This window comes from uncultured Ruminobacter sp. (assembly GCA_902764345.1).
GTDB lineage: Bacteria > Pseudomonadota > Gammaproteobacteria > Enterobacterales > Succinivibrionaceae > Ruminobacter.
The window spans coordinates 1-88,809 of the sequence record CACWVT010000001.1 but is presented as its reverse complement, the minus strand read 5'-3'; the positions used below and the strand labels follow the sequence as shown (position 1 = coordinate 88,809).

The following is an 88,809-nucleotide window of genomic DNA, read 5'->3' as shown; positions in this document are numbered from 1 at the left end:
GTTCCAGGAGATGGTCAACAGAGATAACTGAAAGAGACCGGCTCCTGATCAATTATCTAGGCATGAAATTTTGAGTACTGATTATCCAACTTTTAGGTTCACAAGGATCTAATCGACCGCCGGCAGTTAATAATTTTAAGGGATTACAGTATCTTGAGAAATGGTGTCGGGAAAACGGCTTTATTGTTATTTCTTTCACCGGTGAAGGCAGATTCGTCAGAATATAGCTGCTCAAAATGCTGATTATGGGAATTTCGGGGCTTTTCAGCCGCAATTAAAGTAAATTCGTCTTTATGTGGTTTTACAGGTACTTCTGTGAACTGTACCCTTTATTTACAACTAGACCTATTGATTAACAGATCTATCATCAAACCGTCTTGAAATCAGGAATACACAATCACTCTATACTCTCAGCTTATAAATTCATATGTATTCACCTCTAAGACATTTCCTGCATACCTCAGGAAAATTTTGGCCTGATAACACATATCTGAGTTTCAGGAGTACCTTGTTATTGAAAATCCCCTCAAAATTAATATTTTCTGGAAATACCGGTTCTATATCACCACAGCACGGAAATATTCTTCCATCCGAAAGCAAAGATACAGACATCCAAGGTGAAATACATGATTCGGAGAACTCAGACTTTACACAACTGAAAGAAGCTAAAGCTTCTCGTAACCAATGCCACATTTTTCTATCAGCATAAAGATAGTCAAAAACAATGGTTACTCCTCGCTTTTCTGCTTCTCTGCATACAGACATTGTAAATTCTTGAATCTCCTCGTATGACGAACGATAAATGCCGTTAAGCTCGGACCATTCATTGTTTCTGAGTTGTGTCAAACTCATATGGGTAATACCCAAATCATTCAGAAATTCGGGCATTCTTATTAGTTCGCGCCAATTATCTTTAGTAACCACACTATGAATAGAAATCAAGGCATTACTAGAAGCTACCAATAACCTCGCATTTTTGGTAAAGTCATCAAAGTTTCCCCCTCTACGCATTTTTCTATAGGTTTCTGATGTAGTCGCATCACAACTTAGTATAATTGAAGAAACCTTACAGTCATTCAAGACACGTACTGAATCAGCGTTTAACAGTAAACCGTTAGTAATCAGAACGATATTGTCGGCATGCTTAGCGCATAACGACATCATAGTCGGGAAATCAGGATGACAGAGAGGCTCCCCCTCAAGGCCTACCATTATGGTACCTACACGCCCAACCCCATCTAAAAGATGCTTAAGGAACACAGCAGTCATAACCGAGTGTTTTTGCGAAGAACTATCTTGTCGATAGTAGCAGAAAGGACATCTAAGATTACACAGGTCGGTAATTCCGAGTCCTAGTACTGCTCGCGAACGCATATCTTCACTGACAGCGTATTTTTTCAAAATGTGCTGAGGCAAATCCGGTGCAATAGTGCATTCGCTGAAACTAAACCTTGTTCTGTTCATGAGAACCGTATTTTTCCTTTAAAAACATACAGCCTAGCCGAGTTTTGGCGAGATACTCACTAAAACTTATTGAGTTGAAATATGTTGAGTACCCCTCCTCTACGCGACACTTCAGAGGTCTTATTTCATATATTCGACAAAGCCTTGTTCTGCTATCATAATATCTGCAGCAACCGGTACCATCATCCAAATCATGATAAAGGTCTCCAAAATCTCGAAGATGCTGACAGCACAATCCACATTTATCACAGTTAAAGGTACACTGATTGTCCACATACTCGTTATTTTTAAAGAGCATTCTTTTCAACCTCCTTTGAGGAAAAACCAACTATCATATGTAAATTTTTCAAATAATGCCCCTAAACTGCATATCATCATCTGACCTTGTTGTTATTGATATTAACTCAGAATATTCGTATGACTGTCAGCAATAGCCTGGACGCCATCAATAAATTCTTCATTAAAATCTGAATTTACCTCAATCTCTCCATTATTCTCAACTACCAGATTCATCATACACAACGTTTTAACTGTATTAAAGAGATTCAATGAGGTCTTTATTATCTCCAATTCATTAGTGTTGAATATCTCTTTTGTTCTTTTTACTTGATGTTTAGATAGAACATTACGATGGGCATTGATAATTTTGGAAGTTTTTTTAATGTAGTGCTCGAATATGGTTCCAATCTTCTCCATAAGTCCATGATAAATTAAAAACTGAGCTCGCATTGCCTGAAATTTGTTACTCTGAATCTTAAGCTTTTCGCACTCAGCCTCACACTCAGCTTCATATGCTCTAGCCTTTTCAAGATTAGCATCCGCCTCAGTATCTGCTTTATATGCAGATACAAGGAAAATAGGGGCTGCAATAACAGCAAGAGGAGAAGTCAGAGCAGCAGCAAATCCAGCACCTAGTCCACCAACCAATCCTGCACCGGACAACAATGCCCCTCCCGTTCCATATAATGCGGCAGCAGCAGGTCCTAAGGCTCCAAATAAAGCTCCTTTTGCATCCGCATTATCAGCCTCTCTAGAAAAAGTATGCGCTAGGCTGGCCCCGTATGCCATCATGGAATCAAATTCTTTATCATCAAATGTACGGACTAAATCACCACTATCAGAGCCTATATCAAAGATATCAAGATGCTTTATCATATCCAAAGACTGTTTAAACTCACGCACCGGGTTATTTATGAGGTATTCCTTAGATTCCCCTACAAGAGAAACCGCGTCAGTGAAGTCGTCATAGTCACTTCTAGTTTCCTGTACCTGATCATCATATGTTCTCTTTGCGTAATCGCATATAGATTTAGCCTTTTCATTCTTTTCCTTTGCAGAAATATGACCACCAACAGCGGCCATACCTCCTAATCCAACAAGAGCGCCAATTATTAAAGCAGGAAATGGCATAATGTTCACTCCTATGTATTAGTTCAACCATCAAGTAAAGCACATAAGTCATCAATTGTTTCGATACTATCAGTACCGCCCAAATGATGTGTTATATTTCTCGCAGCTTCTGACACCTTACTGTTGTCATCCGAGAAAATTCCTTCATCCAAAAGTTTCATACACCCAGTATAGAATTTCTTTTCTTTTGCAAAATATGAGGCTAAAGTTTTTTCCAGTTCAACCCTGTATTCATGGTACTGAGCGTACATTTGTTTATATTTTTCCTGAATATTCCTCATTTCGGCAGCAATCTGTTTATTAGTGGCCATTGAATCAAAAACCCCAAACAAACATTTGCTAAAAGCCATGCCTACAAGAGTGCCTGCCACAGCACCAACCACAGGAATAGGGATAAGCGTCTGACCAATAATAGCAGCTTCCCCGGTAATCATTAACTCGGCTGATGCTTGAGTAATTTGCTTGGTACATTCACTCATTGTGATTTCATTATTTAAATACTTCTTTATTGGAGAAAAACACACCTGAACGGTAGATACAATCTTAGCTGGCAAATTATACTTAGCCGCCCATTTTAAAAGTGCAATTTCGGAGTTTTGAAGGGAACGCTGCGCTACGGTAACTGTACCACTAAAAGTATAAGTTTTGACAAGACCAGAACCTGTATCAACCAATACATCATTCATTGCATCTTTTATAGTCTTTCGGTCATCCAAAACATCTTTCAGATTAGTCAAAATATTAAGAAGTCCGATTTCAGCAGCTGAGTTTTTTACTGAATTTGAACCACTCTCATGAAACGTTGACGTAATATTTTTTACTTTTTTGATTATCAGTTTAGTTTCTATTTTGTTATTGATCCGATCCGAATCTTTTATAATACGTTCTCGTTTCTTTTTTGAAATTTTTAGGCCATTGTTCTTATCGTCAAGGTACTCCCTCTCGGTCCTGCTACCCTTTGTAGTATTGTTTTTCTTAGAAAGTTGCTGAAAATTCTCAGGATCATTAATTACTTCTTTAATATCATCCTGTGTAAGCCAAGTATCATTTTTATGTTTTTCGTAAACATGCTTTACTGGAACCACATGATCTGACTCAGCTACGTGATCTGCCCAGTCTGCACCATACCTACTCTTTGCTTCCTCAACGGTTTTGCACAGTTCTTTGCCAGTATGTGAATCTCTGACTTTGTGCCCTTTTTTAAAAGCTCTATCCTTAGCTGAATTCTGACTATATTGGCTTCCATATCTCTGTCTGATGGTTTCATCAGCACTTGGAATCTTGTCATAAGACTTCCAGTTATTCTGGTTATTTAGATATGTCTGAGCACCATCAATACCTTTTATTGTTGAAAGAAAATCAGATGCTTTGGCATTATCGTCCTTATCTTGTTCAATATTTGAAGAAGAAATGACCTCTTTTTTATTGACTTTACCCATAACCAATAGTCTCAGATTAAAATGAATTATTTGCGCAATATAACTTCGTTATCTAGTTTTCCGAAGATATGAAACAGAGATAGCAGTATTTTAATGAAAGAAAGAATCAATCAACCAAACAAACCGCCATTATCTAGGATAAATCCTAACAAAAAAGTCCAAGTATTACTGTGTATAAAAATGTTTTGTTATCATCTATTACTACAACCAACATTTACTTATATTGTTGTATTTATTATAAAGTTTACCATTGTTTTTTTGGGGGATCAGAATTATGATAGTTTTTTTTAAAATTAGTGATAAAACTCTAAAAAAAGCACTATAATTTTTACAAAAACGTGTTATTTTTATATCTGAAATAACATTTAGACTTTAAATTTCGTATACTCCATAGTCTTTTAAATAATTAATTTACCAAACTATGGATAGACATTTAACGCATATCCAAATTAAAGAAATAAATCTACGATGATTAACCGGCATTACTAAAAGATTTAAGTTAGGGTCGGTAAACAGTATGTTTTTCCGGTTGAATAAGATTATATGAACCTGACCAAGACGTAATACAGGGTCTACCTACGCTGAACAGGTAAGGATGGAGATACATGAAGCATAAAAAAAACTTAATTTTCAGCCAAAAAGAAAAAACCTTCCTTCATATTTGAAGCCGTAACTTTGTTAATTTATGAAGTGTACCCTTTGTCAAGGACATTTAAAATTTTAGTTATTCATAATTTCGGACAACTAAAATTCCAGTAACCCCATTTAGTAGACATGGCATAATTAAGTGCCCACTCTATTGGACATACCTTTAAATTATGAGGTAGGTACTCTCTGTATTTACTACGGGATCCCCCCGTACTTGTCCTCGGTTACCCATTAGCGAAAGTAGCATGCTGAGAGTACCGAGGGAATCTATATCTCTCCCTAATTAGGGAATCTTCATGTCTGAGTTACGTTGCTGATGTCTGTTTCTACTTGTTCTGCTCCCAGTTCCGAGGCTGTCTTTACCGGCTTAGGAGGGACTGGCTTATTAGAAATATCCAATGGATATATTCCTGTGGTATAGAACTGGAAGAATTAGTTAGGTGAGAGCTTTGCAAGTTCCCATTGATAACGGCTGTTATTGTAGTAACCCATGTAGTTATCGACAATTTCTTTGACCTCAGCAAACTCCTTACAGCCCTTTATGTTGTCCCCTATATGATCCTTCATATGTCCATGAAAGCTCTCCTGTGGAGCATTATCCCAACAATTTCCACGACGCGACATTGATTGGCGAAGCTTCTTGTCCTGTATGATTTCGATAAACCTATAGCTAGTATAGTGAAAGCCTTGATCTGAATGCAGAATCGCTTTTGCCTGTAAGGTGCTGCCATGGTTATTTATCAACTTAGTGACTGTGTCGAGGACAAAATCTACTTCCAAGGAATCACTTACCACATACGATAAAATCTGTTTGGTAAATGCATCAAGTATGGAAGATAGATAGGCAAATTCTCCGTTATATGGAAGATATGTAATATCAGTCAAGAGAACCTCCCTTGGGCGTAGTTTTCGAACTCTCTCTTGAGAAGATTATCGGCAATCCTGCCGGTCTTCAAGGCCTTTGCCATCATACGGTATGGATTTGCCTTCCTGATCGGGCAGAAGAGGTTGAACTTATTCATCAGTCTGCGGCTCTTCTTCAGGTTCATGATGACCGGAGGATTTCTATGGAGCAACGCCATGTAGATACCTCTTGCTCCTTTGGTGAAGCCGTGCATCTTATAAGCATAAAGGATCAGTTCAAAATCCTTTCTATCCTGCTCCTCTTGAACTTTACGTGTCTGTTCAGCCTTTTTCCAGGCATAATAACCACTTCTAGAGACTCCGGCAATCTGGCAGAGCTCTTTCACGGATAGTGACCTTGATGATGACTGCACTGTTTGATCAATGATAGCGAATACAAAGGAGGAATCATGCATGATAATACCTCCTATTTCTTTGTATTTCTGATTGATGAAATTTTTTTTAGAAACTCAACCTCCTGGGTCAGGTAGTCAACCTTTGCCTGAAGCTGCCGAAGACTGTTTTCGGTAGACTGCGATGGTGAAGCTTTCCCAGATGTACCAGAACGGATATCACTGAAGGAACAGTTTTTTTCGTATTCCTTCTTAATGCAATAAGAGATGCCCCAGATTCGGTCCTCGCCCAAAAGCTCTACAGAATATCCATACTTACGCAGAATATTACTAGGAATTTCCCCTGAGAGATACTCTCTATAGAATATCTCTTTGAACTCTTTGGATAACGACAGAATGTTCGCAGTAACGCGAACGGTATACTTGTTGTTTCGCAGAATTTCCTGTTGCTTAGATGAAAACTTTACCTTACTCATGATAACTCTCCTGTAATTAAAGAATACCACACTCAAGGTAATGTCCAAAACAAGGGACACACTAAAACCCTGGTGTCTATTTTTAGGTGGACTCAAATTATCCGTGTCCACACTCAGGGGTACAGTTTACTGACCAGACTTTTGAGTTTGAGGAGCAAGGTTTTATGATGAATCTGTTCCCCATTTTCAAATATAGTCTGTTTCATCAGAGGCAAAAGTTCGTAGGGGCGGTATAGGTCGATTTTTGCATGCTTCTGTTTCTGTCTTGTTATAGGGATAGTTAAAATCATGACTTGAACATACGATAACAGAAAATAACGAAATATTTTGTCAGAAAAACAAAAATGAAGGATATGAAAGAGATCTGTCAGAGAGTGGTGCGAATGAAGGGACTCGAACCCTTATGCCTCGCGGCACTAAGACCTGAACCTAGCGCGTCTACCAATTTCGCCACATTCGCATTGTCTTGATTTTTTTTGGCACTCCCGGCGGGAGTCGAACCCGCGACCTCCGCCATCGGAGGGCGATGCTCTATCCAACTGAGCTACGGAAGTAGTCAACGGATTATAATTATAAATACTTATGACGACATGTCAACAGATGATTGCAAATAAATGGGCTAAAACGTCTCAAATATGATAATTTTTCAGCTTCAGTATGTCTGTTTTACTTCAAAGTGTTTAATAATTGCTCAAACAGGCTGTCCATTGTCTGTTTCTTTTCTTCTTCAGTTCTGGTGTCTTTTAATCTTGCCGGCCAATGAAGATCTTCTTCCGGAAGTTCCAGGAGAAACCTGCTGGGTTCAACCTTGGTTTCCTGCCGCTTTCTGGATTTTCGGTTTTTGCAGTACATGAGGAAGAGTTCTTTCTGGGCTCGGGTTATCCCCACATATGCCAGACGTCTTTCTTCTTCCACATTATTTTCCTCGATGCTGGTTTCATGAGGCAGTAGACCTTCCTCCATGCCTATAAGAAAAACATATGGGAATTCCAGTCCTTTGGAGGAGTGAAGTGTCATGAGTTGAACTTCCTCCAGATCATATTCTTCTTCGTTACGATCAAGGAGTTCTCTTACGCATAATCTGTTGATGGCGTCATTTATCAGCATGTCACCGATGAATCCATTGTCATCTCCGGTTACGGCGTTATTAACCCATTTGAGTAGGGTTCTGACATTATCCAAACGTATTTCAGCTGCCTTTTCACTGCCAGAGTCCTGATAAAGCCAGTCAGTGTATCCAAGACGCTCAGGAAGTTCGGACAAATGCTTTTCCCAATCGGTGCCGTTAAGATCCTTTCTTATGTTTTCTATAAGGTCATGGAAGCTTTTGAATATCCCTGCGGTTTTTGGTTTGACCTCGTTAATTAGCTCAGGATGGTTACAGGCATCCATGAGGGATATGCAGTATTTTTTGGCAAACCGATCCAGATAACTCAGGGATGTCGGGCCTATTTCCCGTTTAGGGATGTTTATAATTCGTAAAAACGCCTTATCGTCATCATTATTTGCTATTAGTCTCAGGTAGCTCATGAAATCTTTGATTTCCGCCTGAGAAAAGAAGCTGGTTCCGCCAATAACCCTAAAAGGAATATTACTTTCCTGCAGGGCTTTCTGAATCTCTCGTGACTGGTAGTTTCCGCGGTAAAGAATTGCGTAATCACTGTATTTGCTTCTGTTTATATAGTGATGAGCCAGAAGTTCTGTAACAATTGTTTTGCCCTCAAGCGTTGCATCAGGTATTTCTATTACATTAATCTTGGAGCCGAATTCTAACTGCGAGTGAAGCTGTTTTACGAAGTCATGTTCATTTTGGGCAATAAGTCTGTTGGCGCACTTAAGAATTCTGCCACACGAACGGTAGTTCTGCTCGAGCATTATGACTTTTAGATCAGGGAAGTCTTCACGCAGCAGGCTGATGTTTTGAGGTCTGGCTCCGCGCCACGAGTAAATGGACTGGTCATCGTCACCAACAACCGTGAAACGCTGTCTTTTTTCTACCAGCAGCTTTATCAGCTGGTACTGGCTGGCATTGGTATCCTGATACTCATCGACGAGAAGATATCGTACTCTTTGTCGCCATTTTTCGAGAACGGCCTCATGCTCAAGGAACATACGTACAGGCAGATAGATAAGGTCATCAAAATCAACGGCATTAATGGCTCTCAGCGTTTCTTCGTAACGTTTATAAATGATGGCTCCGAGCTGATTGACGTCGTTGATGTCCGTATCTATTTCATCGTATCCAATAAGGTCATTCTTATAGCCGCTTATTTTATTCTGCCAGAACATGCATTCGTCTTTTAAATGCTCCTTATCTGCGTAGGTACCCTGAAGCTCCTGCAGTATCTCCTTTATGACGGTCATCTGGTCATATTCATCAAAGAGGGTAAAATTAGGCTTAAGGCCTGCATAAATGTGTTCCTGCCTCAGAATGTCCAGGCCCACAGAATGAAATGTGGAAACGTGAAGTCCTTTAATGGTGTCACTGCTGAGTGAGGCACAGATTCTTTCTTTCATTTCCTTTGCCGCCTTATTGGTAAAAGTAACGGCAAAGATATTGTATGGCTTATAGTCGCAGTCCTGAATAAGATGTATGATTTTTTCAGTGATAACGCGGGTTTTTCCCGAACCTGCCCCGGCGAGAACAAGGCATGGGCCACTTATGTAGTGAACTGATTCAAGCTGCTGATCATTAAGGTGCACGGGCTACTCCAGAACAGTATAGAAAAACATTTTCCCTGAAACAGCATTGGATGCCGTGACTTTATAATCATGACTGTCGAAGTCATCATCTTCATTTTCTTCAGACGTTACGTCCTTATGAACCGTAAAAGTCTGCCAGCAGAATTCATCAACCAGTGTCCTGTTTTCATCCAGACAGAAAAAGATGATTGAGTGAATGTAATTTCTGAGTTCACTCATCAGTTTATTTACAAACCTTCTAATGTATTCGGCATTGCAGTTTTGCAGATTGATGACCAGAACACATCCTTCCTGCCTTCGTATTTTTTTTGATGCGAAAATGGTCAGTAGATTTCCGGCATCATGTTCTGGGTCTCCTGTGTTTTCAGAAAGACCTATTTTTGGCAGAAGTGAGTAGTATGATTTGCTGATATCCGTCGTTCTGGCATCAAGTTCTACACTCAGGATGTTCCATTCAGCCATGCAGGTATGATAAATAAAATCTGTGTCGGCAGAAGAATCGATAATCCAGTTTGACTGCAGTTTTCTTTTAGTTATGACATCTGTTGAGATTCCGTACACTCCCTTTGAATAATAGATTTCACTGAAAGAGGCGTCATCAGTTACCAGATCATAGGTTTTCCTCGCAAGGAGTTTTCTTGGAGTCACACTCAGCAGTTTTTTGATGTTTTTGACTCTGTCCCTGAATTTTTCAGGGCTTGCCATAATAAGATCCCCGATGCTCTGCGCAGGATAGGCAAGATCAATCAGCTGATTTGGCTGCTCATAATTTATCAGTTCTCTGATAATAAGTCCCGTAAGGCGGTTCTCTGTCTGAGAAGTGACATAGTAATTACGTTTCTTAACCTGTTGAGACAGAAAATATACAAATTCATTGAGATGAATTTCATTGGCGATAACAATAGAGCAGACACCGTTCTGGGACATGTACAGGGAGTCGATAATGTTGTCCGTGATAAAAATGTCTTCTGTATTTTCGTTCACATGTGAACAGAACAGCGATTCCTTGCCGTAGTAAAAAACATAATCCTCATCAGGATCTGTTTCCGTGTTAATTGCCCAAAAACCGTATGGTCCGTTAGGGATTATCATGGCCTTTATCTGTTGGTTGTTGCCGATAGAGAATTCAGGTTCATATCCCAGATTGAATCTTACGATTGTTTCGTCAGTGATTCCTGCTTCCTGAAAATATTCAGTTGTTTTTGCCTGCTTGGCACATACCCTGAAAAAAGAAGTGTAATCTACAATTTTTGTTCCGCCGTCAGACATTTTACTAATCTCATTGCGTGTTATTTTCGGAGTGTTGATTTTATTGTTTTCCAGAAAAAGCTCACCGGCTTTGTTCAGCTGGTCCTGATAGTGTGGCAGATTAAAGTCCATGCCGATAAGTGAAAAAATATCATACGTACATCCGCATCCATAGCAGTGGACTGTATTGTCCTTTGGATTAAAGTGCATAGACATTCCTGAGTTCTGATGATTGGGATTCAGACAAGAGAAATAATCATTGCAGTTGATACCCTTGTACTTTGATAAATAATGAGTCAGGTATCCCTTTAGTTTCTGCTTGGTTTCTTCACGGTCCATACTTAGCCTCTGAGCTTTTCCAAAACCAGTGCGGCAATATTAAGTCCAACCACTGCCGTTACACAAACTGCAGCCCCGAATGCCGGAAGGTCATCGGCACTGTTAACATCTTTCGACATAGTGGCCGGTTCGGTGCTGTATACGGCCGTAAGCTTCATTTTTCTTCCTGCTCCGGGGTAACCGTATTCTTTGCGTAATTTTGTGCGTAGTCTTGAGAGAAGTTTGTCTCCTGCGGCTTCGGCAAGATCCCCTTTGGTTACCAGCAACGGATTCGTTTTACCGCCTGCTCCACCAGATATAATTACGGTTTTGTTTTGTGAATGAAGATGATGAATATAAAAGGCTTTTGCTATAAGGTCATCAATGGCATCGATGTAAACATCAGCATCGATCCCTGCTATTATGCCTGGTATGTTGTCAACGGTAAGCAGATTGGTAATGACATCAATCTTTACGTCAGGATTGATGTCTTTCATCCTGTTGCTCATCGCCCCGGCCTTGTATTCCCCCAAGGTACTCTGCATGGTATGAAGCTGTCTGTTGGTATTGGATTCGTCTATCGTGTCATTGTCTATAATGGTAATATGCCCCACACCGGTTCGTACCAGTGCTTCAATGGCCCATGAACCAACGCCGCCGGTTCCTGCAATACATACATGGCTGTGTGCATATTTGTTTACTGCATCTTCTCCGTAAAGAGCTCTTGGGCCTCTGAGTCGGTATTTCAGTTTGTCTGTGATATCCATTGTTTCGTCCGTTGTTTAGTGTTTTTAATTTATATGCAGAGTTTATATTTAGTTGGAGTATATTTCATCGGATGTTATCCGGGGCAATAACCAGAACCTGCAGACGGATCAAGCAAAAGAGTTTAAACGCTGATGCTTAGACAGTGTCTGTAGAAATCCTTGTGTACTTTTAAAACAATTTTTTTGATTTCCATGGGAATGTCATCGGTGGCGCATAATGGCTTGTGAAGTTCCCCTGGTAGAAACACGGCAAAGTCCCCGACTTCCAATGATGCGTAGCAGCACGGAAGGTTTTCTTCAATGAAGCCTAAATCCTTATCGGTATCAAAGGTGTGTTTTATATTTGAATTATCATGGAATTTTTTTGGAGTAAAGCCGATTGTTTCACGTCCGGTAAGAATGACGTGAACATCAAGAAAATCTTTATGGTATTCGAACTTGCGATGCTGCTTCAGTTCAGTATTGCTGGTGTCAAAATTGGCAAAGACCATGTCTTTTTCCAGTTCAACTCTTCCTGAACCATTTAGTTTAATTGCTTGTCTTATGTATTTTACCAATGGAGTGTCATATTCTTCCGATGGTAAATCATTTATATTTCCACAATACATAAAATATCTCCCGACTTTATTCATTTTTCATATTGTAACACGCATTTCTGTGATGGCTTGACGTATTTGATATGAATCTTTAAGTTGCATCAATGGCTCAAAAATAAGAATTTCGTCATGACTGATTTTGCTGAGTCGAGAATCCAAAACTGATTTTTATATCAGGAATAAGAAAGACCATCTCTCCCCCGCTTTTATTGAATATGATAACGGAAATCGAAATGGTCTTTCATCAACCAGAATTCTCGCTTTTGTCTTCTGAAGGAAAACAGCGAATATTTAGGTATAACGATTAATCAGCAAGACACTTTGTCAGGTCATTCCAGTTGTATGAGTCGTTAACAGGCTGGCACTTATCTTTAAGGGTTAGTATCTTGCCATTATGGTTGATTCTTACCATAATTTTACCATCCTTGTTACTGAAGAAGTCCCAAATCATGATTGAGTTGAGCGGAGTTAGGGTTGAGACCTTAAATACGTCATCCTGATATGAGTAATTCTCGTTAGGTCCGAGTGTTTCTCCAAGCTTTGAACCCTCGAGTAGGGTCAGGAATGAGAGCATTGCTTTCGGGTCAATGAAGTAAAATTTAACTGGTTCTTCTTTGGTTTCCAAAAAGTCCTGGAGTGTAATGTGCAGATCGTTGAAAAGTCTTCGTCCCTGCTCTGTCGTCTGAATCTGTCCGGTTACGCTAGGTCCTACTGAAATAAACAGGGTTGCATTGTCGATGGCACTGAAAAGTCGTCTTTCATCATTTCTCATGATGTCACCGAATGTCTTGTTAAAATCCTCTGCCTCCTGGATACTCAGACTTGGTAGAAATTTATAGGTATCAAATATGGCATCTACGATATCCCTGCCTTCAACACGGGATTCTAGAATAAGCGTGTTACCGGTAATGGAACCAAGGAATTTTTTCTTGAAGATACGCTGTAACACATTATCCACATAATTTCGTGTTTGGTTTGATTTTTGCTGAGAACTGTATTTAATTTGTCCTAATTGCCTGTGTGTATCTGGATATGAGTTTAGCCAGTCTCTGTATTCTCTGGTTTCATAATAGGCCAATACGTCAGGCATTTCATCCTGAACATATTCAATCTGTATCTTGCCATCTGAAAAGCTTTTTATGATACCGAGAACAAATTGTTCACCGGTTTTCAGTGCGATATTGCTTCCGTCATAAGCAAAAACGACGTTGATGTTGGTTTCGTATTTCTTGTTCAGCATCAGATTCTTTCTGCTCTGAGCATAGCTTGTACCCAAGTGATTAACGGCATTGATGCCTGACATGGTCAGAGCGTCGTTTGAACTGTTTAAAATTTTGGGTTTTAACTTTAAGAGAGTGGAGTAGAATGCTGTACCTTCTGTGGTAAGTTCGCCTTCTTTCTGCGCTTTATCCATTACGGCAAGCAGTCTGGTGAAGTTGTTGGGATTGTCAAATCCCCAGGCTCCCTTTGTTACGAAGGCTGCGGAAAAAACGTAGTCGTATCCGTCAATAGCTTTGTGTTCCAGCTTTGTTGCGGTAATGTCATTATTTACGGTTCTCAAACCATAATAGTTATCAAGCGCCCATCCAGTCATAGGGAGAGCTGCTAAAATCAGAGCACTGGAGATAACAGAGACATATTTCTTAAAGTGAAAATTCATATCAGACCTTCAAACACGATTATTCTGAATAATTGCTGCTTTGTTGACTTTGGGTGTGGATAAGTCGCGGATGTAAAGCAACAGTTAGTAAATAAAATGGTATTTTACTATTTTACATCTGTTCATTAAGTTTTAGAGTGACCTAATTTCTGTTTTAGCGCAATTATATAAAAAAACAGGCATCAGATTGTATTTTCTGTTAACTTTCTGAATACTGATCGTAATTTTTTATAAAAAAACGGCTCTTTTTATGAGGAGCCGTTTAATGTAATCAGTTTAATAACTCGTTATTACTCGTTATTAGCTTCTTTGCCGCCTGCTGCTCTGAATGCTCTCTTACGATCAAGTTCTGTAAGGAGCTTTTTACGTAAACGGAGGCTGGAAGGAGTTACTTCAACAAGTTCGTCATCGTTAATGAATTCGAGAGCCTGTTCGAGAGAGAGACGAACAGGTGGAACCAGTACGATTGCTTCATCGGTACCTGACGCACGAACGTTGGTGAGCTTCTTTCCTTTCAGACAGTTAACAGTGAGGTCGTTTTCACGGTTGTGAATACCAACGATCTGACCTTCGTAAACTTCCTGAGCATGTTCAATGAACATTCTGCCGCGATCCTGTAAGTACCATATTGCATAACCAATAGCCTTACCGGTTTCATTGGATATCATAACACCGTTCTTTCTCTGTCCGATGTTACCGCCACGCCATTCGCCATAGGAGTCAAAGGTATGGTACATCAGGCCGGTACCTGAGGTAAGTGTCATGAATTCGGTCTGGAAGCCGATTAAGCCTCTTGAAGGAATTACGTAGTCAAGTCTTACACGGCCCTTTCCGTCAGGAACCATATCCTTAAGATCTGCCTTTCTGACACCAAGCTGTTCCATTACGGAACCCTGATGCTGTTCTTCGATATCGATGGTAAGATTTTCCATTGGTTCCATCTTAACACCGTCTATCTCCTTCAGAATTACTTCAGGACGGGATACAGCGAGCTCATAGCCTTCACGACGCATGTTTTCAATAAGAATTGACAGATGCAATTCACCACGGCCAGAAACCTTGAATTTATCCGGATCCTGTGTCTGTTCAACACGGAGAGCTACGTTGTGAACCAGTTCGGTCTGAAGTCTTTCCCAAATGTTTCTTGAAGTCACAAACTTGCCTTCCTGTCCTGCAAACGGAGAGGTGTTAACCTGGAAGGTCATGGTTACGGTTGGTTCATCAACTGATAACGGAGTCAGAGCTTCAACCTTTTCGTTTGAACATACGGTATCTGAAATCTGGAGTTCACCGAGACCGGTTATGGCAACAATGTCACCGGCTTTTGCTTCGGACACTTCTGAACGCTGAAGTCCCATATAGCCGAGAACCTGTCCGATACGGCCTGTTCTGGTTGAACCGTCAGGACTAACAACTGTCACGGCCGCATTAGGTTTTGCAGTACCGCGGGTGATACGGCCGATGCCGATAACACCTACGTAAGAAGTGTAGTCAAGCTGGGAAATCTGCATCTGGAACGGACCGTCAGGATCAGCCTTAGGTGGTTCAACATTATCGATGATCGCCTGGAAAAGCGGAGTCATGTCTTCAGACGGAGTGTTTGGATCCAGAGTTGCGTAACCGTTTAATGCGGAAGCATAGATGATAGGAAAATCCAACTGTTCATCTGTGGCACCAAGGTTGTCGAAGAGATCGAATACCTGATCAATAACCCAGTCTGGTCTTGCACCTGGACGGTCAATCTTGTTGATTACGACAATAGGCTTAAGTCCCTGCTTAAATGCTTTCTGAGTTACGAATCTGGTCTGAGGCATAGGACCGTCAACGGCATCAACAAGAAGAAGAACAGAGTCTACCATACTCATTACACGTTCAACTTCTCCGCCGAAGTCTGCGTGGCCCGGGGTGTCAACGATGTTGATTCTGTAGCCATTCCATTCAATAGCAGTATTCTTAGCTAATATGGTAATGCCTCTTTCCTTTTCAATATCGCCGGAATCCATTACGCGTTCCTGTCCGTCCAGGGAACGGTCGAGAGTTCCGGACTGACGTAATAATTTGTCTACTAAAGTTGTCTTGCCATGGTCTACGTGAGCAATAATGGCAATATTACGAAGTTTTTCTAACATACCAGCCTCTGCTATTACTAAAATTCGGGGCTATTGTACATTTATTTATGTGATCTGTATAGCAAAAGATATAATTTTATACAAAAATATGCGTTTTTTAATGATTTTATTATCTTTTACTATGGAAAATTACTAATTTCGTGATGTTTTAATAATTTTACAGAGCGTATTATGATAATTTCTGAGGAATTACAGTCAGTGTTTGATAATTTGAGTTATACATGACATATTCATATTTTCTTTAGTTATTGTTGGGAGATTTTGTGGTTTCAAATCTTTGTTTCATGGGCGCTGTCGGGTATGAGGAAGCTTATTTTTAATGTGTTATAATGCTTCCGGTGTGGCTCAGTAAAAGGAACCGCAGTTGAATCTTTTTATTGTTTAATCATAAGGTGACCAGTTATGGCTATGGCTATGGTAATTATTAAAACAAATGTTGGCGATATCACTCTTGAACTTAATCCGGAAAAAGCCCCGGTTACCGTTGAGAATTTTCTTCAGTATGCAAAGGAAGGCTATTATGCCGGAACCATTTTTCATCGTGTGATCAAGGGGTTCATGATTCAGGGGGGCGGTTTAACTGCCGGTCTTAAGGACAAGGCTTCCTCAAGAGCTCCGATTGAAAACGAGGCTGATAACGGTTTAAAGAACGACAAGTATACTATTGCCATGGCCAGAACGATGGATCCTCATTCAGCCACTTCACAGTTCTTTATTAATACCAAAGACAATGATTTTCTGAATCATACAGGCAAGGATCTTCGCGGCTGGGGTTACTGTGTGTTCGGTAAGGTTGTTGATGGTTTTGACGTTGTGGATAAGATTGAAGCAGTAAAAACAACCAATAAGTTCAGACCATACGGTGATGTACCTGTGGAAGATATTGTTATTTCAGAAGTAACGGTAAAGTAACCAGGTGACAGCTTACGTTATAGCAGATCTTCATTTATCGGCGGAAGCTCCGGAACTCACGGATGCGTTTAGAAAATTTGCGGACATGGTATCCGGAGACGATGAACTGTACATAGTAGGAGATCTTTTTAATTACTATGTTGGTATTAACCCCGAGAATCCGGCACACAAAGCTGTACGAGAGGTTAATTCCTCCATATGTTCGAGAGGTGGGCGAGTTTATTTCATTCATGGAAACAGGGATTTTCTTTTGAACCGTAAAGATGCGCATTTTTTCAGAATGGTGCTGTTAAATGACGTTCATCAGCTGGTTTTCGGAGATATGCGGATTCTGATGGTACATGGAGATGAACTTTGTGATGAGACGGTGGGCTACCGATGTTTCCGTCTGTTCAGTCGTCTCTCCTGTGTTCAGTGTATGTTCAATACTCTTTTTTCATACCGACACCGTATTGGAATGGCTCAGAAAATGAGGGCTAAAAGCATTAAAAAATTTGAAGCTGCAAATTATGTCAGGAGAATGATTAATCCTGTCAAGACGCTGTCATTCATGAAAAAGTATGGCGTGTCCGTACTGATTCACGGCCATACCCATAACGCTGAGGAGCTGAGACCTGATGACAGATATCTTATAGTCGATACAGGAGATTGGACGTCATCCGGTTTTTCTTTCGTGAAGATTGAGTATGGTAATGCCACACCGGGTAACAAAGTTGTCATATCACTTGAACGCAGAAAAATTTCCGGGCGGTAATCCCAATGTATGACCTTCATTTCAGTATGTTTTGACATGGAATGAAGGTTTAATCTGATTTATCAGTGTGCGTATGGAATTTGTACGTTGTGTTTGCAGTAGTGCAGAGCTGTTTTGAAATCAACTAGAATCTTTTTAGTTTCGGCATCCCTGATAAAATAATGGTTTGCTACGTCTTCATGAGTGAAATTGAGTACGTTACAGTCTTCTTTATTCATTACATTGCGTATTTTTTGAGCATATTTATCCATAACCGTATTGGTGTCCTGATCATCTGATTTCGGTACGTACAGTTCAAAGTTGTACACAAGCTCCAGCTTATCCTCATCAAAATTGATACTTTTAAGCTTGATCTGATCGTTTGAGTATTTCGCCAGTTCTTCCGGGGTGTTGCTGATCATTACCATAGCCCTGATGTCATAAATTCTTTCAGGCAAAGGGGCATACAACAAAGCCATAGCCATTTCATTCTGATAATCCTGTTCGCTACGAGGTTTGCTTAAATCTATTGCAAAAGCAGAGGATGTCAGTCCTGCAAGCAACATGATAGATATAATTTTCTTTAACATTTTAATGGGCCTCACTCCAGTTTTGTCCTACTCCTACACTGACTTCCAGTGGTATTTTAAGTTTTATCACGGTTGTCATGATTTCAGAAATTATTCTTCCGTATTCTTCAACAAATTCCTCTTTTACTTCAAAAATCAGTTCGTCATGTACCTGCAGAAGCATTCTGATACTATTCTCAGGAAGATTTTTCATCCATTCATCAATCTTTATCATTGCTGTTTTGATGATTTCCGCTGCACTGCCCTGCATAGGAGCATTGATCGCAGCTCTTTCTATTCCGGAAACAGCCATCTTTGTTGCGGTTTTAATTGCATTGAAGTTAAGCCTTCTGCCACTTATGGTGGTAACATACCCGTTTTCATGTACCGATTCTTTGATTGCAGCCATATAGGTTTTTACGCCGGGATATTTTGCAAAATAGCTGTCAATGTAGTTTTTTGCAACGTCGTTGGAAATATTAAGCCGTTTTGCCAGACCAAAACGATTCATGCCGTATATAAGACCGAAATTTATGGCTTTGGCAGATCTTCTCATTTCCGGAGTCACTTCACTCAGTGGCGTATTGTGGATCTGGGATGCTGTGGATGCATGAATGTCCTCATGAGCATTAAATGATCTGATCATGTTTTGTTCATCGGCAATGTGTGCCATGAGTCTTAATTCGATCTGTGAATAATCTGCAGCAAGAATTTTGTAGCCTGGTTTTGCTGCAAAACCTGCGCGGATGGCTCTGCCTTCGGGAGTTCTTACAGGTATATTCTGCAGGTTAGGATCACTAGAAGACAGTCTGCCTGTTGATGTGCCGGCCTGATTAAACATACCATGTATTCTGCCGGTGGCTCCGTCAACCATTCCCGGAAGCTTATCAACATAAGTGTTGATAAGTTTTGTTAGAGCCCTGTAATTAAGAATAAGTCTGGCTATTTCGTAATCTTCGGCAATGAGAGAAAGTGTTTCTTCAGATGTTGATGGTTGTCCGGTAGGGGTTTTTTTTGGACAGTCAATACCAAGTTTCTCGTAAAGAATGTGTGAAACCTCTCTGGTTGAATTTATGTTGAACTCCTCACCTGCAAGCATAATTATACTGTCTCTTACGTCTTTCAGTTTCTGGTTCAGGGTAATGCTCTGTTTGGAGAATTCATTATGATCCAGATAGAATCCGTTACATTCCATTTTGTAGAGAACTTTGATTAGAGGAAGTTCCTGAGTGAGGTAGGCTCGCTCATTCTCCGGCATCAGTCTGAGTTTGGCACTGATATATTCGTGAAGTTGCTGTACCGCATCAAGGTGCTGACTGGTAAACGCGGCACATGTGTCTATTTCTACCTCTTCCATTGGTATTTTCTGTTTTCGTTTGCTTCCCTGTATTGTCACGGTACAGAGCTCCTGTTCATCCGACAGTGTTTGGTTCAGCAGAATTTCCGCTGCCTTCGACAGATCCGTTTCCATGGCTGAATCAAGACTGTGAAGTTCATTAAGTACATCCTGATAAGGCATTTCAATATTGATGCCGTATCCGTCAAGAGTATGCATTAGATCCTTAATGTCATAGGCAGTTATTTCCTTACCGCCATTGTTCACAATCTCCGCCAGAACGGAAAATACATCCGTAGGGTTGAGCTGAACAGGGACTCCCAGATATGAATGTCCGAGGGGAATATAGAAATCGCAGTTAACGGTTCTTATGCCAAGTCCGGTAAGTCGTGAATTGACTGCGTTAATTACTGTTCTTAAAGGGTAGAATACCGGTTTTTCTGATGCACGGAGCTCTGCTGCGAGCATCTTTAGCGTGGTTTCGCTATTGACCGTTACGGCGATAAATTTTTTCTTCCGGTCAACTGTTCGTGATGTTTTTTGATCTGAAGATTCTTCATTTTCTGCTGAATTATTGAACGTGTTTTCCCCGTCGGCAGAGAAAAGATCACCGGAATCTCCTAAGGCTTCTTTTTCCAGAAACGCTTTTTCCGAGTTTATGAGTTTTGTGAATTCACAGGATGTGTATATGTCCAAAAGAGTCTTGTGGTCAACCTTTCCGCGTCGGATTTCCTGAGGTTTAACCGGAACCTTTACATCTGTCTTGATAGTGGTGAGAATCTTTGACAGCTTTACGTTATCCTGTTGTTTAATGAAATTTTCAGCAAATGTTTTGGAACCTCTAAAGTTCAGATCCTTTACTCTGTCAAGATTTGCGGCAATGTCTTCAATACTTCCTATGGAATTCAGAAGTGCAGTGGCTGATTTGTCACCGATACCCTGCATCCCGGGAATGTTATCTGCCGAGTCTCCTTTAAGCGCAAGGTAATCACTGATGAGCTCCGGAGGAACACCGAATTTTGCAATTACGCCATCTCTGTCCATTACGGAATCATCCATGGTGTTGACTATGAATACGTGTTCATTCACCATGGCCGCAAGATCCTTGTCTCCTGTGGCAAGATAAACGTCCATTCCTGCTTCAGAGCCGAGTCGGGCATATGTACCGAGTACGTCATCCGCTTCGACGCCTTCTACAGTGATAAGAGGAAGCCCCATGGCTGTAATTATTTTTTTTATGTTTTCTACCTGAGCCCTAAGCTCGTCAGGCATGGGTTTTCTGGTAGCCTTGTATTCTGAATAGAGTTCGTGTCTGAAACATGGACCATGAGCATCAAAAACCACGGCCATTTGTGCTTTTGGATATGTTTTTTCCAGTTTCTGGATCATGCTGATATAAACTTTTGTGGCTCCGGTAGGTTCACCGCGACTGTTGGAGAGAGCGGATCTGGCCGTACTGTAATAAGCTCTGTACAAAAAGTTATTACCGTCTATAAGTACCAGCTGTGTATTTGTGCTCATGTAGAATCCTATTTTATGTATTGTTGTTCTGGTAATTGCAGATATGCCAAAAAACAAGAATCATATTATGTCTCAGCGCTGTTTAATTTGCTTTAATGGCTGAGCCCATGGCTATACCCGCAAAAGTTGCTGTTAGACTCAGAATCAGACTGCCGGCAACGTAGAAAAATGTTTTCAGCCAGTAGCCCGAAGCTATGAGGTTTACCGTATCCAGAGAGAATGTCGAGAAAGTGGTAAATCCGCCAAGAAGCCCCGTAATAAGCAGAAGTTTTAACTGGGGCTCCATGGCATTCTGACAGAGAATGGTTGTAAACAGCCCAATTAAAAATGAGCCGGCAATGTTTATGGAAATTGTTCCGTACGGAAAATCACGCCCCATCCAAGAAGAGATGCAGTTAGTGGTTAGATAACGGAGAAGTGCGCCGACGGCTCCGCCTAAGGCTACGAGAAGCATTGATTTAAGAGGCATTCTAGCATTCCCTAATGGACATAAGCCATCCCTGTTCCTGCTGCTTCTGGCATTCTTCCTTCAGTAGTGTGGCACGAAGGTAGTGGTTATCCATCCAGTTGCTGGTGGTAACAAGTTCCAGTTTGCCATGTTCCGTCATTTCAAATTTGATTTCACCGTCAATCGCATCAGGACTTCGTCTGACACAGATGATTATCGCCAGTCTGAGGAGTCTTGCCAGTGCACATGCTTCCTCATACGGAACGGCGCTCTGGTTCTTCAGAACATCAAGCTTAAAGGCATCTCTTTCGTTGAACAGTAGAGCACTCAGAAGATGTTTCTGAGCGTTGGTAAAACCCGGCATTTCAATGTTGTCAATTATGTATGACGCATGCTTAGGAGCTTTTTTGTACTCAATGCACAGACCAATTTCGTACAGCATTGCCGCCCATTTAAGAACCGGTCTTGAAGAAGGATCTTTCAGTCCCCAGGATTCTTTCAGACTGTCAAATGCGTTAAGCGCAACCTTGGTAACGCGTTCTGCCTGTTCACGGTCGAGCTGGTATCTGGTAATCAGACTGTCCACGGTTCTGGTTCGGATGTTTCGGGGAGCGTAGTCACCGAGCATTCTGTAAATGACACCTTCTCTCAAAGCGCCACCGGCAAGTGTCATGCCTTTAATGTCCAGAATCCTGAATATTGCAATAAGTATCGCAAGTCCTGAAGGGAAAACTGTAAGTCTTTCGGCTGAAAGGCCGGCAATATTAAGTTTTGAAAAGCATCCAGCTTCAATTGTCATTTCCTTTAGATGAAGGAGCTTTTCAAGGGTAACGACTTCACTTTCTCCGTTGGAAATCATAATTTCCTGCAGGGACTGTATTGTTCCTGAAGCTCCGACACAGGTTGAAAAACCCTCTCTGAGATATTCGTCTGCAAGAGGAGACAGTATTTCGATTGAAGCTTCAATGGCTTTATCGTATGCGGCTTCGGTTATTTCGTCATTTGCGAAAAAATTGTTGAGCCATGTTACGCATCCCATTTGAGTACTGTGGAGAACCTTAACGTTAAGACCTTCACCGATTATAAGTTCGGTTGATGCTCCGCCGATATCTATTACCAGAATATTGCCTGATGCACTTGAGGTGCTGACTACACCATGGTATATGGTGCGTGCTTCTTCCTCTCCGCTGATAATTTCAATACCGTGCTCAAGTATTTTTTCAGCTCTCTGAATAAAGTCAGATGAATTTTTAGCAAGACGTAGTGTTGCGGTGGCCACAATGCGGATATTATGATCCGGAATGTCCTTGAGCTGCTCCGCAAACAGTCGGATACAGTCAAGTCCTCGCTGAATGGCCTCTTCTGAAAGGAGGTTGTTTTCGTCAAGTCCCTGAGCAAGCTTGACCTTTCGCTTGACACGTGAGACGGCTCTGACGGCCCCTGAGACATTTCTGACAACCAGCATGTGGAAGCTGTTTGATCCTAAATCGATAGCTGCATATAAAGGAGAAGAACCCGGCATATGTTTATTCCTTAAATCCATTTTTCCTCATGCTTAATGTGTTTCCCGGATAACACGAAAAACCTCAAGTATTAGAAGTTCGGATGTTGTATGTTACAAGTATACAATATATGTACAGGCTTGTGTTTATATAAAGTTTTTCACCATCTGATATTCAGTAACGGATAATTGATATTGTATGCCGTTTCGTTTTTTTGTGAAAAAGTAAGCGGAAGTTATTGATTTTTTCTAAAAGATTTTCTTTCTGATTCGCAAACTCCTTGATAGAGACGATTTTAATAACAGCATTAAGCATAATCATGTTGACGTTCACAAAATGGAGAAAAAATCTGATTTGAGGGAATTAAACTCTGAAACGAACTGTCAATATGTTATAGTGGTATGTCGTCGCAAAACGGTATAACCCGTTTTAAGTAACGTGAGGAGATATAAAAATGAGCGATTTCGTAAAAGAAATAGATGACGCATTATTTGAAGAACAGGTGCTTTTCAGTAAGAATCCTGTTCTGGTTGATTTCTGGGCTCCGTGGTGCGGTCCATGTAAGATGGTTGGACCAGTTATTGAGGAGTTGGCCGCCGAGATGAGCGGAGTTTCCTTTGTTAAGGTTAATGTGGATCAGAGTCGTGATTTTGCGGCTCAGTACGGTGTCAAGAATATTCCTACTCTTCTGGTTTTTAAGAATGGCGAGCTTGTTGGCAAGCAGATTGGGGCACTCAACAAGCAGAAGTTAAAGGAATTTATTGAACAGTCCATTGCATGATGAATGGAATTTCCCTTGTTGAACCCGGGAAATTATTCAGTGAGTGTTAATCCCGCTGTACCCAATGCGGGATTTTACTGTGCTCTATGATATATTTAATTATCATTGGCTGAAATGTGACTCGGAGGATTATTCCTCAGGCACCTCAAGTTTGCTTTCGCGGATTTTTTTCAGTGCGGCATCAAAACCGATTTTCCAACCTCGTCTTACTTCTTCATCAATTGCTTTGTATTTTTCCGGATCCTGAAACCTGATTGTATCGCTTATTTTAGATTCATTTCCCAGAACGGCTACCCATTTTGGATTGTAGTTCCTTTGCGATATTCTGTCCCATTCCAACACTTTATTCATTGTTGATTCCAGTTCGTTAGGGTGTTCTAGAGCGTAGCGTCCAATGGTCTGACCATATACGGAACTCAGTCTGGTTACTCCGTCTTGAACCGTATTGTCGAGGGATTTGTTGGCATCGGATCTTGCTCTGAGCTGAGCCGTATAGAACCAGAACATTGCTGTATCAAAGTGTCCTGATTTATATACCTGTTCGGCATATGCAAAAAGTACGGGAGGTTCGTAGTCATTAGGATTGTCCATAACCTTTTTGATGGTATCCAGATTACCTTCCGTTACTTCCTGAACCAGTCTATTTGTTTTCTGGGTGTCCAGTTCCAGGTATTCGCCCTTTGCAGTGTTGAGCATCTGCGACAGTTCCTGAGAGGTTTTACCCGTGGTTGTATTGCCGTTTTCCTTGATAGGTCGTCCGTCGGCTGTGACTGTTACGCAACCCGTACAGAGAAGTCCGGTTATCGCAAGGCCTGCTAAAAATTTGTTTAAACTCATTTTAAATCCCACATTAAGTTCTGATGAACATGACGTTTATTGTATCAGCATTATCGTGAAAATAAGAAAAATTGTGCAATTGCTCATCAAATTATCCATTTCCACTGTTTTTTTCGGATTGATAGGACTACGGCATGAAAGTATAATTGTTGACGTATTTAGATGGGACCTGTTGGTCCAGATAACGGAATTATAATCATGGAACAGTATAATATTCTTCTCTTGTGCGGTGGTGACGGGTCAGAACACGACATTTCACTGGTTAGTGCCTCATTTATTGAAAAACAGTTAAAAACATTCCCGGAATTTAATGTCTTGAAGGTTATTATTCACAGGGACAGGTGGGTAGACGAGGATGGAAATCAGTGTAATCTCAGCCACAATCAAAAGTTATATTTCAAAGATGACAGTGAAAAAACGGTTCCCGTTGATTACGTAATTCCGTGTATTCACGGTGTTCCGGGAGAAACAGGTGACATTCAGTCTCTTCTCGACATGGTTTCACTTCCTTATTTAGGTTGCGGTTCTGAAGCCAGCAAACTGTGTTTCAATAAGATCAGTACCAAGCTGTGGCTGAGTGCTATCGGTATTCCGAATACGCCTTTCAGCTTCATTGATACGGACAGTGAAGAAAACTTAAAGAAGGCTCATGAATTTTTCAGAAGATATGGAAGTATCTTTGTGAAGGCGGCATCTCAGGGCTCATCAGTTGGCTGTTATAAAGTTACAGATGAATCTCTTCTTGATGAATACATTAGAAAAGCCTTTTCCTACAGTAATGATGTTCTGCTGGAGCAGGCAGTAAGGCCTAGAGAGCTTGAAGTTGCTGCGTATGAATATAATGGAGAGCTTATTGTTACCAATCCTGGTGAAATCATTACACCAAGCAATGACTTTTACACTTTTGAGGAAAAATATGACAGTGCTTCAAAGTCAACAACGCTTGTTGAAGCCGATATTTCCGAGAGCCTTAAGTCAAAAATCAGGGAATATGCCACAAGAGCATTCAGGGTATTAAAGCTTAAGGATTTGTCCCGTATTGATTTCTTCCTTGTTGGAGATGAAGAGATTCTCCTTAATGAAATAAATACTTTCCCCGGAATGACACCTATTTCCATGTTCCCTAAGATGTTGGAAAATCATGGGGAGAATATGACGTTGTTTCTTCATGATGCCGTAGTCAGAGCCGTTAAGAAATAACTTCATGTAAACAAACAGACTGTTTAAGGAAGTTTCTGATTATTGAAATACGCCTTAAATTAAGCATCAATACTTTGTCCCGTTACTGATCATCCTATCCGTAACGGGTTTTTTGTATTGACGGTAAGGTTTATAACTGGCAGGCCGTGGATAAATCACTGACACCGCATGAGATGTTTCGGATTAGAGAGTTATTGCAGAGAATGATGTTTTTGTTTTGATTATAATGAAACAGGAAACAGGTGATGCCGGGTATTTTTTTAGGTTCGAGGGGATAGAATCGTGGAAGAAAATCTTAAAACTTCAGAAACTGATATGGTGGACGGGGTAGAAAAAACACCGGTGAGTGGTGATCGTTATGAAAATACAGGTTGCATTAATGGCAACGCCGGTTCTGAGAGCAAAGTACGTACATCTTTGATAAAACGTAATATATCACGGTTCAGAGTTTGGTTTACCAGAGTTTTTTCATATCCTATATATCTGTCCAAGAGAGTTGCGAGAGATGAAATAGACGTGTTGGCCTCATCGCTTTCATACACAACGATAATGTCTCTGATTCCTGTCCTCGCCGTTCTTCTCAGTGTTTTTTCCTTGTCTCCGAGTTTCAGTTCATATCGTGATGAAATGATGAATTATATTCTTCACAACATGATGCCGCAAATGGGTGATGTTTTAAAAGAGAACATTAATTCATTCATAGCCAACGCCTCCAAAACTACAGCCGTCGGTGTAGGTACTCTGATTATCATTGCTCTTGCCCTTATAAGACGAATAGACATAACACTTAACAAGATATGGCATGTAAAAGTAAACCGTTCGAAAGTAACAACATTTTCAGTATATTGGACAGTTCTTACTCTCGGGCCTCTGTTGCTTGGCGGTGCCATAGTTGTTTCTTCATCAATAATGGCATCAAATTTCTTTGGTCATAGTTCTGCCGGGATATGGCTCAACACGTTAGGTATGAAAATGTTGCCGTGTTTTCTGACGTTTGTGGTGTTCACTCTTCTGTTTACTTCTGTTCCATGCACCAAGGTGAATTTCAACCATGCTGTTGTGGGAGCTCTGCTCGCGGCTCTGCTTCAGGAACTTTTAAAACAGTTCTTTACGCATTACATCATGAATTTTACGAGTTATACATTTATTTACGGAGCGGTGGCAGCACTTCCTCTCATGATGGTCTGGACATATGTTAACTGGTACATTGTTCTTATTGGAGCTGAGGTTGCTGCTTCAATATCAGACTACAAGCAGTATAAGATACAGCTGAGACAGGAGACTGCAGCAGTTTAGAAGCTGTCTTTTGGTATTTTACAGGTAGCGGGAGTCAGCATACAGATTCCCGTTTTTTGAAATCTGGTTACAGAACGCTCATTATCTCGCTGTCCGGGAACCATCGTTCAGTCAGCTTTTGGCAGAGCTCCTTTCTATTTTTGAAAATTTCCGTGGCAATAACAGTACATTTATCCATTGATCTGTAGTCCCTTACCGCATCTGCCACCCGATAGGCAATTTCGCCTGTCTGTCTGGTGCCGAGCAGGTCTCCAGGGCCTCTGATTTCCAGATCCTTTTGAGCTATGACAAAACCGTCATTACTGTTTTTCAATGTGTTCAGTCGTTCCATGCCTATACTGTTTATCTTGTCGGAGAACATCAGACAGCAGAACGAATCCAACTGACCTCTGCCGACACGTCCTCTCAACTGGTGAAGCTGAGCCAGACCGTATCTTTCGGAGTTTTCTATGACAATGAGGAATGCGTTAGGTACGTCTACACCAACTTCAATTACCGAAGTTGCAACAAGAACGTCTATATTCCCATTCTTAAATTCCCTCATTACGGCATCTTTATCCGTGGATTTCATTTGACCATGAACAAGACCAATCTTAAGATTAGGAAGTTTGGCTGTTAGGTATTCACAGGCGTTTATGGCATCCTGGGATTCCAGTACCTCTGATTCGTTTACCAGACTGCATACCCAGTATGCCTGTTTGCCGGCACTGCAGTTGATTCCTATTCTTTCGATAATCTCGTCGCGGCGTGTTTCCGGAATGGTTATGGTGGTAATGGGTTTTCTGCCTTTGGGAAGCTCATCAATCACGGATACGTGCATATCTGCATAGATGGTCTGAGCCAGTGTTCTCGGAATCGGAGTCGCTGTCATGGCAAGCATGTGAGGAACTCTGTTTTCTATACTGCACTTGCTGCGCAGTTTCATGCGCTGTTCAACACCGAAGCGGTGTTGTTCGTCAATAATTATAAGGCCCAGACTTAGGAAATTAACCTGTTCCTGAAAAATTGCGTGCGTTCCGACAATTATTTGTGCGTTTCCATTTTTAACAAGTTCCAGCTGTTTGTTCTTTTCGGCCTTTTTCTGGCTGCCGGTCAGTAATGCAACTCTGATTCCCAATGGTTCCAGAAAATTCTGAATATTGGAAAAGTGCTGTTCGGCAAGTATTTCCGTAGGTGCCATGATTGCAGACTGTATACCATTGCCCACTGCCTGCAGAGATGCCAGAACGGCAACAAGTGTTTTGCCACAACCAACATCTCCCTGCACCAGACGGTTCATAGGCTGAGCAAGGGTAAGATCCCTGCTTATTTCGTCAAACACTCTCAGTTGTGCTCCTGTAGGGCTGAATTTTAAAGTTGACAGGAATTTTTTAATAAGACTGTCAACAGGTTTCAGCGGAATACCGTTCAGCAGTTTGTTACTTTCTTTAAGGGTTAGTACGGATATGTACTGTGATATTAATTCTTCACAGATTACCCGCTGCTGCTGAGAGGTTATAAACAGTGCAAGATCGCTCATTGACGTGCCGATGTTCGGGGTGTGCACCTGAATAAGTGCATCCTTTAAAGTCATCCCTGTATGATTAAGATGTGGCGGGATAAGCTCTTCACAGACTCCGGTTTTCTCCAGTTCATTCAGAGCCTTTTGAACCAGGTTGCGCATCGACTGCATTTTAATGCCTTTCGTAAGGCGGTATACAGGTGTGTAGCTTTCCGGAAGTTCGGTATCTTTAAGATTCAGTTCCGGATTTGTCATCTGCAGGCAATTCTGAAAAATGCTGACTTTACCATGACAGATAAGAATGTTTCCGGATTTGAGTTCCCTGTTTATGAAAATCGGACAGTTGAACAGTGTTACCCTTAGTATTCCCGTGTCGTCCGAAAGAGTCAGAATCAGCATGTTGTTTCTGCCAGTGGAACGGGAGACGATCCTTGCCCTGATACTGGCATACGAGTCTTCTGTCAGTTCATTTATCGGTGTGAATTTTGTACGATCCTGATATGAGTAAGGAAAGTGCAGAAGAAGATCCATTACAGTGTTAATCCCTATTTTATTTAAGGCTGACACCTGTTTGGATGTGATTCCTTTTAATTCACTGATGGGTAAAGCTGAGATATCCATATATTGCCGTGTATCCGTGCACTAACTGTTCCTTTCAGGGCCGAAACAGTATTCGACCCCGGTGTGACATCAGAGAAGCTTTCTGAGGAGCCATTGTGCTCCGAATTTTCTGACTTTTAGAATAACTTTACGATAATCTTCAGGATAGTCATCTATGGTCTGGAGTTCAGACGGAGACGTTATCGGAGTTGTTCGGCTTAAAAGAAAGTTCCTTTCGTGAGTTATCTTCTCGAGAAGCAGGTGGTGTTCGTCATCAACCAAAAGGCCGTTTTCCAGATCTAGTCCCCATGCTCTAGGATTCAGGTTGTTGCCCGTTATAAGATGGTATCTGTGATCAACGGAAATTCCTTTAACATGGTATGTGTTCAGTCCGTCCTTCCACAGTCTTATTTTCAGAATTCCTTCGTTAATCTGCTTGGTATGGCTGTTGACAAAGTCACGGAGATTCATCTCATAGATGTACGGAACGGCACCGACCTTGTTATATGGTTCTCCATCGTGGATGAAGAAATCGTTGGCTTCCTTGTCGCCTACGATTATTGTGATTGTGACTCCCTTTGAGAGAGCTTTGTTTACAGCCTTTAGCACATGGCTAGGAAAGTTGAAATAAGGTGTACATATTGTTATTTCTTCTTCTGCAGCCTCAATCAGATTAATTATGGATGTGTTAAGAATGTTATTCTTTTTTCCAAGACCTACCAGTGGGGTAATTCCCACCTGTCTTGAGTTGATTTCCGCATTACTTATTTTGTAATTGGTTCTGCACAGTTCCCTGCGCTGTTTCTTGATTTCTAGATTCAGTTCCTTGGAAGTAGGAATTGCGTCCTGAGCAAAATCCTGAACGGCATTGTGTCTGTGGAAAACGTCGGCGCAATAATAGAACAGGGAATCAGCCAGCTCCCGGGAATTTATTTCGTGGTAACGGTCTATGCGGTATTTATCAAGTCTGTGCAGGTATACATTGTTGATGCTGGCACCACTGTACAGCACGGTATCGTCAATGATAAAACCTTTAAGATGAAAGACACCGAATATCTCGCGGCGTTTTACGGGAACGCCGTAAATAATAGGGTGAATTAATTGTTTCTTGGCAAGTTCCCTGTACCAATCGCTGTTAACAATCTGTTTGGTTTTTCCGACGAGTCCGCGCTGAGCCCTGTGAAAATCCACGTAGATACGTACGTAAAGCTTCGGATTTGCGGCAACGGCCTCATTCACGGCCTGCATGACTTCCTGTCCCATTTCATCATTCTGCCAGTAAAGAGCGCATATGCAGATGCGTGATTTGGCATTTTTGATATTTGCAAGCAGACGCTCCCTGAATACTTTCGGGTCTTCGAGAATATTGTATGAGTCGGCATTCACCGCAATTTTGGATAAATTTCCGATTTTGTATTTTGCACTACCGAACAGGCAGTGCATTGAGTTTAATAATTTCATTTATTAAATCGCCGCCGTTGCTTTAAGTAACCAGTTGATTTCCAGGTCGCTAAGATGTTCCCTGACAATTTCCCTTACCTTGAGATGATAGTTATTGAGCCAGGTACGTTCATCATCCGTCAGTAACTCTTTTTTGATGAGCCTAATGTCAAATGGTACATAAGTGATAGGTAAAAATGCAAGCATCTCAGCCTGATTTTGGGTGTCATGTACGGTCTCAACAACGCACAGGTTTTCGCAACGGATACCATATTCGTTTTCCTTATAGTATCCAGGCTCAACCGAGGTGACCATTCCGGGAGCCAGCGGTGTCTGTCCGTATCTGTACGAAATGGCCTGAGGTCCTTCATGAACATTCAGACAATGCCCGACGCCGTGACCGGTTCCGTGGTCATAATTAAGCCCTTTCTGCCAGAGTGGGGCTCTTGCGAGCACGTCAAGGGCTCCACCGAAGGTTCCTTTGGGGAATCTTACCTGATGGAGGGCAATCATGCCCTTTAGAACAAGAGTAAAGCGTTCCTTCATTTCATCAGTAAGTCCGGGACCTACCAACACTGTTCTTGTGATGTCGGTAGTGCCTTCGTTGTATTGTCCGCCACTGTCTACCAGATACAGAGGATCCTGTCCAAGTGCTCTTGGTTTATTAAGGTTGACATGATTGTAATGAATGATTGCGGCATTAGGCCCCAGAGCAGATATTGTGTCAAAGCTTGTTTCAATGAAACCGTCCTGTTCCTCTCTGAATTTGAGAAGCTGACTGCTCAGGGTGGCTTCGTTTTGAGCTTTTATTATCTCAAGAGCCTGAGGTTTCAGTTCACTGCTGGCGTTGATGAGATTTTCTGTTAGGTGATCGAGCCAGGACAGGAATCTGCACATGGCGACAGCATCCTTGTGATGACATCTCTTCATTCCTTTCAGTTCTGTCGGATTTTTGCAGGCCTTAGGGTATTCACAGAGATCCGGGCCAAAAGTCAGAGGAATGCCGCTTTTTTTGAGCTTTTCAATAATCCAGGCATTAGTTGAGGTTTCGTCTATATAGACTGAGTATTTGTGTTTTGCCAGACGATTTATGAGATCCTCAAGTTTGTCTTCTTCCATGTATGTTATATTGCCGAAATGATGCTGAAAATCAGAAATCCTGTTTTCAGGTATTTTTCGTAAGTCCACAAACCATTCGATTTCCTCGCAGCTGTATACTGCGGCGAAGCATTTTACAACCGGAAGATTTGGAATGTCACGCCCCCTTATGTTGAGCAGCCAGTTAACCGATTCGCTGTTGGAGATAATGGTAACATCTATATTTTTCTCTTTTAGAATCTGGGCAATAAGGTGTCGTTTTTCAATGCTCGGGTTTCCGTTGTAATGATCCTCGAAAATCAGAGCTGGTGAAGGTTCGTATTTTGGCTTGTCATTCCATATGTCGTCAATAAGGTTTGTTTCCGTTGAGATTAGTTCCAGCTGATATGGAGCCAGAGCTGATTTTATTGAGGTAAAACGGTTGTAGCTTATACATTTCGGATCTATTCCGATACGAGCATTACTGCCAAGAACCGTAATTAACCAGTCCTCCAGTTTCACCGTGGTAAAATGGAAAACATCAAACATGGTTGGGCTTGTCTGAATCTTGGCCTGAATTGTATATCTTCCGTCCACAAAAATTGCGGCGGAATTCTTAAGAAAAATTTCCCTGTTGGCGCTGTTCTTAACACTGTGATCCTTTAATCTGTCGACCAAATGTTCATTTTCGAGAATTACCGCAGTTCCCGCAGAACCGGTAAATCCGGTAATATAGGCCAGTCGTTCCCGATCAGGTGACAGGTATTCGCTTAAATGTTCGTCAGTTCTGGTAATAATCAGAGCATCCAGATTGAGATGACGCATCATTTTTCTCAGCCTGTCCACACGGGCCAGTCTGGTTGAGTCGGCCTCATAGACATCCTGAGAGTTTTTGTTATATGTGTTTGCAGTGTTGTATTCGTTCATATTTAGTAAACGTCTCCGTCAGATGTTATTAACCCTTATTATTTTCTGATCCGGTTTCATCGGGAATTACGTGATAAAGTTTGCCGAATTTGTCGGCGTAAATTGTTTCCTTATCCGATTTGTACAGGGTGAGGACATCATTATTGTTATTTTCCAGAGTGTAGAAATAATTGATGTAGAAAACCATAAAGTCTCCGAAAATCAGCAGAATGACGAGTGATGCCGTGAATTTCTGCATAAAGTCCAGATTATCGGGATTTTCTGTAAAAAGCAGAGCAATTGCCGATACGGCGGTAATTACGGCCGTGATTTTCAGTAACAGGGTAAATGCATTGCGCATGAAACCTTTTGTCGCAGAAAAATTCACAAAGCATATATGAGTGAGAGTTATTGCGATGATAAATGGAATCAGGTAGTACACTGAGTCTACGTTCCATGAATTATTATACAGTGCAAGTCCTGAAAATATGATTGTGAGCAGATAACAGACAATGCCTGTAATCCAGGAGTAGGCAAATTTGAAATTTACTCTTCTGTATATGAGAATGTAGGCTCCCGTAAAACAGACGTAAAGTATCAGCAGAAAAATATTGCCGGCATCAAGAATGTGTACGTTATTGAAAATGTTGCAGATTGTGCATGCGACTATAATCAGACCTATGACGGCGATGGCATAGAGATGCGGTTTTTGGTACATGTCCGATTTCCTTATTTTCCGTGTTTCAATTAAATACCGATATTCATGTCCGGTTGAAAATCATAAGATTTTCAGCAGGGATTGTTCTGAATAATAACATGTGTTGCACGATGACGGTGATTTGAATAAGACCGTGTTTCATGGCACCTCACCGTATTTTATAGTCTTTTTCCTCTAATATTGAAAAATTATGCATCTCTGGGCTGTTTTGTGATGATTATCATGAGTAATGTTTCAAAAAGCATGAGAGCGTCGGCAAAAACGCTGACAATTAACGTCAGCGGTTCATCTAATGACGTGAGTCTGAATCTTTTTTGATATAATCAGCCGAGAAGAGAAAAATATTACTGTCTGTGAGGAATTTATGGCAAATCCTTTATTAAATATGAAGCTGTTACCTGAATTTGACAAGATTAAGGTCTCCGACATCCGTCCGGCGATAAGACAGCTGATTGACAAGTGCAGGGATACGGTTATTTACACTACCGATATTAATTCTGACGAGGAAACAGAACCTACGTGGGACAGCCTGGTAAAGCCGATAGAAGAAAGCCTTGACGCACTGTCAAGGGCCTGGGGCGTGGTTGGACATCTGAACAGTGTGGTTAATACCGAGGAACTGCGTCAGGCTCATGATGAGCTTCTTCCTGAGATTTCAGAGTTCTATACCTGGTTGGGACAGAACGAGGATTTGTACAGCTCATATCTGAGATTAAAGAACTCCGATTCATTTTCCCTTTTAAGTCAGGCACAGCAGAAAGCCATAGAAGAGGAACTCAGGGATTTTGAGTTATGCGGTATTTCTCTTCCTGATGATGAAAAGGAAGTTTTCGGCGGAATAGAGGCAAAGCTGTCAGAACTGTCATCAAAATTCAGCAACAATGTGCTTGATGCGACAAATTCATTCATAAAACACATTACGGATGAAAGAGAACTGAGCGGTCTGCCGGAAAGTGCCAAGGCTTTGGCCAGACAGGAAGCTGAAAACCGTAATCTTGAAGGTTATGTGCTTACACTACAGTATCCGTCATATATTCCCGTAATGCAGTATGCGGACAACAGAGCTCTCAGGGAAGAAATGTACAGGGCATACGTAACGCGAGCTTCCGAACTTGGTCCAGATGCCGGGCGTTTTGATAATACCGACGTAATTGAGGAAGAACTGGCATTGTCTGACAAACAGGCAGAGCTTTTGGGATTCCCGACAGCTGCACATATGTCACTTGCCAGAAAGATGGCCAAATCTCCTGAAGAAGTGATGAATTTTCTCTACAGTCTGGTTGATGAGTCAAAGGAACAGGGACGCAGGGAAATAGCAGAAATACGTGATTATGCCCAAAAACTCAGGGTTACATATGAACTTGAGCCGTGGGATATTAGTTATTTCAGTGAAAAGCTTAAGCAGGAAAGATATTCCATTACCGATGAGCAGATTCGTCCTTATTTCCCTTTAAACAAGGTTGTGGGCGGATTATTCTCATTGGTTTATAAAATATTCGGTGTTGAAGTCAGACCGCATTACGGGGTGGCCGTGTGGCATCCTGACGTGGTATATCATGACATTTACCGTAATGGGGAATTGATTGGCGGATTCTATATGGATCTTTATGCCAGAGAGAATAAGAGGGGCGGAGCATGGATGAATGACTGTGCAGACCGTCGCTACAAGGCTGACGGAACCCTGCAACTGCCGATCGCTTACATAGTTGCCAATTTTATGCCTCCTATAGGTGACAAACCAGCACTGCTCAATCATGATGAGGTTGAAACTCTTTTCCATGAATTCGGTCATGCACTGCATCACATGCTTACCACCGTGGATATTGGCCAGGTTTCCGGCATCAACAGGGTTCCTTGGGATGCCGTGGAACTTCCAAGCCAGTTTATGGAGAACTTTACCTGGCAGCCTGAAGTTCTGAACATGATTTCAGGACATGTGGATACGCATGAACCTTTACCGGAAAATCTGCTGAAAAAACTTCTGGAATCCAAGAATTATCATTCAGCAATGGCAATGCTCAGACAGCTGGAATTTTCCATTTATGATTTCAGAAGTTTCCTTGAGTACAAGATGGGCAAGCCTGCACAGGAACTCATTGAAGAAGTCAGAAATGACGTATGCGTGATTCCTGTGGCTGATTTCAACAGATTCCAGAACAGCTTTACCCATATTTTTGCCGGTGGGTATTCTGCAGGTTATTACAGTTACAAATGGGCAGAGGTTCTTTCCGCAGATGCCTTCAGTAGGTTCGAGGAAGAAGGAATTCTTAATCCGGAAGTGGGAAATGACTTTGTCAGAACTATTTTAAGCAATGGCGGTTCAAAGGATTTTATGGAGCTCTTTATCAGTTTCAGGGGACGTAAGCCTTCTGTCGAACCTCTGCTGAGACATTCCGGCATAATCAGAAAATAAACCGTGAATTCCACTCTGTTCAATGCATGATGTGGTGTATTTATGATAACCGGCAATAATTGCCGGTTATTTTTTATTGCGCACATGCTTTTCACTGTCCATAAATTTGTTATGGCGATTTTTGAAATATGATAAAATCACTCTTTCATTGGAAAGGAAAAAACTTTAAATAAATCATATAAAGAAAGAAGATCAATAGAAAACTGGATTTTCATAATCATTGCCGCATGACAGATGCTGGGAAAGATAAAACAGAATGCCGTCAGAATAAGGGCTTTCATGCGGTCGCTACAATATAAATTTATTATTTAGGTTGGTACATGTTATTAAAAGACAATCCTATACTGATGCAGCTTAAAAAGCAGAGCATCGATGAGAAGAAGGCAAAAGGTGAATTCATCGAAGCCGCAACCGAAAAGAAGAATGTTCGTTCAGAACGCAGTGAGCACAGGGAACACAAGATAAGACAGAATGTTCAGAAGCCAAGGATCTCTCCTGAAGCCGATTCAACTCTGGAACAGGGCGTGGTTAAGGCTAATGAACGCGGTTTTGGTTTTCTTGAAAGCGAATCCCGTGAAAGTTTCTTCATTCCGCCAAAGGAAATGCGTGGTCTTATGCATGGAGATAAGATCAGCGGATACGTGGTATATCAGGGAGAGAAATCACGTGTTGAAAGAATCAGTCTGATTGAACCGTTTCTTTCAAGATTTGTGGCAAGGGTTGCCTATGTTGGTGGAAAGCTGACCGTGGTACCGGATCATCCGTGTATCAATATGAACATCAATGCCGTAAATCATGTGCCCGGCGGTATTACTCTTTGTGAAGGTGATTGGGTCATTGCGGTACTGACAAAACATGCAATGGCTGAAGGAAACAGAAACGGTCATATGGCTGAAGTAACGGAATTTATTGTACATGCCGATGACGAACAGACTCCATGGTGGGTTGTTCTTCGCGGACTTGATTTGCCTAAGAGTGCTCCTGACGATCTGCCGTCATATGAGTACAAAGATAATTCTGTAGACAGAGTAGATTTGACTGATAAGCCGTTTGTTACCATTGATTCCGCAAAAACACAGGATATGGATGACGCTCTTTATATCGAACAGCTTCCAGATGGCGGATGGTGTCTCTGGGTGGCGATAGCCGATCCTACAGGGTACATTCATGAGAATGACGAACTTGACAGCTACGCTGCGAAGAGGGCTTTCTCAATATATCTTCCCGGAAGGGATATCCCTATGCTTACGAGAACTCTGAGTGATGATCTCTGTTCGTTGAGGGAAAATGAAGAACGTTATGCGTTAGTCGGAAAATTCAATATTCAGGCTGATGGCAGCAGTGATCAGAAGATTGAGTTTATGATGGCCTCAATCAAGTCTCAGGGAAAGCTTGTTTACGACGAGGTTTCGGATCTTCTTGAGGGTAAGGAAACTGCATTCGCACCATCACCTGTTATCAGGGAACAGATAGACCTGCTTAGGGATTTCAGCATTGCAAGATACAACTATCGAAAAACCCACACCTGCGTGTTTAAGGATAAGCCGGAATATGAATTTGTGCTCAATGAGAAAGGCGGTCTTAAGGAAATTAAGGTTGTACACAAGAGAGTGGCGAACGGCATTGTTGAAGAGGCAATGATTCTGGCAAATACCTGTGCAGGAAGATTTCTGGCTGAAAATTTCAACGCCGGTATTTTCAATACCCACAGTGGTCTTGACCATGAAAAGATTGCTGATGTAAATCAGGTGCTTGAAGAAAGCGGGTACCCAATAGATGATATCGAGCAGATTGAAACAATGGAAGGCTACTGCAAGCTCAAGAGATGGCTTTATGATTCAGATTCAGCCTATTTAGATGCCAGAATTCACAAGTGTACCGCCTTTGCGGAAATGTCTCCGGTACCGGGACCTCATTTCGGCATGGGGCTTGATTATTATGCAACATGGACATCTCCAATCAGAAAATATGGAGATATGATTAATCATCGTCTGATTAAGTGTGCCATTGCGAATACCGAGAAACCTCGAATTCCTAGTGATGATGTTATCGAAAGCATGAATCTTTCCAAAAAGAACAATCGTGCCGCAGAACGTCAGGTAAAGGATTGGCTTTACATGGATTATCTCAGACCGCATATCAATAAGACCGTTTTTGATGCTGAGGTAATGGACGTGTCAAGGGGCGGTATCAAGGTGATGCTTCTTGATAACGGAGCCAGAGTATTTGTTCCTTCAAGCATGATTGCTATCGACAAAAAACGTATAGAGGGCAACAATACACTGGGGGTAGTGACTTTGGATGGTGAAAAGACAGTGATTCGCCTGGGGCAGAAGTTAAAGGTACGTATTGTGGAAATCAATGACAGCCGTGCCATTATCGGGGAACTTCCTGTTCGCATATCATAATCATCAGCTGTCGTGAGCTATACAAAGGGCCGGATACGACATTTGCCGTATCCGGTTCTTCACATGGAGAAAAATGATAATGGATATAAAAAAGTGGATCGTTGCGGCAAGACTCAGAACACTTCCTCTTTCCCTGTCTGCCGTACTTGCGGGGTGTTTTCTGGGAATGTCTGACAGTCATTTTTCACCGGTCATGATGTCCCTGATTCTATTCCTTATCGTGGTTACAGCTGTTCTTCTTCAGGTTCTATCCAATTTTGCCAATGATTATGGAGATGCCGTTTCCGGGGTGGACGGGGATAACAGGATTGGTCCGAGAAGAGCCATTCAGAGTGGTGATATGACAATGTCCGAAATGAAAAAAGGGATTGTTGCCGTTGCCATTGCATCCGTTATTTCCGGTTTTCTGTCTTTGATCCTGGCCTTCGGTTCTGATTATACCAGCATGGCTGTATTCATGATTCTGGGGGCACTGTCAGTTGTCGCAGCCATTACATATACGGTCGGACTTGTATATGGCTATAAGGGGCTGGGAGATATTTCCGTATTCATTTTCTTCGGACTGGTCTCTGTTATGGGAAGCTGTTTCATGCTGGCAGGGACTGTTACCCCGGAAAGCATGATGTGGGGTGCGGCGGCAGGATTTATGGCTACACTTGTACTTAATGTCAATAATCTGCGCGATTATGAAAGTGACAGGGTTAACGGAAAGCGCTCTTTAGTTGTTATGATGGGGATGCGGGGCGGAAGAATATACCATGCATGGCTTCTGTTTTGTTCTGTTCTGAGTGCGACCGGAGCTGTTTCTTTTCACTTCAGCGACAAGTCATCCGCAGGATATCTGGTACTTATTTCCATGATTCCTGTCATTGCGGCTTCCATATACTGCATAAATCCGGCACATTCTGGAAAGATGCTTGATCCGATGCTTAAGAAGACGTCATTGGGGGCCGCTGTTGCCAATATTGTATGCGGTGCGGCCATGGCATTGTGCTGAAATCCTGTCATGACAGTCAGTTTTTGAGCCTTTAAACGTGATCCGTGTCCGTAAAAGGATTTTTTACGGAACGTTTTTTCTTATTTTCGGAGTTTATTCTCAAAACTGTTTTCATGATGGCGAACCATTATTATCTGTCTGTTTATTTATGTTAGTATGAATCTATAACCGGAGCTGTTTTGTTATCATTCCGATTATCAGAATGAAAATTTTGTAACTGAATATATATATATATATACGGAAGATTAAAGGGGTGGGGCTATGGCAGAAGACATATTAAAAGACTGTGGCAACGAATGCGGCTGTACCATGGAAATCGGTACAGTAATCAATGACAATGACTGCGTGTTTGAATGTGAGCTTACAGGCGACAGATCTTCAGTAGAAGGTACTTTCGGCCGCTATGTTGAAGAGGCAAAAAAAGTCTGTGAGTCCGCAGTAGTGACATCAGAGGATTTGGAAAGTGACGGTATTTTGACCAAAAAGGTTAGAATTGAATTCTCATGTACTGCTGAAAACATCATTTTCCAGTTGCGGGCTAAGTCACTCTGACATTCTCTGACATGTAATTGTAACACGGATATTTATCTGTAATATTTTTCAGAAGATATGCCGCCATGTTTAAATTGATTTTCACGAGAATGTTCGTCTTTTTGGCATTCCTTGCGTTATTCACAAATGCGCACGGCGTGCTGATGGACGAAGGTAAACCGCAGCAACGACTTGGGGATCTGACCTCAATGGTCGAACACAAGTCCCTAAGGGTTATAGTTGCATACGATCAGGTTGGTTTTTTTATCAATAAAGGCAAACCTGACGGATTGTATGTTGCGCTTTTCAATAAATTCAAAAAATTTCTTTCAGAAAAATATCCTGAAGCCAAGCATCTGAAATTTTATTTTATTCCCGTAAGGCAGGATGAGTTCGTCAAATACATTGCCGATGGTTACGGTGACATCGCCGTAGGTATGCAGGCCACCAATTATTTAAAGCGCTATGTGGACTTTACCATTCCGGAAAAGCTGTGGGTTCAGGAAATAGCAGTCGTGGCGAAAAATCAGGCGCCGATTAAGGAACTGAAGGATTTTTCAGGCAGATATTTTCTTGTCAGAAAAAGTTCCAGTTATGCCGAAAGCCTTAAAAATGTGAATACCTACCTCAGTGCGATGGGGCTCCCTCCGGTTAAGATTGTCTATGCGGATGAGTATCTGACAGATGCGGATTTGGTGGACATGGTCGACAAGGGAGAGATTAAGGCCACGGTTATTAATAATTCCAAACTTGTTGTTTGGCGCAGGCTGTTTAAGAACGTACAGTATGCCACCGATATTCCAATTAAAGTTAATGCTTCACTGGTCTGGGCCATCAGACATGATTCCCCTGAGCTTTATAAAGCCATAAACATGTTTTTGAGGGAAAACAGAGACGGAACAAAGGAAGGTACACCGATATATGACCGCTATATGCGTACGTCACCAGTGTATGAATCTCACTACGCCAAACGGCGTGACTGGCTGGGAATAACCCCTGATGATCTGGAAAAATTCATCACTATATTTAAAAAATACGGAGCGCAATACAATCTTGACTGGAAGCTCCTGATGGCTCAGGCATATCAGGAATCTACACTTAACCAGTCGGTAGTGTCCAGACGCGGTGCCGTGGGGATAATGCAGGTTCTTCCGAGTACTGCCAGTGAATGGTATATCAATTTAAGCAGTGTTTCTGACCTGGATAACAACGTCCATGCAGGAACAAAATACATGCGCTACATGATTGACAGCTTTTTCAGTGATCCTCAGATAAGTAACAGTGATCGACTTCTGTTTGCCCTGGCCTCATATAACAGCGGACCGTCAAGGATAACCAGATACCGTATGGAGGCCAAGGATGCCGGACTTAAGGATAATGTCTGGTTTAACAATGTGGAGAAGATAGCTGTAAAGCACAACGCTCTGGAAACAGTTAACTACGTTAAGAACATATCTCAGTTTTACATATCCTATACCAAAGCATATGAGCTTTTGGATGGGAAATCGAAAAAGAACAGGAACCCTCCTCAGGAAAACGTAAAACAAGACGAAACGCCTGATGGTAAAGGGATTGTGACTTCTGAGACTTCTGATAAGGGCAAGACCGATAAAAAGGAAGGAGACCAAAAGAGGAAAAAATAATTTGCTAATAATAAAAAAATTGCGAAATTATGAACAATTTACATTACAATTGTCCTTGCCGGTCGGTTATCACCTAATTATGTTGAAACCTCTCCGGAGCAGTTTTTTTGTATGAACCTTTTGACGTTATAAGGATTTACGAGATGTTCAAAAAAACTTTGACAGCAGTCGCCGTGGCTGCAGTTGCCGTTGTGAGTGGTTTTAATTCAGCAGCCGCTGAAGAGGAAAAGATTCTTAACATATACAACTGGAGTGACTATATTGATCCTGAGATTATTCCAATGTTTGAAAAGGAAACAGGAATCAAGGTGGTCTATGACGTTTTCGACAGCAACGAAGTGTTGGATGCAAAGATCCTTTCAGGTAAAACGGGCTACGATATTGTAGCTCCGGGACTTGATTTTATGGCCCGTCAGCAGAAGGCCGGTGTATATCTTCAGCTTGATAAGTCCAAGCTTCCTAACCTGGCAAATATTGATCCGGTTCAGCTCAGTTTTGTGGCAAAACTTGATCCTGATAATGCTCACGGTATCCCGTATTTTGTCGGAACCGCAGGTATTGCCTACAACAAGAAAATGATAGAAGAACGTCTGGGTAAGGATTTCGACATGAAGACCTGGGATGTTATATTCAAACCGGAAATTCTTTCCAAACTGAAGGATTGCGGTGTGGCTATTTTGAACGCTCCGACAGAAGTTATTCCTACAGCGCTTAACTATCTTGGACTCGACCCGAACTCAACAAATCTTGATGATTACAAGAAGGCTGAGGAATTACTGCTTAAAATGCGTCCTAATGTTACCTATTTCCATTCATCACAGAACATCAATGATCTGGCAAATGGTGACATCTGCATTACGCTCGGCTGGTCCGGAGACGTTCTTCAGGCGGCAGACAGGGCGGAAGAGGCTCAGAATGGCGTGGAGATAGAGTACCTTGTTCCTCGTGAAGGTGCTCTGATGTTCTACGATATGTTTGCCATACCGAAGGATGCTGATCATGTTGAAAATGCTTATAAATTTATGAACTTTATCATGCGTCCGGATATAGCAGCCAAGAATTCATCTTATGTATCTTACGATAATGCCAATAAGGCTGCCGTTCCTATGGTAATTGATAAGGTAAGAAACAATCCAAATATCTATATTCCTGAAGAGCAGCTGAAGAAGATGTGGGTTCCTGAAGTTCATCCTCGTAAGATTAATAAGGAAATGACAAAAATCTGGAATCGTGTAAAAGCAAGCTAGCTTATGGTTATGGAGATTCTGTCGGTGTCAGCTGCATATAGAAAACACCGTTAAGGTTAAACTCATGGAATTAAGGGGGGCAGCCCTCTTAATTCCGTTTTTTATGGAGATAGTATCTTGGCTGAACTGCTTAAAGATAATGAAAAGGTTACGGGAAGTGAGAAGACTGCGGTTAATAAAAACCGTGAGCCCGTAAAAAAGGTTCGTCGTCCTTTATTGGAAATTAAGAACATTACCAAGAAGTACGGTGAAAATGTCGCTGTGGATAATGTTGATCTCACTATTTACGAAGGAGAGATATTTGCACTGCTCGGGTCGTCTGGGTGCGGTAAATCAACGCTCCTGCGTATGATTGCAGGATTTGAAAATCCAACGAGTGGCAGCATTATTCTTGATGGGGAGGACATAATAGGTGTTCCTCCTTATAAGCGTCATCTGAATATGATGTTTCAGTCTTACGCACTTTTTCCGCATATGACCGTGGCTCAGAACATTGCTTTTGGTTTAAAACAGGAAAAACTGCCTAAAAAAGTCATTGAGGAACGTGTGAATCAGATGCTTAAGCTGGTTCACATGGAAGAATATGTTAACCGTAAGCCTCATCAGCTGTCTGGTGGTCAGAGGCAGCGTGTGGCTCTTGCACGTTCTTTGGCCAAACAGCCTAAGCTTCTGCTTCTCGATGAACCGATGGGAGCTCTTGACAAAAAGCTTAGGGAACAGATGCGTCTTGAACTGGTTAACATAATTGAAAGTGTAGGTGTAACCTGCATAATGGTGACCCATGATCAGGAAGAAGCCATGACCATGGCCGAACGCATTGCCATAATGAATCGCGGTGAGTTCATTCAGGTTGGTTCTCCTAGACAGATTTATGAAAATCCGAACTGCTGTTTTGCAGCTGAGTTCATCGGTTCCGTTAACATGTTTGAGTCAACCCTGGTTACTTCAGGACCTGAAGTAGGTTCTGTGATCAGATGTAAGGATCTTGAGCATGATATTCATCTTGATATCGATGTCGATCTTGATGACGGCATGGAAGTAACCGTGGCAATCAGACCGGAAAAGATTTATCTCGAAAAGACTTCGCCGGTTGATGAGAACGGTCAGCCTCTGAAGGATAATTACACCACCGGTGTGGTTACCGAAATTGCCTACATGGGTGATATATCCATTTATCATGTAAAGCTTAATTCCGGTAAGGTTGTCATTTCAACGCTTCCTAATGTTGACCGTTTCAACAAGGGGCTTCCTACCTGGGATGATAAAGTATTTTTGAGTTGGGACCCTGAATCCTGCGTGACCTTAACTTTCTAGCGGATCTCCGGATATGCAGAATAAAACCTATAAAATCAACAGAAGACAGAAAAAGCTGAGCGGATGGCATAAGTATGCCGTCATAGCACTGCCTTATCTCTGGATGTCACTGTTTTTCTTTGTGCCATTCCTGATAATTCTGAAAATAAGCTTTGCGGAGAGTATTGATGACAGCGTACCTCCGTATACATCCCTGATTTCCTTTGATTCTGAGGATTTAAAGCTAAATTTCAGTGCTTATCTTGGCAACTATGCGGCCATATTTGACGATTCAACCTATCTGTATTCGTACCTTAAGTCCATAAAAATAGCTTTCATATCAACACTGCTATGTTTACTTATCGGTTATCCCATGGCTTGGGCCATTGCAACTTCGAAAAGCTCTTTGCGTAATGCCCTGCTTATGCTGGTTATCATGCCAAGCTGGACCTCCTTCCTTATCAGAATTTATGCCTGGATGGGAATTCTGAAGCCAGAAGGATATCTTAACAGTTTCTTGCAGTGGCTTAATATTATCGATGAGCCGCTTCAGCTGTTGCATACTGATCTCGCCGTATACATCGGTATTGTCTATGCCTATCTGCCATTCATGATTCTTCCTCTTTATACCGCAATCGTGCGCGTGGATTACACCATTATAGAGGCTGGTTATGATCTCGGCTGCCGTCCGGCAAAATGTTTCTTTAAACTTTTTGTTCCTCAGACATACAGTGGCATCATTGCAGGTTCAATGCTTGTATTCATTCCTGCGGTGGGTGAGTATATTATTCCTGAACTTCTCGGAGGACCGGGAGCCAACCTGATCGGACGCACCATTTGGGATGAGTACTTCATGACCAGAGATTGGCCTCTTGCGGCTGCACTGGCCACCATCATGCTGTTGATTCTTGTTGTTCCGATTGTTCTGTTCTACAAGACCCAGCGTAAAGAAATTACTCAGGGAGCAAAATAATGGCGGAAGATGTAAAAGAAAACAATGCCGCTCAGGCAGAAACCATTGTGCAGACGGTTCGAAAGTATCCGAGATGTACCAGAAGCAGTATTCTGAAGTTCGTTTTTCTGTTTTTCGGATTCATGTTTCTGTATCTGCCAATTGCCACACTGATTGTCTTTTCATTTAATGAATCAAAGCTTGTTACCATATGGAGCGGCTTTTCAGTAAAATGGTATTTTGAGCTTTTGAGTGACAGACAGATGATTGATGCGGTGCTTAATTCGCTTATTATTGCTTTCAGTTCCGCATCCATGTCAGTGATTATCGGTACGTTGGCGGCGATTGTGCTTGTTAAGATAGGTCGATTCAAGGGAGAATCCATGTTTGCCCTTTTCATTACGGCACCAATGGTTCTGCCTGACGTGATTATTGGTCTTTCCATGCTCCTGCTGTTCGTGGCAATGTCAAATATTATTGGTTGGCCGGAGAAGGGCATGGTTACAATATGGATTTCCATGGTTACCCTGACATCTGCCTATGTAACAGTTGTTGTTCGTTCCCGTATGCGTGAACTGGATACTTCAATAGAGGAGGCCGCACTTGATCTTGGAGCTGGTCCGATAAAGACCTTCTTCACCATTATCCTTCCTTCCATCATGCCTGCTATTGTGTCAGGATGGCTGCTGGCTTTCACCCTGTCAATGGATGACCTGGTTATTACTCAGTTTGTGGCAGGTCCTAATTCTTCAACCCTGCCCGTACTGGTGTTTTCCAAGGTTAGAAGAGGTTTGAATCCTGAGATTAATGCACTGGCCACAATAATTGTATTTATCGTTTCGGTATGTACGTTTGTGTATTGGCTGAGCAGAGTCAGGGCAGATCGCAGAAGAAAACGTGATATGCAGTTGGCTCTTAATCGTAAGGGGTGAGTATCCGTGTAAGAAGATTACATTTTACGGAAGAAGAAAAGACCTGCAAAAGCAGGTCTTTTCTATTTGGACAACAGAGAAATGTTTTTCAGTATAGCCATTGCCGAAAGTTGTGTGTTTTATTAACATACATGTTATTGTTCATCCTTAATGTGGTGGATGATTATATGGTATTTGATTATTACAGTAGCTATCAGTAACGATCTGATACAGGTCGATTATTGTTGTGCTTTTTATCATAGAAAGGAACATGATGATTACCGGGAAGCAGCATTATACGTACAATCCTCCGGATACTCCGCCAAAGATAATATACGTCGATGAAGATATTCTTGTCGCAGACAAGCCGTCTGGTCTTTTAACCGTTCCCGGAAAGCATTCTGACGACTCTCTCACTCTGAGACTTCGTGAAATGTATCCCGGAGTAAATCCTGTTCATCGTCTTGATACTTCAACTTCAGGAATAATCCTGTTTTCCAGAAATAAAAGCGCAAATGCAGTTTTGAGTGAACAGTTTAGGAATCGCATTCCACGAAAAAGGTATGTTGCAGTGTGTGAAGGGATAATCAAGGAGAACAGTGGTGCTTTGGCGTATCCTATGAGTCGTGACTGGACTCAGGCTGCTCTCACAAGCGCCCCCATTCACAGGGTCGACTATGCCGAAGGTCGAAAGGCATTAACTTTTTTTAGGGTTATTCACCGCGATATCGCACGAAAAATTACGGTGGTTATGCTTGAACCTCACACCGGTAGAACGCATCAGTTGAGGCTTCATCTTCAGACTTTCGGGTATCCTATCTGCAATGACAGACTTTACGGCAATGCTGACGATGAATGCACGGCCAGACTGGAGCTTCATTCGTGCTATCTTTCGTTTTATCATCCTAAAGACGGCAGAAAAATGGCATTGTACGCACCTGCTGACTTTTTGGAAGGTACAGGTATAGACTTGAGGTTATACCTTCCAGAATCCGGGATGGAAGCAGATCAGTATTGTTAATACTTCAAGTCTGCCGGTGATCATGTCAAAGCACAAAATAATCTTTTGCCAATTGGTCAGAATACTGAAATCTCCGTTAGGACCGACGTTTGGTCCAAGTCCTATTCCCAAATTAGACATGCAGGCCATGGTTGCAGATAGTGCGTCAAGCATGCCAAAACCACTGAGACATAAGAGCAGTGAGCTGAAAAATACAACTATAAAGTATGCACAGAAGAATGTAATGATTGAACGAATAATGACATCATTTACCGGTTGACTGTTGTATTTCTGCGGGAAAATGGCAGCAGGGTGCATCAGCTGTTTTATCTGTCTTTTAAACAGTATGAAGCCTATTTGAAGTCGGAATATCTTGAGTCCTCCTGATGTTGAACTTGAGCATGCTCCAATAGGAATCAGGAAAAAGAACAGCATGGTGATGAAGTCGTTATAGTTACTGTAATCTTCAAGGGAATATCCGGTTGTTGAGATTACGCTGACTGTGTTGAACAGACTGATTCTGACAGCATCGGCTATGGAGTAATCTTCAGAGAAAACCAGACTGGCGGCGGTCACCAAAGATACCACTATTATTATGGCGATAAAACCTTTTACCTGATCATCTTTCAGAAGTTCTTTGATATGGCCGTGAACCGCAAGGAATACCAAAGGGAACGGCAGGGCACCCAGAAACATGAATATTATTACGGCCCAGTGGATCGTATCAGGAAAATAGTTCATGGAGCTCTGGTGAGTACTCATGCCTCCGGTGGATAGGGATGTAAGAGCGTGATTGAATGCATCAAATGATGACATACCAAGCAGATAATAAACTATGTAGGCAAGAGCAGTGAGTCCCAGATAGGTAAGCAACATGCCCGAGGCCAGGGTTTTGGATTTTGGCATGACCTTGTCAGTGGATTCCTTGGAGCTTTCGGTACTGAACAGCTTCATACCACCAACGTTCAGATTTGGAAGAATGGCAATACCCACAGCTATGAACCCGATTCCTCCGAGATATTGCAGAATGGAACGCCATATGAGTATGGAACCGGGTATCAGATCGACGTTGCCGATAACGGTATTACCTGAAGTGGAGACTGCGGCTGCAGTTTCGATACATGAGGAAAGGAGATCAGTCCTCATTATAAGGTGAATCGGGATCGCTGCGAATATGACAATTGTAATCCACAGCAGAGATGTAAAGAGAAACATGTCTTTAATTGTCATATTGGTGCTGTGGTTTTTGGTGAGGTTTTTTATAAGAAGTCCTGACAGCATGGTTATGGTCATGCTTGCCAGAAATTCCGCACTGCCTCGGGATACAGTGATGAAGGCATACATCAGTGGTATGAGCATGACGGTCGACAGCAGAATCATGGTGCTGCCTAAAAATGAAAGGATTATGCGGTAGTTAATCATTTTCATCCGTCCTTAATAGTATTAATTGCTCTTTGATGTCCTGCTGGAAAAGAAAGTAGCCTTCGGCGATGTCAGCTTAATGAGATCGCGAATGTTTTTCTTTTCAGATACAAAAAATACCACGGTGTCATTATTCTGAAATATTGTTTTATCATCTGGAATAAGCATCTCGTCACCTCGAGCTATGGCACATATGGATATGCCGAGAGGCAACTTGATGTCCTTTACGTATCTGCCTATTACATTGCTGTGATTGTAATCGCCAGTTAGTTTTATTTCGAGACCTTCTGCAAGTCTGTGTTTCAGCGTCTTTACGTTTGTTATTCCGTTGCGGCGGATATTTGTAAGAAGTGCTGAAATGGTGGCATCGCCAGGAGAAATGTAAATGTCTATGGCATTGTTTGACAGCAGATTGATATAGGCGTACTTTTGGATGAGTACTATCGCTTTTTTGGCTCCCTGTTTCTTTGCAAGAAGGGCTGACATAATGTTTGTTTCGTCATTATCGGTTACCGAGATAACAAGATCCATCATGTCTACGTGTTCTTCCGTAAGGAAGTTCTGATCTGAAGGATCAGAACAGAATACCTCCACTGAGGTTTTATCAAATTCATCAGCCAGAACGGAAGCGTTTTTTGAATTTGTTTCTATCAGTTTTACACTGTATTTGCTACAGATGTTAAGAGCCAGATTTCTGGCAATGTTACCTCCCCCAACAATCATGATGCGTCTGTATGGAGGTTCAAGCTTCTGCAGTGTTGAGGTCATGAGTCGTACATGGCCCTTGGCTGCAATGAAGAAAACTTCATCACCTGCTTCGATGACGGTATTCTCGTTGATGTTGATAAGTTTGTCCTGACGATAGATTGCCACAACCTTGACAATGGCATTATTGGTATATTTTGACAGGTTACCAAGTGGTGAACCCACAATGGCTCCTCCATAATATGCCTTGACGGAAGTCATGCAGAGTCGTCCTCCTGCAAACTCCGCAAGCTGTGTTACACCGGGATACTCGATAAGCTTTACGATTTCCTGCATGACCAGATTTTCCGGTGCAATAATGTTATCTACAGGAATGGCATTATCATTAAACAGCAGATCTTTTTCCGCTACGTAGTCATGATTAAGTATTCTGGCTATTTTTTGCGGAATTTTGAAAAGGGAGTAACCAAGCTGGCAGGCCAGCATGTTTATTTCATCTGAATCGGTAACTGCTACCAGAAGATCCGCATTATCGGCGTCAGAATTTCTCAGCGTGGCAGGGTATGATGCATATCCCTGCACTACTTTTATGTCAAATCTGTTTTTTATTGCCTGAAGTTTTTCGTAGTTTTCATCTACTAAAGTTATTTCATTATTTTCATTAACCAAGTATTCCACTAGCCCGGATCCAACCTGTCCGGCACCTAAAATAATGATTTTCATGGCTGTACTCCGGTGTGATTATTTAATGAATCAGCAATTCTTTTTCATTTTTGCGTAGTAGAAACCATCCATGTCATTCAGTCCCGGAAGAATTTGCAGTCCGGGATTTTCTGCCGTTTCTCCTTCAGTGAGCGGTATAAGTTCCGCATCACTGTGTTCAGAAAGGAAGTTTTTTATCTGGAGGGTGTTTTCCACAGGTTCGATTGAACATGTTGCATAGAGCATAATGCCATCAGGTTTCAGCATTTGCCACATATTTTCCAATATTTGTCGCTGAAGTTTTACAATACTCTTAATTTCGTCAGGAGTCCTCAGCCATTTTATGTCTGGATGACGTCTTATGACACCTGTTGCCGAGCATGGAGCATCAAGAAGTATTCTGTCATATTCGGAATATGGACTCCATGAATGATCCCTTGATGATGCGTCTGCTGAAATAACTTTGGCTTTGAGACGGAGCCGCTGAAGATTTTCCTTAACCCTCATCAGTCTGCCTTCGTCAAGATCCATGGCCACCAGGTCTTTTACTTCCGGACATAATTCAAGAATATGGGTTGTCTTACCGCCCGGAGCGGCGCATGCATCCAGAATGATGTCGCCTGGCTGGGGGTTTAGAAAGATTGCGGCCTGTTGTGCCGCCGCATCCTGAATGAAAACAGCTCCGCTGTCAAAAAGAGGGAGCTTTTCGGTATTGACTGGAGGAGTAATAACCAGTGCACACGGTACCGTTGGTACAGGTGTCCCGGTAAGACCATTATCAGCCAGCAGCTTTATGTATTCGTCCATAGGACATTTTGCTGTGTTAACTCTTACTGTCAGCGGAGGATGGCGGTTAAGATTTTCCAGAACCATGCCAAGGGACTTGCCATACGCTGCTTTAATGTCGGTAATCAGCCACTGGGGGAATGAGTATCTGGTTTCATATGATTTATAAAGCTTCTGTTCAAGCTCTTCTTTTTTTCTGAGGTAGCCGTGCATTACTGCATTTGTCAGTCCTTTGAGTGTGTCAAAACCTAACTCTCCGACAGCTTTTACTGTTTCGTTTACGGCGGCATGATGAGGGGTATTCAAAAATGCCAGTTGGTAGAGTCCTGCCATAATGGCATATTTGACCCTGATGTTTTTGGCCTTAAAAGGTTTTTCAACGAGGGCGTCAAGAATACCTTCCAGATACAGTTTGTGACGGAGGATGCCGTTAACCAGCTCTTTAAGAAAAGATGCGTCCTGTGAAGACATGGCTTTGGCTTTCTTCCTGACCGTGGCCATCAGAGGCTGACCGTCATGAAGTGCTTCTGTGATTATTTCTGCCGCCAGAGTTCTCGGGTTCTTGGAACTAATCATGAATTAACCATCCTGCCTGTGCTGAACATTTCCTTCTTTGAGTTGAATACGTCTGCAAAAGGCATCGCTTTTTTGTTAGGAAGCTGCAGTTCAGTGATTCGCAGAATTCCATTAGCAGTGGCTATGTCTAAACCGTCACGTCCGGCTTTGACAATTTCTCCCGGAGCTCTTTCTGTTTTCTCACGCAGAACCGCGGCCTTGTGTACCTTTATTGTATTTCCGTCGAGAGTGAAGCATGCAAGAGGCCATGGAATGTAAGTTCTGACATATCTCTCAAGGGTTTCTGCGTCAAGACTGAAATCAAGGACGGCTTCTTCCTTTGTGAGCTTTTTGGCATAAGTAACCAATGCCGGATCCTGAGGAATTGACTGTCCAAGCAGTTCCTCAATGTTTGGCATCATTTCACATATGGTTGCAGCCCCAAGTTCGGCCAGCTTTTCATAAAGTGACAGAGAAGTGTCCTCACCGGTTATGGGAACAGAGGCAATTCTTATGATATCTCCTGAATCAAGTTCCGGAGCAACCTTCATGATGGTTACACCAGCTTCGGCATCTCCCGCCCAGAGTGAACGCTGTATTGGAGCAGCCCCGCGCCAGCGCGGCAGTATAGAGCCGTGAACGTTTATGGAACCGAGGCGAGGAGCAAAAATTACTTCATCAGGCAGAATCAGACCGTATGCCACAACGATCATCAGATCGGCATTAAGCTCCCTAATCGTTTGGATGGCTTCATCGTTATTGCGCAGTTTTTCAGGCTGGTAAACCGGAATTCCGGCCTGAAGTGCAACTTCCTTTACCGGTGACGGAGCCAGATGATGACCTCTCCCTTTTGGGCGATCCGGCTGTGTCAGAACAGCACAGATGTCAGCTTTGGAATCTATGAGTTTCTGCAGGTGTACTGCGGCGAAATCCGGAGTGCCGGCGAATATAATTTTCATGTGTGGATAACCCCGTCTGGCATTATTCTTGAGTGTATGTAACTGCATTGTGCCTCTCTATGTGTTAAGGAGGCACGGTTGTTAAAATCAATCCTGATGTTTTTTCTGTCTTTCCCTTTCTTTTGCAAGAGCTTTAGCCTTTGAACGATACATGTTTCTCTTGAGAGGGGACAGGTAATCGATGAAGAGTTTTCCGTTCAGGTGATCGATTTCATGCTGAAGACAGATGGCTAGAAGACCGTCGGCATTCAGCTCAAAGAATTCACCGTTTAGATTCTGTGCCTTTACGGTGACTTTTTCCGCTCTTTCAACTTTTCCCCGGAGTCCCGGCACAGACAGACAGCCTTCATCTATTCCGGTGGAACCCTCTTTATGTGTGAATTCCGGATTTATCAGGACCAGCTGATCTTCAGGCTTTTTTTCATTTACAACGTCAATTACCACAATTTTCTTAAATACATTTATTTGTGGGGCCGCCAGACCGATGCCTTCATCTGCGTACATTGTTTCAAACATGTCAGAAACAAGCTGTTTGAGTTCATCGTTAAATTCGGTTACTGGGGCGGAAACCTGATGGAGCTTTTCATCAGGATAGTAAAGCAGTTCTAAAATAGCCATGAATGGAAGGAATCCTTGTTAATGTCTGATTCTGGAAAATATGAACAGTGTTCTGCTACGTGTTTATTAAGTCTGTTGCCGTACAGAACGACTATCAAATTCATTATAGCATATAGATGATGTTATAGAGTGTACGATGGATTTTAGGGTGTGTCAGATACTGCTGTTTTAGTGACATTTTGAGAGTCAGACATGTTTTTGCGGTTCATAATGCCGTATTAGCGAAACTTAATCATAAATTTTCATGCTCCGTGTGATACTCATATAATGCAAAAAATGCATATAAAATTGTATTTTAATTCTAAACTGTGATCGATAATTTAAAAAAAAGTAGTATTTATTGCGACTTAAACATTATGAATTTAATCTATTAGATACTATGATTAAATTAGAGTCATTTTGGTGATCTTGCAAGATTGGTTGATGCTGACATTGACGGAATTCATGCTGGGATGCGAATGACTGAAGAAAAATTCGTACAAGCGAAGTATTGATTGTTTGTACGGCATGGACTGAATAAAAGTAGCAGGGATCAGTATGATACTTAAAAAATTAGGAATTTTTATGGCCTCAGTGCTGTTTGCAACAGCATCTATGGCTGATACATTGGAAGTTAATGAGAATCATCCTACCAAATACGTAGTTCAAAAGGGCGATACTCTCTGGGATATCTCAGGAAAATTCCTGAAAAAACCATGGTACTGGCCAAAGATTTGGAATGTTAATCCTCAGATTAGCGATCCTCATTGGATTTATCCGGGTGATGTTCTTACCTTGGTTTGGATCGATGGCAAGCCATACATCAAGCGTGAAGCTTCTACCCATAAGGATAGTCCTATTCCTACCATCAATGCCGAAACTGTCAAGACTTTCTTAAGAAATGATGTGGTTCTTCCATACGCTCAGTCAGAACTTGACAAACTGCCATTTGTGGCCGGTAATAATGAGGAACGTCGTCTTTTTGCTGAAACCAAGGATGTTTACATTAACGGTAAATTAAACAAGGGACAGCAGTATGGCGTTTATCATAAGGGTCAGGCTCTTGTTAATGATGACGGTGAGAAGGTTGCTTACCATGCCATCTTTGCTGGTGTTGTAGTCGGTGGTAATCAGGATGGCAAGTTCAACAGAGCTTATCTTGTTAAGAATAAGGATGCCGTGCTTAATGGTGACTATGTTCTCCCGTTGAACGATGATAACGGATATAGTCTGTACTTCGTTCCTAAGGCTGCGACCGTAGATGCCTCAATCATCGCTCTGGCTGAAGAAAGCAGCAGTGTTGCTGGTCAGTATGACACCGTAATAGTTGGTAGGGGTCGTAAGGATGGTGTGTCAGTTGGTGATGTGTTCGTAATTGGCAGACCTGGTGCTAAGCTTGTAGGTGACAGCGCCGATGATACCGCATACGCAAGCATGTCAGGTATGGGCAGAAGACTGGTATCTTCTGCGGATAACGTGTTGCCAGATGATACAGTTGGACAGGCTATGGTATATCGCACATACGATAATGTTTCTCTTGCGGTTATCATGAATAATTCCGATGCCATATTCAAGGGATACCCTCTTCTTAAGCCATAAGAGTTAACGAAGAAGTTAAATTTATGTAGAATAAAAGGACACGCTGATGCGTGTCCTTTTTGCATATCTTAAAGAAAGAACAGACGTTACTCAGATGCCTGTTTACAATTCGTAAAGTCTGTTGCTGACGCAACACTCTGATTATAGGATATTACATGCTAGGAATTAGTGATGATATGCCTTTAGATGAAAAAGGTGATAATCAGACAAGCCCCGAAAATCCCTCTGAAAATGAACAGGTTGTTGCCGGGGAGGATAGCAGTGAAAGTTATGGTATCTGTCCTGAATGCGGCAGTGAGCTTAAACTTATTGCCACCAGACGAGGTCTGATGCTTGGATGCTCCGGTTTCCCAAAATGCCGTTACATGACTCCTTTTGTTGTGAAACAGGTTGTTACCGTGGAGCGTGTTCTTGAAAATACCAGATGCCCGGAATGCGGATATCCCATGGCGGTTAAAAGCGGCAGATACGGTCAGTTCATAAGCTGCAGCAATTATCCGGAGTGTCATTACGTATATAAAGACAAAATGGCAGAGGAGATTCCCTGTCCGGAGTGCGGTTCCGGTGTGCTTCAGGTCAGAAAAACAAAGTTCAACAAGGTGTTCTGGGGATGCAGTAATTATCCTGAATGCAGGTTTAATCTGGCGCATCAGCCCATTCACAGAAAATGTCTGGTATGCGGATCCGAGGTGCATGTCATCAGAAAAATGAGAACAGGGAGAAAATACGTGTGTGCGGTTTGCGGTAACAGGTGTAAGGCTGATGAATAGTGTCTGACAGATATCCCGGAAACAACCAATTTATGATAAATATGATAGAATTGGAGGCAGGAATGCAGAGCTGCATTTTTATGTTTTCATTTCCGTACTCTTGAAACTGGAGTTTTACTGTGTCTAATAGATTTGTGTCAATTTTAATGGGGTCTGATTCTGATTTACCGATAGTTCAGAATGCAATAGATGTACTTAAGGATTTTGGTATCAGGGTTGAAGTTAAGGTTACTTCTGCCCACAGAACTCCTGAAGACACCCATAATTTTGTAACTGATGCCGAAAATCGCGGTTGCGGTGTATTTATTTGTGCGGCAGGTCTCGCCGCTCATCTTGCAGGAGCTGTTGCCGCAATAACCACTAAACCTGTAATCGGCATTCCTGTTGACTGCGGTCCACTTAATGGCGTTGACGCTTTATATTCAACCGTTATGATGCCTGGCGGAATTCCTGTTGCTACCGTTGCCATTGGTAAAGCCGGTGCTAAAAATGCAGGGTTCCTTGCTGCTCAGATTCTTGCCGTGTCCGATGAAGAACTTTCTGCCAGAGTTAAGGAACAGCGTCGTGAAGCCGCTGATGCCGTAAGGGCAAAGGATAAGGCTCTTCAGGCCAAGCTTGCAGGCTGATTCGCATAATGGACAATACTGATGTTTTTCAGGAGGCCGCAAAAGTTCTGCGGCAGGGGGGAGTCATAGCCTATCCTACTGAGGCCGTGTTCGGTATAGGCTGTAATCCTACTGACGAGAAGGCTTTAAGCAGGATTCTGAATCTAAAAAAAAGAAATCCTGACAAAGGACTGATAATCGTAGCAGCTGATTTTAGTCAGGTTGTCCCCTTCATTGATGAAAAAAGGCTCACTGACTTGAGTCGTGAGCTTATGAACAGGTTCTGGCCAGGGCCGTATACGTTGGTTCTTCCCGCCAATCCGCTTCTTCCTAAACTGCTTACCGGAGGCAGAGACTCAATTGCCGTTAGGGTGAGTGCAAGCACTGCCGTCAGAAAACTGTGTCTTGCATATGGTGGGGCTGTTGTATCCACAAGTTGCAATCTCAGCGGTGAACGTTCGCTTGACAGTTATGAGGAAGTCGTGTCCTGCTTTGCCGACGGACTTGATTATATTGTCTGCGGAGCTACTGACGGAAGAGTTGGTCCAAGCACCATAATTAATGGGCTTACAGCAGAAGTTTTAAGAGGAAAGATAGATAATGGATAAGTATGCCGTTCTTGGCAATCCAATAAATCACAGCCGCTCCCCGTTTATTCATACAATGTTCGCGGAAGCGGAATCACAGAACATGGAATACGGAAGACTTCTGTGTCCGCTGGATGATTTTAAGGGGACTGTTGATGCTTTCAGGAAAGAAGGTAAGGGGCTTAATGTTACTGTTCCATTTAAGGAACAGGCTTTTGCCTACGCTGACATACTGACTGACAGAGCTCAAAGGGCTGGAGCAGTAAATACGTTAAAGTTTTGCGATGACGGTTCCGTGATAGGTGACAATACCGACGGCGCCGGTTTTATTTATGACATTAAGCGTCTCGGCTGGAATTTTTCAGGTAAGAACATTCTGGTTCTTGGTGCCGGCGGAGCCGCAAGAGGTATTATCGGTTCCATTCTCGATGAAAAGCCCGAATCTGTTCTTCTGGTTAACAGAACAATTGAAAAGGCTGAGCTGATAAAGCAGTCATTCAATGAAATAAATGTGACTACGTATGACGGACTCCTGGCTGAAGGAAGGATGTTTGATGTTATCGTGAACGCCACCTCTCTTAGTTTAAACGGTGAAGTCCCAAGGATAAACGAAAGCATGTACAGTAATGTACTGGCATATGATTTAATGTATGGCAAGACCGGTGCAACGGTATTCACCGACTATGCCATGTCTAATGGCGCTCAAGAGGTGTCGGATGGATTAGGCATGCTGGTTGGACAGGCTGCTCTCAGTTTTAATCTGTGGCGCGGGGTCGCACCAGATCCTGCTCCGGTGCTCAAGGCTCTGAGAAATCAGCTCTAAATGCCGTTATCAGCAGTATTTTCTCCGTGGAACAGGAAAATTGCATGAGTTCTGAAAATAAGTACAGGCTTCAGATTATTGTTGAGGACACTGCGCTGGCGCATGCCTGTCAGCAGGATCTGGATGTTTGCCGGAACGTATGGTGTTTCTCCCCTCTTTTTTTAAAACTGGCAGATGGAGTCGTTGGCCTTGGTAGTGTTAATGAGCCGCGTCAGGGGCTGGTATTTGTGGATTTTACCGGTGGAACCATGGCTCACCGCAGACAGTTTGGCGGAGGAAAAAAGTCAGAAGCCGTTGCCAGAGCCTGTTTCGGCAACATGAATGCACCTGTTATTTTTGATGCTACCGCAGGGCTTGGCAGAGATGCTTTTGTAAATGCATATCTGGGGGCGACCGTTCATCTGTTCGAGAGAAATCCGGTGGTGCGTCTGCTTCTCAAGAATGGTCTTGAAAGGGCTGCAAAGATTGGTGATCCTGAAATTTATCGGGAAAGAATGATTATGGAAAACGTTCCTGATATCGCATCCTACACCGGCCCAGTTATACCTGATACTGTTTATCTTGATCCCATGTATCCCGAAAGGCAGAAATCTGCTCTTGTTAAAAAGGAGATGAGAACCTTTCATGATCTTATAGGTATTGATGACGATCGTCATGAGTTGTTAACTGCTGCACGTAACATGGCCTCAAGAAGAGTTGTCATGAAAAATCCTAAGTGGGCAGAGGTTCTGGATGAAAAGGGAAAAGTTGCTGAAGTCGTAACCAAGAATCATCGTTTTGACATTTACAGTCCTGTCCGTTCTTCAGAGCAGTAATGCGCGAATGACCTGCAGTGAACTAAACGGCATCATTTATCATCTTACATTTTTCATTGGTCAGGTCCATGTTTCTGACAGTATTCAGAATAAATTGGTCTGTGTGCTGTTCGTCTGTATCCTTTCCTGTTTTTAGGTTAGGAATCTCATAAATTTACCATTAAGTTGACATGCCGTTACACGGCATGTGTTAAGATTTTATAAGACTTTCCGTCTTTGTGCTCTGCAATATGGTTCCGACCTGCTGGTTGTCGGAAGGCATGCACATGTCACGGAATGCGTTGGACAGATATCTAGATAAATCGGCGGGATTCGTTATGCATCGGGAAGAAACAGCAACAGACTCTCCACTCCTTTCTGAAGCAAAGGCTCTGTACCGTTCAGGTAACTGTGAGGAAGCTGCATCTCTATTCAGACAGTGCCGGGGAAATGATCATGCGGAGGCTTTATGTTTTATCGCTACCATGATTCTGGACAAGGTTATTAATCCAAGGACATCAGAAGATCCGGAAAAACTTTTGCAGAAAAGTGCAGACATGGGATTTCCTCCGGCAAAGTACCGTTTGGAGAGTCTAAAGGAGACTCAAGACAGTATTGATGATGCAATGACCCTGGATTCCCAACATCTCACTCCTCCCAAAGAATATACCGAGGAGGATTTTTTAAAAGGCGGGAACGTAGATCTCGGGATTGAAAGACGCAAGGAATCAGTGCTTTATTACGCTAATCAGGGGTATGTAAATGCCATGTATGAATACGGCATGATAAACCTTGATGAGGAAAGTCGGGATCTTAAAGTTGGGGCTTTCTGGCTTGGTCGTGCCGCTCAGAAGGGACATGCAATGGCTCAGTATGAGCTTGGATGTCTGTACTTCAGAGGTGAAGGTGTTCCGAAGGATGATTTGATGGCTCTGCTCTGGCTTGGCCGCGCCAGGGAACAGGGAATTTACAGAGCTCATTGTGAACTTGCAAAGATTTATACCGACAGAAAGAATAAGTTTTATTCTCCTGAGGAAGGCGTAAGACTTTTAAATCAGGTGAAGGAACTGTGTCCTGAAGCGTATATGATGCTTGCTCAGATATATTTGCGTGATGACATTGTTCAGTATGATGCCGAAAAGGCGCGTGAATATTTGGAAAAGGCTAAGGCTGAGGGTGTGCTAGGAGCATACGTTGAGATTGCCAAACTTTACATTCTGGAAAGAAAGTACAGTGATGCTCTTCCACTTCTTAAGCATGTTGCCGATAAACAGGACAGTGAATCACTCTATCTTCTCGCTCTGATTTTTGAGAGATTCGGTGAAAATAAGGCGCTTGATAAGGTTATTGATAACCGGCGAAATTCAGCTGATGAGCACGATGAGAATGTAGAATCCGATGCCAGCGGACCGTCAGGTTCGAAAAATACGCAGGCTGATGATGCTCAGGACAGGAAATCCGATGAAAATGTCAGTACGACGACAGTGGAAAGAGAGTCCGCTGAATCATCATCCTTTAAAAATGAGACAATTAAGTCAGTTAATGAGCATGAAAGTGTCGATGATAAAGAAAAAACGGCAGGTGAGGGAGTAGCAACTGATTTGCTTAAATCAGGTGCGGCTGCCGACATGCTTTCAGGCATTATCGGAGACATATCAGGTAAAGGATATTCCGACATCGCCTATGAACTTTACAGTAAGTCTGCAGAGTTAGGCTTTACTGAAGCGCAGTATAAGCTTGCTTGCATATACCATAAAAGGGGACTTACCGATGATGCAATGGTCTGGTATAAGAAGGCGGCGGATCATGAGCATATTGCAGCAATGTATGAATATGCATCCATGCTGAAGGAGAGGCTTGATGCAGAATCATTTCCTCAGAATTATGCACGACCTGCAGATATGGACATAATGCCAAGTTCTTTCAGATTGGTTCAGCAGGTTCCAGACAAGCAGCATGGATATAAATATCTTAAAGAATATGACAATTACAAGCCGAAGTATCATGAAGCTTTTGAGTATATGAACAAGGCGGCTCTCGGAGGCGAACCAAGGGCACAGTATCTGGTGTCACAAATGTACTCAAAGGGTGAAGGTGTCAGACAGGATTTTGCTCAATCGATTCAGTGGTGTGAGAAGGCTGCAAATGCAGGAGATCTCGATGCCCAGCTTTATATGGCCGAACTGTATGACAAAGGCGAGGTATTGGATGTAAATCTGCAGAAGTCCGTTGAGTGGTATCGAATGGTCGCCGATAAGGGGAATGCAAAGGCGCTGTTCAGGCTGGGGAAGATGTATTTTGACGGAAGAGGCGTCCAGCAGGATTATGCCAAGGCGTTTTCACTTTATGTTAAGTCTGCCGAAAGCGGGTATATTCCGGCAATGGAATCACTGGCAATATGTTACATCAACGGCCGTGGTTGCATGAGGGATGAGTCACTGGCTGAAAAATATCTGAGTCAGGCAGTGGAGCATGGGAGTGACAATTCCGTAGATCTTTTGGCCAGTCTTTACATGAATCCCAAGAGTTCCGTTAGTTCTCCTGAAAAGGCTATGAATCTGTTGGAAAAGGAGGTTGCACTCGGCCATTCACAGAGCATGCTGATACTCAGTAGACTTTATCTGAGCGGAGGTGAGGTTCCTAAGAATATTGAGAAGGGGCTTAAGCTCCTGGAACAGGTTGTTGCAGAGGGTAATCGGGAGGCTCTTTATGAGCTGGGGATGATTTATTACGAAGGGAAAATAGTACCGCGTAATTATCGTCGAGCTGTTTCACTCATAAATGACTCTGCTGAGCAGAATTACGTGAAAGCTCTCTACATGATGGGAATATTCTGTTACAGGGGCATTGGAATGATTTCCAAAACAGGAGATGCATTTAATTACTTCCGTAAGGCCGGAGAACTGGGGTATCTGAAGGCATATCTTGCACTTGGACAGATGTATGAGAAGGGGATAGGCGGAGTTTGTGATTATCATGAGGCTGCGAATTATTACCGTATTCTGGTGAATGCCAATTATGATAAGGCATATTCCCTGCTGGCCAATGTATATCTTCGCAATAACTCCAACATCCAGATAAATTATGATGAGGCCGAAAAGTGGCTGTACATAGGTGCCAAGAAAAATATTCCTGAATGCGCATATCGACTTGGTATTCTTCACATGGAGGAAAAAGTCAGAAACAGTTCTGTTGATTACGGATTGAAACTGATAAGAGAGGCTGCTGAACGTAACTATGCGGATGCGTTGTATTACCTGGCATGTCTTTTCATGGAGGGAAATCTGTTTCCAAGAGATTATTCCAAGGCTATCGGCTATCTCCAGCGAGCCGTGGGGCAGAATCATTTAAAATCCACAACCCTGCTCGGTAAAATGTATCGTTTTGGTCTGGGATGTGAGATCAATAATTTCAGTGCCGGAGATCTTCTGTCAACAGCCGCCAAATGCGGTGATCACGAAGCCCAGCTTGAACTTGCCAAAATGTACAGGGACGGAGCCGGTGTGGACAGAAGTTATGTTGATGCCTACATGTGGACGGTTCTCTGTCTGTCATTTGATAATACATACAGGGATGCCATAAATTTCAAAAACAGTTTGCTATCTCACCTAAGCCAAAGGGAACTGAAGAATGGCCAGGTTATGGCCATCAAATATCTCGGCATCATAGAGGAAAATCGTCACAAACGGGATACCGAGATGATTCTGGGGTAGACGTCATGTTCTAACAGTCAGTCGTTGGCATGCAACAGAAAACATTGAGATGTTTTCTGTTAGTCGGCTACGATTTCATAGAGGGAATACGTTACCTGTCCGGCATGACCTTCCTTAATCAGTTTGAATTTTTTCGGTAGTTCCGGCTCGTTTTCTTTTTCATGTTCAACATAAACAAGGCATCCCTGTGGAGCGATGGTGTCATTAAGAAGTTTCAGCGACTCTTCAAGCAGTCCTGTTCTGAAAGGTGGATCCAGAAAAATAATATCAAAGCTCCGGTTGCATCCTTTGAGATATTTTATGGTGTCTGTCTGTTTTATTGTTACATTTGAGCATTTGAGAGTGTCAGCATTTTTCTTCAACTGGTCAGCTACCTGAGGACTGAGTTCAAGCATGACCACCTCCGATGCTCCTCTTGACTGAGCTTCAAAACCAAGAGATCCTGCACCGCTGAAGGCATCCAGAACCTTTTTATCCTGAATTTTAAACATTAGCCAATTAAACAGGGTTTCTTTTACCCTGTCCGTGGTCGGACGCAGTCCCTGTGCATCGAGAACCGGGAGCTTTCTGCCCCGGTGCAGTCCGGAAATGATTCTGATTATTCCGCTGGCTGAGCCGGATGTTTTGTTTTTGTTCATTTTATACCTGAAGCCTATTGAATTATTTGTATATTTTAGAACACGATTTGGGTAAAATAATAATGTTTTTTAAATAAAAGACTCTTTATCGTCTGATGATCTGCTGTAGTCACTTTGTTTCTATTCGCAGATTTAACCTAAAACCACGGCAGGCGGAATATTTTCAGGATTTCTTCCGGGAATTACTGCCGGTGTTTTTGTTGATAATACCGTATGACATACGGAAATTTAAGCCTGCGCCGTAGGCTGGAAGTATCGTACTTCCTAGACTTCGTGTAAGACACAGCCCTGCTGCGCCTCGAAGGTTGAAGCAGGAATCCCAGGATCAGTGTCCCGGGAGTGTCAGTCTGAAATCTTTTAACAAATATAACACTAAAGTATAAAGAAGAACATTATGACTAAGAAAGGTTGGTTTTCCTGGTTTGGTAAGGGAAAACAGTCAGAAGAAAATAAGGTTGTGTCACCGGAGAATGAAAATTCCGTTAACGTTTCCGAAACGGTTAATGAAAATAGTGCAGAACATATAGAAACACCTGTTGAAAATGTTGCGGCCGAAACTGAAGAGACCGCAGCCCCTGAAAATTCCGCTGATGCGACACTGGTGCAGGATGAGAAGCCTCTCCCTGTTCCTAAGGAAAAACCGGGGTTTTTTAAAAGACTCGTCACTGGCCTGAAAAAAACAAGAGAAAACCTTGGTCTTGGCATTAAGGCTCTCTTTAAAGGCAGAAAGATTGATGATGAGCTCTTCGAAGATCTTGAGTCAACGTTGATTACGGCGGATATAGGCATTGAAACTACGGAAAAGCTTATAGAAAAGCTGACGGCAGAAGCCTCACTTAAGGAACTGACCGATGCGGACAGTCTCGTTGTGCGTCTTAAGGGGGAACTTCACGGTATTCTGGACAAGGTATCTACCCCTCTTGTCATTGATACATCCAAAAAGCCTTTTGTCATTCTGATGGTGGGCGTAAACGGGGTAGGAAAGACCACAACCATCGGCAAGATGGCGAAACTGTTTGAATCGCAGGGGCATAAGGTCATGCTTGCTGCCGGTGATACTTTCAGAGCTGCCGCCGTTGAGCAGTTAAAGGTCTGGGGGCAGCGTAACAACATTCCTGTAGTTGCCCAAAGTACGGGAGCTGACAGTGCTTCAGTGATTTATGATGCTCTGGCGAGCGCCAAAGCCAAGGGATATGACATACTGATAGCAGATACTGCCGGACGTTTGCAGAATAAGGCCAATCTGATGACGGAGCTTCAGAAAATTGTACGTGTCATGCAGAAGATTGATCCTGATGCTCCGCACGAGGTTATGTTGACGGTAGATGCCGGAACGGGACAGAATGCGATAAGTCAGGCAAAACTTTTCGGCGATGTCGTTCCGCTGACCGGTATTAATATTACCAAGCTTGATGGCACGGCAAAGGGCGGGGTAATCTTTAATATTGCCGATAATTTCGGGATTCCTATCCGTTATATAGGTGTCGGTGAGGGAATAGATGATTTGAGAGAGTTCAATGCGGATGATTTCGTTAAGGCTCTCTTTGATGAAGAGTAGACCATAACTGGTCATGGTACGGTTCAATGATTGAGTTTAAATCAGTTAGCAAGATATATCAGCAGGGGCAGATAGCCCTGCAGAATATAAGTTTTAAGGTAAATCCCGGTGAATTTGTCTATCTCACGGGACATTCCGGAGCTGGTAAAACATCTCTGCTGCAACTGATCGCCGTTATTGAGCGGGCAAGCATTGGACAGATTCTGTTCAATGATCAGGATATTACTGATATATCCTTAAAAAAGATTCCTTTTCTGAGACGCAGGATAGGCATGATCTTCCAGGACCATCATCTGATGATGAACAGAACAGTGGCAGAGAATGTGGCGTTGCCTTTACTTATAAGGGATTACACCGAGGAAGAATCCATGGATCTCGTTAGGCAGGTTCTTGATAAGGTTGGTCTCAGACATAAGGATGAATACTACCCATACTGCCTGAGTACCGGTGAACAGCAGCGTGTTGGAATTGCCAGAGCCATTGTGGCTCATCCTGACGTGATACTTGCCGATGAGCCTACCGGAAATCTGGATAAAGGACTGTCACTGGATATTTTGGATCTTTTTGAGATGCTGCATCAGGACGGGACAACCGTGATTATGGCAAGTCATGACATTGATTTGCTGGCAACTAAACCTCACCGTACACTGGTTTTAAACAGAGGACATCTTGTTTATGACGGTGAATTCAGTCAGTTTCGGTAATTACAGGCAGGATGGTGAGGTATGAGAAGTCTGATAGGTTTCATAAGACGTAACTTAAGAGATATTCATTATGTCTATAACACTCTGGTAAGCGTGAATTTCACGGGAACGCTTCTTGCCATAGCCGTAATAGCTCTGACACTTACCATTCCGTCAATATTCTATGTGTTTATGCAGAATTTCAAGGAGTCTACATCAGATCTCACAATTGGCAGAAACATAACCATATATCTGAAGAATGATGTTGATTCGGTAGTTGCATTTCAGATTAAGGATGACCTGCAGTCAGACGGGAGAATTAAATCAGCCGAGCTGATTACCAAGGATGATGGTCTTAAATCTTTTGCCTCATCAATGGGAATCAGTGAGCATGAAGTTATGGGGAATGCTGAAAATCCTTTGCCTCATGCGGTTGTGCTTATTCCTTCCGAAGAGGTAGAAGCAAGTACAGAGAATCTTGATCTTTTGGTCAAGGAAATAAAGAATAACAAGTACGTTGAACTGGTAAGGGTAGACCGTGACTGGTTCAAGAAAATCAATTCTATTACAGATGCCATGCGCTATATTACTGCAGTTATGGCCGCCATACTTTTGCTTTCGCTGGTGTTTACCCTGATAAATACCGTTTCTAACAGAGTGTTACTTCATCGCAATGAAATTGAGGTGATGAAACTGGTGGGGGCAACTGATTTCTACATCATCAGACCTTACGTATATCTTGGCATGTGGCTCGGATTTCTGGGTTGTTTTGTGTCATGGTGGTTGGGAACCATTGTGATTTTTTCTACTGAAAGATATTTAAATCATGTGGCTGAGGCGTATGGAACCCATATAATGTTCAGGGGGCTGAACTTCAGGGAGCTGCTTATGATGTTTGTCATAAGTACCTTTATATGCATGCTTGTGTCTTTCATAAGTGCAAGGAGCAGCATCAACAGAATACGTCCGCAGTAGCTGTTCTGTACATTGGTCGGTGAATTAATTTCAGCTGTCCATTATCTGAAAGGGGAGGAGTGCGGGTACTCTTCTACGCTTTAAAGTTGTACACAGGTTTTAGTACATCTATTATATCCACTGAGTCGTTAATGACATCGATAATGTCATGAATGGATTTGTATGCCATTGGAGATTCGTCCAGAGTGGCTGAGGATACTGATGTTGTGTAAATGCCCTGCATTGTTTCTCTGAATTCATCCATGCTTAGAGTGTTTTTAGCCTGGGTGCGAGACAGCACTCGTCCTGCTCCGTGAGGCGCTGAGTAATTCCATTCCGGTTTTCCAATTCCCCGTGCGATAATGCTCCCGTCACGCATATTAATTGGTATAAGAACCATCTCTCCACTATGAGCGGCAATAGCTCCTTTTCTCAGAATCATTTCTTTTGTATCAATGTAGTTATGAACAGTGTGGAAGGTGGTTCCTCGGTTAAGGCCACATTCATTAAGCAGAATATCTCCCATGATTTCCCTGTTCCTCAGAGCAAAAAGCTGACAAACATTAACATCGTGAAGATAGTCATTAAGGTAATTTCCGCTAAGATGACAGAGATCCTCCGGTATTTTGGAATTGTAATTGAGTTTGATTGCAAGATTCTGATAGTATTCTGCAACCTGCTTGCCGATATTACGGCTGCCGCTATGGATAACAAGATATTTTGTACCGTCAGTGGCTTCGTCAATTTCAATGAAATGATTACCTCCGCCCAGCGTTCCAAGACTGGCATTGAGTCGGGGCAGATTCTGAATATTTGCGTAGCACCGCAATTCTTTGAAATTAAAATTTTCTACAGGGCTTCGATGAAGGTTTCTTCCCGAAGGCAGTCTGTGCGCTGCGGCATCGAAAGCCCTAAAATCAATATCAGTATTCCCAAGATTAATGGTATACATACCGCAGCCAATATCGACTCCGACGACATTTGGAACAACTTTGTCGGTTATGGTCATGGTGGTGCCTATTGTACATCCTTTTCCTGCATGAACATCAGGCATTATCCTGATTTTGGACCCATCGGTGAATACGTGATTGCACATTCTTCTTATCTGTTCCACTGAACAGGAATCGGCAACGGATGCATAACATATGGCCGTGCAGTATTTACCTTTGATTTCAAACATGTTTAATATCCTTCAGGAGGCAGTTCTGTAAGATTTGATTTTTTTCGGGAAAACTTCCCCGTTATTCTTTCTTATATTTGATTTAGGGATTTCCTGTAAAGTTGTGAATTTCTGTTATTTTTACAGAATTCAGTAATGAATTTAACCGGTTATGCACAGAAGATTGCGGATATTCATAAAATTTTACTGGATAATGATATTCCCAATAACCTGATGTTCAGTAAGAGATGTCATCAGAGATTTTAATTTATGGTGTTTAGAAGATATATAGTTTCAAAATTATCTAAAATAAGTGAAATATTAACAAAATTGATCTATTATTGAGTATGTAAGTTTGAAACTAATCACGAAGTGAGCTGTCTATATTTAACAGAGAATGGTTAAACAGTCTGCTGTAGAGTATCATAATCAGTCGGATTGCGTTAATAACGTCGTGCGCAGGTTTCAGGCGTATACGAATGTAGAAGATTTTGTTAAGGGATAATGTGAAATGACACTGAATCAGAATTCGATGATGTTAGTTCCTAGCAGTAACATTGACGGGTATATTCGTGCTGTAAATGCTATTCCTTTACTTACGGCACAGGAAGAACATGATCTGGCCGTTGATTTTCATTCAAACGGCAATATCGAGTCAGCAAGAAAGCTTGTTCTTGCTCATCTTAGATTTGTCGTAAGTATTGCAAGGGGCTACATTGGATACGGACTTCCTCTCGCTGATTTAATTCAGGAAGGTACCGTGGGCCTAATGAAGGCTGTAAAGCGTTTTGACGTAAGTCAGGGCGTTCGTCTGGCTGCGTTTGCGGTACATTGGATTAAAGCAGAGATTCACGATTATGTGATTAAAAACTGGCGCCTCGTAAAGGTTGCCACCACCAAGGCTCAGCGAAAACTGTTTTTTAAGCTTCGTCAGGCTACAAGAAAAACAATCGGTTGGCTGAATATGAATGATACTGCCAAGGTTGCGGATGAACTGGGCGTTACTGCAAATGACGTGAATGAAATGGAAGTTCGTTTAAATTCCAATGACGTGGCATTTGATGGTTATTCCGTCGATGGTGAGGAAGAGGAAGAGAACGTTCCTTCAAATTATCTTGTCGATAGTTCATCAGACTTCAGTCTTAATTATGAACATGCGGATTCAAGCAGAGCTATGATGTTACGTCTTAATGATGTTCTTGGTAAACTTGATGACAGATCCTACCATATCATTAAGAGACGTTGGCTTGACAGTGACAAGGCTACGCTGAGCGAGCTTTCGGAAGAGCTTGGCGTGTCACTTGAGAGAGTAAGACAGCTTGAGAAGGCTACCATGTCAAAGATTAAGGCTTCTCTTGAAGCTGCTGATTAAAATTCTGTATCAGATCTGAATGAGACCGGAGCATAGCTCCGGTTTTTATTTTTTGGAGTCATCTTTAAGAACTGACTCAAAATAACGTGTAACTGAGCCATGAACCTGGGTGGAGATATTTTTCATAAAGCGAAGCTGCTTTACTTTTATGGAATCGCTTAGATCCCTGCTGATTATTTCAAGATCTTCAGCATGCTCGGTGGCAGTGTTTTCATGGAGAAAAAAAGCCAGAAAGATATCTGCAAAAGCATTGTCCTCAACACTGTAGCAGATAGGCTTATCAAGAATGAGCATGATGGCTGTTTCTGTAGTGTCATCAGGAATAATGGCGTGAGGCATGACAAAACCATTGCCTATGTAGGTGCTGCCCATACTCTCACGTTCATTAAGCAGTTTTAAAAGATTTATTGTGGAAATGCCGACTTTTTTGCTTGCCGCCGTGGCAATGACTTCAAAAGTCTTTTTTTTACTATAACAAAGGACAGGGCTTAACACTCTGTCCTTTTCTAGTAATTCACTCAAAAAATGAGACATTCTGAATTATTGGGTAAGCTTTTCTTTATACTTAACCAGCTGACGTTCAAGCTTGTCAGCTAAAGCATCAATGGATGCGTACATGGTCTCTTCGATTGATTCTGCAAAGAGATCGTTGCCGGTTACGGTAACCTTGGCTGCGGCCTTCTGAAGCTGCTGGTTTTCAATACTAAGGGTTACGTGAATTGACTTAACGTAGTCTTCAAGTCTCTTGAGGTGATCCATTTTGCTATTAACATAATCACGAAGAGCATCGGTTACTTCAACGTGATGACCAACGATAGTAATCTGCATAGGCACACTCCTTAATAATAGGATAGATTACATAAGAAATACGTGCCACTTGTGATGGGCATCTGAGCCACAGCCTATCTGTTATCTGTGTGTTATGCCCGGTGGCCTGAATAAGTAAAAAATAGCTTTCTTCTGCTTTCTACTTAATTTAATTCTATGATCGATTTTTTACTTTATCTACCATAAATTTATGGAATAGTGACTAGATACCATCTTTTAAGTCATGTTTGTAGAAAAAATAAACGAATTTTGCCGTTGATAGGTATTTTGACTAATTAATCATAATGAATATGGATGAATTTTATTCTCTTTTACATAGGTAACGTTAAAAAATACAGATTTAATGGCAATAAATTGATCTTCCCGTGGCCAGACAAGTTAGTTTTTTTGTTCGGCCAGTCTGAGGTGTTTGTTCACGATATCAGAACCTGGTTATTGCCGTTTACAGAAAAAGTTATTTGCCACATCAGAATAAAAACTATAAAATCGACTATGACAGTGTAGGGAATTTTTTCCGACATCGAAAAATGAATGCATTAAAAGGCAATAGTCATTTACCAGAACGTACCGGTTATTTTTTCTGTAAATTGAGCCGTAAATAACAGAGCCGGAAGCTTAACGAACTTAAGTTGTAGTATCGACCCCATTGAATACGGGAATATTAACTTTGTTATCGGGTGTATTATGAAAGCCGGATTAAATCTAAATCAAGTCAATGTTCAGACTCTGACAATGACTCCGCAGTTGCAGCAGGCAATAAGATTACTGCAACTTTCAACAATAGATCTTCAGCATGAGATACAGGAGAATCTGGATAAGAATCCTTTTCTGGAAATGGAGGAGAATGACTCCGGTTCCAGCAATGTTACGTCACTTGATGAGATCAGAGAAAAAGAGTACCGCTTGGAAAACGGGAATGACGATATTACTCCTTTTAATAACGATACAACGGTTTCGCTGGACAATGCGCCGTATGTTGACGGCGGCGGAGACAACGACTATACCCCGTTAAAAGGTGAAGAGGGCGGTGATAACTCCATTTCCCGTGAAGACGGGAGTACCATGACTGACAGTGGCAGTGAAGTTGATTTCTGGCAGGAATCGTACAGTGCCGGAGTTTCATCGAGGCGTACTCATAACTCAGACGGTGACGAACTGGAGGATTACCAGGGAGCTACCAGTTATGGTCTTGCCGAGCATTTGAGCTGGCAGCTGAATCTGACGCCGATGAGTGATTCCGATCATCTGATAGCCGAGGCTATTCTGGACGGAATTAACGAATCCGGTTATCTTACCGAGTCTCTGGATGACATCATTTCCGCAGTAAGGCCTGAGTTTCCCGATATAACCATGGGTGATGTTGAAAGAGTTTTAAATATTGTTCAGCATTTTGATCCTGTGGGTATTGCGTCCCGCAGTCTGCAGGAGTCTCTTCTTATTCAGCTGAGTCAGTTCGACGATGATGATAATGTGCGTCTCGCCAGGGTCATTGTTTCTGATTATCTTGAAATTCTGGGAAAGAAGGATTTCAGAACTCTTGCCAAAAATCTTGAAATAAAGGAAAGAAACAGTCATCTGTTAAAGGATGCGATAGATATAATTACCAGACTTGAACCAAGACCTGGAAACTGTATTCCTCAGGAAAAGAGTGAATATGTTATTCCTGATGTTTCCGTTCACAAGAAAGACGGTGTGTGGGTGGCTGAACTGAATCCGAATGCAATTCCTAAAATCAAGTTAAACGAAACATACTGTCAGCTGTGCAGTAATGTCAGAAATCCTCAGGAAAATCAGTACATTCGTAATCATATGCAGGAAGCTCATTCATTCATTCAGAGCGTCAATAAGCGCAATGAGACTCTTTACAGGGTAGCATCGTGCATTGTTCTGCATCAACAGGATTTTTTTGAACGGGGGGAACAGTTCATGAAGCCGCTTGTTCTGAATGATATTGCCATGGAAACGGGGCTGCATGAATCAACAATTTCGAGAGTAACTACCGAAAAGTATATTCATACTCCGAGGGGGACTTTTGAACTGAAGTACTTTTTCAGCAGTCACGTAAGCTCTACGGACAGTTCCGATGAGGTTTCATCCACAGCTATCAGAGCTAAGATTAAAAAGCTTATCAGTGAAGAAAACCAGAAGAAGCCTCTTTCCGATAGCCAGCTGGCCAAGATTCTGGAGAATGAGGGGATTCAGGTGGCAAGAAGAACCATAGCTAAGTATCGTGAATCACTGAATATCCCTCCTTCAAGTCAGAGAAAGGTCATGTAGTACCTTTATGTACTATGTACTGCAGATTTCCACAAAACGTAAAGCCGGCCTTACGGCCGGCAACAGATATTATATGTTTTCTGAAACATATGTCTTCACATAACAGGCAACATATACCGCATTGGTACATGGAACCTGCTTCCAGATGTATGAAGTTAAGTTCTGAGACAAAAAATATCAGATGGAGAAGTCGTTACCCAGATATACCTTCTTTACAAGTTCATTGTTAAGAATGTCTTCAGGCTTGCCGTAGGCGATCATGTTCCCCTGATTAACAATGTAAGCTCTTTCGCAGACATCGAGAGTTTCTCTTACGTTATGGTCTGTGATGAGAACACCGATCCCACGATTGCGTAACTGCTCAATGATTCCTTTGATTTCACCGACGCTTATCGGATCCACACCTGCAAACGGTTCGTCCAGCAGGATAAATTGAGGATCTGAAGCCAGAGCTCTTGCTATTTCAACGCGTCTGCGTTCACCACCGGAGAGACTCATTCCCGTATTTCCCGCTATGTGTTCGATTCTGAACTCACTCAGAAGCTGTTGCATTCGGTTGTATCTGTCAGTTTTTGAGTGAATCTTTTTATTCAGTTCAAGAGCTCCCATAAGGTTTTCCCTTACGGTCAGCCTTCGCCAGATTGACGCTTCCTGAGGCAGGTACCCCAGACCGAATGAAGCTCGCTGATCCATCGGTTTATGAGTGATTTCCTGATCGTCAATGAACACATGACCGTTATCTGCTTTAATGATGCCGACAATCATATAAAATGAAGTGGTCTTACCTGCACCGTTAGGTCCCAGAAGTCCGACGATTTCTCCGTTATTGATTGTCAGGGATACGTCATTAACCACAACTCTCGACTTAAACTGTTTAAAGAGATGCTCTGCTCTTAATATACTCATTTGGGTTACTCTTTTCTGGTATCTTCATTCTTGGATTCATTTTGTTTTTCTGAGTCCGTTTCTTTCTGAATTTCTGCCTTGTTTTCGTCAATCTGGGCTTTCAGCTCTTCCGGAATGAAGACCGTTGTAACTCGATTTCCCTTTTTGCCAGATGTTTCGTTTGAGGATGCTTCAATCCTCTCTTTAGCAATATTGTAGACGATGTTGTCGCTGGTTATTTTGGATGAACCCTGCTCGATGGACGCGTTGTTTTTAAGTTCAACGGTCTGTTTTGTCGGATAGTATGCAATTGTGTGGCTTTTTGCCGTTACCGGTTTGCCATTATCCAGAAGCTGTGAAAACACGGCAGGCTTGCCAAAGGCGGTGGCACTTTTTATCTGGCCTTTTTCATTGCGAACTATTTCAACCCTGTCAGCCCTGATTTTAATGGAGCCCTGGGTTATTTCGACCTCATCGGTAAATGTAATTTTATTTGAACCGAGATCAGCTATCTGTTTGCCTGAATTGATGCTGATTGTTTCCTTAAAGTCATTTTGTTTTGCTTCGGCGACGTTAAGCAGACCGATAAAGCAGAATGACAGGCAGACTGCCGTAAACTTATTTATTTTGAGTAAATCCGGTGTATGTTGCATGACAATCCTCTGATAGTTCAAAGTATTTTGAGGCTAACTGGCCTTTAAATTTCTTACCGTGATTAGTAAACTGGTTACCGATGATATGCACTTCTTCAGGAGTTCTGACCTCATCAGTTCCCAGATCTATTTCCAGGTATGAAGTGCGAATTTCCCTTATGATGCTGTTTTTCCCTGAGGAACTTGCAATAACGGTTCCCCTCAGAAAAATAGTGTCTGCCGAACCTGTCATTGAGCCTGTTTCCGCCTCTATTTTCCAGGTTCCGTTACTTTCCGAACTGAGTTTTTCAATGTCCCTGTTATTTTTATCAAGGGCCGGAGAATAAGTAACAATTGGGTGCGTAAAGTTCGTTTGATCCAGACTATCAAAATATTCGGCTTCCTCAGCCTTAATGCTGCCGTAAAGCATTCCGTCGGAATTATACTGCCTGGTTGAGATGTTGCGCGCTGAAAAAACCGGCTGAACCTCCAGAAGCTTGTCTCTTTCCGTCTGTTCCTGTACGCTTACCCAATCGTAGAAATAGTAGGAACATACTAACAGGACAATGAATGGGGTGATTTTCAGAATTCTGCGCATATCAGATACTGGCTCCAATGATATTCATGGCTCCTCTGGCAGTGAGAATCAGGTCGCATACTTCCCTCACTGCACCGTTTCCGCCATCCAGGTGACATACGTAATCAGCTGCTGCCAGTACAACCGGATGTGCGTCTCTTGGACAGAATGACATACCGCAACCGTTGAATACCGTAATATCAACAATGTCATCTCCGATGTACGCAACTTCTTCAGCCGTAATTCCTGCTGCTTTTATGATTTCCTGAAGAATTGCCGTCTTATCACCGATTCCCTGATAAACGTATTTTGCCCCAAGGGATTTCATTCTTATGTTTACTATCTCTGATTCTCTGCCTGTAATAACTCCGAAGTCCACACCCAGCTTTTGTATGGCCACAATGCCGAATCCGTCCTTAGTGTTGAAGCTTTTGATTTCATCGCCGGAATTTGAGATATAAATTTTGCCGTCTGACAGTACGCCGTCGACATCGCTGAGTAGAATTCTGATTTTTTTGATTCGTTCCATTAATGCTTCGGAAATAGTACCGTAAGGGGTTAATCTTGTAAGCGACATGGTAAACATCCGTATTCAGTGTCGGTAAAACAGATTTGAGCTGCGTAAACAACAATAGCAAGTTAGGAATGCCGCAGAAGGCATTCCTAACTTACTATTCTATCAAAAACTGCACCGATATTGGAAAAATAAACAGGAGACCGATAAGATCTCCCGTTTAACATTTCAAATTTAGCAGGAACGGCTTTCTGGAATGTCTTCTAGCTGTTTCAATACCTGCTGAAGAACAGTTTCAGGATTCCTGTACCATTCACAGCTCCAGATACGGATTATTTTCCAGCCGAGACCTGCAAGAACTGACGGCTGACCGCAACATTTATCAGCCACGGCATAATCAGCGGAGAAGCCGTAACCGTCGCTCATTATGCAGGCTATGTATCTGGCCGGATTCTTAGGATCTTTGATCGCCAAATCAATTTTAAAGCTGGAGGTACCAAGACTTGGAGTACTTTCATATCCGTGTTCCCTGAGTCTGGCTGCGAGAACCTCTATAAGTCTGTCGTTTTTAAAGGAGTGCATTGTATTACGGTTCGGAAGGTACCTGTAGCCTTTCTTTGCATAGGTAAGGAATGACTTTAAGCCTCTGACTCCTTCTGAGGACAGATTCGTAAGGTGCATTGAATCAGGGTCAAGTGAAGAAAATACGACCATTTCTTTCTTCGCTCTGGTAATTGCCACATTGAGACGTCTTTCGCCACCGGCTCTGTTTAAAGGACCGAAGTTCATGGTTATTCGTCCACCTGAGTCTTTCCCGAAACCAATTGAGAACACGATAATGTCTCTTTCGTCACCCTGAACGTTTTCAAGGTTCTTTATAAAGATCGGTTCAGGAAGCTTTAATGCCCTGTCTTCGAGCTCAGGTCTTCTTCTGTACAGTTTTTCAAGATCATCCTCAAGCTGAGCCTGCTGGCGACTGTTGAAGGTAAGGAGACCTATGGATGTATTAAGATTTTCATCATTACTCAGGAAGTTTTCCAGATATTCTATTGTTTGTTTACTTTCTTCTTTGTTTCTTCCTGAACCTCCGCGATCGTACAGACCGTTTACCTCAATGTAGGTTATTTTGGACTGCTGGTCGTCTGGGGATGGGAACGTGCACAGTCTGTTCTCGTAGTACATTATGTTACTGAAGGCAATCAGACTTTCATGAGTGCTACGGTAATGCCAGTTCAGGGTTGTTACCGGCATTCCGAGAGCCATACAGTCATCAAGCACGCTTTCCAGATCCTCTAGTTCATCAGGTACGTCTGTCTGTTTTGCCGAGAAGAAGTCTGTAGGCGGCATCTGTTTCGGATCTCCGACAACAATAAGCTGGTGACCTCTTGCAATGGCACCGACAGCCTCCGACGTAGGCAGCTGAGATGCTTCATCAAAAATGATAAGATCGAATTCATATTTGTCAGGTGACAGATACTGTGCAACGGACAGAGGGCTCATCAGCATGCATGGGCACAGCTTCGGAAGCAGGTGTTCTATATTGTCGAAAATGGAGCGTATGCTCTGTTTTCTTCCGTGGTTTTTGATGGCTTTTGTCAGGAATGTTCTTTCCTGATTAAGGGTTTCATCATTTTCAGCCGTTCTGCGGTAGTGTTGCATAGCGGTAAGAAGTGTGTTTTTGCATCCATCCCTGAATTTTGAAGAGTTTTCTCCAAGCTGGGTCATCTTGTCAGTGAACAGTATTCCCCTGAAGCCCGCAAGACTGCTGTCATGGTTAAGGTAGTAGTTGCAGATGGTCTTTGCAAGAACAAGATCCGCATAGTGATCCCCGACGGATGATTTTATTTTGCCGTGTCTTATGCTTTCCGCCATTTGTCCGAATCCGGCTGCCGCTATTTTTTCGAGGCGGGAGTTAAGCTCCGTCCACTCTCCGATATTATTCCTGTTTTCGAGAAGACCGCAGGAGATATTTGTTACGTCGTTAATATTTGTCGGCAGGTCATTTTCGTTAACTGAGAAATATCCGGTGATTTTATGCACGGCGTCAACCATTGCATCAAGAGCTAAACTGATTTCATTGATCCCGGCAATAACAGAATCCGGTGAATTTTCAGCATGATTAAGGGCTGAAGTTATGTTTGAAAGCACCGGAATGCCGTTGATGTCTTTCTCTATGTTTTTTATTTCTTCAGCGACTTTCAGAGTGTTTTCAGCATATGTACATGCTCTTTCAGAATCCGTGCTAAACAGGGATGCAAGTTTAGGACATGAAGAGCTTAAGGCTGATAAGCTGATGTCAGCAGCCTTGCATATCTCAGAATATTCTTCAGCCTTTTGAGCTGTTTCCAGAAAATTGTCTGATGTGATTTTTATGTCTGCACCCAGAGCCTTCTGCAGTACGGAAACACTGTTTCTGTGTGACAGGAACCTGCCTATGAAAAATTTCTGTTCGTCAAGTTCCCACTCTTTTATAAGCCCGTGAACATCAACGGAAAGTACATCATCGGCATTTTTACCCAGGATGGCGGCCAGTTCCTTCTTTCTTCGGAATTTCTTTACGGTATCACCGATGTCGGATGAAAGCACTGAAAGATTTGCCGAACTTAGCATTTCCGTACTTATGTCAGGTGTCTGTATCAGTTTGTTTATTCTGCCTGCTGCGGTTGCCGTTTCGAATATGCTCAAAGTATTCTTAGGAATGCCGAGAATGCTTTCTGCTCTGTCCTCGGCCTCGCCAGCCTTAGTGCCGGCAGTAACCATGTCTTCGGTACTGATATCCGGAGCTCCGTTAGGAACCTTGCAGAGATGAGACAGATGAAGCGGATTGTCGGACAGGTCATCGTTGTTCTGAGTCAGCAGTGCGAGCTCTCTCAGTGCGGTATTTACCTGCTGAAGAATCTCTGCAGTTGTGTTTTTAAGGAAATTCTCGTCCACGTCAAGTGCAGGCACGTCCGCTGCTTTGGCCGATATGCACATGGCGTCATAAACACTGAGGTTTGCGCACTTCTTTTCATGCAGTGCGGAAATTTCCTCTTTGATTTCGTTCTTCTGGCCGTTGAGGGTTTTACAGAGAAGGGAGAAGTCATTGATATTACTCTTCGGGATGTCTGGGATACTTTCAGCCAGTCTGTTAAGAACCACGCTTTTTCTCTGGGTATTTGAATGCAGTTCCAGACAGTAAGGTGCAAGTCCGAGTTTGGACAGTCGACGGAAGACCACGCTGAGGGCTGCCATTTTTTCTGCCACAAACAGTACTTTCTTTCTTTTCGACAGAGCGTCGGCGATTATGTTTGTAATTGTTTGGGATTTGCCGGTACCCGGAGGACCCTGAAGTACAAAACTACGTCCGGAAGAGGCCTGCCACAGAGCGTCGAGCTGACTGGTGTCTGCCATGATCGGCTGACACAGCTCACCATAATTGAACCGTTCATCGACTGGTTTGCCCATGTTTTCCGGAGCTGAGAATTTTTCTCCGGTGACAGTGCCGTTACACAGCGCATTAAACAGCTCGTTTCTTCTGAAGTATTCTTCATTGGCAACAAGATCCTGCCACATTACGAATTTTCTGAAGGAGAAATTACCAATGCCGGCTTTTTCCTCAACGTCCCATCTTTGCATTTGCATGATGGACTTGCGGAAAATAGCCAGAATTTTCTTAACGTCAACTCCGTTTTCGTCTTTCGGCAAATCATCAAGTCCAGGTATTTCTATCTCAAATGACTGTCGCAGCATTTCAAGCAGAGTATGATTGATGATGGTTTCTTCGTCACGACCGGAGAGCTCAAACGGTGAGCGTGAATTTTTACGGCTGATGTCTACCGGGATCATCAGTATAGGAGCATATTTAGGATTTGAAGAGGTATCGGATTCATACCATTTCAGAAGCCCCATTGTGAGGAAGAATGAATTGGCTCCGTTTTCCTCCATTGATGTCTGAGATTCTTTGTATATTTTCTGAAGAGTTTTTGTCAGAGTGTCTTCATCGGAAATTGGAACGTGAAGATTACAGGTCTTTTCGTCCTCCCTGACAAGATTCTCAAGATTGTCCGTAAGAGTTCCGTTGTTATTTTCATATTCCGTTACGGCAGCTTCAGGCAGGGTGTTGAGTGTGTATTTTTTTCCCTGTGAAATATTATCTTCAAAATCCGCTAGGGTGCTTATGAGGATCTGGCAGGCTCCTTTGTCGAACCTCAGGTTCAGCAGACGGTTTCTAAGACTGAGATCAAGAAGTTTGTTTTTCCATATCTGCAGATGAGTCATTTTACCCTGATTGTTTTCGGAAATACGTATTTCCAGCGGGTCAAGATTCTGCGGCTTTACGATTTGGGTAAACTTGCTGTCCTGAACAAGCTCTATTGAACCGTTGTCTTTCTGAACTTTCTGAGGTAATGGCTTGTAACCGTTGAGACGGCTGCGATAGATGTCCAGTGCCAATTCAAAATTCTTAATCTTCAGATTTTTGTCAGCTTCATTTACGGCCGTGTCAAAAGATTCTGAAGAGCAGAGCATGGTACTTTCCGCAAGAATGATGTCATGAATGTTTATTGCTGAATGCTTGAGAACCGTTTCCCTGTCTTCTATGAGACTGTTTGGATAAGGATCGGCACATGTCCATACACCAACATAGGCATGATCATCAAAAAGCACAAGCAAAGGGTGCAGTCCCACGTTTTCAAGAAGAGATGCCAGAAGACATGACAAATCAAGACAGTTTCCCGTTTTATCATGAAGAATGCTTTCGCAACTTCTTATGCGCTGTCCTCCGCGGATGTGGGCTGATGCTGAAGCTACCTGATAGCGGATGTGCTGGTCCTGTACGGCTTGATAGATTGCGGAAAACTGCTGGTTAACATAGTTGATGTTATTGCTTTGATAGGCATTAAAGCTGAGTGACGGGTTTATTTTTTTTAATTTCGTTTCCGCAAGTGTAAGCAGATTCGAAAGAACAGGTGAGTTAGGTGTCACGAAAGATGCCAGCATTTCTGTTTTGGATATGTTCCAGAAATCATGAGCCTGGATTTCTATATTTTTAGAATATTTGGCCAGTTCGTTACCTGAAGCGTCTTTTACGGTAATGTAAATGACATCTTTGAAACTGTCAGTGTATGAAGACAGTACCAAAGGTTTGAAAACAATTTTCGGATTCTCGATGACGTAAGACTCAGATGCCTGCAGTTCCGTTATGTTTTCCGTGTATATTTCAGCTATGTCCGAAGCAAAAGCTATTTCAACGGTAGGGGCGTCAATATGAGTGTTAGAGGTTATGTAGATGCTGTTGATAAAATTCTCGTTATTGTGGAAAGAGACATAATTAAGGTTCTCGTTTATGTCTGCCAGAATATTGATTTTCTGGTCTGCTGTCTGATTATTTTCATCCTGTGAACTGTTTTGGGTAGTCATACATCAGCCTCGTGAGCTTCAGGCGTTTTGCGGTATGCTCCTAAGTATTCCGCAAAACGTCATTAGGGAATATTAATCAAAAAGGGTAAGGATACCCGTGCGGTATATCTACAAAATTTTATTCCAACGATAGTATGTTTGCACAATTTTTTTGTCCGTTATGTCGGCTGTGCGGTAAATAAAGTAAATGTCCTGTGAAAGGTTATGATGCGGGCCGGAGTGGAGATTTATGTTTTTAAATTACGTAAGAGTACAAATAATCACGAAACTAAATGACAAATTTTTTGACTAATAAACGTAATCTAAAGTAAATTAATCAGATACGCGGTAATACGGGTTCTTTCAGCTCGGCGGAAAGGAATGTCTGTTTTAAGAAAATACCCGACTGTTTTTTTCAGATAATGATACTGGAAAATTATGAATAATCTAGTAGAAATAAAAGATCTTTCGTTTTCGTACGGAAAGAGAATAATTTACGAAAACGTAAGTCTTGAAATTCCCAAGGGCAAAATAACCGCCTTTATGGGACCGAGCGGTACAGGTAAAACAACCATGCTTCGTCTTATAGGCGGACAGCTTGTGCCTGATGCCGGCTCCGTAATGTTTGACGGTATAAACGTCCATAAGCTCAGCAGACCGGATTTATACAGTCTTCGCAGAAGAATGAGCATGCTTTTCCAAAGCGGGGCTCTGTTTACCGATTTGAACGTTTTTGACAATGTTGCCTATCCGATAAGGGAACATACAAAACTTCCCGAAGAAGTTATCAGGGACATGGTTCTGATGAAACTTGAAGCCGTTGGACTTCGCGGTGCGGCCGGTCTTATGCCTCACGAGCTGTCAGGCGGCATGGCAAGAAGGGCTGCTTTGGCACGTTCCATTGCTTTGGATCCTGAGCTGATCATGTATGACGAACCGTTTACCGGGCAGGATCCGATAACCATGGCCGTTCTTCTCAGACTTATTAAGACTCTTAACCGGACACTTGGACTTACATCGGTTGTGGTTACTCATGATGTATCGGAAATTCTGACGATTGCCGATTATGCATATATTCTCGCAGGTACCAAGGTTGTGGCCGGTGGTACTCCAGAAGAACTGAAAAAATCTGAGGATCCAAGGGTCAGACAGTTCATAAAAGGCGAGTACGACGGTCCCGTCCCCTTTAATTATCCGACGGAAGTCAGTTATCTCAAGGATTTGTAATGTTTATATTAAATCTGATTTTAAAACTGGGGAGCTGGGGACAGCGTCGGTTGTCGGCCATAGGCAGGGCGACAATCATGCTTTTTTATTCCCTGGTGGGCAGACCCCAGTTCCGTAAGAATTTTCCTCAGCTGATCAGGCAGATTTACGTGGTCGGTGTGCAGTCCATAAGCATTATAGTTGTTTCAGGTCTGTTCATAGGTATGGTACTTGGTCTGCAGGGCTTCCACGTTCTGGTCGATTTCATGGCTGAGGGGGCTCTCGGACAGATGGTGGCTCTTGCTATCATAAGGGAGTTGGGACCTGTTGTTACGGCACTGCTGTTTGCCGGACGTGCCGGTTCCGCCCTGACTGCAGAAATAGGTCTGAAAAAGGCTACCGAACAGCTTCTGTCCATGGAAATGATGGCAGTGGATCCTCTGAGACGTGTCATAGCACCTCGTTTCTGGGCCGGTGTAATATCCCTGCCGTTGCTTACAATTATTTTTACGTTGGTAGGTATCTTTGGCGGTAAGCTCGTGGGAGTCGACTGGCTGGGAGTGGATGACGGCATATTCTGGAGCGGTATGCAGAGTTCCATTGATTTCTGGGATGATCTGATGATGTGTGCCATCAAAAGTGTGGTGTTTGCAATAACCGTCATTTGGATTGCCCTCTTTAACGGTTACGATCTTGTTCCTACTTCCGTGGGAATAAGCAAGGCAACGACAAATACCGTGGTTCAGTCATCTCTGGCTGTTCTTGGACTTGATTTCGTATTAACTGCCGTAATGTTTTGAGGAATGAAAAAGTGAAATTTAGCAAGATTGAATTTACAGTAGGTTGTTTTATTGTGGCAGCCATCATATGCGGCGTATTGCTGGCACTGAAGGTTGCCGGTCTGACTTTTGATTTTAAGAATGATTGTTATACGGTTCATGGTTATTTTGATAATGTCGGATCTCTGAAGCTTCGTTCACCTGTCAAGATCGGTGGCGTGGTTGTAGGCAGGGTTTCCAATATCTATGTGGATCCTGAAAAACTAGTGCCGGTTGTGGAAATGGAGATTCAGCGGAAATACAATATGCTGTCCAGTGAAAGTAAGGCTTCCATTCTGACTGCGGGACTTATCGGAGAGCAGTATATCGGCATTACCCCCGGGTTCTATGATGAGGATATGGGAACAACCTATCTTAAGGATGGTGACAGAATTAACGATACGGGGTCGGCTATAGTACTTGAGGATCTTATCGGTAAATTCCTTTATTCCGTTAATAAGTCAGACAGTTCCTCAGAATCATCATCTTCCGGTTCAGGAGATGCGGAGAATGTGCAGTAGTCGACGCGAATACGTCCTTGTCCTGTCTAGTCCGGACATGTTCTCAAGGAGATGCGGAAGCGGTGGTTCCGCCGTCTTCTGAAAATTTTTTGAATTATTACAAAGATTACGTATCTAATAACATGGCGGCCTGAAGGTCAGGCCTGTTGACAATAACCGGTGTCATTCCATATAGGGACTGATGTCCGTAATTGCGAGGAAAATAAATGCTGAACAGATTTTTTAAAGCCCTGATGGCTGTGGTGTTTTTTTGCTTTTCAATGAATTCTTTTGCTTCAGCAGAAGTGAATTCCGAGGATCCTTATGAACTTATTAAAACACTGGCAGACAATACTTTTTCGGCAATAAGGGCTAATAAGGATAAACTTGGTGACACCAGCGTCTCAAGAGGCATAATTCGTACGGAACTGTTGCCTTATATTGACAATAAGTATGCGGCACTGAAGGTAATAAATCAGAATCTGAAGCAGACTAACGAAGAGCAGCGAAACAGGTTTGTGTCTGCTTTTACGGATTATATCATTGCGACATATGCCGATGCCCTGAAGAAGTACACTTCTCAGACTGCTGAAGTTCAGAAGCCAAACAAGGTCGATGCCGATGACGGATTTACTTCAGTTAAGGTGTTTGTGAAGGAAGCTGGAGCTCCTGACATTGAGGTTATTTTTAAGCTTCGTAAGAATAAGAAGACCGGACAGTGGAAAATATATGACATGGTTGCTGAAGGCATCAGCCTTCTCAGTGCAAAGCAGTCAGAGTTAAGCGGTTTAATCAGAGACAAGGGAATTGATGCCGTAAGCAGACAGCTGAATGAACATGTTGCCGCTACAGCCACCAAATAGGACGGAATAATGAAACTTAACGGTTCACTTGATTTCAACAGCGTTGAAAGGCTCTGGAAGGAGCGGAAGAGTTTTTTTGCCGACGGCGTTGCCGATCTGAGTTCCGTCGATAAGATTGATTCGGCAGGTATATCATTTCTGGTTCTCTGGTCTAAGGAGCATGAGTATAGACTGAAAGTTATCAATCCTCCGGCTGAAGCAATAAACCTTATAAGGTTGTTTAAAGTCAGTGAACTGTTTGAGATCAGTGAACGTTCGCAACAGGTAAAGGCTGAGGAATAAGCTGAATTCATAATGGGCAGAAAGGGATCGAATGTTTGTTTCGATCCCTTTCTAGATCTGTGGTGGTAAGGGTAAGCACCACATGGTATGACAGTGAGATATGAAAGGAGAGCTTTAAGGCAGACTGTACCCTGCAGCCAGATAGAGTCCGTACCATTCCTCTCTGGTGAGGTTAATGTTGGCTGCTTTTAAAAAGTCTTCATAATGCTCTTTGTTTACTGTTCCGGAGATCACCTGAACATTCCTGCCAAGACGGAGATTCCATGCTGCGGCTATACTGGCTTTGGAAACACCGTATTTCTGACAAAGTTCCCACAGCTTTCCGTTCAGAGGCCCGTATCCTGGATTATCTATAAAAGTACCCTGAAATGTACCGAACTGCAGAGGACTCCATGTCTGCATCTCTATTCCGCGAAGACGGCAGTAATCAAGAAGCCCAAGTGTTCTGCTAAGACCATTTTGGGAGTATGTGTTTGTTTCCAGTCCCTCGGAGATCATAGGGGCAAAAGCCAGACTTAATTGGACCTGGTTAAAGGCTACTTTGTGAGTCGTGTTTTTCTGAAGATATTCAATCTGGGCAGGATTACAGTTAGATACGCCGAAGGCTCTTACTTTGCCACTTTCATACAGTCTGTCAAAAGCCTTTCCGATTTCCTCCGGTTCCCATAGAACATCCGGGCGGTGAATCAGGAATACGTCCAGATAACCGCACCCGAGGCGTGACAGAATTTCATCGACGGATTTCATTATGTAATCAGCTGAATTGTCATAGCAGATGCCGGGTTTTATTCCGCATTTTGACTGAATTATAAGATTTTCACGCTGAATATTGCGTGTTTTTAGCCAGGATCCGAATGTATGTTCACAGTCACCGTTACCGTAAATATCGGCATGGTCAAACCATACGGTTCCTCTTTCCATGGCGAAGTCCAAAAAGGAAAATGCTTCATCAGGTCCACGCCCCATGAGTCTCATCATGCCAGAGATTATTCGATGGGATTCTGCCTTTTGCAGAATTATTTCAGGTATGTTCATACAATAATCCTTAATTGTGGTTAAGTATGGTGGGATGCGGATTTATTATGGCATTAATCCGTGCATGTTAAACGTTTTTTGTTCAGCTGAGCTCATGGTTTTGGATGGTAATAAGGCTGATGGACAATGTGTTATTAGTTGAGTTTTACGTTAAACATTTGTAAAATTCCGTTGGTTTTATTTGATTTTTATACCTTTTGCAGGTTGCAATTATGCATAAATTTAAAATTGAAGGCGGAAAGGCCTTAATCGGTGATGTTGTTATTTCCGGAGCCAAAAATGCGGCACTGCCAATTATCCTGGCAACCATTCTTACTGATGAACCTGTTGTTTTGCACAATGTTCCGGACTTAAGGGATGTAAAAACCTCCTTTAAGTTGCTGGAGACAGCAGGAAAAACTGTCAGACAACTGGGCGAAGGCAGTTACGAAATAACCGGAACCGTTAAGAACTCTCAGGCACCTTATGATCTGGTTAAGACTATGAGAGCTTCAATTTTGACGCTCGGACCGCTTGCTGCCAAAACCGGTATGGCTGACGTGTCGCTGCCTGGAGGTTGTGCCATTGGTGCCAGACCTGTTAATCTGCATATTCATGGTCTCGAACAGATGGGGGCACATGTGGAAATTGAGTCAGGGTACATTAAGGCACGCGTGAATAACAGACTCGTCGGTACTCACATATACATGGACATGATTTCTGTTACAGGCACTGAAAATCTGGTTTCTGCCGCAACTCTTGCATATGGTGAAACACTTCTTCAGAACGTTGCAAGGGAACCGGAAGTCGTGGATCTCGTGAATTTTCTTAAGACCTTAGGGGCTGACATCAGCGGTGAGGGTACAAATGAAATAACCGTAAAAGGTGTTGAAAAGCTTCATGGCGGTGAATATACCGTACAGCCTGATAGAATTGAAACCGGAACATTTCTGGTGGCTGCTGCGGTAAGTGGCGGATGTATCACTTGTCACAGAACAGATCCTAAGAATATGATGGCCGTTATCGCAAAGCTGGAGGAAGCCGGAGCTCTTGTTGAATGCGGTGATGATTATATTAAGCTTGATATGCGTAACCGCGAGCTGAAACCTGTTAACATAACTACGGCACCGTATCCTGCCTTTCCAACTGACATGCAGGCTCAGTTTACTCTGCTTAACGCTATTGCAAAGGGAACCGGTGTTGTAACTGAAACCATCTTTGAGAACAGATTCATGCACGTTCCTGAATTGAATCGTATGGGCGCCAATATTGAGCTACAGGGTAACAGTGCAATCTGCCGTGACTGCAACGGCTTAAGCGGTGCTCAGGTGATGGCAACAGATCTGCGCGCAAGTGCTTCATTGGTAATCGCCGGTTTCATAGCCAAGGGGACAACCATTGTGGATCGTATTTATCACATGGATCGAGGCTATGAGAAAATCGAGGAGAAATTCAGGGCTCTTGGTGGTTCAATTGAACGTATTCCTGAATGATTGTTCCATAATTTTTACGGAGAATCGGTATGCCGTTTAATTTAAAATCCTACAATACTTTTGGACTTGACGTAGATGCGGCATACGGATACGTCATCCGTGATTTTGCCATGTTCGGCATGGCTTTCAAAAAAATAAAGGATACCGGCCTGCCGTTTATCGTGCTCGGTGAGGGGTCTGATGTTCTTTTTACCGAAAATTTTAATGGTATTGTGCTGATAAACAGACTCTTAGGCTACGAATTTGCCGAAGACGCTAATTTTCACTTTGTGAAGCTTCAGGCAGGGGAAAATTTTGACCGAGCCATAAGAACATGCCTTTCCAAGGGAATCTACGGACTGGAGAATTTGGCTTTAATCCCCGGGACGGCAGGAGCGGCACCGGTTCAGAATATAGGGGCTTATGGCTCTTCATTCTCTGATTTCTGCAGGTATGTTGAGGTTCTGGATCTCGAAAATAATAAACTGTCCAGAATTAAGGCCGAGGATTGTGAATTCGGGTATCGTACAAGTATTTTCAAAAAAACGGAGAATATCGGAAAATACATTATTACCGCCGTGGAACTTAAAATACCGAAAAAATGGAAACCGAATCTGAACTATGCCTCACTGGATGGTTTAAGCGGTGCGGGGGCAACAGATATTTACGAGCGCATTTCAGATATCCGTAAGTCAAAATTACCGGATCCTCATATTATTGGAAATGCTGGCAGCTTCTTTAAGAATCCTACGGTGGATAGCGATTTTTACAAAAATTTTGTGTCAGAATATGGGACTGTTCCCGGATATTTCACTGAAGGTGAGGGTAGGGTAAAGCTTGCAGCCGGATGGCTTATAGAAAAAGCAGGATGTAAAGGACTCAGAATGGGTAATGCCGGCACCTATGATAAACAGTCACTTATAGTCGTTAACCATGGCGGTGCTACTCCTTTAGAAGTAGTAAATGCGGCCAGATACGTAAGAACTCAAGTGCTTGATAAATTCGGTATTGAGCTTATTCCTGAAGTCAGAATTTTTGGGAGAGATGGTGAATGCGGTCTGTAGGACCTATCGGGGCAAAGGTTTTTTCCCCTGATGAACTTAAGATTCTCAATGTCCTGTCAGACGGCAGGTTTCACAGCGGTGTTGAACTTGGGGAGGTCATAGGAAAGACCAGATCATCAGTTCTTCACAACATAAAGAATATTGCTGAAAGCGGAATATGTTTTAACAGAGTTGTGGGCAGGGGCTACCAGCTTCAGCATGTTCCGTGTTTTTACGACAAGAAATCTCTAAAAAGCCGTGACGGACTTTTGTTCTTTGATTGCATAGAGTCAACTAACACGTATCTGCTTGGAAGAACAGATGTTTCTAATGGAACCGTGGTGGTTGCTGCTTTCCAGAACGGTGGAAAGGGACGTCGAGGCAGAAAGTTTATTTCCCGGTACGGCGATCAGATTATGTTCAGCTACGCCTGCAGATTTAATGAGATTGCGGAAGTAAGTGGTCTTAGCATTCTTGCCGGTGTTTCGATTGTAAAAACGTTAAGAGCTGCCGGACAGCAGAACATCGGCCTCAAGTGGCCTAACGATATCTATGTTTCCGGGAAAAAGGCCGGAGGCATTCTTGTTGAGACAACATGTGATTCTGACGGAGTGTTTGTTGTTATAGGAATAGGTCTTAACGTTGAAAGAGGCTTTTTGTTCTCATCGGAAATTCATAACATTGATCGAGAGCTGAACACTATTGATGTGGCTGGAAATGACGGAAGCAGACGTACGGATCTTCTTCTGAGGTTATGCGAAGGGCTGGATGCGGATCTCACAGTATACAGAAGTAAGGGATTGGCTCCATTCACAGACTATTTCAATGGGTGCGATGTATTCAGTGGAAAGCAGGTTGTGCTTACAAATGACAATGTAAACATTTTTGGCACATGTTTGGGAATTTCTCCATCAGGCTCTCTGATTATCCGTGATGAAAATAATATAAAAAGGGAAATATTTGCCGGTGACATAAGTCTTCGCCCTGTTTCTCAGGAACCGAGCAGAGGCTGAGAACTGAACTCCTTAATGCTAAATTTGTAAAATTCCCTCGGAAACGGCAGGTGATGCCTTAGTTGGGATTTTGTTATCATGATGTTTTCAGATGCACTGAGAAAATGTCATGATATTGCCCTTTCCTTACTACTAAATCCGCATGAATCATGGAAGGTTGAATGTACAGCCGGAAATTGCGGTAGTTGATATCATACCAGCGGTGGTCAATAATCTTTTGTAGTTCATGATGACTCATGCCAATCATTTCGGCGTAGTGAGACTTATCCTGATTTCTTTTGGCGTCTTCCAAATGGTTCAGAAATCTGCTTCTGAACCAGTCGTAGAGATTATCATCAGATGCGTCAAGAAAAATGGAAGCGTCCAAGAAATCCCGAATATTGCCGACCTTTGGTAACGTTGGGATACTGTAGCTGTCCGACAGAGTATTGATACCTTCGAGAATGAGAATATTGCATTCAGGAAGAATTTGCGGGGTATCGGTTATATCGTAAAGGTCATGAGAATAGCAGGGGTAGGTTATCTTTGTCTTCCCTTCCCTGTAATCATTAAGAAAACTGATTATTTTTTTGTAGTCGTAGGATACGGGAAAGCCTTTCTCTGACATGATGTTTCTTTCTTTGAGTATGTGTGCGGGAAAGAGAAAATTGTCGGTTGAGACCACATTTACATTCAGCACGGGATAAACGGAAAGAAAAGTTGATCTTAGCTGTTCGGCAAAAGTTGATTTTCCGACAGCTACGCTTCCTGATATTCCAATGATAATGCGTGAATCGGAAGAAATGTCTTTGCCGGCATTGCTGTTCCTTATGACTGATATAAGTGAATCCAAGACTGTATGCATTCCCTGTTCACTATCAGTACCCGGGCTGGCGCTATCCTGCATGTACAGTACACGATACTTTTTCAGGGAAAGTATCCCGAAATCAGTCATGACAACCTCCATCAGTCTGTTAATTTATGAATGATCCTGGCTGCAATTATAAATACATGTGACATTTAATGAATATGAAAGGTGAACAAACAATAAATTTGTCTAAAAAACGTTCATAAATACCACGATCAGATCAAAAAAAACGGAAAAATGTAAAATATTAACAAATATGTATTGCATGCCTTGTACTTTTCATGTAATATTCGCACCCACAGGGTAACCGAGAAGGTTACTATCTGTAAAACCAGACTGGAGGGGTTCCCGAGCGGTCAAAGGGAGCAGACTGTAAATCTGCCGACTCTGTCTTCGAAGGTTCGAATCCTTCCCCCTCCACCATTCATGGTTTGTATACGATTAGGGCGGGCATCGTATAATGGTTCTTACCCAAGCCTTCCAAGCTTGTGATGCGGGTTCGATTCCCGCTGCCCGCTCCATGTTTTATTTTAAATAATTTCACATCGTCTGAAACTGTGGCGTTTCATGCCTACAGTGATCACTTTATTAGAGGAACTAGGTATGTCAAAGGAAAAGTTTGAACGTACAAAGACTAACGTGAACGTAGGTACAATCGGTCACGTAGACCATGGTAAGACTACTTTAACTGCAGCTATTACTACCGTACTGGCAAAGACCTTCGGTGGTGAAGCTAGAGCATTCGACCAGATCGATAACGCTCCAGAAGAAAAGAGCCGTGGTATCACCATT

General features: G+C 42.5%; 74 protein-coding genes and 4 tRNA genes. 38 read left to right on the top strand and 40 right to left on the bottom strand.

Going from position 1 to position 88,809, the window contains the following annotated elements:
* Positions 1-423 precede the first annotated feature (423 nt).
* The 15 genes from QZU58_RS00390 to typA all read right to left on the bottom strand — a co-directional run bounded on the left by QZU58_RS00390 (position 424) and on the right by typA (position 16,114).
* A complete protein-coding gene (locus QZU58_RS00390; RefSeq protein ID WP_294493715.1) occupies positions 424-1,464 on the bottom strand; it encodes a radical SAM protein in 1,041 nt (346 codons plus the stop codon).
* Entirely contained in the window at positions 1,445-1,762 is a 318-nt protein-coding gene (locus QZU58_RS00385; RefSeq protein WP_294493713.1) for a YkgJ family cysteine cluster protein, read from the bottom strand. Before QZU58_RS00385 ends, QZU58_RS00390 begins: the two co-directional genes overlap by 20 nt.
* A gap of 101 nt (positions 1,763-1,863) precedes the next feature.
* Entirely contained in the window at positions 1,864-2,874 is a 1,011-nt protein-coding gene (locus QZU58_RS00380; protein WP_294493710.1) for a hypothetical protein, read from the bottom strand.
* Between the two features lie 23 nt (positions 2,875-2,897).
* Positions 2,898-4,313, bottom strand: coding sequence for a hypothetical protein (locus tag QZU58_RS00375; protein ID WP_294493708.1), 1,416 nt, complete (start codon positions 4,311-4,313; stop codon positions 2,898-2,900).
* 1,080 nt (positions 4,314-5,393) lie between these two features.
* Positions 5,394-5,846 carry an IS3 family transposase gene (locus QZU58_RS00370; protein ID WP_294493706.1) on the bottom strand — a complete coding sequence of 151 codons (453 nt, stop codon included), beginning with the start codon at positions 5,844-5,846 and terminating at the stop codon, positions 5,394-5,396.
* Positions 5,843-6,280: an IS3 family transposase gene (locus QZU58_RS00365; protein ID WP_294493705.1), complete on the bottom strand. Its 438-nt coding sequence runs from the start codon at positions 6,278-6,280 to the stop codon at positions 5,843-5,845. Before QZU58_RS00365 ends, QZU58_RS00370 begins: the two co-directional genes overlap by 4 nt.
* Before the next feature lie 11 nt (positions 6,281-6,291).
* Positions 6,292-6,693, bottom strand: coding sequence for an HTH domain-containing protein (locus QZU58_RS00360; protein WP_294493703.1), 402 nt, complete (start codon positions 6,691-6,693; stop codon positions 6,292-6,294).
* 375 nt (positions 6,694-7,068) lie between these two features.
* Positions 7,069-7,153: transfer RNA gene (locus QZU58_RS00355), tRNA-Leu, on the bottom strand.
* 17 nt (positions 7,154-7,170) lie between these two features.
* Positions 7,171-7,247: transfer RNA gene (locus tag QZU58_RS00350), tRNA-Arg, on the bottom strand.
* Positions 7,248-7,359: 112 nt separating this feature from the next.
* The gene (locus tag QZU58_RS00345) at positions 7,360-9,396 is read right to left on the bottom strand and encodes a UvrD-helicase domain-containing protein (RefSeq protein WP_294493702.1); all 2,037 of its coding nucleotides are present in this window, start codon (positions 9,394-9,396) and stop codon (positions 7,360-7,362) included.
* A gap of 3 nt (positions 9,397-9,399) precedes the next feature.
* Entirely contained in the window at positions 9,400-10,983 is a 1,584-nt protein-coding gene (locus QZU58_RS00340; protein ID WP_294493700.1) for a hypothetical protein, read from the bottom strand.
* A 2-nt stretch (positions 10,984-10,985) separates the two neighbouring features.
* Positions 10,986-11,729 carry a tRNA threonylcarbamoyladenosine dehydratase gene (locus QZU58_RS00335; RefSeq protein WP_294493698.1) on the bottom strand — a complete coding sequence of 248 codons (744 nt, stop codon included), beginning with the start codon at positions 11,727-11,729 and terminating at the stop codon, positions 10,986-10,988.
* Between the two features lie 122 nt (positions 11,730-11,851).
* Positions 11,852-12,337, bottom strand: a complete 486-nt coding sequence (locus QZU58_RS00330; RefSeq protein ID WP_294493696.1) for a YhcH/YjgK/YiaL family protein — start codon at positions 12,335-12,337, stop codon at positions 11,852-11,854.
* Positions 12,338-12,629: 292 nt separating this feature from the next.
* On the bottom strand, positions 12,630-13,985 hold the full coding sequence (locus QZU58_RS00325; protein WP_294493694.1) for a hypothetical protein: 1,356 nt from the start codon (positions 13,983-13,985) through the stop codon (positions 12,630-12,632).
* Positions 13,986-14,275: 290 nt separating this feature from the next.
* Entirely contained in the window at positions 14,276-16,114 is a 1,839-nt protein-coding gene (typA, locus tag QZU58_RS00320) for a translational GTPase TypA (protein WP_294493692.1), read from the bottom strand.
* Between the two features lie 402 nt (positions 16,115-16,516).
* Here typA and QZU58_RS00315 point away from each other — a divergent pair, with 402 nt between their 5' ends.
* Positions 16,517-17,026 (top strand): peptidylprolyl isomerase, encoded by a 510-nt coding sequence (locus tag QZU58_RS00315; RefSeq protein WP_363174802.1) that lies wholly within the window; start codon positions 16,517-16,519, stop codon positions 17,024-17,026.
* A 4-nt stretch (positions 17,027-17,030) separates the two neighbouring features.
* Entirely contained in the window at positions 17,031-17,780 is a 750-nt protein-coding gene (locus QZU58_RS00310; RefSeq protein ID WP_294493690.1) for a UDP-2,3-diacylglucosamine diphosphatase, read from the top strand.
* A gap of 62 nt (positions 17,781-17,842) precedes the next feature.
* Here QZU58_RS00310 and QZU58_RS00305 read toward each other — a convergent pair whose 3' ends face one another.
* From QZU58_RS00305 to gppA, 4 genes are all read right to left on the bottom strand, one after another.
* Positions 17,843-18,349 (bottom strand): hypothetical protein, encoded by a 507-nt coding sequence (locus tag QZU58_RS00305; RefSeq protein WP_294493688.1) that lies wholly within the window; start codon positions 18,347-18,349, stop codon positions 17,843-17,845.
* 1 nt (position 18,350) lies between these two features.
* Positions 18,351-21,185: a DNA polymerase I gene (gene polA, locus QZU58_RS00300; RefSeq protein WP_294493686.1), complete on the bottom strand. Its 2,835-nt coding sequence runs from the start codon at positions 21,183-21,185 to the stop codon at positions 18,351-18,353.
* 82 nt (positions 21,186-21,267) lie between these two features.
* Positions 21,268-21,654 carry a fluoride efflux transporter CrcB gene (gene crcB / locus QZU58_RS00295; protein ID WP_294459838.1) on the bottom strand — a complete coding sequence of 129 codons (387 nt, stop codon included), beginning with the start codon at positions 21,652-21,654 and terminating at the stop codon, positions 21,268-21,270.
* 1 nt (position 21,655) lies between these two features.
* The gene (gene gppA, locus QZU58_RS00290; protein ID WP_294459841.1) at positions 21,656-23,155 is read right to left on the bottom strand and encodes a guanosine-5'-triphosphate,3'-diphosphate diphosphatase; all 1,500 of its coding nucleotides are present in this window, start codon (positions 23,153-23,155) and stop codon (positions 21,656-21,658) included.
* Between the two features lie 434 nt (positions 23,156-23,589).
* On the opposite strand from gppA, the gene trxA reads away from it, so the two are divergent.
* Complete coding sequence (gene trxA, locus QZU58_RS00285; protein WP_294459844.1) at positions 23,590-23,916, top strand: thioredoxin; 327 nt, start codon at positions 23,590-23,592, stop codon at positions 23,914-23,916.
* Between the two features lie 129 nt (positions 23,917-24,045).
* Here the strand turns inward: trxA and QZU58_RS00280 are convergent, their stop codons facing one another.
* Entirely contained in the window at positions 24,046-24,753 is a 708-nt protein-coding gene (locus QZU58_RS00280) for a hypothetical protein (protein WP_294459848.1), read from the bottom strand.
* Between the two features lie 198 nt (positions 24,754-24,951).
* On the opposite strand from QZU58_RS00280, the gene QZU58_RS00275 reads away from it, so the two are divergent.
* Both QZU58_RS00275 and QZU58_RS00270 read left to right on the top strand, forming a co-directional pair.
* A complete protein-coding gene (locus QZU58_RS00275; RefSeq protein WP_294493684.1) occupies positions 24,952-25,953 on the top strand; it encodes a D-alanine--D-alanine ligase in 1,002 nt (333 codons plus the stop codon).
* 282 nt (positions 25,954-26,235) lie between these two features.
* Positions 26,236-27,249, top strand: a complete 1,014-nt coding sequence (locus QZU58_RS00270) for a YihY family inner membrane protein (protein ID WP_294493682.1) — start codon at positions 26,236-26,238, stop codon at positions 27,247-27,249.
* 67 nt (positions 27,250-27,316) lie between these two features.
* Here QZU58_RS00270 and recG read toward each other — a convergent pair whose 3' ends face one another.
* The 4 genes from recG to QZU58_RS00250 form a co-directional block, all read right to left on the bottom strand.
* The gene (recG, locus tag QZU58_RS00265; RefSeq protein WP_294493680.1) at positions 27,317-29,371 is read right to left on the bottom strand and encodes an ATP-dependent DNA helicase RecG; all 2,055 of its coding nucleotides are present in this window, start codon (positions 29,369-29,371) and stop codon (positions 27,317-27,319) included.
* Between the two features lie 69 nt (positions 29,372-29,440).
* Positions 29,441-30,811 (bottom strand): CDP-diacylglycerol--serine O-phosphatidyltransferase, encoded by a 1,371-nt coding sequence (gene pssA, locus QZU58_RS00260; protein ID WP_294459857.1) that lies wholly within the window; start codon positions 30,809-30,811, stop codon positions 29,441-29,443.
* 3 nt (positions 30,812-30,814) lie between these two features.
* On the bottom strand, positions 30,815-32,794 hold the full coding sequence (locus tag QZU58_RS00255; RefSeq protein WP_294493678.1) for an aminopeptidase P family protein: 1,980 nt from the start codon (positions 32,792-32,794) through the stop codon (positions 30,815-30,817).
* A gap of 28 nt (positions 32,795-32,822) precedes the next feature.
* Complete coding sequence (locus tag QZU58_RS00250) at positions 32,823-33,491, bottom strand: hypothetical protein (RefSeq protein WP_294493676.1); 669 nt, start codon at positions 33,489-33,491, stop codon at positions 32,823-32,825.
* A gap of 364 nt (positions 33,492-33,855) precedes the next feature.
* Here QZU58_RS00250 and QZU58_RS00245 point away from each other — a divergent pair, with 364 nt between their 5' ends.
* The 10 genes from QZU58_RS00245 to QZU58_RS00200 all read left to right on the top strand — a co-directional run bounded on the left by QZU58_RS00245 (position 33,856) and on the right by QZU58_RS00200 (position 46,907).
* Entirely contained in the window at positions 33,856-35,904 is a 2,049-nt protein-coding gene (locus QZU58_RS00245; RefSeq protein WP_294459863.1) for a M3 family metallopeptidase, read from the top strand.
* A 320-nt stretch (positions 35,905-36,224) separates the two neighbouring features.
* Positions 36,225-38,312 (top strand): exoribonuclease II, encoded by a 2,088-nt coding sequence (locus QZU58_RS00240; RefSeq protein ID WP_294493674.1) that lies wholly within the window; start codon positions 36,225-36,227, stop codon positions 38,310-38,312.
* 79 nt (positions 38,313-38,391) lie between these two features.
* The gene (gene menA, locus QZU58_RS00235) at positions 38,392-39,309 is read left to right on the top strand and encodes a 1,4-dihydroxy-2-naphthoate octaprenyltransferase (RefSeq protein WP_294493672.1); all 918 of its coding nucleotides are present in this window, start codon (positions 38,392-38,394) and stop codon (positions 39,307-39,309) included.
* Between the two features lie 261 nt (positions 39,310-39,570).
* Positions 39,571-39,861, top strand: a complete 291-nt coding sequence (locus QZU58_RS00230) for a DUF406 family protein (RefSeq protein ID WP_294493670.1) — start codon at positions 39,571-39,573, stop codon at positions 39,859-39,861.
* A 65-nt stretch (positions 39,862-39,926) separates the two neighbouring features.
* The gene (locus QZU58_RS00225) at positions 39,927-41,483 is read left to right on the top strand and encodes a transglycosylase SLT domain-containing protein (protein WP_294493669.1); all 1,557 of its coding nucleotides are present in this window, start codon (positions 39,927-39,929) and stop codon (positions 41,481-41,483) included.
* Between the two features lie 143 nt (positions 41,484-41,626).
* Entirely contained in the window at positions 41,627-42,730 is a 1,104-nt protein-coding gene (locus QZU58_RS00220; RefSeq protein ID WP_294459873.1) for a polyamine ABC transporter substrate-binding protein, read from the top strand.
* A gap of 126 nt (positions 42,731-42,856) precedes the next feature.
* Positions 42,857-44,044, top strand: coding sequence for a polyamine ABC transporter ATP-binding protein (potA, locus tag QZU58_RS00215; protein ID WP_294459892.1), 1,188 nt, complete (start codon positions 42,857-42,859; stop codon positions 44,042-44,044).
* Between the two features lie 13 nt (positions 44,045-44,057).
* Positions 44,058-44,996: an ABC transporter permease subunit gene (locus QZU58_RS00210; RefSeq protein ID WP_294459875.1), complete on the top strand. Its 939-nt coding sequence runs from the start codon at positions 44,058-44,060 to the stop codon at positions 44,994-44,996.
* A gap of 122 nt (positions 44,997-45,118) precedes the next feature.
* Positions 45,119-45,907 (top strand): ABC transporter permease subunit, encoded by a 789-nt coding sequence (locus QZU58_RS00205; protein ID WP_294493717.1) that lies wholly within the window; start codon positions 45,119-45,121, stop codon positions 45,905-45,907.
* 250 nt (positions 45,908-46,157) lie between these two features.
* The gene (locus QZU58_RS00200) at positions 46,158-46,907 is read left to right on the top strand and encodes an RluA family pseudouridine synthase (protein WP_294493667.1); all 750 of its coding nucleotides are present in this window, start codon (positions 46,158-46,160) and stop codon (positions 46,905-46,907) included.
* Here QZU58_RS00200 and QZU58_RS00195 read toward each other — a convergent pair.
* The 5 genes from QZU58_RS00195 to def form a co-directional block, all read right to left on the bottom strand.
* Positions 46,863-48,308: a TrkH family potassium uptake protein gene (locus QZU58_RS00195; protein ID WP_294493665.1), complete on the bottom strand. Its 1,446-nt coding sequence runs from the start codon at positions 48,306-48,308 to the stop codon at positions 46,863-46,865. The two genes, QZU58_RS00200 and QZU58_RS00195, sit on opposite strands and share 45 nt — an antisense overlap.
* A 21-nt stretch (positions 48,309-48,329) precedes the next feature.
* Entirely contained in the window at positions 48,330-49,736 is a 1,407-nt protein-coding gene (gene trkA, locus QZU58_RS00190) for a Trk system potassium transporter TrkA (RefSeq protein WP_294493663.1), read from the bottom strand.
* A gap of 30 nt (positions 49,737-49,766) precedes the next feature.
* A complete protein-coding gene (gene rsmB / locus QZU58_RS00185) occupies positions 49,767-51,077 on the bottom strand; it encodes a 16S rRNA (cytosine(967)-C(5))-methyltransferase RsmB (RefSeq protein WP_294459881.1) in 1,311 nt (436 codons plus the stop codon).
* Entirely contained in the window at positions 51,074-52,015 is a 942-nt protein-coding gene (gene fmt / locus QZU58_RS00180; protein WP_294493661.1) for a methionyl-tRNA formyltransferase, read from the bottom strand. The genes rsmB and fmt overlap by 4 nt, the downstream gene beginning before the upstream one ends.
* Positions 52,016-52,102: 87 nt before the next feature.
* Entirely contained in the window at positions 52,103-52,633 is a 531-nt protein-coding gene (gene def, locus QZU58_RS00175; protein WP_294493659.1) for a peptide deformylase, read from the bottom strand.
* Between the two features lie 537 nt (positions 52,634-53,170).
* On the opposite strand from def, the gene QZU58_RS00170 reads away from it, so the two are divergent.
* The 7 genes from QZU58_RS00170 (at position 53,171) to QZU58_RS00140 (ending at position 61,503) form a co-directional block, all read left to right on the top strand.
* Positions 53,171-54,211, top strand: coding sequence for a LysM peptidoglycan-binding domain-containing protein (locus tag QZU58_RS00170; RefSeq protein ID WP_294493657.1), 1,041 nt, complete (start codon positions 53,171-53,173; stop codon positions 54,209-54,211).
* Between the two features lie 155 nt (positions 54,212-54,366).
* Positions 54,367-54,981, top strand: coding sequence for a topoisomerase DNA-binding C4 zinc finger domain-containing protein (locus tag QZU58_RS00165; RefSeq protein ID WP_294493656.1), 615 nt, complete (start codon positions 54,367-54,369; stop codon positions 54,979-54,981).
* Between the two features lie 119 nt (positions 54,982-55,100).
* Entirely contained in the window at positions 55,101-55,607 is a 507-nt protein-coding gene (gene purE / locus QZU58_RS00160; protein ID WP_294493654.1) for a 5-(carboxyamino)imidazole ribonucleotide mutase, read from the top strand.
* Between the two features lie 8 nt (positions 55,608-55,615).
* The gene (locus QZU58_RS00155; RefSeq protein WP_294493651.1) at positions 55,616-56,194 is read left to right on the top strand and encodes an L-threonylcarbamoyladenylate synthase; all 579 of its coding nucleotides are present in this window, start codon (positions 55,616-55,618) and stop codon (positions 56,192-56,194) included.
* Entirely contained in the window at positions 56,187-56,996 is an 810-nt protein-coding gene (aroE, locus tag QZU58_RS00150) for a shikimate dehydrogenase (RefSeq protein WP_294493649.1), read from the top strand. Before QZU58_RS00155 ends, aroE begins: the two co-directional genes overlap by 8 nt.
* Before the next feature lie 44 nt (positions 56,997-57,040).
* Entirely contained in the window at positions 57,041-57,811 is a 771-nt protein-coding gene (locus tag QZU58_RS00145; RefSeq protein WP_294493647.1) for a class I SAM-dependent methyltransferase, read from the top strand.
* Between the two features lie 317 nt (positions 57,812-58,128).
* A complete protein-coding gene (locus QZU58_RS00140) occupies positions 58,129-61,503 on the top strand; it encodes a tetratricopeptide repeat protein (protein ID WP_294493645.1) in 3,375 nt (1,124 codons plus the stop codon).
* A 59-nt stretch (positions 61,504-61,562) separates the two neighbouring features.
* On the opposite strand, the gene rsmD is transcribed toward QZU58_RS00140, so the two are convergent.
* Positions 61,563-62,141, bottom strand: a complete 579-nt coding sequence (gene rsmD / locus QZU58_RS00135) for a 16S rRNA (guanine(966)-N(2))-methyltransferase RsmD (protein WP_294493642.1) — start codon at positions 62,139-62,141, stop codon at positions 61,563-61,565.
* Positions 62,142-62,535: 394 nt separating this feature from the next.
* Between rsmD and ftsY the strand changes: the two genes are divergently transcribed.
* Genes ftsY through QZU58_RS00120 form a run of 3 tightly spaced genes read left to right on the top strand, consistent with a single transcriptional unit; the run spans position 62,536 to position 65,357 of the window.
* On the top strand, positions 62,536-63,699 hold the full coding sequence (gene ftsY, locus QZU58_RS00130) for a signal recognition particle-docking protein FtsY (protein WP_363174801.1): 1,164 nt from the start codon (positions 62,536-62,538) through the stop codon (positions 63,697-63,699).
* A gap of 26 nt (positions 63,700-63,725) precedes the next feature.
* A complete protein-coding gene (gene ftsE, locus QZU58_RS00125; protein WP_294460623.1) occupies positions 63,726-64,403 on the top strand; it encodes a cell division ATP-binding protein FtsE in 678 nt (225 codons plus the stop codon).
* Positions 64,404-64,424: 21 nt separating this feature from the next.
* Entirely contained in the window at positions 64,425-65,357 is a 933-nt protein-coding gene (locus QZU58_RS00120; protein WP_294460621.1) for an ABC transporter permease, read from the top strand.
* A gap of 73 nt (positions 65,358-65,430) precedes the next feature.
* Here the strand turns inward: QZU58_RS00120 and QZU58_RS00115 are convergent, their stop codons facing one another.
* Entirely contained in the window at positions 65,431-66,516 is a 1,086-nt protein-coding gene (locus QZU58_RS00115) for an RtcB family protein (RefSeq protein ID WP_294493640.1), read from the bottom strand.
* Between the two features lie 490 nt (positions 66,517-67,006).
* Between QZU58_RS00115 and rpoH the strand changes: the two genes are divergently transcribed.
* A complete protein-coding gene (gene rpoH, locus QZU58_RS00110; protein ID WP_294460617.1) occupies positions 67,007-67,867 on the top strand; it encodes an RNA polymerase sigma factor RpoH in 861 nt (286 codons plus the stop codon).
* A 45-nt stretch (positions 67,868-67,912) separates the two neighbouring features.
* Here the strand turns inward: rpoH and QZU58_RS00105 are convergent, their stop codons facing one another.
* Both QZU58_RS00105 and raiA read right to left on the bottom strand, forming a co-directional pair.
* Positions 67,913-68,389: a PTS sugar transporter subunit IIA gene (locus tag QZU58_RS00105; protein ID WP_294493638.1), complete on the bottom strand. Its 477-nt coding sequence runs from the start codon at positions 68,387-68,389 to the stop codon at positions 67,913-67,915.
* A gap of 18 nt (positions 68,390-68,407) precedes the next feature.
* Positions 68,408-68,695 carry a ribosome-associated translation inhibitor RaiA gene (gene raiA / locus QZU58_RS00100; protein WP_294460613.1) on the bottom strand — a complete coding sequence of 96 codons (288 nt, stop codon included), beginning with the start codon at positions 68,693-68,695 and terminating at the stop codon, positions 68,408-68,410.
* Positions 68,696-69,379: 684 nt separating this feature from the next.
* Between raiA and QZU58_RS00095 the strand changes: the two genes are divergently transcribed.
* Positions 69,380-70,972 carry an RNA polymerase factor sigma-54 gene (locus tag QZU58_RS00095; RefSeq protein ID WP_294460612.1) on the top strand — a complete coding sequence of 531 codons (1,593 nt, stop codon included), beginning with the start codon at positions 69,380-69,382 and terminating at the stop codon, positions 70,970-70,972.
* A 177-nt stretch (positions 70,973-71,149) separates the two neighbouring features.
* Here the strand turns inward: QZU58_RS00095 and lptB are convergent, their stop codons facing one another.
* From lptB to QZU58_RS00070, 5 genes are all read right to left on the bottom strand, one after another.
* On the bottom strand, positions 71,150-71,878 hold the full coding sequence (gene lptB / locus QZU58_RS00090; RefSeq protein ID WP_294460611.1) for an LPS export ABC transporter ATP-binding protein: 729 nt from the start codon (positions 71,876-71,878) through the stop codon (positions 71,150-71,152).
* Positions 71,879-71,883: 5 nt separating this feature from the next.
* Complete coding sequence (lptA, locus tag QZU58_RS00085; protein WP_294460608.1) at positions 71,884-72,510, bottom strand: lipopolysaccharide transport periplasmic protein LptA; 627 nt, start codon at positions 72,508-72,510, stop codon at positions 71,884-71,886.
* Positions 72,476-73,087 carry an LPS export ABC transporter periplasmic protein LptC gene (gene lptC, locus QZU58_RS00080; protein WP_294493636.1) on the bottom strand — a complete coding sequence of 204 codons (612 nt, stop codon included), beginning with the start codon at positions 73,085-73,087 and terminating at the stop codon, positions 72,476-72,478. Before lptC ends, lptA begins: the two co-directional genes overlap by 35 nt.
* 1 nt (position 73,088) lies before the next feature.
* A complete protein-coding gene (kdsC, locus tag QZU58_RS00075) occupies positions 73,089-73,643 on the bottom strand; it encodes a 3-deoxy-manno-octulosonate-8-phosphatase KdsC (RefSeq protein WP_294460604.1) in 555 nt (184 codons plus the stop codon).
* A gap of 171 nt (positions 73,644-73,814) precedes the next feature.
* Positions 73,815-78,980: a DUF4011 domain-containing protein gene (locus tag QZU58_RS00070; RefSeq protein WP_294493634.1), complete on the bottom strand. Its 5,166-nt coding sequence runs from the start codon at positions 78,978-78,980 to the stop codon at positions 73,815-73,817.
* Positions 78,981-79,397: 417 nt separating this feature from the next.
* On the opposite strand from QZU58_RS00070, the gene QZU58_RS00065 reads away from it, so the two are divergent.
* From QZU58_RS00065 to QZU58_RS00045, 5 genes are all read left to right on the top strand, one after another.
* A complete protein-coding gene (locus QZU58_RS00065; RefSeq protein WP_294493632.1) occupies positions 79,398-80,186 on the top strand; it encodes an ATP-binding cassette domain-containing protein in 789 nt (262 codons plus the stop codon).
* Positions 80,186-80,965 carry a lipid asymmetry maintenance ABC transporter permease subunit MlaE gene (mlaE, locus tag QZU58_RS00060; protein WP_294461544.1) on the top strand — a complete coding sequence of 260 codons (780 nt, stop codon included), beginning with the start codon at positions 80,186-80,188 and terminating at the stop codon, positions 80,963-80,965. The genes QZU58_RS00065 and mlaE overlap by 1 nt, the downstream gene beginning before the upstream one ends.
* 11 nt (positions 80,966-80,976) lie before the next feature.
* On the top strand, positions 80,977-81,504 hold the full coding sequence (gene mlaD / locus QZU58_RS00055) for an outer membrane lipid asymmetry maintenance protein MlaD (RefSeq protein WP_294493630.1): 528 nt from the start codon (positions 80,977-80,979) through the stop codon (positions 81,502-81,504).
* Positions 81,505-81,710: 206 nt separating this feature from the next.
* Positions 81,711-82,346 (top strand): ABC transporter substrate-binding protein, encoded by a 636-nt coding sequence (locus QZU58_RS00050; RefSeq protein WP_294461550.1) that lies wholly within the window; start codon positions 81,711-81,713, stop codon positions 82,344-82,346.
* A 9-nt stretch (positions 82,347-82,355) separates the two neighbouring features.
* Positions 82,356-82,628, top strand: coding sequence for an STAS domain-containing protein (locus QZU58_RS00045; RefSeq protein WP_294493628.1), 273 nt, complete (start codon positions 82,356-82,358; stop codon positions 82,626-82,628).
* Positions 82,629-82,742: 114 nt separating this feature from the next.
* On the opposite strand, the gene QZU58_RS00040 is transcribed toward QZU58_RS00045, so the two are convergent.
* The gene (locus QZU58_RS00040; protein WP_294493626.1) at positions 82,743-83,663 is read right to left on the bottom strand and encodes an aldo/keto reductase; all 921 of its coding nucleotides are present in this window, start codon (positions 83,661-83,663) and stop codon (positions 82,743-82,745) included.
* A gap of 212 nt (positions 83,664-83,875) precedes the next feature.
* Here QZU58_RS00040 and murA point away from each other — a divergent pair, with 212 nt between their 5' ends.
* The 3 genes from murA to QZU58_RS00025 are packed head-to-tail and all read left to right on the top strand — an operon-like array spanning position 83,876 to position 87,170.
* The gene (gene murA / locus QZU58_RS00035) at positions 83,876-85,135 is read left to right on the top strand and encodes a UDP-N-acetylglucosamine 1-carboxyvinyltransferase (RefSeq protein WP_294493623.1); all 1,260 of its coding nucleotides are present in this window, start codon (positions 83,876-83,878) and stop codon (positions 85,133-85,135) included.
* A gap of 29 nt (positions 85,136-85,164) precedes the next feature.
* The gene (murB, locus tag QZU58_RS00030) at positions 85,165-86,178 is read left to right on the top strand and encodes a UDP-N-acetylmuramate dehydrogenase (protein ID WP_294493622.1); all 1,014 of its coding nucleotides are present in this window, start codon (positions 85,165-85,167) and stop codon (positions 86,176-86,178) included.
* Entirely contained in the window at positions 86,166-87,170 is a 1,005-nt protein-coding gene (locus tag QZU58_RS00025) for a biotin--[acetyl-CoA-carboxylase] ligase (RefSeq protein WP_294493620.1), read from the top strand. Before murB ends, QZU58_RS00025 begins: the two co-directional genes overlap by 13 nt.
* A 76-nt stretch (positions 87,171-87,246) precedes the next feature.
* Here the strand turns inward: QZU58_RS00025 and QZU58_RS00020 are convergent, their stop codons facing one another.
* Complete coding sequence (locus QZU58_RS00020; RefSeq protein ID WP_294493618.1) at positions 87,247-88,104, bottom strand: hypothetical protein; 858 nt, start codon at positions 88,102-88,104, stop codon at positions 87,247-87,249.
* 251 nt (positions 88,105-88,355) lie between these two features.
* Here QZU58_RS00020 and QZU58_RS00015 point away from each other — a divergent pair.
* The 3 genes from QZU58_RS00015 to QZU58_RS00005 all read left to right on the top strand — a co-directional run.
* A tRNA-Tyr gene (locus QZU58_RS00015) sits at positions 88,356-88,440 on the top strand.
* A 23-nt stretch (positions 88,441-88,463) separates the two neighbouring features.
* A tRNA-Gly gene (locus tag QZU58_RS00010) sits at positions 88,464-88,538 on the top strand.
* A gap of 82 nt (positions 88,539-88,620) precedes the next feature.
* On the top strand, positions 88,621-88,809 hold a 189-nt coding region (locus QZU58_RS00005), incomplete at its 3' end, for a GTP-binding protein (protein ID WP_294493616.1).

Coding starts and splice junctions, on each gene's coding strand:
- QZU58_RS00375 (WP_294493708.1), bottom strand. CDS start 4,313: ATGGGTAAAGTCAATAAAAAAGAGGTCATTTCTTCTTCAAATATTGAA.
- QZU58_RS00210 (WP_294459875.1), top strand. CDS start 44,058: ATGCAGAATAAAACCTATAAAATCAACAGAAGACAGAAAAAGCTGAGC.
- QZU58_RS00020 (WP_294493618.1), bottom strand. CDS start 88,104: ATGACTGATTTCGGGATACTTTCCCTGAAAAAGTATCGTGTACTGTAC.
- QZU58_RS00365 (WP_294493705.1), bottom strand. CDS start 6,280: ATGCATGATTCCTCCTTTGTATTCGCTATCATTGATCAAACAGTGCAG.
- trkA (WP_294493663.1), bottom strand. CDS start 49,736: ATGAAAATCATTATTTTAGGTGCCGGACAGGTTGGATCCGGGCTAGTG.
- fmt (WP_294493661.1), bottom strand. CDS start 52,015: ATGAAAATTATATTCGCCGGCACTCCGGATTTCGCCGCAGTACACCTG.
- QZU58_RS00315 (WP_363174802.1), top strand. CDS start 16,517: ATGGCTATGGCTATGGTAATTATTAAAACAAATGTTGGCGATATCACT.
- QZU58_RS00245 (WP_294459863.1), top strand. CDS start 33,856: ATGGCAAATCCTTTATTAAATATGAAGCTGTTACCTGAATTTGACAAG.
- QZU58_RS00305 (WP_294493688.1), bottom strand. CDS start 18,349: ATGTTAAAGAAAATTATATCTATCATGTTGCTTGCAGGACTGACATCC.
- QZU58_RS00120 (WP_294460621.1), top strand. CDS start 64,425: ATGAGAAGTCTGATAGGTTTCATAAGACGTAACTTAAGAGATATTCAT.
- QZU58_RS00250 (WP_294493676.1), bottom strand. CDS start 33,491: ATGTACCAAAAACCGCATCTCTATGCCATCGCCGTCATAGGTCTGATT.
- QZU58_RS00070 (WP_294493634.1), bottom strand. CDS start 78,980: ATGACTACCCAAAACAGTTCACAGGATGAAAATAATCAGACAGCAGAC.
- mlaE (WP_294461544.1), top strand. CDS start 80,186: ATGTTTATATTAAATCTGATTTTAAAACTGGGGAGCTGGGGACAGCGT.
- QZU58_RS00275 (WP_294493684.1), top strand. CDS start 24,952: ATGGAACAGTATAATATTCTTCTCTTGTGCGGTGGTGACGGGTCAGAA.
- QZU58_RS00115 (WP_294493640.1), bottom strand. CDS start 66,516: ATGTTTGAAATCAAAGGTAAATACTGCACGGCCATATGTTATGCATCC.
- ftsY (WP_363174801.1), top strand. CDS start 62,536: ATGACTAAGAAAGGTTGGTTTTCCTGGTTTGGTAAGGGAAAACAGTCA.
- QZU58_RS00165 (WP_294493656.1), top strand. CDS start 54,367: ATGCTAGGAATTAGTGATGATATGCCTTTAGATGAAAAAGGTGATAAT.
- trxA (WP_294459844.1), top strand. CDS start 23,590: ATGAGCGATTTCGTAAAAGAAATAGATGACGCATTATTTGAAGAACAG.
- aroE (WP_294493649.1), top strand. CDS start 56,187: ATGGATAAGTATGCCGTTCTTGGCAATCCAATAAATCACAGCCGCTCC.
- QZU58_RS00140 (WP_294493645.1), top strand. CDS start 58,129: ATGCATCGGGAAGAAACAGCAACAGACTCTCCACTCCTTTCTGAAGCA.
- QZU58_RS00220 (WP_294459873.1), top strand. CDS start 41,627: ATGTTCAAAAAAACTTTGACAGCAGTCGCCGTGGCTGCAGTTGCCGTT.
- QZU58_RS00335 (WP_294493698.1), bottom strand. CDS start 11,729: ATGGATATCACAGACAAACTGAAATACCGACTCAGAGGCCCAAGAGCT.
- QZU58_RS00225 (WP_294493669.1), top strand. CDS start 39,927: ATGTTTAAATTGATTTTCACGAGAATGTTCGTCTTTTTGGCATTCCTT.
- QZU58_RS00240 (WP_294493674.1), top strand. CDS start 36,225: ATGTTATTAAAAGACAATCCTATACTGATGCAGCTTAAAAAGCAGAGC.
- QZU58_RS00255 (WP_294493678.1), bottom strand. CDS start 32,794: ATGAACGAATACAACACTGCAAACACATATAACAAAAACTCTCAGGAT.
- menA (WP_294493672.1), top strand. CDS start 38,392: ATGGATATAAAAAAGTGGATCGTTGCGGCAAGACTCAGAACACTTCCT.
- QZU58_RS00195 (WP_294493665.1), bottom strand. CDS start 48,308: ATGATTAACTACCGCATAATCCTTTCATTTTTAGGCAGCACCATGATT.
- QZU58_RS00155 (WP_294493651.1), top strand. CDS start 55,616: ATGGACAATACTGATGTTTTTCAGGAGGCCGCAAAAGTTCTGCGGCAG.
- def (WP_294493659.1), bottom strand. CDS start 52,633: ATGGCTATTTTAGAACTGCTTTACTATCCTGATGAAAAGCTCCATCAG.
- QZU58_RS00280 (WP_294459848.1), bottom strand. CDS start 24,753: ATGAGTTTAAACAAATTTTTAGCAGGCCTTGCGATAACCGGACTTCTC.
- QZU58_RS00095 (WP_294460612.1), top strand. CDS start 69,380: ATGAAAGCCGGATTAAATCTAAATCAAGTCAATGTTCAGACTCTGACA.
- kdsC (WP_294460604.1), bottom strand. CDS start 73,643: ATGTCGCTTACAAGATTAACCCCTTACGGTACTATTTCCGAAGCATTA.
- murB (WP_294493622.1), top strand. CDS start 85,165: ATGCCGTTTAATTTAAAATCCTACAATACTTTTGGACTTGACGTAGAT.
- QZU58_RS00045 (WP_294493628.1), top strand. CDS start 82,356: ATGAAACTTAACGGTTCACTTGATTTCAACAGCGTTGAAAGGCTCTGG.
- QZU58_RS00170 (WP_294493657.1), top strand. CDS start 53,171: ATGATACTTAAAAAATTAGGAATTTTTATGGCCTCAGTGCTGTTTGCA.
- recG (WP_294493680.1), bottom strand. CDS start 29,371: ATGGATATCTCAGCTTTACCCATCAGTGAATTAAAAGGAATCACATCC.
- crcB (WP_294459838.1), bottom strand. CDS start 21,654: ATGCCTCTTAAATCAATGCTTCTCGTAGCCTTAGGCGGAGCCGTCGGC.
- QZU58_RS00385 (WP_294493713.1), bottom strand. CDS start 1,762: ATGCTCTTTAAAAATAACGAGTATGTGGACAATCAGTGTACCTTTAAC.
- QZU58_RS00025 (WP_294493620.1), top strand. CDS start 86,166: ATGCGGTCTGTAGGACCTATCGGGGCAAAGGTTTTTTCCCCTGATGAA.
- lptC (WP_294493636.1), bottom strand. CDS start 73,087: ATGCGCAGAATTCTGAAAATCACCCCATTCATTGTCCTGTTAGTATGT.
- QZU58_RS00040 (WP_294493626.1), bottom strand. CDS start 83,663: ATGAACATACCTGAAATAATTCTGCAAAAGGCAGAATCCCATCGAATA.
- pssA (WP_294459857.1), bottom strand. CDS start 30,811: ATGAAATTATTAAACTCAATGCACTGCCTGTTCGGTAGTGCAAAATAC.
- QZU58_RS00050 (WP_294461550.1), top strand. CDS start 81,711: ATGCTGAACAGATTTTTTAAAGCCCTGATGGCTGTGGTGTTTTTTTGC.
- rsmD (WP_294493642.1), bottom strand. CDS start 62,141: ATGAACAAAAACAAAACATCCGGCTCAGCCAGCGGAATAATCAGAATC.
- polA (WP_294493686.1), bottom strand. CDS start 21,185: ATGAGCACAAATACACAGCTGGTACTTATAGACGGTAATAACTTTTTG.
- QZU58_RS00325 (WP_294493694.1), bottom strand. CDS start 13,985: ATGAATTTTCACTTTAAGAAATATGTCTCTGTTATCTCCAGTGCTCTG.
- QZU58_RS00230 (WP_294493670.1), top strand. CDS start 39,571: ATGGCAGAAGACATATTAAAAGACTGTGGCAACGAATGCGGCTGTACC.
- QZU58_RS00380 (WP_294493710.1), bottom strand. CDS start 2,874: ATGCCATTTCCTGCTTTAATAATTGGCGCTCTTGTTGGATTAGGAGGT.
- QZU58_RS00360 (WP_294493703.1), bottom strand. CDS start 6,693: ATGAGTAAGGTAAAGTTTTCATCTAAGCAACAGGAAATTCTGCGAAAC.
- QZU58_RS00340 (WP_294493700.1), bottom strand. CDS start 10,983: ATGGACCGTGAAGAAACCAAGCAGAAACTAAAGGGATACCTGACTCAT.
- lptB (WP_294460611.1), bottom strand. CDS start 71,878: ATGAGTATATTAAGAGCAGAGCATCTCTTTAAACAGTTTAAGTCGAGA.
- gppA (WP_294459841.1), bottom strand. CDS start 23,155: ATGCCGGGTTCTTCTCCTTTATATGCAGCTATCGATTTAGGATCAAAC.
- QZU58_RS00390 (WP_294493715.1), bottom strand. CDS start 1,464: ATGAACAGAACAAGGTTTAGTTTCAGCGAATGCACTATTGCACCGGAT.
- QZU58_RS00145 (WP_294493647.1), top strand. CDS start 57,041: ATGAGTTCTGAAAATAAGTACAGGCTTCAGATTATTGTTGAGGACACT.
- lptA (WP_294460608.1), bottom strand. CDS start 72,510: ATGCAACATACACCGGATTTACTCAAAATAAATAAGTTTACGGCAGTC.
- QZU58_RS00205 (WP_294493717.1), top strand. CDS start 45,119: ATGTTTCTGTATCTGCCAATTGCCACACTGATTGTCTTTTCATTTAAT.
- raiA (WP_294460613.1), bottom strand. CDS start 68,695: ATGCAGATTACTATCGTTGGTCATCACGTTGAAGTAACCGATGCTCTT.
- QZU58_RS00330 (WP_294493696.1), bottom strand. CDS start 12,337: ATGTATTGTGGAAATATAAATGATTTACCATCGGAAGAATATGACACT.
- rsmB (WP_294459881.1), bottom strand. CDS start 51,077: ATGATTAGTTCCAAGAACCCGAGAACTCTGGCGGCAGAAATAATCACA.
- QZU58_RS00065 (WP_294493632.1), top strand. CDS start 79,398: ATGAATAATCTAGTAGAAATAAAAGATCTTTCGTTTTCGTACGGAAAG.
- typA (WP_294493692.1), bottom strand. CDS start 16,114: ATGTTAGAAAAACTTCGTAATATTGCCATTATTGCTCACGTAGACCAT.
- QZU58_RS00200 (WP_294493667.1), top strand. CDS start 46,158: ATGATGATTACCGGGAAGCAGCATTATACGTACAATCCTCCGGATACT.
- ftsE (WP_294460623.1), top strand. CDS start 63,726: ATGATTGAGTTTAAATCAGTTAGCAAGATATATCAGCAGGGGCAGATA.
- murA (WP_294493623.1), top strand. CDS start 83,876: ATGCATAAATTTAAAATTGAAGGCGGAAAGGCCTTAATCGGTGATGTT.
- rpoH (WP_294460617.1), top strand. CDS start 67,007: ATGACACTGAATCAGAATTCGATGATGTTAGTTCCTAGCAGTAACATT.